The organism is Paenibacillus sp. PastF-3 (assembly GCF_029893135.1).
Taxonomy (GTDB): Bacteria; Bacillota; Bacilli; order Paenibacillales; family Paenibacillaceae; genus Paenibacillus_AQ; species Paenibacillus_AQ nitricinens.
Window position 1 is genome coordinate 1 of record NZ_JARXWM010000023.1, and the last position, 103,424, is coordinate 103,424.

General features: G+C 43.6%; 95 protein-coding genes, 1 tRNA gene and 1 pseudogene. 35 read left to right on the forward strand and 62 right to left on the reverse strand.

Annotated features, from left to right (window positions below; all coding sequences use genetic code 11):
• Positions 1–249: 249 nt before the first annotated feature.
• Both M2444_RS29405 and ggt read right to left on the reverse strand, forming a co-directional pair.
• Positions 250–1,443 (reverse strand): amidase, encoded by a 1,194-nt coding sequence (locus M2444_RS29405; protein WP_094877437.1) that lies wholly within the window; start codon positions 1,441–1,443, stop codon positions 250–252.
• A 194-nt stretch (positions 1,444–1,637) separates the two neighbouring features.
• Positions 1,638–3,215 carry a gamma-glutamyltransferase gene (ggt, locus tag M2444_RS29410; RefSeq protein WP_280788770.1) on the reverse strand — a complete coding sequence of 526 codons (1,578 nt, stop codon included), beginning with the start codon at positions 3,213–3,215 and terminating at the stop codon, positions 1,638–1,640.
• Positions 3,216–3,422: 207 nt separating this feature from the next.
• Between ggt and M2444_RS29415 the strand changes: the two are divergent.
• Positions 3,423–3,765: pseudogene (locus M2444_RS29415) on the forward strand (chromate transporter); the annotation flags it as partial.
• Positions 3,766–3,887: 122 nt separating this feature from the next.
• Here M2444_RS29415 and M2444_RS29420 read toward each other — a convergent pair.
• Positions 3,888–4,265 (reverse strand): PH domain-containing protein, encoded by a 378-nt coding sequence (locus tag M2444_RS29420; RefSeq protein ID WP_076298221.1) that lies wholly within the window; start codon positions 4,263–4,265, stop codon positions 3,888–3,890.
• 179 nt (positions 4,266–4,444) lie between these two features.
• Here M2444_RS29420 and M2444_RS29425 point away from each other — a divergent pair, with 179 nt between their 5' ends.
• The 3 genes from M2444_RS29425 (at position 4,445) to M2444_RS29435 (ending at position 7,202) form a co-directional block, all read left to right on the forward strand.
• A complete protein-coding gene (locus M2444_RS29425; protein ID WP_156114741.1) occupies positions 4,445–4,612 on the forward strand; it encodes a hypothetical protein in 168 nt (55 codons plus the stop codon).
• 122 nt (positions 4,613–4,734) lie between these two features.
• Positions 4,735–6,708, forward strand: a complete 1,974-nt coding sequence (locus M2444_RS29430; protein WP_280788771.1) for an ABC-F family ATP-binding cassette domain-containing protein — start codon at positions 4,735–4,737, stop codon at positions 6,706–6,708.
• A 26-nt stretch (positions 6,709–6,734) separates the two neighbouring features.
• Positions 6,735–7,202, forward strand: a complete 468-nt coding sequence (locus M2444_RS29435; RefSeq protein ID WP_094877434.1) for an ASCH domain-containing protein — start codon at positions 6,735–6,737, stop codon at positions 7,200–7,202.
• 101 nt (positions 7,203–7,303) lie between these two features.
• Here M2444_RS29435 and M2444_RS29440 read toward each other — a convergent pair whose 3' ends face one another.
• The 4 genes from M2444_RS29440 to M2444_RS29455 all read right to left on the reverse strand — a co-directional run bounded on the left by M2444_RS29440 (position 7,304) and on the right by M2444_RS29455 (position 9,700).
• Positions 7,304–7,456: a hypothetical protein gene (locus tag M2444_RS29440; RefSeq protein WP_179281637.1), complete on the reverse strand. Its 153-nt coding sequence runs from the start codon at positions 7,454–7,456 to the stop codon at positions 7,304–7,306.
• A 202-nt stretch (positions 7,457–7,658) separates the two neighbouring features.
• The gene (locus M2444_RS29445) at positions 7,659–8,276 is read right to left on the reverse strand and encodes an NUDIX hydrolase (RefSeq protein ID WP_280788772.1); all 618 of its coding nucleotides are present in this window, start codon (positions 8,274–8,276) and stop codon (positions 7,659–7,661) included.
• Positions 8,277–8,308: 32 nt separating this feature from the next.
• Positions 8,309–9,262: a TRM11 family SAM-dependent methyltransferase gene (locus M2444_RS29450; RefSeq protein WP_280788773.1), complete on the reverse strand. Its 954-nt coding sequence runs from the start codon at positions 9,260–9,262 to the stop codon at positions 8,309–8,311.
• Between the two features lie 42 nt (positions 9,263–9,304).
• Positions 9,305–9,700 (reverse strand): winged helix-turn-helix transcriptional regulator, encoded by a 396-nt coding sequence (locus tag M2444_RS29455; protein WP_256989872.1) that lies wholly within the window; start codon positions 9,698–9,700, stop codon positions 9,305–9,307.
• Between the two features lie 288 nt (positions 9,701–9,988).
• Between M2444_RS29455 and M2444_RS29460 the strand changes: the two genes are divergently transcribed.
• The gene (locus M2444_RS29460; protein WP_094871280.1) at positions 9,989–11,344 is read left to right on the forward strand and encodes a dipeptidase; all 1,356 of its coding nucleotides are present in this window, start codon (positions 9,989–9,991) and stop codon (positions 11,342–11,344) included.
• Between the two features lie 125 nt (positions 11,345–11,469).
• Here M2444_RS29460 and M2444_RS29465 read toward each other — a convergent pair.
• The 3 genes from M2444_RS29465 to M2444_RS29475 all read right to left on the reverse strand — a co-directional run bounded on the left by M2444_RS29465 (position 11,470) and on the right by M2444_RS29475 (position 15,122).
• Positions 11,470–11,543: transfer RNA gene (locus M2444_RS29465), tRNA-Gly, on the reverse strand.
• 163 nt (positions 11,544–11,706) lie between these two features.
• Positions 11,707–13,833 (reverse strand): putative bifunctional diguanylate cyclase/phosphodiesterase, encoded by a 2,127-nt coding sequence (locus M2444_RS29470; RefSeq protein WP_280788774.1) that lies wholly within the window; start codon positions 13,831–13,833, stop codon positions 11,707–11,709.
• A 329-nt stretch (positions 13,834–14,162) separates the two neighbouring features.
• Positions 14,163–15,122 (reverse strand): aldolase catalytic domain-containing protein, encoded by a 960-nt coding sequence (locus tag M2444_RS29475; RefSeq protein ID WP_170880320.1) that lies wholly within the window; start codon positions 15,120–15,122, stop codon positions 14,163–14,165.
• 336 nt (positions 15,123–15,458) lie between these two features.
• Between M2444_RS29475 and M2444_RS29480 the strand changes: the two genes are divergently transcribed.
• The 4 genes from M2444_RS29480 to M2444_RS29495 all read left to right on the forward strand — a co-directional run bounded on the left by M2444_RS29480 (position 15,459) and on the right by M2444_RS29495 (position 18,112).
• Positions 15,459–15,629 carry a FeoA family protein gene (locus M2444_RS29480; RefSeq protein ID WP_481857547.1) on the forward strand — a complete coding sequence of 57 codons (171 nt, stop codon included), beginning with the start codon at positions 15,459–15,461 and terminating at the stop codon, positions 15,627–15,629.
• Positions 15,626–17,638 (forward strand): ferrous iron transport protein B, encoded by a 2,013-nt coding sequence (gene feoB / locus M2444_RS29485; protein ID WP_280788775.1) that lies wholly within the window; start codon positions 15,626–15,628, stop codon positions 17,636–17,638. Before M2444_RS29480 ends, feoB begins: the two co-directional genes overlap by 4 nt.
• A gap of 44 nt (positions 17,639–17,682) precedes the next feature.
• A complete protein-coding gene (locus M2444_RS29490) occupies positions 17,683–17,862 on the forward strand; it encodes a FeoB-associated Cys-rich membrane protein (protein WP_094869964.1) in 180 nt (59 codons plus the stop codon).
• A 103-nt stretch (positions 17,863–17,965) separates the two neighbouring features.
• Positions 17,966–18,112: a hypothetical protein gene (locus M2444_RS29495; protein WP_179281580.1), complete on the forward strand. Its 147-nt coding sequence runs from the start codon at positions 17,966–17,968 to the stop codon at positions 18,110–18,112.
• A 306-nt stretch (positions 18,113–18,418) separates the two neighbouring features.
• On the opposite strand, the gene M2444_RS29500 is transcribed toward M2444_RS29495, so the two are convergent.
• The 6 genes from M2444_RS29500 to M2444_RS29525 all read right to left on the reverse strand — a co-directional run bounded on the left by M2444_RS29500 (position 18,419) and on the right by M2444_RS29525 (position 25,212).
• Positions 18,419–19,924, reverse strand: a complete 1,506-nt coding sequence (locus tag M2444_RS29500; protein ID WP_280788776.1) for a leucyl aminopeptidase — start codon at positions 19,922–19,924, stop codon at positions 18,419–18,421.
• Between the two features lie 122 nt (positions 19,925–20,046).
• On the reverse strand, positions 20,047–21,150 hold the full coding sequence (locus tag M2444_RS29505) for an ATP-binding protein (protein WP_094869962.1): 1,104 nt from the start codon (positions 21,148–21,150) through the stop codon (positions 20,047–20,049).
• Between the two features lie 367 nt (positions 21,151–21,517).
• A complete protein-coding gene (locus tag M2444_RS29510) occupies positions 21,518–21,925 on the reverse strand; it encodes a hypothetical protein (RefSeq protein ID WP_042125131.1) in 408 nt (135 codons plus the stop codon).
• Between the two features lie 227 nt (positions 21,926–22,152).
• Positions 22,153–22,692, reverse strand: a complete 540-nt coding sequence (locus M2444_RS29515; protein ID WP_094869961.1) for a peroxiredoxin — start codon at positions 22,690–22,692, stop codon at positions 22,153–22,155.
• Between the two features lie 160 nt (positions 22,693–22,852).
• Positions 22,853–23,935 (reverse strand): 3-isopropylmalate dehydrogenase, encoded by a 1,083-nt coding sequence (leuB, locus tag M2444_RS29520; RefSeq protein ID WP_094869960.1) that lies wholly within the window; start codon positions 23,933–23,935, stop codon positions 22,853–22,855.
• Positions 23,936–24,144: 209 nt separating this feature from the next.
• The gene (locus M2444_RS29525) at positions 24,145–25,212 is read right to left on the reverse strand and encodes a hypothetical protein (RefSeq protein WP_280788777.1); all 1,068 of its coding nucleotides are present in this window, start codon (positions 25,210–25,212) and stop codon (positions 24,145–24,147) included.
• Between the two features lie 177 nt (positions 25,213–25,389).
• Here M2444_RS29525 and M2444_RS29530 point away from each other — a divergent pair, with 177 nt between their 5' ends.
• Complete coding sequence (locus M2444_RS29530; RefSeq protein WP_094878066.1) at positions 25,390–26,370, forward strand: aldo/keto reductase; 981 nt, start codon at positions 25,390–25,392, stop codon at positions 26,368–26,370.
• Between the two features lie 80 nt (positions 26,371–26,450).
• Here the strand turns inward: M2444_RS29530 and M2444_RS29535 are convergent, their stop codons facing one another.
• The 4 genes from M2444_RS29535 to M2444_RS29550 form a co-directional block, all read right to left on the reverse strand.
• Positions 26,451–27,542 (reverse strand): LiaI-LiaF-like domain-containing protein, encoded by a 1,092-nt coding sequence (locus M2444_RS29535; protein ID WP_280788778.1) that lies wholly within the window; start codon positions 27,540–27,542, stop codon positions 26,451–26,453.
• Positions 27,543–27,559: 17 nt separating this feature from the next.
• A complete protein-coding gene (locus tag M2444_RS29540; protein ID WP_094869956.1) occupies positions 27,560–28,057 on the reverse strand; it encodes a hypothetical protein in 498 nt (165 codons plus the stop codon).
• An 80-nt stretch (positions 28,058–28,137) separates the two neighbouring features.
• Positions 28,138–28,590, reverse strand: a complete 453-nt coding sequence (locus M2444_RS29545; protein ID WP_094869955.1) for an anti-sigma factor family protein — start codon at positions 28,588–28,590, stop codon at positions 28,138–28,140.
• Positions 28,587–29,147 (reverse strand): RNA polymerase sigma factor, encoded by a 561-nt coding sequence (locus M2444_RS29550; RefSeq protein ID WP_042125119.1) that lies wholly within the window; start codon positions 29,145–29,147, stop codon positions 28,587–28,589. The genes M2444_RS29545 and M2444_RS29550 overlap by 4 nt, the downstream gene beginning before the upstream one ends.
• Before the next feature lie 122 nt (positions 29,148–29,269).
• Between M2444_RS29550 and M2444_RS29555 the strand changes: the two genes are divergently transcribed.
• Both M2444_RS29555 and M2444_RS29560 read left to right on the forward strand, forming a co-directional pair.
• A complete protein-coding gene (locus tag M2444_RS29555) occupies positions 29,270–32,371 on the forward strand; it encodes a hybrid sensor histidine kinase/response regulator (RefSeq protein ID WP_280788779.1) in 3,102 nt (1,033 codons plus the stop codon).
• Between the two features lie 86 nt (positions 32,372–32,457).
• Positions 32,458–33,612 (forward strand): response regulator, encoded by a 1,155-nt coding sequence (locus tag M2444_RS29560; RefSeq protein ID WP_094869953.1) that lies wholly within the window; start codon positions 32,458–32,460, stop codon positions 33,610–33,612.
• Between the two features lie 115 nt (positions 33,613–33,727).
• Here M2444_RS29560 and M2444_RS29565 read toward each other — a convergent pair whose 3' ends face one another.
• The 14 genes from M2444_RS29565 to ilvB all read right to left on the reverse strand — a co-directional run bounded on the left by M2444_RS29565 (position 33,728) and on the right by ilvB (position 55,882).
• Positions 33,728–35,476 (reverse strand): glycoside hydrolase family 35 protein, encoded by a 1,749-nt coding sequence (locus tag M2444_RS29565; protein WP_280788780.1) that lies wholly within the window; start codon positions 35,474–35,476, stop codon positions 33,728–33,730.
• Between the two features lie 30 nt (positions 35,477–35,506).
• Positions 35,507–37,168 (reverse strand): DUF4091 domain-containing protein, encoded by a 1,662-nt coding sequence (locus M2444_RS29570; protein WP_280788781.1) that lies wholly within the window; start codon positions 37,166–37,168, stop codon positions 35,507–35,509.
• Positions 37,165–38,448, reverse strand: coding sequence for a Gfo/Idh/MocA family protein (locus M2444_RS29575; protein ID WP_094878061.1), 1,284 nt, complete (start codon positions 38,446–38,448; stop codon positions 37,165–37,167). Before M2444_RS29575 ends, M2444_RS29570 begins: the two co-directional genes overlap by 4 nt.
• Positions 38,449–38,500: 52 nt before the next feature.
• The gene (locus tag M2444_RS29580; protein WP_094869949.1) at positions 38,501–39,394 is read right to left on the reverse strand and encodes a carbohydrate ABC transporter permease; all 894 of its coding nucleotides are present in this window, start codon (positions 39,392–39,394) and stop codon (positions 38,501–38,503) included.
• Between the two features lie 9 nt (positions 39,395–39,403).
• Positions 39,404–40,294: an ABC transporter permease gene (locus M2444_RS29585; RefSeq protein WP_094878060.1), complete on the reverse strand. Its 891-nt coding sequence runs from the start codon at positions 40,292–40,294 to the stop codon at positions 39,404–39,406.
• 89 nt (positions 40,295–40,383) lie between these two features.
• A complete protein-coding gene (locus tag M2444_RS29590; RefSeq protein ID WP_094878059.1) occupies positions 40,384–42,117 on the reverse strand; it encodes an extracellular solute-binding protein in 1,734 nt (577 codons plus the stop codon).
• Between the two features lie 125 nt (positions 42,118–42,242).
• A complete protein-coding gene (locus M2444_RS29595) occupies positions 42,243–43,583 on the reverse strand; it encodes a response regulator transcription factor (protein ID WP_280788782.1) in 1,341 nt (446 codons plus the stop codon).
• A gap of 2 nt (positions 43,584–43,585) precedes the next feature.
• On the reverse strand, positions 43,586–45,325 hold the full coding sequence (locus M2444_RS29600) for a sensor histidine kinase (RefSeq protein WP_280788783.1): 1,740 nt from the start codon (positions 45,323–45,325) through the stop codon (positions 43,586–43,588).
• 130 nt (positions 45,326–45,455) lie between these two features.
• Positions 45,456–46,298 (reverse strand): MBL fold metallo-hydrolase, encoded by an 843-nt coding sequence (locus M2444_RS29605; protein ID WP_280788784.1) that lies wholly within the window; start codon positions 46,296–46,298, stop codon positions 45,456–45,458.
• A 295-nt stretch (positions 46,299–46,593) separates the two neighbouring features.
• Entirely contained in the window at positions 46,594–50,514 is a 3,921-nt protein-coding gene (locus M2444_RS29610) for a collagen binding domain-containing protein (RefSeq protein ID WP_280788785.1), read from the reverse strand.
• A gap of 328 nt (positions 50,515–50,842) precedes the next feature.
• Entirely contained in the window at positions 50,843–52,384 is a 1,542-nt protein-coding gene (locus tag M2444_RS29615) for a 2-isopropylmalate synthase (protein WP_280788786.1), read from the reverse strand.
• 100 nt (positions 52,385–52,484) lie between these two features.
• Complete coding sequence (gene ilvC / locus M2444_RS29620; RefSeq protein WP_036679485.1) at positions 52,485–53,477, reverse strand: ketol-acid reductoisomerase; 993 nt, start codon at positions 53,475–53,477, stop codon at positions 52,485–52,487.
• Between the two features lie 177 nt (positions 53,478–53,654).
• The gene (gene ilvN, locus M2444_RS29625; RefSeq protein WP_170880323.1) at positions 53,655–54,143 is read right to left on the reverse strand and encodes an acetolactate synthase small subunit; all 489 of its coding nucleotides are present in this window, start codon (positions 54,141–54,143) and stop codon (positions 53,655–53,657) included.
• Positions 54,140–55,882 carry a biosynthetic-type acetolactate synthase large subunit gene (gene ilvB, locus M2444_RS29630; protein ID WP_280788787.1) on the reverse strand — a complete coding sequence of 581 codons (1,743 nt, stop codon included), beginning with the start codon at positions 55,880–55,882 and terminating at the stop codon, positions 54,140–54,142. The genes ilvN and ilvB overlap by 4 nt, the downstream gene beginning before the upstream one ends.
• Positions 55,883–56,472: 590 nt before the next feature.
• On the opposite strand from ilvB, the gene M2444_RS29635 reads away from it, so the two are divergent.
• Complete coding sequence (locus M2444_RS29635) at positions 56,473–56,919, forward strand: GNAT family N-acetyltransferase (protein WP_042125089.1); 447 nt, start codon at positions 56,473–56,475, stop codon at positions 56,917–56,919.
• A 22-nt stretch (positions 56,920–56,941) separates the two neighbouring features.
• Here the strand turns inward: M2444_RS29635 and M2444_RS29640 are convergent, their stop codons facing one another.
• From M2444_RS29640 to M2444_RS29660, 5 genes are all read right to left on the reverse strand, one after another.
• Positions 56,942–57,283 (reverse strand): hypothetical protein, encoded by a 342-nt coding sequence (locus tag M2444_RS29640; protein ID WP_094876783.1) that lies wholly within the window; start codon positions 57,281–57,283, stop codon positions 56,942–56,944.
• Positions 57,284–57,483: 200 nt separating this feature from the next.
• Complete coding sequence (locus M2444_RS29645) at positions 57,484–58,440, reverse strand: ABC transporter permease (protein WP_094876782.1); 957 nt, start codon at positions 58,438–58,440, stop codon at positions 57,484–57,486.
• The gene (locus M2444_RS29650; protein WP_042125082.1) at positions 58,441–59,514 is read right to left on the reverse strand and encodes an ABC transporter permease; all 1,074 of its coding nucleotides are present in this window, start codon (positions 59,512–59,514) and stop codon (positions 58,441–58,443) included.
• Positions 59,507–61,045, reverse strand: a complete 1,539-nt coding sequence (locus M2444_RS29655) for an ABC transporter ATP-binding protein (RefSeq protein ID WP_094869939.1) — start codon at positions 61,043–61,045, stop codon at positions 59,507–59,509. Before M2444_RS29655 ends, M2444_RS29650 begins: the two co-directional genes overlap by 8 nt.
• 186 nt (positions 61,046–61,231) lie before the next feature.
• Positions 61,232–62,287, reverse strand: coding sequence for a BMP family lipoprotein (locus tag M2444_RS29660; RefSeq protein WP_094869938.1), 1,056 nt, complete (start codon positions 62,285–62,287; stop codon positions 61,232–61,234).
• 307 nt (positions 62,288–62,594) lie between these two features.
• Here M2444_RS29660 and M2444_RS29665 point away from each other — a divergent pair, with 307 nt between their 5' ends.
• Positions 62,595–63,137 (forward strand): acyl-CoA thioesterase, encoded by a 543-nt coding sequence (locus tag M2444_RS29665; protein WP_256989794.1) that lies wholly within the window; start codon positions 62,595–62,597, stop codon positions 63,135–63,137.
• A gap of 139 nt (positions 63,138–63,276) precedes the next feature.
• Here the strand turns inward: M2444_RS29665 and rplT are convergent, their stop codons facing one another.
• The 4 genes from rplT to M2444_RS29685 form a co-directional block, all read right to left on the reverse strand.
• The gene (rplT, locus tag M2444_RS29670) at positions 63,277–63,636 is read right to left on the reverse strand and encodes a 50S ribosomal protein L20 (RefSeq protein ID WP_042125073.1); all 360 of its coding nucleotides are present in this window, start codon (positions 63,634–63,636) and stop codon (positions 63,277–63,279) included.
• A gap of 31 nt (positions 63,637–63,667) precedes the next feature.
• On the reverse strand, positions 63,668–63,868 hold the full coding sequence (gene rpmI / locus M2444_RS29675) for a 50S ribosomal protein L35 (protein ID WP_036679507.1): 201 nt from the start codon (positions 63,866–63,868) through the stop codon (positions 63,668–63,670).
• Between the two features lie 60 nt (positions 63,869–63,928).
• A complete protein-coding gene (infC, locus tag M2444_RS29680) occupies positions 63,929–64,426 on the reverse strand; it encodes a translation initiation factor IF-3 (protein ID WP_042125071.1) in 498 nt (165 codons plus the stop codon).
• Positions 64,427–64,705: 279 nt separating this feature from the next.
• Positions 64,706–65,944, reverse strand: coding sequence for a glycosyltransferase family 2 protein (locus M2444_RS29685; RefSeq protein ID WP_094869936.1), 1,239 nt, complete (start codon positions 65,942–65,944; stop codon positions 64,706–64,708).
• 403 nt (positions 65,945–66,347) lie between these two features.
• Between M2444_RS29685 and M2444_RS29690 the strand changes: the two genes are divergently transcribed.
• Both M2444_RS29690 and M2444_RS29695 read left to right on the forward strand, forming a co-directional pair.
• A complete protein-coding gene (locus M2444_RS29690; RefSeq protein ID WP_094869935.1) occupies positions 66,348–66,875 on the forward strand; it encodes a phosphatase PAP2 family protein in 528 nt (175 codons plus the stop codon).
• Between the two features lie 49 nt (positions 66,876–66,924).
• The gene (locus M2444_RS29695; protein ID WP_280788788.1) at positions 66,925–68,040 is read left to right on the forward strand and encodes an MGDG synthase family glycosyltransferase; all 1,116 of its coding nucleotides are present in this window, start codon (positions 66,925–66,927) and stop codon (positions 68,038–68,040) included.
• Between the two features lie 86 nt (positions 68,041–68,126).
• Here M2444_RS29695 and trmB read toward each other — a convergent pair whose 3' ends face one another.
• Both trmB and M2444_RS29705 read right to left on the reverse strand, forming a co-directional pair.
• Positions 68,127–68,843 (reverse strand): tRNA (guanosine(46)-N7)-methyltransferase TrmB, encoded by a 717-nt coding sequence (gene trmB / locus M2444_RS29700; RefSeq protein WP_094869933.1) that lies wholly within the window; start codon positions 68,841–68,843, stop codon positions 68,127–68,129.
• A gap of 212 nt (positions 68,844–69,055) precedes the next feature.
• A complete protein-coding gene (locus M2444_RS29705) occupies positions 69,056–69,226 on the reverse strand; it encodes a hypothetical protein (RefSeq protein WP_179281578.1) in 171 nt (56 codons plus the stop codon).
• A 322-nt stretch (positions 69,227–69,548) separates the two neighbouring features.
• Between M2444_RS29705 and mnmL the strand changes: the two genes are divergently transcribed.
• The 4 genes from mnmL to M2444_RS29725 are packed head-to-tail and all read left to right on the forward strand — an operon-like array spanning position 69,549 to position 73,100.
• Positions 69,549–70,505: a tRNA modification radical SAM protein MnmL/YtqA gene (gene mnmL / locus M2444_RS29710; protein WP_094869932.1), complete on the forward strand. Its 957-nt coding sequence runs from the start codon at positions 69,549–69,551 to the stop codon at positions 70,503–70,505.
• Positions 70,505–71,107: a tRNA 5-(aminomethyl)-2-thiouridylate-methyltransferase MnmM gene (mnmM, locus tag M2444_RS29715; RefSeq protein WP_280788789.1), complete on the forward strand. Its 603-nt coding sequence runs from the start codon at positions 70,505–70,507 to the stop codon at positions 71,105–71,107. Before mnmL ends, mnmM begins: the two co-directional genes overlap by 1 nt.
• A gap of 46 nt (positions 71,108–71,153) precedes the next feature.
• Positions 71,154–72,122, forward strand: coding sequence for a type I phosphomannose isomerase catalytic subunit (locus M2444_RS29720; protein WP_094869930.1), 969 nt, complete (start codon positions 71,154–71,156; stop codon positions 72,120–72,122).
• 27 nt (positions 72,123–72,149) lie between these two features.
• Complete coding sequence (locus M2444_RS29725) at positions 72,150–73,100, forward strand: alpha/beta fold hydrolase (RefSeq protein ID WP_094869929.1); 951 nt, start codon at positions 72,150–72,152, stop codon at positions 73,098–73,100.
• Positions 73,101–73,393: 293 nt separating this feature from the next.
• Here the strand turns inward: M2444_RS29725 and M2444_RS29730 are convergent, their stop codons facing one another.
• Together M2444_RS29730 and recQ are read right to left on the reverse strand one after the other, a co-directional pair.
• Complete coding sequence (locus M2444_RS29730) at positions 73,394–75,307, reverse strand: B12-binding domain-containing radical SAM protein (RefSeq protein ID WP_280788790.1); 1,914 nt, start codon at positions 75,305–75,307, stop codon at positions 73,394–73,396.
• A gap of 15 nt (positions 75,308–75,322) precedes the next feature.
• Complete coding sequence (gene recQ / locus M2444_RS29735; protein ID WP_094869927.1) at positions 75,323–77,158, reverse strand: DNA helicase RecQ; 1,836 nt, start codon at positions 77,156–77,158, stop codon at positions 75,323–75,325.
• A 170-nt stretch (positions 77,159–77,328) separates the two neighbouring features.
• Here recQ and M2444_RS29740 point away from each other — a divergent pair, with 170 nt between their 5' ends.
• The 10 genes from M2444_RS29740 (at position 77,329) to M2444_RS29785 (ending at position 86,458) form a co-directional block, all read left to right on the forward strand.
• The gene (locus tag M2444_RS29740) at positions 77,329–78,942 is read left to right on the forward strand and encodes a spore germination protein (protein ID WP_280788791.1); all 1,614 of its coding nucleotides are present in this window, start codon (positions 77,329–77,331) and stop codon (positions 78,940–78,942) included.
• Entirely contained in the window at positions 78,935–80,038 is a 1,104-nt protein-coding gene (locus M2444_RS29745; RefSeq protein WP_094876778.1) for a GerAB/ArcD/ProY family transporter, read from the forward strand. The genes M2444_RS29740 and M2444_RS29745 overlap by 8 nt, the downstream gene beginning before the upstream one ends.
• The gene (locus tag M2444_RS29750; protein WP_094876777.1) at positions 80,031–81,254 is read left to right on the forward strand and encodes a Ger(x)C family spore germination protein; all 1,224 of its coding nucleotides are present in this window, start codon (positions 80,031–80,033) and stop codon (positions 81,252–81,254) included. Before M2444_RS29745 ends, M2444_RS29750 begins: the two co-directional genes overlap by 8 nt.
• Before the next feature lie 24 nt (positions 81,255–81,278).
• Complete coding sequence (locus tag M2444_RS29755; RefSeq protein ID WP_280788792.1) at positions 81,279–81,467, forward strand: CLC_0170 family protein; 189 nt, start codon at positions 81,279–81,281, stop codon at positions 81,465–81,467.
• A 93-nt stretch (positions 81,468–81,560) separates the two neighbouring features.
• Positions 81,561–82,541, forward strand: a complete 981-nt coding sequence (locus tag M2444_RS29760; protein WP_094876775.1) for an RluA family pseudouridine synthase — start codon at positions 81,561–81,563, stop codon at positions 82,539–82,541.
• Positions 82,542–82,650: 109 nt separating this feature from the next.
• On the forward strand, positions 82,651–83,070 hold the full coding sequence (locus M2444_RS29765; protein ID WP_094876774.1) for a GNAT family N-acetyltransferase: 420 nt from the start codon (positions 82,651–82,653) through the stop codon (positions 83,068–83,070).
• A gap of 96 nt (positions 83,071–83,166) precedes the next feature.
• Positions 83,167–83,688 (forward strand): hypothetical protein, encoded by a 522-nt coding sequence (locus tag M2444_RS29770; protein ID WP_094876773.1) that lies wholly within the window; start codon positions 83,167–83,169, stop codon positions 83,686–83,688.
• 47 nt (positions 83,689–83,735) lie between these two features.
• Complete coding sequence (locus tag M2444_RS29775; RefSeq protein WP_094876772.1) at positions 83,736–84,131, forward strand: hypothetical protein; 396 nt, start codon at positions 83,736–83,738, stop codon at positions 84,129–84,131.
• A 20-nt stretch (positions 84,132–84,151) separates the two neighbouring features.
• Positions 84,152–84,721 (forward strand): TetR-like C-terminal domain-containing protein, encoded by a 570-nt coding sequence (locus M2444_RS29780; protein ID WP_042125036.1) that lies wholly within the window; start codon positions 84,152–84,154, stop codon positions 84,719–84,721.
• Positions 84,722–84,877: 156 nt separating this feature from the next.
• Complete coding sequence (locus tag M2444_RS29785) at positions 84,878–86,458, forward strand: oleate hydratase (protein ID WP_094869919.1); 1,581 nt, start codon at positions 84,878–84,880, stop codon at positions 86,456–86,458.
• Positions 86,459–86,599: 141 nt separating this feature from the next.
• On the opposite strand, the gene M2444_RS29790 is transcribed toward M2444_RS29785, so the two are convergent.
• Entirely contained in the window at positions 86,600–87,322 is a 723-nt protein-coding gene (locus M2444_RS29790) for a DsbA family oxidoreductase (RefSeq protein WP_094869918.1), read from the reverse strand.
• Between the two features lie 272 nt (positions 87,323–87,594).
• Here M2444_RS29790 and M2444_RS29795 point away from each other — a divergent pair, with 272 nt between their 5' ends.
• From M2444_RS29795 to M2444_RS29805, 3 genes are all read left to right on the forward strand, one after another.
• Positions 87,595–88,527, forward strand: coding sequence for a glycosyltransferase family 2 protein (locus tag M2444_RS29795; RefSeq protein ID WP_094876769.1), 933 nt, complete (start codon positions 87,595–87,597; stop codon positions 88,525–88,527).
• A gap of 181 nt (positions 88,528–88,708) precedes the next feature.
• Positions 88,709–89,815: an FAD:protein FMN transferase gene (locus M2444_RS29800; protein ID WP_094869916.1), complete on the forward strand. Its 1,107-nt coding sequence runs from the start codon at positions 88,709–88,711 to the stop codon at positions 89,813–89,815.
• A 153-nt stretch (positions 89,816–89,968) separates the two neighbouring features.
• Positions 89,969–90,820: an RCC1 domain-containing protein gene (locus M2444_RS29805; protein ID WP_280788793.1), complete on the forward strand. Its 852-nt coding sequence runs from the start codon at positions 89,969–89,971 to the stop codon at positions 90,818–90,820.
• A 72-nt stretch (positions 90,821–90,892) separates the two neighbouring features.
• Here the strand turns inward: M2444_RS29805 and M2444_RS29810 are convergent, their stop codons facing one another.
• The 10 genes from M2444_RS29810 to M2444_RS29855 form a co-directional block, all read right to left on the reverse strand.
• Positions 90,893–91,603 carry an HAD family hydrolase gene (locus tag M2444_RS29810; RefSeq protein WP_094876767.1) on the reverse strand — a complete coding sequence of 237 codons (711 nt, stop codon included), beginning with the start codon at positions 91,601–91,603 and terminating at the stop codon, positions 90,893–90,895.
• Positions 91,604–91,639: 36 nt separating this feature from the next.
• Positions 91,640–92,104: a GNAT family N-acetyltransferase gene (locus tag M2444_RS29815; protein WP_256990488.1), complete on the reverse strand. Its 465-nt coding sequence runs from the start codon at positions 92,102–92,104 to the stop codon at positions 91,640–91,642.
• A gap of 100 nt (positions 92,105–92,204) precedes the next feature.
• Positions 92,205–92,711, reverse strand: a complete 507-nt coding sequence (locus M2444_RS29820) for a metallophosphoesterase family protein (protein WP_280788794.1) — start codon at positions 92,709–92,711, stop codon at positions 92,205–92,207.
• 125 nt (positions 92,712–92,836) lie between these two features.
• Complete coding sequence (locus tag M2444_RS29825) at positions 92,837–94,030, reverse strand: anti-sigma factor (protein ID WP_280788795.1); 1,194 nt, start codon at positions 94,028–94,030, stop codon at positions 92,837–92,839.
• Positions 94,023–94,526, reverse strand: coding sequence for a sigma-70 family RNA polymerase sigma factor (locus M2444_RS29830; protein ID WP_094869910.1), 504 nt, complete (start codon positions 94,524–94,526; stop codon positions 94,023–94,025). Before M2444_RS29830 ends, M2444_RS29825 begins: the two co-directional genes overlap by 8 nt.
• A gap of 160 nt (positions 94,527–94,686) precedes the next feature.
• Positions 94,687–95,679: a siderophore ABC transporter substrate-binding protein gene (locus M2444_RS29835; RefSeq protein WP_280788796.1), complete on the reverse strand. Its 993-nt coding sequence runs from the start codon at positions 95,677–95,679 to the stop codon at positions 94,687–94,689.
• A 123-nt stretch (positions 95,680–95,802) separates the two neighbouring features.
• Positions 95,803–96,558, reverse strand: coding sequence for an iron ABC transporter ATP-binding protein (locus M2444_RS29840; RefSeq protein WP_094869909.1), 756 nt, complete (start codon positions 96,556–96,558; stop codon positions 95,803–95,805).
• Positions 96,552–97,496 carry an iron chelate uptake ABC transporter family permease subunit gene (locus M2444_RS29845; RefSeq protein WP_094869908.1) on the reverse strand — a complete coding sequence of 315 codons (945 nt, stop codon included), beginning with the start codon at positions 97,494–97,496 and terminating at the stop codon, positions 96,552–96,554. Before M2444_RS29845 ends, M2444_RS29840 begins: the two co-directional genes overlap by 7 nt.
• Positions 97,497–97,498: 2 nt before the next feature.
• Complete coding sequence (locus M2444_RS29850) at positions 97,499–98,446, reverse strand: ABC transporter permease (protein WP_280788797.1); 948 nt, start codon at positions 98,444–98,446, stop codon at positions 97,499–97,501.
• Between the two features lie 233 nt (positions 98,447–98,679).
• On the reverse strand, positions 98,680–98,940 hold the full coding sequence (locus tag M2444_RS29855) for a YqkE family protein (protein WP_481857549.1): 261 nt from the start codon (positions 98,938–98,940) through the stop codon (positions 98,680–98,682).
• 91 nt (positions 98,941–99,031) lie between these two features.
• Between M2444_RS29855 and M2444_RS29860 the strand changes: the two genes are divergently transcribed.
• Entirely contained in the window at positions 99,032–99,376 is a 345-nt protein-coding gene (locus tag M2444_RS29860) for a winged helix-turn-helix transcriptional regulator (protein WP_280788798.1), read from the forward strand.
• 18 nt (positions 99,377–99,394) lie between these two features.
• Here M2444_RS29860 and M2444_RS29865 read toward each other — a convergent pair whose 3' ends face one another.
• Together M2444_RS29865 and M2444_RS29870 are read right to left on the reverse strand one after the other, a co-directional pair.
• The gene (locus tag M2444_RS29865; RefSeq protein ID WP_280788799.1) at positions 99,395–99,898 is read right to left on the reverse strand and encodes a GNAT family N-acetyltransferase; all 504 of its coding nucleotides are present in this window, start codon (positions 99,896–99,898) and stop codon (positions 99,395–99,397) included.
• Positions 99,899–99,923: 25 nt separating this feature from the next.
• On the reverse strand, positions 99,924–100,766 hold the full coding sequence (locus M2444_RS29870) for an SDR family oxidoreductase (protein WP_280788800.1): 843 nt from the start codon (positions 100,764–100,766) through the stop codon (positions 99,924–99,926).
• Positions 100,767–101,057: 291 nt separating this feature from the next.
• Here M2444_RS29870 and M2444_RS29875 point away from each other — a divergent pair, with 291 nt between their 5' ends.
• Positions 101,058–102,152: a M24 family metallopeptidase gene (locus M2444_RS29875; RefSeq protein WP_280788801.1), complete on the forward strand. Its 1,095-nt coding sequence runs from the start codon at positions 101,058–101,060 to the stop codon at positions 102,150–102,152.
• A 263-nt stretch (positions 102,153–102,415) separates the two neighbouring features.
• On the opposite strand, the gene M2444_RS29880 is transcribed toward M2444_RS29875, so the two are convergent.
• Positions 102,416–102,769 (reverse strand): hypothetical protein, encoded by a 354-nt coding sequence (locus M2444_RS29880; RefSeq protein ID WP_280788802.1) that lies wholly within the window; start codon positions 102,767–102,769, stop codon positions 102,416–102,418.
• Positions 102,770–103,047: 278 nt separating this feature from the next.
• On the reverse strand, positions 103,048–103,424 hold a 377-nt coding region (locus M2444_RS29885; RefSeq protein WP_280788803.1), incomplete at its 5' end, for a transposase.

The window sequence follows — 103,424 nt, forward strand, 5'->3', positions numbered from 1 at the left end:
GGCGGGTTTCCCCGCCCCAAAGAACATCCACACCCACTAACAGATACCCGAGAAGCTACTTTCTGTTCTCTTACACAAACTTCTTGACGCTACCGGAGTTTACTGAAACGCTGGTCTTAAGCCAACTTTTGAGCGCTGAATTTATCTTTTACTCTAACACACCATTATTGAACCTACTTCATCACATTGAGATCATTTTTTAAAAACCAATTTCACCTATCATCTCAAAACCCATCAGGTCCCGTCATCTCAAGGTCGCCGCCATACCTCCTTCACCCATGAGAGTAACCGAAGATCCTGCCCATGTCCGGCTATAACCGACAATCCCAGCGGCAGTCCATTTGTAGAGAGCATAGGTAATGTTACCTGAGGAAGACCTGCCAGTCCGGCTATGCAACTCAACATCATCGCTCCACTACGGTTCTCTTCCAATTGACGCAACCCCCCTCCACGCAGTGGAGCAGGACCAGGTACTGTTGGAATCACAAGACAATTATCTTCTCCTAGCAATCCGCGCAATTGAGCAGAAATCTCCGCTCGTTTATTCAGAGCGATACTGTGGTCCTTGTCAGCTAAACTGGCAGCCCAAGAGAACCGCGCTGCAATATCTGGCCCAAAGAATGGTTTTACCTTTTCAATCCAGGCGCAATGGGTTGTCCAGATTTCATTACCCTGTAACTCTCGAAAAACATCCATCCAGACCTTCAATCCTTCTGGAGCTATTTCAGTTTTGAGGAAATGATCAGCACCAGTCCGCAAGCAGTTCAATCCATCCGCTAGAATACTCACATCCTTTGGAACGACCAATTCCCAACAGTCCGTAGCGACAAATAATGTCCCCATTTTCTTTTGTGAATCATCCCCTTTTTCATCCATGCGCCCAATTCCAAGTAAAACCTCCCCAACCTTCTGGAGCACATCCATACGGTCAGCCATCCAGCCTACTGTATCAAATTGCGGTGATAACGGGATCACGCCTTTCAGATCCACCACACCATGTGTCGGTCGAAAGCCATATACTCCGCAATACGCAGAAGGGACTCGAATAGAACCACCCGTATCTGTTCCGAGAGCAAAATCAACACTACCAGAAGCTACGGCTACTGCCGATCCACTAGAAGAACCGCCTGGGATACAACCTGCGGCACGGGGATTTATCGGCGTTCCATAATGATGGTTCTCACCACCCAGACTGTACATCAGCTCATCCGTATGAGTCGCCCCTCGAAGCGTCGCTCCCGACTGGAGAAGCCGGCGAACTACTGCCGCATGTTCTGTAGAGGGATTGTGGCTCCGTAACCAATCTGGATTACCTGCAGAAGGGCTGTGCCCTGCTATCGCATACACATCTTTTACAGCAAAGGTCATTCCGTCCAATATCCCATTCCCTAACCGTCCGACTGTCAGCTCAGAATCTATGAACGCACCATACCGATTATCCAGAATCATAGCTCCACCCTCACCTCACCGTTCCTTCTAAGATCTTAATCAACCGGTCATCCGTCATTTCTATTAAGAACCTATCGCTCCGTTAAACTAGGATTTTCCCATTTGCCTTTCCGAGAATCCTCTCACGATATCTTTCCCACCAAATAACGGAAGGAGCAATTCGGGGGATTTGGAGAGAGCATCTCACCCTACCAACCTATCGCCGCGCCATCGCAGCGCGGGTCCGTCCCTCCACTACGATATCCATTGTCATCTATGGAGATCACGTGGGCATGACCCACGATCCCGTCGTATGCGTCCACTTTCCGGACAATATGACCAGCCGCCTCTAAATCAGACAGCACCTCATCTGCTACCCGGCCCTCCACCTTCAGCTCCTGCGTAGGCTCCCCCCACGTTCTCCCCCATACAAAACGCGGTTCACTTACAGCCGTTTGCGGATTCATCCCATAATGCAGCATCCTTGTAAGTAGCAACGTTTGAGTTTGCGGCTGACCTTCACCACCTTGCGTACCATATAGGATCACAGGTTTACCCTCTCGGCAGGCCATGGCTGGCATCAGTGTGTGGAAGCTGCGCTTATGCGGTTCAAGCGTATTGATATGGTTCGGATCAAGCGAGAAAAACGAACCCCGATTCTGAAGCAGAATCCCGGTATTCCCAGCCACCACACCGGAGCCAAACTCAAAATACAGACTCTGAATAAAAGAGACCGCATTCCCCTCTTCGTCCACAACCGCAGCATATGCGGTATCACTACCGATAGGCTGACTTGTCAGCTGTGCTGCTTTTTGCATCGAGATCGTAGAGGCTAGTTGTCCTGCATAGTTCTTATCCAGCAGCTGCGCCAAGGGAATAGCACTAAAATCCGGATCTGTAAGCACTCTATCCCGATCACGAAAACTCAGCTTCAGCGCCTCAACAAGCAGGTGATAATAATCATATGAGCCATGCTCGATTTCTCCGAAATTAAAATGCTCCAATATATTAAGACTCATCAGCCCCGTAAACCCTTGAGAATTTGGCGGCACTTGATACACGCTATGCCCATGATATTCCGTATGAATCGGCTCAACCCAATCCCCCTGATGATCCGCAAAGTCATCCCGAGTGAGATAACCCCCAGCTCCCAGCATATAATCACAAATATCTTCTGCAATCTTCCCCTTATAAAAAGCGTCCCGTCCACCCGCAGCCAACGTCTTCAAGGTTGCCGCCAGTTGTGTCTGCTGAAATCTCGATCCAGCAGACAGAACCACTCTGCCCGGCATATATATCGCGGATGCCTCCGCTGACAACGCTGCTCCAGCAAGCAGCGTATTATTCCGCTGGTCCGGCGACAGCGGAAACCCACTCTGAGCGTAGCCGATGGCTGGCTCCAGCACCTCCGCCAATGTTAAGCGGCCATACTTGCTGAGCATGGCATCCCAGCTATCCACCATCCCCGGCACGGTGATCGCACTGCGGATCCCCCGCCTCGGGATTGCTTCCTCCCCGGCAAAGCAACTTCTGCGAACTCCATAACCCGATCGTCCGCTTCCGTTATACGCCCGAACACGCGCCTCTTGCGCGCTATAGGTCAACCAAAACGAATCCCCACCAAGCCCCGTCATATGCGGGTAGACTACAGCGAGCGTAGCACTGACCGCCACTGCCGCATCAAAGGCATTTCCTCCTCTTTCCAAAATGCGCGCACCCGCAGCCGAAGCTAAATAATGAGGGCTGACGACCATTGTTTTGGTGCCTATTACAGGTTTCTCCGCCATATTCCCCATCTCCCTATAAACTTTCCACTCATTTAACGTCATTTAACATCACATAAAAATCCCCTGTCAATCGATTACACTAACCCGCAAAATTAACATCCTTTTTTTGTGATCCATGCACAAAGATTAGCTAATTGCTAGTCAACCACGTAGCTTCAAACATATGAATTGTATAGAATGGGCTCTAAAAACAAGGGGAGATCTCACATGATATCCATCCATAAAGATTATGTACAAATAGCTATCGCCATGTTCAGAACTGGGATTGTCGGCTATGGCGGAGGACCTTCGGTAATTCCATTCATCCGGCATAATGCGGCAGCTCGCTACACTTGGTTAAGTAATGATGAATTCGGGGAGACATTGGCGATTGCAAAGGCACTACCAGGGCCTATTGCCACCAAGATGGCGGCTTATCTCGGGTATAAACTTCGAGGAGTTAGGGGGGGCTATACTGTCAGTTCCGGCACATATTTTACCTAGCTGCCTGGTCATAATCATACTGTTATCAGCTGTGAATTATTTAAGTAGCTCAAGGGTAGTAGCTGGAAAGCGCTCATTGCAGTAATCGCATTCTGGGCTATCAAGCGGCTTAAGGTACATCCTGCCTTAGTTCATCTTAGCCGCTTTTACGTATGGGGATCTTGTACTCCGCTACACTGTCTAACTGAACTATTTTAAAATATATTGTGACAATACCGCCTGCACCTCATAAATATTCACAGATTTATTAAAGGTCTTCTTGAGTGGCACAGTGCTGCTGGAAATATAGATACATAGCTCCGCATCCAAATCAAAGTGCCCTGCCGTCTCTACGGAATAATGCGAGATGCTTTTGTACGGGATGGAATGATAATCCGTCTTTTTGCCCGTCAGTCCCTGTTTATCCACTAGAATCAATCGTTTGTCTGTAAAAATAAACATATCTCTAATCAGCTTGTAGGCTCGTTCAATTTTCTCTTGAGGGGCAAGAATTTGTGCATATTCCCGCTGTACCTCCGCAAGATTTACTTGTGATGCATTACCCATCAATCCGTCAAAAATCGCCATATAACTTCCCCTTTTCATCTGTTATTTTTAGTGGCTTGTCTCCTCCCACATAGAACCATATTATTCAACGATTCATATTCTATGCAGTGTAAACTTCGCTTTGCCATCTTTTTACTTGCTAAATTTCCGATTATTGTTTACACTGTCATTAAATTTGTTATGAAAGGGGTGTGGAAGGAATGGATCACAATTGGACCAATAGTGTTATGAGTCGGCTACCTAAAGCGATAGCTGGCATTGCTCATGTAAATGGCGATAACGGGAGAAGTCTGTCCATTTCCATGAATTTAATAACACTACACAATTGTGAAATGCCTTTCCTGCCATCACCCGGACGGATCAGTTAACCGGAGAATGATAAGGCCGTGGGGAAATTTCCCTACGGTCTTTTTTTATGGTTTTTTTGCAGAATTCCAGTTTCGATTTAGGGTTCTGGCGGTGCAAAGGGCATTCTTAAAGGAGAATATATATGATTATTCAATGCCAAAATGTTCAAAAGTACCACGGTGCACAGCTCGTACTAAATAGCATCACCTTCGATATCCGCCAAGGAGAAAAAATCGGTCTCATCGGCCGCAATGGTTGTGGTAAAACTACGCTTTTCCATTTACTTAATGGCGAAGAGCGCCCCGATCAAGGGCAAATCTCCATTCGCAAAGGTAGTGTAGTAGGAATGCTGGCTCAAATTCAAGAGGTTGCCGAGAAAGAAACCGTATATGAAGTTCTACAGCGTAGCTTTGCTGAACCTTTGCAATGGCAACAACGCCTGCGAGAGCTGGAGCTTGAAATGTCCACCTTCAATACCGGGACAGATGAAACACTATGGAATCGGCTGCTGAAAGAATACGGTAGCCTTCAGGATAAATTTGAGACCGCAGGAGGCTACGAAATTGAATCCACAATTCAGCGAGTGGCCACTGGTTTAGGAATCGACGCTGGGCAATATAGCCGACTCTTCTCCACTCTTTCTGGCGGCGAGAAAACTAAAGTCGGACTGGCAGAGCTGCTGCTGCGTAGACCCGATGTACTCCTACTCGATGAGCCAACCAATCATCTGGACATGAACGCCATCGAGTGGTTAGAGCAGTACTTACAGAGCTATGACGGTACAGTGCTAGCCATTTCCCATGATCGTTATTTCCTCGATGCTGTAGTCAAGAAAGTGATCGAGATTGAGGATGGCGAGGCTTTTACCTTCCATACCAACTACAGCGGCTATCAGGTAGAGAAGGAAACACGTCTGCTTCAACAATTCGCTGATTACCAAGAGCAGCAGAAAAAAATAAAACAAATGCAGGAAAGCATCAAACGTCTCATCGAATTTGGCAATCGCGGGACGCCTCCTAACCCTGCTTTTTACCGGAGAGCTGCCTCCATGCAAAAAGCTCTGGATCGCATGGTGAAGCTTAAACGTCCTATTCTGGAGCGCAAGTCGATGGATTTGCAGCTACAGCAAAATGATCGTTCCGGCAATCAAGTTGTCATTCTGGAGGATGTCGGTAAAGCATATGGAGAGCGGAGCCTTTTTACAGACGCAAATGAAGTCCTTCGCTATGGAGAAACTACGGCGCTTATTGGTGGTAACGGGGCAGGAAAAAGTACACTATTAAGAATTATTTTAGGTCAGGAAACGCCAGATACTGGAAATTGTACACTGGGTTCAAGAGCCGTTGTCGGTTATCTCGCGCAAGAGGCCATCCCTGAAAACAACAAACAATCTGTACTCCGTTACTTCCGTGAAGAAGCCGGACTAGAAGAGGGCGAAGCTCGCGGACAGCTCGCGCGTTTCCTATTCTATGGTGCCGATGTATTCAAAGACATCACGAATTTATCCGGAGGGGAATGGACCCGCCTGCGTTTCGCTGTGCTGATGCATCGTAAACCGAACCTGCTGATTCTGGATGAACCAACGAATCATCTAGATATTGACTCCCGCGAGGCGCTGGAGGAAGCTTTAGAGGAATTCCCAGGTACAGTACTGGCCGTATCCCATGACCGCTACTTCATTAATCGTCTGTTCCATAAGCTCTGGTCCATTGAAAGTGGACGATTTGGAGTTTTCAACGGCAACTATGAGTATTACAAGGAAAAACAAGCTGAGAAGGCATCAGCATCAGCAGCATCAGCCTCTGTTCCCGATCAACCTAAACCTTCCTCTTCAGAAGGAATAACTTCATCACGCTCCGGTAAGCCTCAATCTAGCGGTTCAGTGAATGTTACTACAGCTAACTCGTCCAGTTCCCGCAAGAAGAGCGTCCACTTCGACTGGGAGAAGGCTATTGCAGAGGTCGAGGAACAGCTTGAGGAAATTGATGTAAAAATGCTAGATCCACAGATTAGTAGCAATGCGGCAGAGCTTGCGGAGCTACTAAAAGAACGCGATATAATGCAAGAGCAACTAGATGAGCTTTATGCGGGTTGGATGGAAACTGCGGGACATTAACGATCATTAAACGAGGAGATAGGGATATGAGCAACGAAACGAAGATTACGCTTTTTTGGGAAGAATATACCCAGCTTTATCCACAAGCAGCGGCTAACTACGAGGCTTGGGCCTTTGGTGACAGTCCTCAAATGGCCGATGAACTATTGGATCTGGTGATCCAAGGGATCAAGACTGGCACCGCTTCGAACTATGAAATTTATGCAATTTCCGACGAGACACTACCTGAAATTGGCCGACACAGTATTCTGCTCGATGGCCACGGTAATCCACAAGCTGTGATCGTTACGACAGATGTGCAAATTACTCCTTTTGATGAGGTAGGCGCTGACTTTGCCTATAGCGAAGGCGAGGATGACAGAACGCTGGAGTCGTGGCGCCATGAGCATGAGAAGTTCTTCTCCAGAGAATCTTTAGCGTTCTTGAAGAAGCCTTTTGATCCAAAAATGAAGGTGGTTTGTGAGAACTTTAGACTGGTATTTACGAAATCATAAGAAACTCAAGAAACTAAAAAGGCGGCCTCTTCCGTTAGGAAGAGACCGCCTTTGATGTATACTATACAACTATTAGAGTTAGATAATAATTAAAATACGGCTCAGCGCCAAAACCCCAGAATCCAGCCAATCACAGAGATCCATAACGGAATGCTGATTAAAATACCCCAAATCAGCCCAGTGGCAATATTGCCCTCTGCAGGACGCACCACATTTTCCTGTTTTAATGGAATGCTCAGCTCTTCTTGTTCCATGCGATCCCCTCCTAAAATTCTTATCGTCACAGTAGAGGAAAAAATGTAGACCGCTCGACCCAAAAACTTAGAATATTGACTTTATTTTAGATATAAAGGCTCAGCGGCTTAACACTGAAAGTGCTTACATAATAATCATTAACCAAAATTTTAATATTTTAAAAACTTCAGTTTACGGAAGTCATTCATCATATGCAAATTCTTAGTCCAATATTACTACTTTTTCTGGATTTCGTAAATATTCAAACATCGTCTGAATCTGCTCTTTGGTATTCCGCTCCACGGAGAGCTTAGGCAGTTCATCTTCAGCAAAAAAGGAAACTTCACTCGTCTCCACCCCTTGCATCGCCTCACCGCCCACAATGCTGCACAAGATAAAAAACTTGTACACATGATACGGCTCCGGAGGATGGTTATGAAATTTCTTATCCAGAACAGCCAGCAAGCGAATTGCCTCTGCCTCAAATCCTGATTCTTCTTGAATTTCTTTAACAACGACCTCACTCGGTGACAGACCAATATCTCCCCAGCCGCCGGGAAGCGCCCACTTTCCATCTAATTTCTCGCGGACCAGCAGGATTCTGTCCCCCTGAAAAACAACACCACGGATATCTACTTTCGGCGTAGCATAGCCACTCTCACTAGTAAAGGAGAGTCTTATTCTCTCCTTGCTTTCGAATGTATAATTAGCGAGGATGTCTACACTTAGCTCCCGCAAAGCTTGATAACGTTCTATATCGTAGACATCTTTAGCGTAAGTTAGTCCAGTCTGTGCGATGGCCTGTATTTCTTTAGCCCAGGTTAACCATTTCTGCTCCATTGCTGCACCCCTTTAAAAGATCTTCATTAGGATTACTGGCAAAGCATTAAATGACGGGAGAACAAACCTTTTTTAGCTTCACAACGGTCTATAATCGTAAATCCAGCTTCATTAATCATCTCATCCATCGGTTCGATCGCAACGATAACCACCCGATCTGCAATCCGGCGTGCATTCACTAGAATCGCAAACTGTTCCTCAGGTGTAATACTAGAATATAGATTATAAGGCATATCTACAATAGCAACGTCGTAATGTTCTGTGATGTCAGCGATATCCCCTAATGTTACCTCACTTGAGAATCCAAAATGAGCAATATTTGTTCGGGCACCGATCGCGATCTGAGGATTAATGTCACGTCCGACCATGTTGATTCCCATCGACAAAGCCTCTACCATTACTGTTCCGATGCCGCAGCAAGGATCGATAGCTCTTATCCCTTCCGGATTCGGAACGGCGATGTTGACCGCTGCTCGGGCAACACGTGTGCTAAGCGCGATAGAATAGCTACGCGGCTTCTTCATTTGACGGAACCACGTAGCCTTGTTTTTATGATAAGAGCCAAAGTACCAGCGCCCACCCAGCGTAACAATACAATATACCAACTGAGGGTGGTTTACATCCGCTTCCCCTTCAATACGCAGCCCAATTTCCCGCTCGATCACTCTACGCTCATCATATTCTATTTTGTCCGCAGGGGACAGATCATTAGTCTTCACAAAAATAACCTTAAATGTCTTGCCGCCAAGCTCCACTTGCTCGGTTTGATCATAAATCTCAGGCAAGCTGTCTCCCTCGTACATAACATCCAATCGTTCTTTAATGAAGGGACTGCGGCTGACATCCACCTCTACCTCACTCTTAAAGATGGAAGAAGGTACTTCCTCTCCAAAAAGACAACGAAGCTCCATCTGACATAGCGATAACTCGTCCTCTGAACAGGTGTAAGTATATATAAATGTGTTGTTTCCACTTTTCTTTTGCAAAATAATCCATCCTCTATTCCAGGTAATTGTACGACTAGCTTGCTACTCCTGCATTTCGTGCTGAATATCATAACCTACTCGTGCTTTGGCGATTTCAGCGTTGTTCCTATTGACCCATTCCACTAGGGAAGTTAAAGGATCCAGCAGGGACTCCCCTAAACTCGTCAGACCGTATTCAACAGTCAAAGGCACCGTAGGTGTGACTTTACGCCAAACTATACCGTCTCGTTCTAAATGACGCAGAGTCTGGGTCAGCATCCGTTGTGATATTCCACCAGAACGCCGCTGCAGCTCTTTAAACCGCAGTGCTTTTGCACCTAAGTTCACAACAATGAGTACACTCCATTTGTCCCCAATCCTATCCAGAATTTGACGAGTGACGGAGTAGTCCTCTAACGTTGGCATTAGCCGAATGGGTTCGTCTCTTGAATGTTCCAAAGTGGTTACCTCCATGTAACTTAAGCATGTAATCGCACTTTTGTATCTCTTAGCTTATCCAGCTTATCATGGTTACTGTTAGTAATCAACAACCGGAAAAGAACTATTCTTTACGAAAGGAAGCGCCTGTCACGATCATCAGATAAGACATCTTTCCGATCGCTTTTGATCCATAGTGAGTTCTCCAGTATAATGATTCCTATAGAATGCTAAACAAGACGGTCACGCATGGCAATTAAGCTCATAGCCGGTTTTGCGCAGCAAAACTTAAGGAGGTACATACACACTATGTCATATGAAACGTATTTTTCAACACACCGGGATGAACATCTCGAAGAACTAAAACAATGGCTCAAGATTCCAAGTATTTCTGCCTTGTCTGAGCATAAGGATGATGTACTAGCTGCAGCCCATTGGCTGACAGACACACTAAAGAAAGCCGGACTTGAGAACATTGAGCTTCATCCGACAGCGGGACATCCCGTCATATATGCTGACTATCTTCATGCTCCGGGTAAGCCTACCATTCTTGTATACGGCCACTACGATGTGCAGCCAGTAGATCCGCTGAACCTGTGGACTACACCTCCGTTTGAACCAGAGATCCGTGACGGCAAGCTGTATGCACGTGGCGCAACGGATGACAAAGGGCAAGTATTCATTCACCTCAAAGCGATTGAAGCAATCCTGAAACAAGAAGGTACTCTTCCTGTTAACATCAAGCTCTGCATCGAAGGTGAAGAAGAAATCGGCAGCGCAAATCTCCCTCCATTCCTGGAAGCTAACAAAGAGAAGCTGGCTGCGGATGCGGTGCTAGTCTCGGACACTTCCCTGCTGGAACGCGGTCGCCCTGCAATTTGCACAGGACTACGTGGCCTAGGATCACTTGAAGTGAGCGTAACTACAGCTCTTACAGACCTGCACTCCGGTTCTTACGGTGGTGGTGTTCCGAATGCACTGCACGCTCTCGTGTCCCTGCTCAGCTCCCTTCATGACGACAAAGGTCGTGTTTCTGTAGAAGGCTTCTATGATGGTGTACCTGAACTTTCTCCAATGCTACGAGAGGAATTCGTGAAGCAAGGCGTGAATGAAGATAAGATTCGCGAAGGACTTGGACTTGACGCATTATACGGTGAAGAAGGTTATTCTTTTGTAGAACGTATTGGTGCTCGCCCTACACTTGAGCTTAACGGTGTCTATGGGGGCTTCCAAGGTGAAGGAAGCAAGACCGTTATTCCAAAAGAAGCACATGCCAAGATTACTTGCCGTCTCGTTGGCGATCAGGATCCACAGCATGTTCTTGATGCCGTTGAAGCGCATCTGAAGGCTAATATTCAAACCGGAGCGAAAGTCCATGTGCAGCAAATGGAGAAGGCGCGTGCCTTTAACATTGATCCATCGAACCCTATTCTGCAAACTGCAGCAGACGCTTACGGCAAAGTATACGGAACCCGTGCCCTCTTCACCAAAGACGGTGGCTCCATTCCGATCATGGAAAGCTTCTCCCGTGTACTTGAAGCACCAGTGGTCCTGATGGGCTTTGGCCTTGATGATGAGAACCTGCATGCACCGGATGAGCATTTCAACCTTGAGAACTTTGATAAGGGACTGCTCACCATTGTTGAGTTCTTGAAGACTGTTTAAGATCAAAGGGTAGTTAAAAAGCCAGGCTCCCCCTTCGTGGAGGAGCCTGGCTTTTTGATGAACAATATCATTAAACAAAGCAATAAAAAAATCCCTGCATCGCAAGGATTTGGAAGTTTAAATTATGGAGCGGGTGATGGGAATCGAACCCACGCTATCAGCTTGGAAGGCTGAAGTTCTACCATTGAACTACACCCGCATTAGAAAGTGAGTACAAGAGATATTGTATCACCCCTATAAATAAAAATCAACATTTTTCTGTTCAAGCATAAACGCCTCCGGAGTCCTAATAAGGACGGTAAGCGTTTAAGCAAGAAATATAAGACATAGAGTATGGTGTGAAACTTATACTTTCTTATATTTTACAAGGAAGCGCCGAGGGGAGCCTTTTTCAAAAACGCTGTTTCAAATTCAGCTGCTTGAATAGGTTTACTGAACAAAAACCCTTGAGCTTCATGGCAATGCTGCTCACGCAAAAACTGCAGCTGCTCCTTGTTCTCCACCCCTTCTGCGGTAACTTTAAGCTTTAAATGATGCGCCATAGAAGTAATCGTGGAGACTATTGCCGCATTATTACTATCCTCCATAACCTCGGAGACAAACGATCTGTCAATCTTTAGCCTGTCGATCGGCATATTCTTCAAATAGTGCAGTGAGCTGTAACCTGTACCAAAATCATCAATGCTAATGAACACACCTAGCTCTTTCAAGCGCTTCAGCTGATCAAAGGCCGTTTCTTTATCCAACGTCATACTCTCTGTAATTTCAAGATCAACATAACATGGATCCAAACCAATATCGGTCAGAATGGAATGAATTTTACCAGCCAGATTCGGCTGAAGGAATTGACGCATAGATAAGTTGATAGATACGCATATCGGCTGGTAGCCTGCTAACTGCCACTGTTTATTTTGCAGGCATGCCGTCTTCAGTACCCATTCCCCAATTGGAACAATTAGCCCACTATCCTCAGCTAATGGAATAAATTCATTAGGTGAGACAATACCACGCTTAGGATGATTCCAGCGCAATAAAGCTTCCATTCCTACAATCTCTTCCGTCTCCAGCTGCACCTTGGGTTGATATACGAGATAGAACTCATCACGTTCAAGCGCTCTTCGCAGGTCATTTTCCAGCTTCAGTCGTTCCTTTGCTTTCATCTGCATGGCTGGGATATAACGGCGAATCTCCACGCCTTGCTCCTTCGCGTTATGAACAGCAGTATCCGCATTTTGAATGAGATGTTCCGCAGTTTCCCCGTCACCAGGATAAATACTCATCCCCAAACTGAGTGAGATATGGTACTCACCAGATTCTATATTAACGGGTGCTTCAAATAATTTAAGCAACTCTGTAGCCCGAGCCAAGCATTCTCCAAGACTTGCTCTATCTGTCATTAGAAAAGCAAACTCGTCCGCTCCCATACTATACAGCTCTTCACTAGACTTAGCTTCATTCCCAAGCCGTTCAGACACTAATTTCAATAAAAGGTCTCCGGCATAATGACCCAGAGAGTCATTTATATTCTTAAAATGATTAATATTCATAATAGCCAAAGCTGAGAATTGATCACTCGTGTCTGTCTCTCCAGCATCAATCATTTCTTCTACACGCTGTGTCAGCCGACGCCTATTTGGAAGTCCTGTTAAATCATCATGATAGGCCAAATAATTGATCCGTTCTTCGGCCAACTGTTTCTCGTAAAATGGCTCTTCAATCGTCAGGCGATACACGCCGGTAAGTAACTGGTAATAAGCAATTCCGCTACATAACATCCCAAAGAGATCATCAATATTCCCCCCACTTAAGGGAGTCATAAAGAAAGCCTGTCCTAGCGAGAAAAAGATAAGTGCCCGAATAATAACAAGCAGCGAAGCTGACTTTTCATTATTCCCAGGAAATACGATGACAGCAACACCTGCTAAATAAACAAAAAGTACTGCCAGATCAACGAATTGTTTAATTGTACTCATCCAAGGCTTAGTAAATAACTCAGGCACTGCCGAATGGATAAATACAAATAATGCGATGAAGAGCACAATCAACATGAAGGCGATTCTGAATACATTTCTTTTTTCGGCAACGGTCACAGGTTTGTCTTCTCTACTAAAAATGAACAAAATGCCCAGTCCGCTGGATAGTCGTGAAAAGGTAAGCAGCCACCTTGATTCCTCAGGGGTTATAAACGATGAAATCAATGGAAATGCTACAAAGCCGAGTGTATGCAAGAAATCAATAATACATATTCCACCAAAAAGAGCAGCGACATATAATCTTCCTTTAGATAATCTGCTAGAGAAGAACAACCAACCCTGTGCAAATATCGCAAATCCAAATGCAACAGTACAACATCCGACAATGAGATAGAGTGCAGAAATAATATCCCAATTGTCCAATCGGTTTAGCGATGTATGGAAAATTTGAATGAATAGGAACAGTAAGGCTCCTATAATAGCCGCTTGAATGGTCTTTTTCTCTTCTTGTCTCATAGGTCCCTCGCGTCTGAAAATGATGTCGATTATTAAGCAACTATGTATAGTCTTGTCCTATGTATAAATATCGGCTAGATCGGTCTTTAAAGTTACATTTCTTTTGTGCGGTAGTATTTTTATAGCGATTATTCATAAATCTTGCATAAATATAAACCATTTTCTTCTAGCAGGCAAGCAAAAATACCTTCAGGCTTCTTATTAGAACCTTAAGCATTTTAGCGAAAAATATTAGAATCATTTATCATAGAAACTTATAGAAATTTTATTTTTATTCAAAAAAAAGCACTTCCCCCTACGAACGGGTTCAGTGCTTCTGAACAACAGGTTTATTTATCTCCGAAGTTAACCTCTGGTGTTGTAAGCTTATCATAGAAATCAACCGCTTTATCCTTATCCGCCGATGCGCGAAGCGCCATTGCTGAACGTGGATGCTCATCAAGCGTACCAGTGATCATGTAAGGAATGATATAGCCCCACTCTTCTTTTTCACGTAAAGGAATCATCAGGCGTTCAATGATATCAATGACAGGACGCAATGTGTAGCGTGTATTCTTCAAATGAGTCACTAGCAGCTCTGTAGGACAGTTCCCCGCAGCACGTCCCATTCCATAACAGGAAGCGTCCAACAGCTCTACACCTTTCTCAGCAGCAATCAACGTATTGGAGAACGCCAGTTGAAGATTATTATGCGTATGTACGCCCAGGCGTTTGTTTGGCAAATGAGTTTTGAACTTCTCCACTAAGTAATTGATGTCGTTGTGATCTAGACTACCGTATGAATCCACAATGTATACCACATCAACTACACTCTCACGAATCATTTCGAAAGCTTCTAATAATTCATTCTCCATTACATTCGACAAAGCCATAATATTGATTGTTGTCTCATAGCCTAGATCATGGAAGGTTTGTACCAGCTGTAAGGCTTTCTCCACATCTTTGCTATAGCAAGCTACCCGAATCAGATCCAGCATACTTTCGCTGCGAGGTAAAATATCATTTTCATCCACACGACCGATATCAACCAAAGCGGAAAGCTTAGTATGTCCCTTTTGCGGGATAACTTTACGTAAGAAGTCATCGTTCAGAAAACGCCATGGTCCAGCACCTTCTGCTCCTTTGAGCAGTTTAGGGGAGTTTTTATAACCGATTTCCATATAGTCAACACCAGCCTCATTCAAGCCGGCATACAAATTTTGCACAAATTCCACGCTGAAATCCCAGTTGTTCACTAGCCCCCCATCGCGAATGGTGCAGTCAACAATCTTACATTGATTAGTCTTCATAATTATCTCCCTTCAATTCCTGCAATCATCGTAGCCGCTATTGCAATCATTATAACCGCTAGCATAGCTTTACTATGCAATTTATATCGTTCAATCATACTTTAATGAAGAATAAATTGTAAAGGTTATTTCACCTTTAACTCACAGATGTTATTATCACATTATGTCTGCGACAAATATCACAGTATGCAAACGCGTAAAAATGCTACATTACAACTAAACAGTTGAGATTGATTATCAGTCTCTTTTGGAGGGATTACAATAACTACTTATACCTGCTGTTCCTTGCTGCAACTACAACCTGGTTCTGCCGGCTGTATTCATAAAATAGAAGGAATGAACCCCATTTTACGCCGCCGTCTTGCTGATCTCGGTGTCTCAGAAGGTGTGCATATCCGCCTCAAAGGAAAAGGTCCTTTTATGGGGCCGATTACCTTGGAATGCAACGGACAACTATTTGCCATCCGCCGAAAAGAAGCTTCAATGATTGAGGTGAACGTCTCTTGAGTTCTATTGCACTTGTGGGCAATCCCAATACAGGCAAGACCTCTCTCTTCAATACCTTAACGACTTCATACGAATATGTAGGTAACTGGTCAGGGGTTACGGTTGAGAAAAAGATCGGAAATCTGAAGAACGGGGCAGGTAAGCTCATTGATTTGCCCGGCATCTATTCACTTCACCCACTCTCCCGTGATGAAGGGGTCGCAGCCCAATATCTGATAGAAGAATCCCCCGAAGCATTAATCAATATCGTGGATGCATCCCAGCTGGAACGTAATCTGCTGCTCACGCTTCAACTGCTTGAGTATGGCAAGCCTACTGTACTCGGTCTTAATATGATTGATGTCGCTAATGCACGTGGTATTCATATTAATCAAACCATTTTACAATCAAGATTGGGCGTTACAGTCCTCCCACTCATAGCAAGAACCGGTAAAGGCAGCGTACAGATGCTCAGCATCCTTGAGGAATCATCAGCTATTCCTGCTGTAACGTTCAAGCTGAATTATGGTGAGGTAGTCGAGCGAGCGATATCTTCTATAGAAAAGGAATTACGTTCTATAAAAGATCTGCCCAATCATCGTTGGGTCGCTCTACAGCTCATGGAGCAGAATCCGGTTATACTTCAGTTTTTGAAGTCGCGTATAGACGTTACGGGACTGCTAAATATCTGTGAGTCTTGTCAGAGTGAGCTACAACTCAAAAAACTCGCCCTGACACTCCCGCAATGGATTCGTTCGAACCGTATGGAGTATATTCGCAGTATTTGTGTCGAAGTCCTTGATACGACAGCTCAGAAGCCCCATAACTTAACTGAAAGACTAGATTCGGTATTGACTCATCGATTTTTGGGACTGCCCTTATTCATTTTCTTTATGTATGCTCTCTTTAAGACTACATTTGACTGGGTTGGCGGCCCCCTATCGGATATCTTAGATGGCCTGATATCCGGCCCTATTAGTGATGGAACGAACTCTCTGCTTCAGACCATTGGAGCTTCAGGCTTCACGCATGCGTTGATTGTGGATGGCATCATCGGCGGTGTAGGAGGCGTACTGGTCTTTGTTCCGCAAATCTTCATTCTCTTTCTGATCATTTCCTTCCTAGAGGATTCCGGATACATGGCAAGGGTCTGCTTGTTGATGGACAGCACCATGGAACGAATGGGACTGAACGGAAAAGCATTCATTCCATTTATTATTGGTTTTGGTTGCAATGTACCGGCCATTATGGCGGCGCGAAGCATCGAACAGCCCAAAGACCGCATGCTGACAACACTGTTAATGCCGCTGATGTCTTGTTCTGCAAGATTACCTGTTTATGCATTATTCGCAGTTGTATTCTTCCCTGAGCAACAAGCGTTTGCCGTTCTCTCTATGTATGTTATGGGTATTGTTTTTGCCCTAATTCTTTGTAAGGTATTCTCTAAATACTTATTCAAGAATGAATCCTCTGTCTTCATTATCGAACTCCCTCCTTACCGTATGCCGCAGATCAAAACCTTATCGCGCAGCACTTGGGAGAAGGGCAAAGGTTTCCTTCGTAAGGCAGGAACGATTATTCTTGCTGGATCAGCGATTATTTGGTTTATGTCTTATGCTGGTCCTGGCGGATTTGATGTAGAAATGGATCATAGCTTCCTAGCGAAATTCGGAGGCATGATTGCACCGCTACTGGAACCGCTTGGTTTCGGAACGTGGCAGGCTGGCTCTACCTTGGTTCCAGGATTTTTAGCGAAAGAGGTTGTTGTGTCCACGATGAATATCATCTATCACGCACCGGATACCGCTGGATTAGAGAATCAAATCTCACAAGTCTTTACCCCGCTGAGTGCAATCAGCTTTATGGCCTTTATTCTGTTATATATTCCTTGTCTGGCCACGGTAGGGGTTATCAAAAAGGAAACCGCCTCTTGGAAATGGACTTTCTTCTCCATGGGCTATTCTCTTGCTCTGGCGTATATCGTATCTTTTGTTATTTTTCAAGGTGGGCGATTATTAGGCTGGTCGTAGGACTTGTAATTTGTTAATTTTCTTAATGAAAGTGGGGCACCGTAATGATAAATGTTCTGATCGTCACTCTGATCTTCGGTTATTCAGGCTGGATCATCTATCGACATGTGCAAAAGGGCAAGCAAGGCGCTTGCGCTGGCTGTGATAAGGGCAAGACCTGTTCTGCAGCGTCTTTAGATTCTCCCCTCTCCTGCTCTTCAACACCTGTTAACAAGAAGAAGTAGGCTTGTATTATGTGCATTAAATAAAGTTCTTTCGTTTAGTCTCCTTTACTAACGGGTATGTTTGTTATAAGCAACTACAGACAATCCCAAGGAGGTAATTCCTATGAACACTAAAAAAACGTTATTTACAACGGTCGCATTAGGAGCTGCATATCTACTCAAGAATAAGGGAACTCGCGATAAAATTATGAACGGTATTCAATCCTTCACTTCTCAATCGAAGGCCAAAAAATCCAGTCGCACTGTTTAAGCTTCTTATTTCTTGAATTCCAGTAAAGGGAGAGGTGGGGGGGGGGACGCTGAACGTGGTGTTGTTGAAATGTTATGGTTTTTTTATTATTTTTAATTATATTTAATATAAGAAAAAAAAAAAAAAAAAAACATCAATAATATAAACATTAAGAACATTACAATAAGTTTCTCCATCAGAGATAAAAAAAAAAATACATTCATTATTTATTATTATTATTTTTTTTTTTATATTATTTAGTGGTTTGGTAACAAAAAAACATTTTTTTTTTTTCCCCCCCACCTCTTATTGTTTATGAAGAGCTGATCATTCGCTTTCGCTGAGCAACCACTGAATCAATGTGCGAACCATGACTCCTGTACCGCCTCTAGGATTAACTCCACGTTCTTTAGAAAGAAATGCGGTTCCAGCAATATCTAGATGTATCCACGGTAGACCTTCCGCAAACTCCCCTACGAATAACCCAGCCGTAGTGGCTCCACCGAATCTTCCTGCGGTGTTACGGATATCGGCCACTTCACTCTTTAGCATGTCGCGGAATTCCGGGTAAGCCGGAAGCTGCCATATTTTTTCACCCGAAACATTAGCTGCTGTCAGAAACTGCTCCATAAATTCCTCGTTGTTAGTAACAGCACCTGTAGCTATATCTCCCAATGTCGACAGCACTGCACCTGTCAGCGTAGCAACATCAATAACACGTTTCGCTCCCCATTCCCGAGCATAGGTCAGCGCATCGCCAAGTACAAGTCTGCCTTCTGCATCGGTATTCAATACTTCTATGGTTCTTCCGCTCATTGATGTAATGATATCCCCGGGTTTAAAGGCATTAGCTGAAGGCATATTCTCAGCAGATGGAATGATCATTACGACATTAATTCGTGGACGTAATCGGCCTAATGCCTCCATTACTCCAAGCACAGCCGCTGCGCCTCCCATATCACTGATTAATTCTTCCATGCCTGGGGCTCTTTTTAAGGAAATTCCCCCCGTATCAAAAGTAATCCCTTTACCGACCAGCCCTACTACATTATCCCAGTGCCCCGTTCCCTGGTAACGGATGACGATCATTCGCGGAGGGTTAACACTTCCTTTTCCCACTGCGTGCAAACCGCCCATTCCTTTTTGCTCAATTTCGCGTTCATCCAGTACTTCGGAAGGAAATCCATAACGTTCAGCAACTTCTATAGCGGCCATAGCAAGGTCAGATGGAGTCAGCATATTGCCTGGCATATTCGTCAAGTTACGCGCCAAATTCGTAGCCTCACCAAGCGCGAGCCCTTTCTGTATGCCCAGACTCCAATCTTGCTCGATAGCAACCGCTGGCTTTTTCTCCATTGTGAAAATTACTGAGTTTGGACCTGTATATTGAGATTGCTCCTGCTTATAAGTGGGACGTCGATAAGAACCGAGTGATAACCCCTCAGACAACGCATAGGCAATAGATCCGATATCCCTTTCTACTGTTAGCTCCTGAATATCTTCAGCCACCTGAAATACTAGCTGTATCGCCTTCAAACGAAGGGCTGCACGTGCGACCTGAACTCCCATTTGACGTAGATCTTCAGACGTAAGAAGTTGGTCCCCCTTACCCACCAAAATTGCAACGGAACAACCGGATGGATGTTCTAAAGGTAGTGCATAAGTCTGATTCAGCTTTCCACTAAATAGTCCTGCCTTCGCCAATAGGCGAATTCTGTCATTCCATTGCTCAGAGACACCACCATGCTCTGCCTCCGTCTCAGAAATGATAAGGACAAGGGCATCACCCTTAATTTCATTAATGGTTCTGGCACTGTTAAACTCTATATTCATCGTGAATACCTCCATTTGTCTCCCAAAGCGAATCCCCATTGTAACATAAGTAAGGCCGATCTCTGCATCTGTATTATCCGCAGGGATCAGCCTCTTAACACTCTGTCTTCTAACTAAGTGTACTAATGGATTAATGGCAATGAGATTACAAAATGAGTACCTTCGTTAACTCTACTGCTGACAGAAATACATCCACCATGATTTTTGATGATTCGATCACTCACGGAAAGCCCGAGCCCAGTCCCATTCTCCTTCGTCGTAAAAAATGGACTGAACAACCTGTCCAGTGTACGGATATCCATTCCCTTACCGTTATCAGAAATGAAAATACGGACCTCAGAACCCTCTCTACGGGCTCCAACCTCTATTTGACCCATTAGACCATCTGCCCTATCTGTAACGGCCTCCATGGCATTTCTAATCATGTTGAGGACTACCTGTTTCATTTGTTTTACATCACCAGAAATCATCATATCCCCCTGAAAAGAATGCAGATTAATCTGGCATCCTTTCATCAAGGCTTCGCTCTCTGTAAGCAGCACTACTTCCTTGAGCAAGGCTGACACAGGAATCATTCCCACTTGAGGAACTGAGGGCTTGGATGATGTTAGAAATTCATGGATAATATCGTTCGCCCGATCGATCTCCGCCAATATAATCTTGCCATATTCCTGTTTCCCAAGCTGCTGCAGATGCGGGTGAAGCAATTGAATAAATCCACGGATCGCGGTTAATGGATTCCGAATTTCGTGGGCAATAGATGCAGATAATTTACCTAACACAGCCAAACTATCGTTTTGGTAAGCTGTTTGTTCAATCAACTTATAATCGGAGATCTCTTTAACTGTAAACAAATAACAACCCTTCATTTGCTCTCCACAGCATAATGTAACCTTCCAATAACGGCCATACTCGTCTAAAAATTCATAATTTGATTTTCCTTTGTATACCATCTCTCTATAGCTTTGCAGTACTTGCTTTTTCTTAAAGCGGCTTAGTCTAACGTTAGATAATAGGTGTGATATTGTACAGCCAACAAGGGAGTGACGGGTTAATTCGAGCATCCCGTACATTTGCTTATTTACAAAACTTATAACTCCCTCTTCATCAAAAAGCATGATTCCGCTGTCAATATTCTCTAGTACATCCTCGTATGTAGTATCCACAGGCCCTGATTGATAGGTTCTTCCCGGTAATAGAAGACTTTCTTGATATTGGCTAATCACGATACGAAGTTCCCCCTTTTACTGCATTTGACGAAGACGCTAAAGCGACATCAAATTACTATGTATTTGAGTATATGACGAAGCCGCCAGAACATTCGGTAATCGTTGCACTTTTTCCAACCGGTTCAATTATATTCCAATCATATCCAAGTGAAGTAGACAACGCAATCAGAGAAACTGTCGAATGATAAAAAAATTCATAAAATGATTCCAAAGACATATAAAATATCACATCAAATTATATTTATTACTATTAATTCGTTCAATTGATATAAACCCGTTAGAAAAAATTTAGATAAAGATAAAAGCCCTCGCAGTTGCGAAGGCCTTGTTAAAGAAATGGGTCAACCCCAAATTGTAAATAATCTTACGCTTTCTGTTGCAGACGAAGGCGTCTTTGACTCATCACAGCTAATCTTTTCTTCAATTCCCGTTCCCACTTCGTATCCTCAATCTGTTTGGCTACAGCAAGCAGGTCAAGCGCCATATCGATCTGACTCCGCACAATAGCTAGAGGCTCTTCACTCTCGATGTTAATGACATTTTCGAATATTGCAGTTTCGTCTTCCATGACATAGTCCTGAAAATCCACATCAGTAACACCGTCTCCATGTGCGTATTCCGCCAAAATCTCATACTCGTTTTCGACCTTATAGTGAACCTCTACACGATGACATACCGGACAAAAAAGCAGGGGAACATTATGGACTTGCGTGCGATAATGTTTAAGGGTTCCCTTTGTTCCTACCATACTCGCTCCACAGCAAAAGCTCATATTTGTTCACCCTCCTTAGAATGACTAACTCATCTGAGTTTTTATTATTGTATTACATTACCCCAATGGAGATTCCTCCACTCGAGGACATAATATAACTTTTCACGCCTATTTTCAAATCCATTTTTTATTTAGGACTTTTTGGAGCAAAAAACCTCCTTACAGAAAAACTTCTGCAAGGAGGTTGAAATCAGAATATCAAAGATCAGATAATAGCAGAACAGCATTTAAAGGTTTCTGTCACCTGGTTTCCAGTTCATTGGGCATAAGCCGCCAGATTGCAGGGCTTGAAGGACACGAAGTGTTTCTTCTACGCTGCGACCTACATCATTGTGATTAACAACTTGATATTTCAATTCACCTTCAGGATCAATGATGAACAATCCACGCAATGCAATACCTTCTTCTTCAATCAGAATGCCGTAGTCTTTAGCTACTTGTTTAGTAATATCACCAGCAAGCGGGAAATTCAAACGGCCAAGACCATTGGAATCCTTAGGTGTATTGATCCATGCTTTGTGGCTGTGGACCGAATCTACACTCGCGCCGAGAATTTCTGTATCAAGCGCTTCGAACTGGGCAGCTGCTTCACTAAGAGCAGTGATTTCAGTCGGACATACAAAAGTAAAGTCCAGAGGATAAAAGAAGAATACCAGCCATTTGCCACGATAGTCGGACAGACTAACTTTACCAAAATCCTTACCATCGCCCGATACGGTTTGCATAGTAAAATCTGGAGCTGGTCTACCTACTAAACGTTCAGCCATTGCCAAAATCCTCCTTTGATTATGTAAGAAACCAACCATTTCATGTCGTGATATGCTGGAATAATTTACATCTTGTCTACATATCAAATGGTATCATCGTACAAAATCAAAGTCAATCTTAGACAAATCCATCTATAATCGTAATTAGGAATTATATTTTTTATGCTTTGCGGATAGCTGCAACAATCAGGTCGCCCATTTCAGATGTACTAAGCGCTTTGCTCTTATCTACGGCAATATCACTTGTACGGTGACCTGCATCCAATACTTCAGCCACAGCAGCCTCTATCGCAGCAGCCGCATCTTCGTAACCAAAGGTTAAACGGAACATCAGGGCTAAGGACAAAATCGTAGCAATCGGATTCGCAAGCCCTTGTCCAGCAATATCAGGTGCGGAGCCGTGAACGGGCTCGTAGAGACCATAGTTACCGTCAGCCATCGAAGCGGAAGCTAACATACCAATAGAGCCTGTCAACATCGCAGCCTCATCGCTCAGAATGTCACCAAACATATTCTCGGTTACGATAACATCAAAGCTGGATGGACGGCGCAGCAGCTGCATCGCGCAGTTATCAACGAGTACATGCTCTACCTCTACCTCAGGGTATTCTGGAGCAATCTTATTTACGACCTCACGCCATAAACGTGATGTTTCAAGTACATTCGCTTTATCAACACTTGCCAGCTTATTGCGGCGCTTACCAGCAATTTCAAAAGCCTGACGCACGATTCGTTCCACTTCCATTACGTTATACACACAGGTATCCACCGCTTCTTCACCATGTTCACCTTGACGACGCAGTTTATCTCCGAAGTAAATACCACCAGTCAGCTCACGAACGACCATAAGATCTGTTCCTTCCAGCACTTCTGGCTTCAATGTCGAAGCATCCTTAAGGCAATCGAATACGACTGCAGGACGTAAGTTTGAGAACAACCCAAGCGCTTTACGAATGCCAAGCAATCCGGTTTCAGGACGAAGCTCCTTTGAATTGTTATCCCATTTCGGTCCGCCCACAGCGCCCAGTAATACAGCGTCAGCACTGCGACAGATTTCTAATGTATCTTCCGGCAGCGGTGTGCCTCTTTCGTCTATTGCAATGCCTCCAAATAGAGCGTGCTCCGTTTCAAAGGTATACCCAAATACTTCTCCCGCTCTTTTTAATACTTTTTCTGCTTCAGCTACTACTTCAGGTCCAATACCGTCCCCTGCGATTACGGCGATTTTTTTAACCTCACTCATCTCAGTCACTCCTCAAGTGGTCTGCTCTAACAGACATAGTTCTTCTTTATATTGTTGTATCATACCCAGTCGTAAAGGACAAAGATATAGATTCTATTGAGTTGATAGGCATAGCCTATAAAACAATTATTGTGAAGGAAGATTTTCTTGAGTAATGAAAAGTACCGCCCAGGATCATCCCTGTAGCGGCTCTGCATTTTCACGTTTTATTAATGAATTGGATTTGAAATTACGTCAATGTTTCCACCTGAATATTTCAGGAAATAGGCAGTTTTGGTGCTTGAATCGTAGCTCAAAAATTTGCTATTACCACTTTCAGGCCATTTTTGCTCTTTTAAGATCTGAGTTCCTTCTTGCGAAAATAACGACCAGGTTTGTTCTAATACATCCCCAACAAACACTTGATTGTTAATAAAGTCCGTCTTCCACCCCGAAAGATCACCCTCTTCTTTAAAAGCTTGCTTAATAGAGGTTGGTGCACTTCCGGTTGCAACATTCATCAAACGGAACACGTTCTGAGGATCATCTGAAACAGGACGCTTCGCGTTAGCTGGAACTGGCTGGTAAATGTATGATGTGTATACTGCAAGATTTGGACCAATAAATTTAAGCTTAATATCAGCATTAAAGTCTTTAAATATTTTTTCATTATGGTGAAATAAATTAATTGTTCTTACAAAGAAATCATCGCTCATTATACCTTGTGCTTGATACTTTATAGCTAAATAAGGATATCCAACAAAATCCCAACCCTGAACGTTTACACTTTCATATCCGTTGTCGTTAATCTTAGCGTTAAAGCTTACACTTGGCTTAGTCCAAGGATACTGATAAAGATTAAAGGAATCTCCAAATTGAACCATGATTCGTTCGTTTACTTTCCCCGTAGGAGCAACCCATTTGATTTTGTCTGCCGAATCTTTAAGCGGTATTTCTGTTTTACTAATCTGCTCTCCGGCATAGGTAAAGACCGTTTTCGTAATTTCGTTGCCATTTGATTTCTTTAGCAGCACTATTTTTTGCGGATTCTTCATCATGTTAAGATCGAGAATCGTATGAGCATCATTTGAAAGATTGACTACCTTATTTGTTGTTACATTGACCACGTCTGCTTTGTTAGTGCTATGATCTATGATTGCGACGAGATCGCCACTAACAGAAAACACATCTGTACTGTCCAAGCTTGGAGGCAACGTCGATGGATTAGCATAGGATTGATTTGTGAATACAAGCATTCCGATAATTCCTGCGAAAATAATACTGAAGCTCTTTTTCATAGCGCTTCCTCCATTATGAAATTTTTTCCATTGTAAATACGTTATAAGCTAAAAAAAGTTTCTGAAAACATAAAAGCTACGCTAACGAGCACCAGCGAAGTACTGGGCAAATTTGCCCTTGATTAATAAGTTGTTTACAATAAAGTTGAAATCATCTACCTAAGGAGTGAATGCGAAGTGCAATATGCTAAGCTTGGCAAATCCGGTATGAAGGTCAGTCGGCTATGTCTCGGAACAATGAACTTCGGCCCACAAACAGATGAACAAGAAGCCTTTCGTATTATGGACGCTGCACTCGACGCAGGTGTTAATTTTTTTGATACCGCTAACATTTATGGTTGGGGCGAGAATTCCGGTTTAACAGAAACGATTATTGGTCGTTGGTTTAAACAAGGCGGTGGGCGACGTGAAAAGGTCGTGTTAGCTACCAAGGTATACGGTGCAATGAGCGATAAGCTCGACGGGCCTAATGATGAGGGCGGACTATCATCTTATATTATACGCCGCCATCTAGAGGGGTCTCTGCAGCGTCTCCAGACCGATCATATTGAATTGTACCAGATGCATCACATTGACCGTAGTGTGTCTTGGGACGAGCTATGGGGGGCTTTTGAGCTTGCTGTAAACCAAGGAAAGATTGGTTATGTCGGCTCCAGTAACTTTGCAGGATGGGATATCGCTGTAGCCCAACAAGAGGCCAAGGCACGTGGCTTCTTAGGTTTGATTTCTGAGCAGCATAAATACAGCCTGACCTGTCGCCTTCCTGAACTTGAAGTATTACCTTCCTCTCTCCATCATGGTTTAGGCGTTATTCCTTGGAGCCCACTGGATGGAGGTCTTCTTGGACGCAATGCACTTAAGAAAATAGAAGGCAGCCGCAGTGGAGGAAATACCGAGCGCGTAGAGCAATACAAAGATCAGCTTGAGGCTTTTGCAAGCTTATGTATGGAGCTTGGAGAACCACAAGATAATGTAGCGCTAGCATGGTTATTAGCCAATCCTGCTGTAACCGCACCAATTATTGGACCACGCACACTAGAGCAATTCGAGAGTGCACTACGCAGTCTTGAGATTGTGCTAGATGAATCTGTCCTCAAACGGCTAGATGAGATCTTCCCAGGACCGGGCGGAGAAGCGCCTAAAGCTTACGCTTGGTAGGTTTCTTATAATTTAAAAAAGGGAGCTAAGGCTTCAGCAGAACCAATCGCTGAAGCCTTAACTCCCTTTATTGTTCGTACTTATTCAGCTGTGTCCACGGTCATACTTCCATTACTTGTACTTAAGTCCACGGTATAAGTTCCTTTACCGAGAATGGCAGTGCCAAAGCTGTCCCCGTCTAGATCCCAAGGAATATTCCCCTTCAGTGAGCCGTTGCTAGTATCCGCTGTAATCTTCGCATCGGACACAGTTGGCAATCCCACCGTAATCTTTCCGTTACTAGACGAACATTTCCATTTTCCAGTCACTGCTGAATGAATAGTGATCTTTCCGTTGCTGCTCTTTGCAGTCAACGCTCCATCTATATTATCCAAAATAATCGCACCATTAGAACTTTTGAGCTGCGCCCCACCTTGGATGTTCTGAACAGTCAGTGAGCCATTGCTGGTATGTGCCTCAACTCCACCAGCAACATCATGAATATTTATAACCCCATTACTAGTGTCAACCACTAAGCCAGACTTCAAATCCCAGGCTTCTATTGACCCGTCACTAGTATCTACCTCAACGGCAAGACTGCTAGGTACACTTACATTTAAATAAGGACTTTTAGTATTAAATCCAAACTGAATATTAGAGAACCAATTATGATCTGTATCGAGCTCCATAATCAGCGTATCTCCCTCAGTTTTTACTTTCCATTTCTTTTCCAACGAACTTTCGGCTTCACTTTGCGATTTTCCAGGTAAGAGTAAGCTTCCCTCATAATCCAATGAGCTTCCATCTATTCCCTCGACCTTTACTTTTCCACTTGGAAGTACGATTTTTAGCGTCGTAATATTGTCTTTCACTTCGACATTGCCGCTTAGTGGGGTTAAATGTGTATTCCCGATTAAACTGCTAAGTGAGCCTCCGGCCATTACGCTCTGTGCACTGCTTGCTCCAACCAACAGGATGATCAATAGGATCGCCCAACCGCTCACACGACTTTTGGCATCGGATTTGATAAACAATCTTAGCAACATCTCGAGTCCGAACAGAATCAACAATGCTGGCCATAAATAACCAAGTACTTCATAGCTGATCATATTATACTGAGCCATCACAATAATGACACCAAGTGCGATGCAGCCTATAGCTGCAGTGAAACTCCCGATTTTCCATCTCCCCATAGTGAAATCCCCGTTTCTTACGCTCTCGTATTGTTTCTTAGCATCTTCAGACCGTACGCAATCAGACCCAGTGATAGCAAGATCGTACCAATGTTAATCTCAATTAACATTCTCCAAAGCGTCGGAAATGCTGAGATCACCAGCATAAGGAACCCAGCAACAACACATCCAACACCAACCCAAGCCGGATTCACATCTTCATGTGGGTAACCTGGCATAGAGGATATCCCCATCGTCCAAGGCTCTCCGAAGCTGTCAGGATGGAACATCATACGCTCATGTTCGGCTGCAGTTATTTTCATCCAAGCCGCTTTCTGCAGGGCATCAAACAATTGGTAAAACCACAGTGCAGCTAGCGCAAAAGGGAAGATCATGGGCTCAGACGGAATAAACATAATACATAAGGAAGCCCCGATCATAAACTGCAGCCCCTGCTTTTTGAAGCCTAAGTACAAATGACCTACACCAGGAATCATAGCTAGCATAAAAGTGAGCCAACGTCTCTTCTTAATCATAATACATCCTCCTAAAATTTGGATAGCATAAACTTTTCAGTTTACCTGAATCCATCTATTATTTATAAATCTCTTTATGACTATTTTCTAAAGCCACCAAACCATTGGGTCACAGAATTCGACACATGACCATTAATTTCAGTGATCCCATAAGCCAAATTCTCAAAAACGCCAAACTGCAACAATAACAAACTCAAGCAGGCAGCCACCGCATAATGTGTCAAAGATGTTCTAGGAGCAAAACGACGTCTTACGCTTGTCGCTTTAATCGCTCGTTCCCTGCGTCCTGTTTCAAGCTGCTCAATATGGGCCATAACACCTGCTGCTAGATCTGGAAAGTCCATCTGTTCATGTTGATATTCGCTGTCTGCTTCCATTTCTGACCAAAGAGCTGACATTTCTTTCGCTTCCTCCAGCCACTGTGCGCAATCAGGACAGGATTGTATGTGCAACCGGATACTCAGCTCCATATCTGGAGACAGAAGACCGTCAATGTAATGTGGCATCCATTCCTTCACTATTGCACAATTCATCGCAATTCCTCCCTTTGTCTACGCATCATCTGTCTGGCACGATAAAGCTGCGATTCGATAGTTTTAACGGAAACACCTTTTTGCTCCGCTATCTCTTGATAAGAATTTCGCTGAAAATAGTACAGCTGTACGACCGACCGGTACGGTTCCGCAAGGCTGTTCACATTCTCACCCAGCTCAGCTGATTGTTCCTGCTCTAGCACCTCTTGCTCTGGTGTTTGAGACGTTACCCAATCATTCTCAGTGTAATCAGCTGCACTCCGATGCCTCCACTCCCTATCATTGGCCCGTTTCCAGTCCAGACAGGTTCGATAGGCTATCCGATAAAGCCATGTCGAGAAGGTAGACTGTCCTCTGAAAGAGGGGAGCGCTTTGTATGCTTTTATAAAAACCTCTTGGGCCATATCTTTGGCCGATTCGGCTTCTCCAGTAATCTTGACGCACACTCTGTATACCATGCCTTGATAACGTGTCACCAAATGCCCAAAGGCCTGATGCTCACCGTTCAGCACAGCAGAAATCCATTCCGCCTCTTCCAGCTTTCTCCCCTCCTTCACCTACATAACGTTAGACGCCAGCCAATTCTATTCCCCTGCAACTTAATCACAACTTTTTTTAATTTTTGAAATATTTTTGTGAAAGGAATATATTGTTTTTTGTCGAATAATGTTTAATTACTATGACTAAAAGAAAACTGTTTCTAATTATCACACTGTTTCTTACGGTGCTAACTGGATTTCGGATCCTCTGGGTAATGATTTCTAACCACCCCATACAACCACAATTGACCAATGGGGTACTGGATTTACGCGATAAACAACTGAATCAGAATAATCTTTTTATTTTAGATGGGCAATGGGAATTCTATCCGAATCTACTGCAACCTTCGTTTAATGAACAATCTCAAGCTGCCACTCCTCCACAATATATACAAGTCCCGGGCAACTGGAAAAAGGCCTTTAGCGATACGGAAAAATCCACCTATGGTTACGGTTCCTATCGACTGCGTGTTCTTGTAGATAAGGATAAGCAACAATCCCTAGGTCTTCTCCTTTCTGGAGCACAGACTTCTTCGGAATTATATATTAATGGTGAACTGCTGGGTAGCTCTGGTTCTCCTGCTAAGGATAAAGAGCACTATATTCCCTATACACTGCCTTATTCAGTCTTTTATACAACCGACAAAAGTAGCAACGAGATTGAAATTGTAGTCCAGGTAGCTAACTATTCTTTTGCCAAAAAAGGGGGAATAACCAAATCTATTGTATTGGGCAGCGAAAAAGCATTAGCAAAGCAAAGAATGCTCTCCGTTGGCCTACAGCTGTTGTTATGTGTTGTATTGATGCTGGACGCCGTATATGCTGTTATTTTATATATAATGGGGCCGCGACAGAAGATGTTGGTCTATTTTTTTCTGCTGGTAATCTCCGCTATTGCGTCAGTACTTATGGATGATGATAAGCTTTTATTGCACATCCTTCCCTTGAACTATCAATGGGATCTGAAATTATTGCTCATCTCATACCTCTTTACTTTTATTTTCATTCTGCTGACAAGCAAGCATCTTTTGTTCAAGGATGCACCCATAAAAAGTGTTCGTATCTTAACTATCCTATCTATAATACACATTCTTTTCATATTAGTTGGACCTATTGTCCACTATTTTGAATTTTACAGACCCCTTTTCGGCATAAACTTATTGTTTTTGGCATTAGGAGTGATGATTCTTTTTCTAAGGTCTATTCTAATGAATTACGAAGGCGCAATATTTCTTTTGTTATCCATACTAGCCATCGTTAACAGCACTCTGTGGGGAATGTTCAAGAACTATAACTGGGTTAACGTTACTTATTATCCTTTTGACCTCATGATCGCGTTTTTATGCTTTGCGACTTTTGGATTTAAACGTTATCACTGGAATGCAAAACATACTGAAAAACTGGCCCAAAGTCTACAGAGAAGCGTTACGCAAAAAGATGATTTTTTGGCTAACACTTCACACGAATTACAAAATCCGTTGTATAGCATCATTAATATGGCAGAAACGGTCCTTAACAGCGAACGACCGGCTTTATCGCCGCAGAATATAGAAAATTTAGAAGTACTCATTACTATAGGAAGACGTATGTCCCTGCTGGTAGACGATTTGCTGGATCAACCCGAGCTTCGTGAAAGCAATATACAACTACAGCTTAGAGAGCTTAAAATTCAGTCCTTCGCAATAGGTGTGCTAGATATGTTCAAATTCTTTACGGAAGGAAAATCTTTAACCTTAATCTCGGAGATTCCCGATTCTTTTCCTTCCATTCTAGCCGATGAAAAAAGACTCATTCAGATCTTGTTCAATCTGATTCAAAATTCAGTTAATCATACGACCGTAGGTACGATAAGAATCCATGCGGATATACATAAAAAAACGGCACGGATTCATATTTCGGACACAGGTCTTGGCATGAGCGAGGAAATGCTGCACAGGGCTTTCCAGCCCTACGAACAGGGTGACTCCAGCATGCACAAAGTTAGCGGTGGCATCGGGCTTGGATTAAGTACCGTTAAGCAGTTAGTCGAGCTTCATGGTGGGAAGATCAGTGTAATCTCTGCACTTGGACAAGGGACTACCTTTACCTTCACCATGCCTTTATCCGAGCCTGCTAACCGAGATTCACATTCAGAAATCCCTTCAACTCCTGAATACTCAGACACACCGGCAATGATTACGCTAACCAAATGGTCTACGACCAGTACAGCATCTTCAACGACTGGAAGAAGGCCTAGGATTCTGGCTGTAGACGATGATCCGGTTAATTTGAAAATCCTTACTAGCGTACTATCCATCAAAGACTATGAAATGGTTACGGTAACCAGTGGAATCGATGCTTTAACAAAACTGGATATTGATCAATGGGATTTAATCATTACAGATGTAATGATGCCCCAGATGTCCGGCTATGAATTAACACAGAGAATTCGTGAACGTTTTACCATAGCTGAGCTTCCTATTCTACTTCTGACCGCACGTAGCCAGCCGGAAGATATCTACACCGGATTTGTTTCGGGCGCGAACGACTATGTAATGAAGCCTATGAACGCTATGGAGCTAAGAGGACGGGTCCGTTCCTTAACAGATTTAAAACAGTCCGTAAATGAACGGCTTCGCCTGGAAGCAGCGTATCTTCAAGCGCAAATACAACCCCATTTCTTATTCAACACATTAAATTCTATATCAGCTCTGGCATCTTTTGATACACAGCGTATGAGTCACCTCATTGATGCCTTTAGCTCTTATTTACGTTTAAGCTTTAACTTCTTGAACGCTGAGCCGATGATACCGATTGAACATGAGCTTGAGCTTGTCCGCGCCTATCTGTACATAGAGAAAGAGCGTTTTGAGGACAGGATGACCATCAACTGGGATGTAGCAGAAAATCTACATTTTCAGTTACCTCCCTTGACCATTCAGCCACTCGTTGAAAATGCCGTTAGGCACGGTATATTAAGCCGCTCCAAAGGAGGTACGCTTTCAATATCGATCAAAGAACTAGCTGATGACATCGAGATTACAATCGCTGATAATGGTAAAGGCATGACTTCCAAACAACTTCAGCAACTACTGGGCAGCCAGTCTAATGTAACCCGAGGGATTGGATTCCTTAATACACATAAACGCTTGTTACGTGTCTATGCTAAGGGTTTGCTAATTAAAAGCAAGGAAGGGCTAGGCACTTCAGTAAGCTTCATAATCCCTTCTGAAAAAAGAAATATGAATCGCAAAAATACCTAGTCACAGACAAACTATAATGAACCGAAATAAAAGTAATCATATATTGTTTTTTGCTAAAAAATACTATATTGAGTGGTGAAATAACAATGATTCAAGCAGTATTGGTGGACGATGAACGCCTTGCTCTCGTAAAGTTAGAATTCATGTTAAAAGAAATGGAAGCTGTTCATATCATCGCGTCCTATACAGACCCGGTTCAAGCTATACAAGAAGCTCCAGCCTTGGAGCCTGACGTTATTTTTATTGATATTGAAATGCCTGAAGTGAGCGGACTTCAGGCTGCCGCAATTCTGCAAGAGGTCTGTCCAAACGCTAATATCGTTTTCGTGACCGCATATAACCAATATGCAGTGGAAGCCTTTGAGTTAAATGCGATTGATTATATTTTGAAGCCCGTGCGACATGACCGTTTATTCAAAACAGTACAACGCTTGGAGGACAGATTGAGGTTTGCACCAAAAAGCACTGAGGTAGTACAAGAACTAACGATTCGTTGTTTTCAATCGCTGCGTTTTGAACGAGGAGGACAACCTTTAAACAATCTCCGTTGGAGAACTTCTAAGGCACAAGAATTGTTTGCTTTCTTGCTTCATAACCGCAACCGATTCGTCAGTAAAGATACCCTGATTGACCTACTATGGCCAGATTTCAACCTTAAAAAGGCTTCTACCCATCTCTACACAACCATTTATCAAGTACGGCAATGTTTAAAGCAAAGTGAGGTAGATCTGCATATCAGCAACGTTAGTGGCGGTGAAGGGTATACGCTTGAGACCGGGCCGCTTCTAATCGATGCAGCCCAGTGGGAGCACAATATTCTTGCACTCGAATCCATCGGAGAGGACAATTATGCAGAACATCAAAACGTATTTGAACTTTATTCAGGGGATTATTTTGGAGATTACGACTATTTGTGGGCAGAGGGCGAACGACAACGTCTGCGCACCATTTGGCTACACCATGCTATGGGAATGGCCCAGTTCTATATCGACAACAACAGAGTTCCCGAAGCTGTCACCGTGTATCAAAAGGTAGTACAGCTTCAGCCCTACTTTGAACAAGGACATTTAGGGTTAATGAAGGTCTACGACAGTATTGGGGAACGATCCGCTGTGGAAGAACAATACAAGAATCTGACGGACTTATTGAAAGGCGATCTTAGTATTGGCCTTCCTGCCGTTGTTCAAGATTGGTATGAACAATGGGAACTACATAACCTTAGAATACGCAGCAAGAAATAGTTTCTATTTATCAAAGACACCCGGATCTATTCGGGTGTCTTTATTGTTACGATATATTAATTGCTGCGTTTTGAAACTGCTAGTGATATTCTTACAAGCTACAAGCTATGCCCTATTATCCTAATTCCGGTAGATCTACGAAGGTAACAGCGGTATCTGAAGTGCTGTGCAATTCAAAGATGACAATTTCATTGTCGCCTTGCTTCAATAAAGGTCCTGGCACATACATTGTTTTCTGTGGTCCGATATTCCAATAGCGTCCAAGGTTGAACCCATTAATGAACACGACGCCTTTAGTCCATCCTTCCATGCTCAAGAACGTATCACAAGGTTCATCCACAACTAAGGTGCTGCGGAAGAAGCTAGGTTCCACTTGCTTGAATAGACCTTCAAACTGCAGACCAGATAAATCTGTTAATGGCAACGTATACGTCGTCCATTCTGACAGAAACTGCCGTCCATACCGTACCCCTTCGGTAATCCCCTTACAATCTCTCATATAAGGACCATAGTTGATGCGTCCTAAATTCTCTACAATTATACTAACATGCAGCCCTTCGGCCGGAACCTCGAACTCTAATTTTACCTCTGGCTCTACACGATCTAAGGTTGCAGTGAGCTCTCCATTCAGAAAGACTAATGCACGATCATGTAAATCCTGGATGAAGAACTCCTCTTTGGGACGAGGTCCTGTAAGGAACGTACTATAATGAATAAAGCCATAATCCTGACCCAATTTCTCCATCGGTTCAGGGTATGCAGAATGAATGGGTACAGAAATGCGATTCAAGTTTGCGGTAAGTGAAGCTTGCTCCTTCATCTCTACTCTTCCATATGCTCTCTTAGCAACAGGAGCTGGCAACTCAACGGGTCCGAGATCTGCATATTTGGAGATCACTTCACGAACTGCATAATATTTAGCTGTTGGCTCACCGGATTCACTCAGTAATGAATCATAGTCATAACTAGTAATTGTTGGTTCATAGCTGTCAAACGTATGCCCATTCGCTCCGTTGTAGAAGCCAAAATTAGTTCCGCCATGGAACATATAGAAATTAACGGATGCGCCTAAACTAAGTATCTCATCCAATACCTTCGCTACATCCTCAGCCGGACGCGTATGATGCTCCTCACGCCAATGATCAAACCAGCCGTTCCAATATTCCATACACATGATTGGAGCCTCTGGTTGGTATTCACGGAGCTTGTTGAATGCTTCTACTGGACGTGATCCAAAGTTCACCGTCTCCAGCACACCTGGGACCATACCTCCCTGTAACATCGCGTCTTCAGGTCCATCGGAAGTGAATAGTAGTACATCTATCCCACGGGAAATCATGCTGTCTTTTAAATGAGTCAAATAGCGCTTGTCATTGCCGTAACTACCGTACTCATTCTCAATCTGCATAGCAATGATCGGGCCACCATTTGTACATAACAGTGGTTGTAATTTGGGGAGCAATACATCATAATACGCATCTACATGATCTAGAAATGGTTTATGGTAGCATCGAAGACGCATATCCGAATCAGCTAGCAACCAAGATGGCAGTCCACCAAATTCCCATTCTGCACAAATATAAGGTGCGGGACGAACGATGACATGCAGACCCAAATCTCCTGCCAGTTCAATAAACCGGACTACATCTGCCATACCTTCAAAATGAAGTTGGCCTTTCTTCGGCTCGTGTAAATTCCATGCCACATAGGTTTCAACCGTATTGAAGCCGCAAGCTTTTAATTTGATAAGACGGTCTTCCCAATGTTCCGGCAGAGTCCTAAAATAATGGATGGCTCCTGAGATAAGCCGTATCGCCTGATCGTTATAATAAAAGGAAGATCCTGAATAATGAAAAGTTGCCATATTCTCAACACCTCGTAATGGTATGATCACTTAAGTAGAATAACTTGCTATCGCCTGATTGATCCGCTCTCTTGCCTCTAAGAGCCATGTTCCATGATCCCTCGGGTATACAGAGAAGGTCAACGATGTGCTCAGACCCTCTTCCATAATGGCTATCGTTGCTTTCTTGCCAATTTTCTGCTCAAGTAATTCTAGTGCGCGCAAATCCTGCAACCCTTCATATAGAACTTCCAATCGAATGGATTCAATCGGGCCTTCTTCTCCCGGATAGACCAAGTAGGCATCTCCTGAGGGAAATGCATGCTCAGCGTCAGTCGTACGATAAGGGTCCAGCCGCTGATTCAATGAATATTGCGAGTACCAGAAGTTATAACCCCAATGCAAGAAGCCCTGTAATCCGAATTTATACAATTGAAACCCGATTATACGATTTCTAGCAGACGGCATGTTGAAAAACCGGTTGGATACCTGTTCACCTTGAGCGCAGCAATAGTACGTCCAAAGGTCTGGAACCTGATGTTCTAAGAACGGTTCAATATGCGTATTCGCAGGAATCGGCCTTTTCACCAGGCCCTGTTCATACAACTCCAATTCAGACAATGCGTCCATGATCGGATAACTTGATAAATGTTTATAAATGATCTCACTTGCAGCTCGGTACGATTCCAAATGTTCCTCTCCTGGTTCATCTGAAATATGGAACCAGCTTTGCTGGTCTATTCCCTGCTCTTTCAAATATTGATCTAAGCAAGGTAAAAATTGATCCAAGAAACTATGGTATTCCTGCGAGGAGGCGTCCGTATCCCAGCCGAATAGTTGCTGATCTTCACCTTGAATGGTTACCATTATTTTTGGTGCACACTTTGCCCCCCATTGAGTGAATAAATGAGAGAACTCAAAGTATTTGAAGCCAAGCCGGCGGCACATCGATACCCAACGAGTAAGCAGATCAAATCCGAATTCATAACGATCTCCCGCTTTAGTCACGGATATCAATTGAACCGTTGGACGTACTCCACCAATGGCTGTATCCAAAGGCGGTGTAAACAACGGAGTTAAGATCATGTTCATGCCATGCTTAACCATCGTATCTGCATAGAGTTCTATAAGGTCCCAATGCGCTTCACTAAATACTTCGACATCATACTTTGTAGCAAGACAATCCACATGGAACCATTCCGTATGAATTAACTTTTGCGGCGGTAGTGTTGCAGGGATGACGGTTAACTCAAATACATCCGATTCACCTAACATCTGCCCTTCAGATGATTGGAAGAGGACCTGAATAGAACGAAGCCCCGTACTCATTGATTCATCCAAGGTTATCGTCACCCATAAAGATCGCCATTGTCCCGGGATCGATGAAATAGATTGTTGATCCAGCGTATACAATGGATCTGGATATAATCCCGGCGTAGTTCTTAGCACATCTTCATCATGATTTTTGAAACAAGGCATTTCTGAGGGAACAAGTCCAACGGATCTTATACATATTAGATCTGGAAGCGATGATTTTATCTCTACTTCAATATTCTTAAGAAGTGTATCTGAGGTATAAGCAACTTGGAACGAAAATGTTTCTCCAACAAGTGCGGTTGCACTGCGATAGGATTCATGATTTGGCACTTCATCAGCAAATACCTTAACCAACGAACTTAATAACATCGTCTGAAATGGCTGCGGAGCATTCATCGTTGCTTCACCTCTTCATCTTTACAGACACTTTGTGCAAATTCTTTCAGAACAATACTGTTACCCTCGATGCGGGATTGCTCTGCTGCAAAAGCCATAAGGTGACTTTGAATGGAATGATTCGCTGATGTAAGACCTTGAATCTTCCCTTCCGCTCGAACCAGCTTAACAAAATCTTTGATTAACCCCATATCGCCGCCGCCATGACCCACATGACCACCTGCATTTTCGAACGAAATTCTCTCTACCTTACCGCTGCCAAAATGGATCACTTCAATTTCATTCTTCTCCATCGCACCGCGAATTTCTCCCGTGGTACCCATCAGCTTGAGGGTACGACTAACATCTTTGGTAAACGCGCTCATTGTAAATGCTATAGTTACGGAATTAGCAAATTCTAGATTTACAACTTGATGGTCGACGACATCATTATCACAATGATAGACACATCGTCCATAAGGTCCTTCCTGAAGAGCATTCAGGCGGGCTTCATAGCTTGGATCATCGCTAATTGCCGATGTAGGCCAATCTGTATCCTCCGTCAAATATTGATCAGGAGCATAATAGAGACATTTATCTGATGCTGGGCATCCATCTGTGCAACGTAGCGGAGCTCCTTCCGGCGCTTCACTAGATTTGAAATGAGACAGTGAGCCAAAGGAAGACACTCGAACACATTCTGAATCTGTTAACCAGGAAAGAATGTCCAGATCATGACAGGACTTAGCGAGAATCATCGGACTGGACTCATCCTTCTTGCTCCAATTCCCTCTTACGAAGCTATGAGCTTGGTGCCAGTAACCCACGTTCTCATTATGTTGAATGGACATCAATTGTCCGATCGCACCACTCTCCAGCAGTTCCTTGATCGTTGAGAAGAAATTGGTATATCTCAATACATGGCATATCGAGAAGACACGATTCACTTTAGAGGCCATTTCCCCCATAAGTACACATTCCTTGGCATCAGGGGACATCGGCTTTTCTAGTAGCACATGATACCCTGCCTCCAGTGCTTTCATTGTCGGCACATAATGCTGATTGTCTTGGGTACAGATAAATACCGCATCTGCTACTTTCGGGGACGCGAAAAAATCATCCCAATGGGTAAAGCACATGTCATCAGCCAGCTTATATCTTGCCTTAAATTTATTTCTCCGCTTCGCATTCGGCTCTGCAACAGCTACAACTTGAAGCTCATCGGGGTGCTGAATCGCATATTCTGAATAATTAATTCCCCGCAGGCCCGCTCCAATTAAAGCAACAGTGACTTTCTTCATCGCAATCTGCTCCTTCATATGAGACTTTATGCTATGTCTTTACTCTATTTCTTTATTCTTTAACACTACCAACCGTCATTCCTTTTACGAAATACCTTTGTAAGAATGGGTAGACTACCATAATTGGCAATGCACCCATGAATATTTGCGCCGTTCGGATTGTCTTCTCACTCAGATTCTCCATCACCTTGAGCTGCTCAATGGACATCGATGACATCTGGGCATTGATAGACATAATCAAGGTAGAAAGATAGGTCTGTAGCGGATAATGTTCAGGTGAATTCAGGTAAAGGATACCGTCAAACCAAGCGTTCCAATGCCCAACTATGGTGAATAACCCAATCGTTGCGATGGATGGAAGGGATATCGGTAAATAAATTTGCCAAAGTACTCTCCAATGTCCGGCACCATCAATCGTAGCCGCTTCATCCAATTCTCTTGGAATAGATCTGAAGAAGTTAAGCATCAGAACCATATTCCATACATTCAATGCACCTGGTAAGATAAGCGCCCAAATGGAATCGATTAAGCCTGTATTTTTCACTATGATATACGTCGGAATTAAGCCGCCTCCAAAAAACATCGTAATCGCGAATATCCATACATATACGGTTCTAAATTTAAACTGATCATTCGATTTGGAAAGCGGATAAGCAGTAATAAATACTAGAAACAAGTTAACTACTGAACCGAGCACTACTCGTTTTACGGAGACTCCCAAGGAACGAAAGAACTCTACCTTTTCTCCTAAATATACATAAGCATCCCAGGAAAACCCGACGGGCCAAAGCTTCACTTCTCCAGCCATAGCAGCTGTATTCGAGCTAAGTGAGATGGAGAGTAAGTGTACAAATGGGATAATGCCGAGTATGGTAATGAAAGTTAACAACAGCGTATTGAACACGATAAATAACTTTCTGCTGAATGATTGTTTATGTAGCACCATCTCCACCTCCTAGAATATGCGGTAATTATTAAATTTGTAAGCTGCATAGTAAGTTGTTGATACCATAAATAAAGATATTATCGATTTAAAGAGACCCACTGCTGCCGCAGGTCCAAATTGTTGGCTGAACATTCCCAATCGATAGACAAATGTATCTATTATATCTGCGCCGGCATATACAGTCGGGTTATACATAATCAATATCTGCTCAAAACCTGCGTTAAGAATACCACCGAGACCTAATACACTAAGTAAAATAATAATCGGTGCTATACCTGGAAGCGTAATGTTAAGCATTTGCTTCCATTTTCCTGCACCATCTACCTCCGCCGCTTCATACAGCGTCGCGTTAATTCCTGTGATGGCAGCAAGCATGATGATCATATTGTAGCCCATGCCTTTCCAGACATCCGAGCCAATGATAATCCCCCTGAACCAACTATTATCAAGCATGAACATGATAGGTTCTAAGCCCATAGAGGAAATTAAGCCATTAATAGGTCCATTCAGAGAGAATAATTCAATAATGACACCCCCAAGGACGGTCCATGAAAGGAAGAACGGGAGGAAAATGGCGGATTGAATAAAACCTGCGAACCATTTCTTAGTGATCTCATTTAATAATAAAGCTAGAATAAGCGGGACAAGCAGAGACAACACCATTTTGATGATGGCAATGACTAGCGTATTCCACAGCACTTGCTTGAAATCCGGTAAATTAAATACATAACGGAAGTTATCTAATCCCACAAAATCGGATTTAAAAAAACCGGATAACGGCTCAAACTCTTGAAACGCCATAACCAGACCGGCCATCGGTCCGTAAGCATAAATCAGTGTAACAATCACACCCGGTATTAACATGATATGAAGCGGAAATTCATTCTTCAGTGATTTCATAGATGCCCTCCTCACCAACTTACTCATTTTAAAACGGGAGGTGAGTCGGCTCACCCGACTCACCTCACCCGCTTTCTTGTCCCTATGATTTATTTCGTAGCTTCCGTGCTATACCATTCATTGACCTCATCAATAATTTCATTACCGCCAAGTGCCTTCCAGCTATCCACGAATTTATCGAAATCATCAAGAGAACCGCCCATGATAATCTTGGTAAAGGACTCTTGCATCAACTTATCCAGCTGACCGCCCTTTTCCACTACTGTTGGTGTAGGAAGACCGTAAAACTCGTTGTATACAAATTGTTGATTTTCTTTAATTTGTCGTGTTAAGCCCCAGCCACCGTCTTTTGCAGCCCGGCTATAATATTGACCCCAGTTTACACCTTTGGTAGCGTTAGATGTGTCGCCTGCCAGGAAGTCCTTAGTCGCTTTGAATGTATCCGCAACGGTCTTATAATTTGCATCGTCTATTGTAATTTCAGTCTGATTAGCATCAAGCGCTTTGTTCACTTCGTTGTAAATCGTATCAATATCAACAGGGTTGGCAATCCGTGGGTTAAACCAGTTGTATACATAGCCATCTGCGGCTTTGTTCTTATCCTTGTATTTCTTATTACCAACTTCGATGTAGAAATTGAGCATCTTAATCGCTGCTTCTGGGTTCTTCATCTTTTTGTTCACAACGAAAATTTTATTGCTGCGGATTTTTGGAACGAGTGATTTAGCTGGACCATCAATCCCTGGAAGTTGAATTGCAATCCAATCTGCCTTGGGATCTTTGTCTACGCTGGAGTTAAGCGGCCAGTTCGGATACCACCACTCTCCGTAGGAAATACCCACTTTACCTGCAGTCAGATCTTCTACAGCCTTATTCTCATCCTTTAGTGCAAACTCTTTATCAATAATTCCATCTTTATACCAGGCTTGTAGCTTACCAAGTGCGGTCTTCACTTCAGGTTGAATCAATCCCGGTAACAATTTGTCATCGCCGCCTTTAATCCAAGCCGATTGTTTATCTCCAACGGAAGGATAAGCACCAAATCCATTAAAGAAACCTCTGACATCAAATCCCCAGAAGAAGAGATTCTTTTGTATGGCTAAACCATAGGTGTCATTCTTACCATTCTGATCTGGATCATTATGTGTAAATGCTTGTGCAACTTTCTCAAGCTCATCGATCGTCTTCGGTGCCTGTAAACCTAGATTATTAAGCCAATCTTGACGAATCCATAACAGCTGTGTGGATAAGAAGGGATCTTCAAATGCAGGGATACCTAATTGCTTCCCCTCCGCACTGAACGTTTTCATCGCAAATCCACCATCTGAGTCCATATAAGCCTTTAGAGCTGGTGAAGCATATTGTGCATAAGCATCTGTCAGATCAGCAAGCATATCTTGCTTTTTAAGCTTCTCATAGTTCTTCTGATCAACTTCTATCACATCGGGTAGATCCCCTGATGCCATGGCAAGCGAGAACTTTTGCTCGAACTGGGCAGAGGGAACGGTCCATTTGTATTTCACTTCAATATTCATCATCTCTTTGAGATCTTTCAGGTAGGCATTTTGTTCCGGTGTTATTCCGCTTGGAGTTCTGGGATCTTCTGGTGGATTATATCCGAGTATTTCTGTAACAGTAACCGTTTCCGGGTATTTCCCTAGTGGATCAGGTGCTGTCGCGCTGTTTGTGGCACTATTCGTAGTGTTTTCCTTAGGCGTAGATGGTGCATTCGCATTTCCATTTCCTTGACTTCCGCATGCTGACAATAATGAAAGAATCATCGTTACTGATAAAACCATTTTCCATGATCTCATTTTCTTCATCTGAATGCTTCCCCCCTTTGTTTGCTGCAATTCTTGTAGTTAATCAATGTTCCTAGTTAATATTTTAGTCACAGAGGAAACCGCTTTCAATTTCGTTTTTTTTACATCACTTTCACTTTATTTACTCATTTTGAATTTCGGTATTCCTGTGGAGATAAGCCCATCTTCCGTTTAAAGAATGTTGTAAAGTAGGATGGTGATTCAAAACCGACCCGGATAGCGATTTCATTTAGTTTCAGAGTTGTATTCTTCATCAGCTGCAGAGCAACATGCAGCTTCGTCGACTGAATATACTCTAATAAATTTTGACCTGTCGTCTGTTTATAATAACGAGATAAATAGGACGGATTAAGATGCACCTCTGCAGCAATTGAGGTAAGCGATATATCTCCAGATAGGTTCTCCTGCACAAATTGATGAATTTGTTCAATGATTAGCGTCTTGAAATCTTCCTGCTCGATTCCTCCAGCTTTGTGCATCGTATCCTCTAGTTGACTTAGTTTCTCAAGGTCTAAGATAAGCATGTGCTGACCTAATAAAGCTCTCTTAAGAATCATAGAACGCACTGCTTCAACTTGAAGATGGATCGATTCCCAATGGTTAAGTAAATCCCCCGATATCCCGAATGAAACGCAGACACTTAGCAGCTCATCACACTCATTCTGTACAGGCTCTAATATCCCTCTCATATAAGCAACGATTCCAGACCAATTTACCCCTTGATCAGGATAGTCACTACGAAAGCGATTCAGCAACCCTTCATCTGGTTGAAGCAGCCATAGGAATACACGATCATCATAAATCACTTCTTCACATGCAATAGATGCAGGCAGGTGATCATGAAAAATACGCTGAACAGACGGAGGCATTTTAAATTTTGGATCATCTAATTGATCTAAGATACCCACAAGAAAGAACGAAGGACGATCTAATGCAATGCCGAACTCTACATCCTTGTAACGTACATTATTGAGTATAGAAGTAATAGACTCCCCGCTTAGTACCCGCTCCATCAGCTCTCTCTTTAGAAAGGAACTAGCGATTTGATAGTGCATTTGCGCCTTCTCCAATTGAAGTCTGCGACGGTTCTCCTCGTCTAGCTTGTCGACTGCTGCCTTCACAGCTTGGAAAATAGGTTCAATTCCTTCCGTTTTCAGAATGTAATTGTCCACATTCTTACGAATCGCTTCGTATACATAATCAAATTCACTGTATCCTGTAAGGAAAATCACCCGGCATAATGGCCAATAATAGACGATTTCGTCCACGAGCTGGAGACCATTCTTTTGAGGCATACGAATATCGCTAACTAAAATATCCAGTTTCGTTTTCTTAGCAATTTCAAGAGCTTCGCTTGAGGAGTAAGCTTTTCGTATATCCAGTTCAAATTCTGAGTTATCCTGAAACAGTTGGACTAATCCATTCACAATTACAGGCTCATCATCTACGATTAGTAATCTATACATAATCACACTTCCTTACTCTCATATTTAACTATCAGTTCTACCCTCAATCCTCCGTATTTGCTGCGAGAGACAAACAAGCCACTATCTGGTCCGTACTTCAATTGGAGTCTATTATTAACGTTGATTAATCCCGTCTTCTCAACTTGTTTTAAACCCATCGCAAGCTTCTTCTGCAAGTGCTCTATTTCCTCATCTTTTAAAAGAGTGCCGCTATCTTCAATCGTGATAATTATTATTCCCTCTTCGCATTCGGCACCAATATAGACAACCCCGTTTCGGGAGTCGTCTTCGAAAGCATGCTCGAACACATTCTCAACAATTGGCTGAATAATCAGCCTCGGTACTAAAATCGCGTTCGCCAAAACGGGTATTTCTTCATATTCGAAAGAAATACGATTCGAGAAGCGAATACACTGAATTTCACAATAATCAAGCGCATGCTGATACTCCTTAAAGAAAGCCACCTCGTCCGATCCACTTCTCGTGATGTATTGGTAGTAGCTCCCTAGCTTTTGTGAGAGCTCAGCCGCACTATCGGAATCTCCTACTTTACACATCATGTAAATATTAAAGAAGCTGTTATAGAGAAAATGCGGGTTAATCTGTGACTGCAATTGCTTCAACTGCGAATGCTGCAGGGCAATCTTCTGTTCATAATTCTCTTCAATAGAACGCTTAAGTCTAGAAGCCATACGATTAAAACTGTTAAATATATAGTAAAACTCATCTTTGGTCTTTGACTCGATGACTAAATCAAGATTATCCGTTTCTACCATACGGAATGTCTTAACCAATTTGGATAAGGGCCGATGAATCATTAGATTTACCGAATAAGAATAAAGTACCATTACCACAATAGCGATGACAAAAGAAGCATATAGTAGTGTATTAAATTGACTTAAGGGCCTTGTGATTTCATTCTGATTCACATACATCATCAAGGATAGATTCAAAGAACTGATAAAGTTATGGGCAATAAAGTAACTTTTACCGTTCACCTTGTTTATTTCTGGGATATCGGAATTAAACTGATCCTGTTTGGTGATGAGCCTAAGCACCTCAGTAGACACTAACTGATCGTCTGTAGTAGATAGAATATTGCCCAGCTCATTACTTCCCAGAAATACCTCCGATTCTTGATATAAGGTTGCGATTTGATTTAGTGCCTCCAATAGCTTACCTTTTGAGATTTCAATATACGACCAAAGCTCCGCATTATCTCCTGTTTCTATAAGGAAAATCGCATCACCGCTCCGATAGAATGAGGGCTTCTGCTTAACGTTAAGTAACGAGGAAATTTTAACGTACTCCATATTAGGAATGGCCGTGACCCCCGTCTTACCAGAGATCGTTTTGCCCAGAGACTTAACATATACCCCGGCGTTAACCACATATTCGCTTGAGGCAATGATCCGATTCAATAGATCTTCAGCATTACCGATTAATTCTACCTCTTCATACTTTTCTAAACTTTCACCTCGGAAACTAAGCTTCTGTATGTTTTTATCTTCTTGAAATTGTAATTGTTGATTGCGGATGAAATATATCTCTTTATCCAGTTGCTTGGAATAGAATGATGCCCCAGCCAGGGATGAGTCCAAAATTGCATTTTTGGTGAATGACATTCCCTTATAATTCACCCAAATATTCATCGATATGAGTGGAATCAGAAAGACAATAAATACGATGACGACTTTCTGATAGACGAACCATTTTACTTTTCCCGTAGCCAGCAGCTTCATTCTCTACCTCCGTATCTACTCATTCTGAGCCCTTAAAGCTATAAAAAAGACCCGTAAAGTAGTCCTTTCCTCAAGGGAGGATTTTACGGGTAATGACTATTTTTTTAATTAGAGATAGTCCATCATCATGTCATGCTAAGAAGACTTTCATCCCATCATAGGAAATGATGAAATTCTCCTCTGCTGTATTCTTAACTAAAGTATCATGCAACTCTGCGCTGTAGTGAGAGAAATGAGTGAGAATAAATGAGGTACTAGTATCACAACTATTTTGGTCAAACAATCTTTCTCTTACAATCCGACAACCGGAGATCCCCATATGATAATCATATCTATCCTCTAGCCCATAATTACAATCCAGACTAACAACGTCCAGGTGCTTATCACGGAGATAATTGAAGGTTACATCACTGAATACACCGCTATCATTGCCGTATAAGAATCTTGTGTTATTCTGCTCTAGTAGATAGATAAAGCAATGTTCATCCGGCTTGTGATGAGCTGGCAATGCGGTTACTGTCACTTCTCCTAGAGTGAAGGGCATGAAAGGCTGTATGATATGAAACTCGTAAAAAGGATCTTCAATCGTATCGGTTCCATAATCATAGCGAAGAGCTGACTTCATCGTTTCTTCTACCGTTTCATTTCCGTAAATATGTAGTTTTTTTCCACTCTCCTGCAGCTGACAATACCAATGCTCATGCCTCATCATGAGCTCTGCTGCTGCAAAATGATCAGTATGCGAATGCGTAACAATCAAATGATTAACTTGCCCCAAATCCAATTTGTAACGAAGCTTATTCATATACATGTCAGGTGAGAAATCCAGCAGCAAATCAGAGTTAATAAGCGCTCCTGTGCGAGCACGAATATTTTTCCCACCAAGCTCCATCGCCATAGAACAACGTTCACATTGACAAAATAAAGCTGGATAACCCTCGCTTGCTCCAGTTCCTAAATACATAAATTCCATGGTATCATCTCCCAGCGCATTTTATGATAACGCTTACCTATTTTTGAAAAAATATATGCTTAATAGTGTCGCTGGCGCTACATTACGAATAATGAGCGAAAATCGCCTTTTCGTCAAGGTTCACTTCGAAGAAGGTTATGAAGCGCGCAGCCATAGACCAAAATAAAAAACAAGGCTCCCCCAATAACAGGAGGAGCCTTACTTCGTTAACTTTTATCTTATGGGAGTTGAGTTCCGCCTGTCGCCGCTCGTAGAAAATCTACTTTTGGGCCAGCCCCCTTGTCATTACGATATATTAATTACTTCGTTTAAATCTTCGAGCTAACACAAATCCCACAAGGACTAGACCTCCACCTACTAAGTAAATAGGTAGCGCGCTGTCTTCTCCCGTCTTCGGAAGCTGAGTTGGTTTATTGCTGTTATCCCCTGGTTCTTTCACTGTACCTTTCGGTACTTCCTCAACATCAATCTCAATCTCGATTTCTTCTTCATTTCCATTCTCATCTGTCACAATGATCGTGAACTTGTCTTTCCCAATGAAGCCTGGGTCTGGTGTATATACCCACTTGCCATCTTTAGTAATGGTCACCTTACCATGATCAGGCTTATCACCGATACTTGGTAATCCACCTAGTGGAATTTCACCTTCAAGAGGAACTTCTTCAGTAGTAGTCTCCTTCTGTACAGGTGGTGTTGGCTGTGGAACAACAGGTGTATTAGTTGGCACCGACGTGATAGATGGAGTTGCCGTTGGTGTTACAGTTGGTGTTGCAGTTGGCGTTGCCACCACAGGTGTTGCGGATGGAGTAGCCGTAACGATGACTCCAGGCACTGGCGTCGAAGTCGATACAGGAAACGTTGGATTGTCTGGTGTCGAAGTCGGTGTTACTGTCGACACAGGCGTTTCCGTCGGCGTTGTTGTTGGTGTCGGTGTTGTCGTCGGTGTTGGTGTCGACGTCGGCGTTGTTGTCGGCGTCGCTGTTGGTGTCGACGTCGGTGTTGTCGTCGGCGTCGACGTCGGTGTTGTCGTCGGCGTCGGTGTTGGTGTTGTCGTCGGTGTTGGTGTCGGCGTCGGCGTCGGTGTTGGTGTCGGTGTCGACGTCGGCGTCGGCGTCGGTGTCGGTGTCGGTGTCGGTGTCGGCGTTAGTGTTGGTGTCGGCGTTGACGTCGGTGCAACCGTCGGCGCCGGTGTTACTGTCGGAGCGGGTGTTGCTGTTGGTGTTGGAACTTTATTCTTTACCTCAAGACTTATCCCGGTCGTCAAGGCAATAGTCACTTCATGTGGTGTTTGATCAAGAACATAACCCACAGGTGCTGTTTTCTCAATCACTACATATTTCCCACCGGTTAGCTTGGTAAATTCGATTATCCCATTTATATCCGTAGTACCGTCCTTTATCCAGACCTTATCGTTGTCAACAACGCGATATAGATCAAACGTAGCACCACTTAGTAGCTTTGCAGAATTATTAAAGTCTACTTTCGTAATCGTCAGCGGTCCTCTTACACCACTTCCTGTACCAGAACCGCTGGAAAGCTTAACTGTAATTTCCTTGGTACTTTCATTTGTTATTACCTTAATGTTCTTACCATCAAAACTAACCTTATTGGTTACTTTATCATTGTTCTGTGCTGTAATCAGGGAGTCATATTTCAGAATATAAGCCTCCGAAATATCCTTTAGGAAGCTAAGCTCAAAGCTTTCCTTTCCATTGATATCCGCAGTAATCTCCAGCTTATAATCCTTATCTTTGATCAACTCTTGATTGGTTGCTGTTATAGTCCCATCAGCTTTAACAGTCGTTTTATAGACATGAAAAGTATTAGACAGTAGGATCTGATTATCGCTCGGAATATCTGTAATTACCGCTTCTTTTACAAAAGATTGGTTACGGTTGATGTTAACGGTCCAATGTATTTTATTACCGTCCTGATCGCCGCCTTTATTAACATATTCCCCACCTTGTGGAATGCTAACAGTGGCTTCCAGTTTTGCAGATTCTACTTTCGTGCTGTCATATAATATAGCTGTATTTTTAATTTCATTTGAATCAATCGCTTGATCAGCGAATGTAGTTTTGAAAGTGACGTAGAACGCATAATTAATGGTTTTATTAAATGTCACCTTCAGCTCATTACCATTCAACTTCACATTATAATCAGCGGAATTCACATTAGCTTGAGGAGAGGGATCACCATCCTTCCCATATTCCCATTTATAAACTTTTACAGAATCCTCGTTGACGACTTGACCAGCCGAAATAGTATCTACCAGTTGAGCTTGGCTTAACGTTTTCTGATTATAGTTGGCACCAATATTCCAAGTGATCTCTTTGGTTACAGCATTGTAGGACCCACTCTTTTTCCCATTGTTTTTAACTTCATCTCTTGGATTAAAGGTTACGGTCGCTTCTTTATGCTTTGACTCCTGTACCCCGTTCACCGTTTCTTTCCAATCGAGTGCGCCTTTATTTGAAAATTGTGTTTTGCCCGAAGCCAGCCAATCATAGTTAAAGCTTGTTGTATAGGTAATAGTGTAAGGCTCATTAATTGAACCATTAAAAGTAATCACAAACCCATCGTTCACTACAGCCGGATTATGATCATTGTAAACAACAGTATGAACGGTAGCAGTTCCACCTTTGGTCGGTTTAACCTTTAATGTGCCCGGGATAAGCGTTAGTCCCCCATTGCCAAAAGTATCGGTCACCACTAAATTTTCCATAGTCTTGCTGTCATCATTAATTTGAATAGTCCAATCAATGGTCTTTGTCGCATAATTAACATTGCCATAATTCTTATGAAGAATTTGCTGTTTAATATCACGTTTTACAGTTTCCGATTTTCCATCATAAGTAATCTTGTTCGTAATTTGGGCATCATCATATATACGACCATTTGCTTTTGTCTGATATTCAATTCGATAGGCAGAACTTATATCATTGTTGAATTTCAGATCAAAGCCATTTAACCCCGTTGCAGTTGTTGGCGTTACCGTATATTCGCTTGAAGCAATTTCCGCGCTCTTGATCCCTTTACCATTGCTGTCAATCGTTACTGGATAGACTTTAACAGAGGTAGGGATTAGATCTTGGGAGTTGTTAAACGTATCCTTTAAAATAGCATTCGCCGCTAAAATTGTTTTCTCATTGTAATTGAAATTAACAGCCCAGGAAAGCGTCTGAGTTGCCGCATCATATCCAGTGGACTCTTTCGACAGCGGCTTGCCGCGCCCAACTGTAACTGTAGTACTAGCCTTCTTGGATATTCCTCCATCACCCTTTAAGACAGCTTCGTTCGTAAATGCAGTGCTATCCACACCCGTACCGGTAATATCCGTTGAGAAGCCAATGCGGTATGCCTTTGTGATTGGGTTGTCTTTAAATTTCAACTTTAATTCTGCCCCAGTTGAATCTGTCACATCATACTTACTGCTATCTACTACATTTCCTTGACTCACTTGTCCATCTATTTTCACATCAAGCTCATAGACCACAATAGATACGGTATTTAAAGACAATCCCAAAGGAAGCTTGTCTGTAACCTCTGCATTGTAAACACTATCCAGAACCTTGTTCACATCAACCGTCCAAGCGATGCTTGTTGGGTTATAATACTGTGGCTTCGGTGAACCGTTTTTTTCTATCGTTGAGCTAACCTTTGGCTTAAAATTAAGCTCAATGGTTTGAGTTCCTCCCTGAATTGGGAATATTATTGTCTGCTTCGCAGAGCCTGTAATCTTTTTGGAGCTCAGTAGCGACCTAACTGTAAAGGTGCCCCCCACTTGATCGTGGGATTCAATATATTTGTTAAATGTGAATACAACTTTATTGGTATTTTTGTCGACTGTATAAGTCCCTACAGGCTCATCGTCAAAAATAAGATTACCATTCAAATCATTATAAAGTTCAAACTGTGTTGGAAGGTCAAACGTAAAGGTAGAACCCTCCTTATACCCATGCCCATCTGAAATTGCCCATGTATAGTTTAATTCCGAATAGGAATCAAGCTGATATACGCTTTCCGTAACCGTATTTGTGTATTTATCATCGGTGTATACTGCAAGCGTAACACTAGTAATGAGATTATCTCCAATCACAGTACCATTCCCACTCGCATATGCCTGCGTATTAAACCCGAAGCCAAAGCTATACGCCCATTGCGTCACAAGTAATAATACTATGAGCCATGCGCTTATTTTCTTTTTTGATAACATTTCGTGATTTCCTCCTTTTTCACCCTTTTATTATACTTTTCACAAGCTCTATCCTTTGGATCCAGTACTCTTATCCTCTATAATGACCTCCTTGATCTTTTCTCCTTCTACTAATCGCCATACTTACATTCATCTATTGTAAATAGTGTATCTATACATAATCTGAACAGAGTCCAGTAGAAGTCTTTTCCATACTTTTTCTTCCAAATAAAAAAACAGGGATATGCGATGTAAACTCGCATATCCCTGTCGTATCTAATGCTTACTCATCTAGATGTTAATAGTAGAGTAATACTACTTAGAAAAAATAAAAAATACATTGTACATTTTATAGACTAGCGTGATCACGTTTGGTGTAAGTTTTACGCTTCTCCAGAAGCTTGTTAAGTGCATCGATATAAGCGCGGGCACTCGCCTCTAGAATATCGGTGCTAAGGCCACGGCCCTGTGCAGCGACTTCACCCTGCGACAGTACTACATGAACCTCACCCTGTGCATCTTTACCACGGGAGACGGATTTAATGGAATAATCCCCAAGGGTAACTTCCTCACCCGTGGCTTTATCAATAGCATTGTAGATGGCATCTACCGAACCATTACCTTCTGCCTCTGCTACAATAGGCTCCGCTTCCGGACCATCGATAATCACCTTGGCGGCTGGAACAGCTTTATTGCCGTAAGTAACAAAGATCGTCTGCAGCTTAAAGATTTCTGGCGTATCGATTAGTTTCTCTTCAATCAATGCCAAAATATCTTCATCAGACACTTCTTTTTTCTTATCGGCCAAGTCCTTAAACCTTGAAAAGGCTGTATTAAGCTCAGCTTCGGATAAATCATATCCTAGATCACTTAACTTATCGCGGAAAGCATGGCGTCCAGAGTGCTTACCAAGTACCAGCTTGCTCTCTTTAAGTCCTATGGTCTCCGGTGTCATGATCTCATAAGTGGTTTTCTCTTTCAGCATTCCGTCCTGGTGAATACCCGATTCATGAGCAAATGCATTAGCTCCTACAATCGCCTTATTCCCTGGGACTACCATACCTGTCAACTTGCTGACCAAGCGACTTGTACGAGAAATCTCGGATAACGTTAAAGAAGTTTTTGCGCCAAAAAATTCAGCACGTGTCTCCAGCGCCAATGCAACTTCTTCAATCGCTGTGTTTCCAGCACGTTCACCAATACCGTTAATCGTTCCTTCAATCTGATCTGCACCATTCTGAATCGCGGCTAGCGTATTGGCCGTAGCCATGCCAAGGTCGTTATGACAATGAGCACTAAGCTGTACACGTTCAATATCAGGCACATTTTCTTTTAAGTATTTAAAAATAGCTCCATATTCAGAAGGATTCAGATAACCTACAGTATCCGGGATATTAACAACATTAGCGCCTTCTCGGATAGCCATTCCGACCATTTCAGCCATGAAATCATACTCTGTACGACCTGCGTCTTCTAACGAAAACTCAAGTTTAGGGAAATATTTCTTGGCATATCGGATAGCAGATTGTGCAGTTTCCAGCACCTGAGCTTTATCCATCCTTAGCTTATGCTGGCGGTGAATAGGAGATGTGGCTAGAAAAATATGAATGCAAGGGTCCTGTGCCCCCTGCAATGCTTCTTTTACTGCATCAATATCTGTCTCTCTAGAACGAGAAAGACCGATTACGGTGACGTTCTTTACTGCTCTTGCAACTGCATTTACCGAAGCCAGGTCACCTGGTGAAGCAGCAGGAAAGCCCGCTTCCATGCGGTCAATCCCCAGCTTTTCCAGCTGGTAGGCGATCTCTACTTTTTCACGCGTGTTAAGGTTCACACCCGGCGACTGCTCTCCGTCTCGCAGCGTCGTATCGAACACATAAATTTTCCGCATGCAAAGCACCTCCCATAGATTGTGCTAAAACCCTCAAATGCGGCTCGCATAGTCACGGCCGCATTTGAAGGTCACACTATTTAATCATAAGTATATATGATTACTTCTTAATCCAGTGCATCATTTCACGCAATTGGCTACCTACAACTTCAACTGGGTGAGCAGCTTCGTTGCGACGAGTAGCTGTAAGGAAAGCACGTCCGGATTGGTTCTCAAGGATGAAGTCGCGAGCGAATTTACCTTCTTGGATATCCGTCAGTACAGCTTTCATTGCTTTTTTAGTATCTTCAGTTACAATGCGAGGACCAGTTACATAGTCACCGTATTCAGCAGTGTTACTGATGGAATCACGCATGCTGGACAATCCGCCTTCATATACCATGTCAACGATCAGCTTCAGTTCATGCAGACATTCGAAGTAAGCCATTTCAGGAGCATAACCTGCTTCAGTCAATGTTTCGAATCCAGCTTTGATCAGTGCAGATACGCCACCGCAAAGTACAGCTTGCTCACCGAACAAGTCAGTTTCGGTTTCTTCACGGAAAGAAGTTTCGATAACCCCTGCACGTGTACAGCCGATACCTTTTGCATAAGCAAGGCCGATTTCTTTAGCTTTTCCAGTTGCATCTTGTTCGATAGCAATCAAGCCAGGAACGCCAAAGCCTTCAACATAAGTACGACGAACCATGTGACCTGGAGATTTTGGTGCTACGAGCAGCACGTCCGCATCTTTAGGAGCAACGATTTGTCCAAAGTGTACGTTAAAGCCGTGGGAGAACATCAAAGCTGCGCCTTTTTTAAGGTTTGGTTCCACTTCATTTTTATATACGGATGCTTGAGTTTCGTCTGGCATTAAGATTTGCACAACATCTGCACGGGATACTGCTTCAGCTACTGGCAATACTTCAAAACCGTCATTTTTTGCAGTTTCGAAAGATTTACCTTCACGAAGACCGATGACAACTTGAAGACCACTGTCACGAAGATTCTGTGCTTGGGCATGTCCTTGGCTACCGTACCCGATTACCGCAATTGTCTTTCCTTTTAATACACTAAGTTCTGCATCCTGTTCATAGTACGTTGTAACTGCCATTGTCAATATCCTCCTTTAATTTGAGACCCATCATAAAGAGCGGGTGCTTCAAGAGAACTGGATTCATACCTTATCAAGCTCCTCTTCAAGCTCCCGCTCTTTAGCGGGAAGTTCATTCATATCATATCAGATTAATGCAATCAAGCAGTAATCCATTAAAGTCGTAAAATATAATACTTAAGAGTTACCACGTACCATAGCCGTAACACCTGTGCGAGAAAGCTCTCTAATTCCATAAGGTTTCAAAAGCTCGATCATTGCATCAATTTTCTGTGTCTCCCCAACTACTTGCACCAGTATAGTGGTGCTGCCGATATCAACCACTGAAGCACGGAAAGTCTCAACTACACCCAAAATTTCCGGACGCTCACTTGGATCAGCATTCACTTTAATGAGAGCGAGCTCGCGTGCAACCATTGGCTTAGCTCCAAGATCAACGACTTTGATAACATCAATTAGCTTATAGAGCTGCTTCTCAATTTGTTCAAGGGTATGCTGGTCGCCAAGAGTAACGATAACCATCCGGGATAATCCAACCTCTTCGGACTGACCTACTGTAATACTCTCAATATTAAATCCGCGGCGACCGAACAAGCCTGACACCCGCTGAAGCACACCTGGCTGGTCATTTACGAGTACAGAAATCGTATGTCTTGTCACTGTTATTCATCCCCCATCAGCATATGATCGATGGTTGAACCTTGAGTTACCATCGGGTAGACATTCTCGTCTTTTGGAACAACGAATTCTACCAATACTGGACCCGGTGTTTCCAGAGCTTTCTGCCATGCATCACGTGCTTCTTCCTTATTCGTCGCACGTAGACCTTTCACACCATAGGCCTCAGCAAGCTTAACGAAATCCGGACTACCTGCAAGGTCTGTATAGCTATAACGTTTGTCATAGATAAGATTCTGCCATTGGCGAACCATTCCAAGCACTTGGTTATTAATAACAACGATTTTGACAGGTATATTGTTAATCGCACAAATCGCCAGCTCTTGGGAACACATTTGCATACCGCCATCCCCGTTAATCGATACTACCAACCGTTCAGGATGTGCCATTTGCGCACCGATAGCTGATGGGAATCCGAAGCCCATCGTTCCAAGACCACCTGAAGTAATCCATGAGCGCGGATGATTGAACTTGTAATATTGTGCTGCCCACATTTGATGCTGGCCAACGTCCGTAGTAACAATCGCTTCCCCATTAGTGGTGTCATTAATCATTTCAATCACCCATTGTGGTTTAAGCTCGGTCTCCGAATCTTTATACCGAAGTGGCTGATCAAGCTTTGACTGCGCGATATGCGTTCTCCAAGCATCAGCCTTAAATGCACGCCCAACCTCAGGAATCAGCATTTCCAGTACAGTTTTCACATCTCCTACAATCGGAATATCAGGTGATACATTCTTTCCGATTTCTGCAGGGTCGATATCGATATGCACGATCTTGGCTTTTGGCGCGAAGCCGTCCAGCCTACCCGTAACACGGTCATCAAAGCGAGCACCAATATTAATGAGCAAATCGCATTGCTGAATTGCATTATTTGCGGTATATGTGCCATGCATCCCTGGCATTCCCATCCAAAGCTCTTCAGCACTTGGGAAGGCTCCGAGTCCCAGCAAGGTTGTAGTTATTGGAATCTCTGTCCGTTTCACGAATTCGAACATAGCCTCATGTGCTCCGGAGTAGATAACTCCACCACCAGCAATGATAATCGGACGTTCAGCAACCTCAATCGCACGAACCAGTTTATCAAGCTGCAGTTTGTTTGGAACTGTACAAGGGTTGTAGCCACGAAGATTTACGGTCTTCACTGGTGTGAACAATGTCTTTGCAGCCGACACATCTTTCGGTATATCAATCAATACTGGACCTTTACGACCGGTATTCGCCACATGGAAAGCTTCATGTATGACGCGAGGGAGATCCTCAACATCTCTTACAAAGTAGCTGTGCTTAGTGATGGGCATCGTGATTCCGGTAATGTCTGCTTCCTGGAAAGCATCTGTACCGATCAGGCTTGAGAAAACATTACCTGTGATTACGACCAATGGAGTAGAGTCCATATATGCTGTAGCAATACCTGTTACAAGGTTTGTTGCGCCAGGACCCGAGGTTGCGATACATACCCCTGGTTTGCCACTTGCTCTAGCGTAACCGTCAGCTGCATGAATCGCACCTTGCTCATGACGTGTTAACACGTGATTGAAATCCGTAAAACCGTACAATGCATCATAGATGTACAAAACAGCTCCACCTGGATATCCGAATACTGTGTCTACACCCTCCAATACAAGGCTGCGGAGTAGTATTTCCGAACCGGTAATAACTTCCGGCTCCATCCATTTTTCTTTTAGCTGCTCTGTAGACCGTAATTCCGGTATTTGCGCGCTCATCAGTATTCCTCCTCCGATATTTAACATTCATTATGCAAATGACGGACCGTCCTCTATACATCAGCAAATAGTTATTTATAAAACAAAAAAACCTTCCGCCTCCCACGCACAGTATTAGCGCGTGAGGGACGAAAGGTTGATCTTCCGTGGTACCACCCATGTTTGCATTACATCTCGCGATGCAACACCTTATCAGGTATACAAAAATCCATCGATGTAGGCAAGGGCCCTAATCTCTGTAACCTGAAGTCCGTAACGCGGACTAAACGATTCCCCCTAATAATTCCACCACTCTAGCCAGTGGACCTTTCAGGGAAACAGCTCCGAGGTGAGCTCGTATATAAGGGATTCCGGTGGAGGTTGCAGCAAATCCTCACACTCTCTGAGCAAAAGAGCCCTTAAAACTTCGTCCTCATCATTGCCGATACATGTATGTTCGTTAAAATGTTTAGACACATTATATGATTCCTAACACGGATAGTCAATACCCATATTTTTAAAATTGTCACAACTCCTGCTTCTACCCTCTCGGAACGCCTGCCCTTCTCCCAACATATGATGTACGACAATGCGTGGAAAGGGGACGCTCTATGATTCGTTATCGTCGACCGAAGCAGGATGACGTTGTTATTTTTGATTTAATCGAGCGACAGCTCGTTCCATTATCTCATCTGCCGCAAACTGAAATCACTAAAATCAAAAAGGATTTGCCCCGTCGTCTGGGACACGGAATCACCCTTGTCACCTGTCCCGACTATGAAAGCGATCCAAACGGGTTTGTCCATTTTTTGTTGCATGGGGATTTACTCTACATCGATATGCTAGCCATTGCACCAGATGCTCGGCGAAAACACTTGGGAAATATGCTCATGGATCGAGCAGAAAGATTTGCACTTTCTCGCGGTTGTCATCGTTCTAAGGTATCCGTCGACCTAGGGAATGCAGCAGCGCTAGCCTTTTATCGAAAATTGGGCTACAGCGTAGCCCGTTATCAATCGCTAAGTTTTTGTTACGAGCTTGAGAAACGATTCTCCTAGCCAAAGCAGCACTTATCGGAACTTAAAAGAATCCAAAAGGTGGATATGGTGTGCCTCCGTACCCATAACCTCCATAAGGAGTTCCATATCCGTAACCGCCACCATAAGGTGTAGCTCCGCCATAGCCACCGCCATAACCTCCACCATAAGCATAAGGGGCAGTACCAACGGCGAGCAAATCAAACAACACTAATGGAATGATTGCTTTGGTTTGTACTTTTTTACCACTTACACGTTGCAAAATAAGACGATTTCCTGATACACGAAGCAGTTTTCCTGTAACCTGTGTGCCATCTTTTTTCATAGCGATGATCTGTTTGCCAATGAGCCTCATAACCTGCTTTTTCGTAACTGGTTTAGTCATAATATCCCCTCCAAAAAGTTTTGCAAACCTCTGATTTCCACCATCTTCAATACAGTTTATTCGCACAAAAGAACCTTCGCCTGTACACTTGCCCTCTCCTCTTATGTTTATCCATATCGACCCTAACCAAAAAAGCCGCATTTCCGGAAAAAGTCCGGAAATGCGGCTTCGTAATGATATAAGTAAAAAATCGAAAAGATCTAGCGTTTACCAGGATCGTAAGGCTGACCTAATGCCTTAGGAGCAGCGGAACGACCTACAGCAGCTACAAGCACAATGACTGTCAATACATAAGGGATCATAAAGATGAACTCTTGTGGGATATCTTTTGACCACTCAAACAATTGAACATAGTTACGAATCGCTTGGGAGAATCCGAAGAATACCGCAGCACCAAAGGCACCGAGCGGATTCCATTTACCAAAGATCATCGCTGCAATCGCGATAAAACCTTGACCAGAAATCGTATTATGGCCAAAAGTTCCGGTTGTAGTTAGAGTGATTGTAGCGCCACCGATACCAGCCATCAATCCACTAAGCATTACACCGATATATCTCATCCGGTTAACCTTGACACCTAAGGTGTCTGCAGCACTAGGATGCTCACCTACTGCACGTAAACGCAGTCCAAATGGCGTTTTAAACAAAACGAAATAAATAACGATAACCAGCACGATGGCTAGATAAGTGGTCGGATAGGAATTGAATATCCCTTCACCGATCACTGGAATCTTGGAGAGTCCAGGAATTGCAACTTTGTTAAATCCATCGATTAGCGGAGTTTCAGCAGATCCATCAAATAGCAGCTTTACCATGTAAAGTGTACTACCTGCGGCTAAAAAGTTAATAACCGTACCACTGATCGTCTGATCTGATTTAAAGGTAATAGATGCAACCGCATGAATCAGTGAACCAAGTACTCCGACGGCCATAGCACATAGTACGCCAATCCAAGGAGCCCATTCACCCATTCCTGCATCTTGAGCATAATAACCACCTACTGCTGCTGCAAACGCACCAAACATCATCAAACCTTCAAGTCCAATATTTACGACACCAGAGCGTTCAGAGAAGATGCCGCCAAGTGAGGCAAAAATAAGCGCTGTGGAAAAAACAAGCGTTGTATTAAGCAGTTGACCTAACGTCTGCAGATCCATCTATAACACCTTCTCTTTCTTGCGCTTGAAGTAAAAGGGCTTAAGCACCCAGCGTACAATCCCTTGTGCCGCAATAAAGAATATGATTGAACCTATAACGATACGAATAAGTTCCGGAGGAACATCTGCAGCAAAACTCATTCCCGCAGAACCATAAGTCAACGTACCATAGAGAATCGCAGCTAGAACAACACCAAGTGGATGTGTTAAACCAAGAAGAGCTACTGCGATACCATCAAATCCATATCCTGGTGATGCCGCGAACACAGATTGATAATGGAATACACCCAGTACCTCTCCTGCTCCAGCCAACCCTGCAAACACTCCGCTTATGAACATTGCCTTTACAACGTTACGGCCAACATTCATACCTGCGTACTCGGCAGCATGAGGATTGTAACCAACAGCACGCATTTCATATCCTTGCTTAGTCTTCCATAAGTAGACATAGAAGAATACTGCTGCAGCAAGGGCGATAGCTGTTCCCCAGTGCAGACGTGCATTGTCAAATAACGAATTCAAGAATGTCATGGAAAGAGAAGCTGGAATATCCTCGGAACGATTCTGTCCCGGAAGTAATAGAAATGCTCTTACAATATAATTCGACAAGTATAGAGCAACCCAGTTTAACATGATTGTGGTAATAACTTCATTAATCCCACGTTTAGCCTTCAAATAGCCGGCGATACCAGCCCACAGACCTCCACATAACCCAGCTATAATAACAGCAAGCGGAACTAAGATGAATCCTGGCAAGGCTGCAAATTTAATACCCACCACGGTCGCAGCCGTCATACCAATCATCACTTGTCCATCTGCCCCGATATTAAACATCCCTGAACGAAATGCAAAGGCTACGGCTAAACCAGTGAGCATTAATGGCGTCATTTCGCGCACGGCTTCACCAAAGTTGTACAAGTTACCAAATACACGTGAGAACAGTGCGGAGTAAGCAGTTATCGGATCATAACCACCCATAAGCATAACTATTGCTCCCACAAGAAAACCAAGTACGATGGCGACAAGAGGAACGATATAGCTGTCAGTTGTGAAGATTTTTTTGAACTTATTCAACTGCCTTACCTCCCCGCTTCAAGCTGCCTGCCATCATAAGACCCAGTTCCTGGTCATTCGTATCCTGCGGGAACACTTCACCGACAATTTTGCCTTCATAGATAACAGCAATTCTGTCTGATACATTCATAATCTCGTCCAATTCAAACGAAATGAGCAATACAGCTTTTCCTTGGTCACGCTGTGCAATGAGCTGCTTTTGAACAAACTCGATAGCCCCAACATCTAGACCGCGTGTTGGTTGCGCTGCAATAAGTAATGTCGGATCTTTATCTATTTCCCGAGCAATAATCGCTTTCTGTTGATTTCCGCCGGATAAAGAACGTGCTTTGGTCTGAATTGAAGGTGTACGCACATCAAACTGCTCCACAAGACCTTCAGCATACTTATCAATGACATCATTTTGCATAAAGCCGTTTTTGTTATATGGACTCTTATAGTAAGTTTCCAGAACCATATTCTCACTTACTGAGAAGTCAAGCACCAAACCATGCTTATGACGGTCTTCTGGAATATGAGACACATTCATCTCCGTAATCTTGCGCGGGGATAAATTAGCAATCTCGTTCCCGGACACCTGAATAGAACCAGAATCAATTTTACGCAGACCCGTAATGGCCTGAATCAGTTCACTCTGTCCATTGCCATCTACACCGGCTATTCCGAGAATTTCTCCGGCTTTCACATCAAAGCTAAGACCGTCGAGCACCGAGACACCATCTTTACTCTTACTGTTCACATCCTTCAGCTCGAGTACAGTTTCACCAACCTCAGGGGCCTTCTTAGCTACCTTGAAGGTTACGCCGCGTCCAACCATCTTCTCAGCCAGTTCATTCGGATTAGTATCTGCGGTATTTACGGTATCGATTACTTTTCCTCGTCTAATAATGGTGACCCGATCAGATATTTGCATAATTTCTTTAAGCTTATGCGTAATCAGGATAATCGATTTTCCCTCTGCAACAAGCCGCTTCATAATCGCCATCAATTCCGTAATTTCTTGAGGCGTAAGTACTGCAGTCGGCTCATCAAATATGAGAATATCCGCTCCGCGGTACAGGGTCTTCATAATTTCTACCCTTTGTTGCATACCAACAGAAATGTCATGAATAACGGCATTTGGATTCACTTGCAGGCCATATTGCTCCGATAGCTTCCGAACCTGTTCCGCAGCGGATTTATAGTCAATTTTAAGACCTTTCTTCGGCTCCATCCCAAGAACAATATTCTCGGTAACCGTAAAAGGCTCCACGAGCTTGAAATGCTGATGCACCATACCAATACCAAGCTCGATCGCTTTATTGGGATTATCAATTACAACCGGTTTCCCGTCGATTTCAATACTTCCTTCATCCGGTTGATACAATCCAAAAACGATATTCATTAGGGTTGATTTACCTGCACCATTCTCACCAAGCAGTGCAAGAATCTCACCCTTCTTTAACGTCAAACTAATGGAATCGTTAGCAACAATACCGGGAAATCGTTTTGTGATTTGCTTCAACTCTACGACAGGAGCCGCAGCACTCATGGAATCACCCTCATCACAGAATATATAACTACCATGTAGACACGGATGTACCGCCCTTTTCAAGACGGTATAACTGTGTCTAACTTATCATAACCAGTGCTTTAACAAGGAATAAGGCCAGCGCATAACCGGCCTTATTCCTTGTTGCTTATTTCTTATTGTGATCCGATAAATAAAAGGGAGATCTTACTCGGTAGGAACTGTAATTGTTCCATCAATGATTTGTTTTTTGAAATCTTCAACTTTAGCCAAAATCTCTTCAGAAACGTTAACTTTAGATGTATCAGAGATACCTACACCATTGTCTTTCAAACCAAGAACAGTTGTAGTACCACCTTTGAAAGTACCATCGATTACTTCTTTGGAAACCTTCTTAACAGCTTCGTCAACACGTTTGATCATGGAAGTCAAAGTTACGTCTGTACCAAATTCAATGGATTGGTCTTTGTCTACACCGATAACCCATACTTTAGCACCGCCAGCTTTGTTACGGGATTTAGCTTCGTTGAAGACGCCATTTCCTGTTGCACCAGCAGCAGGGAAGATGATGTCATTACCATCGTTATACAATGTAGCTGCAAGGGATTTACCAGTATCCGGTTTGTCGTATGCACCTGCATAAGTAATAGTAACTTTTGCATCAGGTTTAACTGCCGCAACACCAGCTTTGAATCCTACTTCAAAACGTTTGATTACCGGGCTTTCCATACCGCCAATAAAAGCTACTTTGTTAGTTTTTGTAGTCAAACCAGCAACCACACCAACCAAGAAGGAACCTTCATTCTCAGAGAAAGTAACGGATGCTACGTTAGGAGCCTCTACTACGCTATCGATAATTGCCAAGTTAGCGTTGGCGTTCTCACCAGCAACTTTCTTAATTGCGTCGCCAAGATCAAAACCAATACCCCAAGTCAAGTTATAGCCATCCTTAACGAATTGGTTAAGGTTTGGCTCATAGTCAGCATTGGATTTACTTTGCAAATATTTAACGGAAGAACCTGTTTCTTTTTCAAGAGCTTGTAGTGCTTCCCATGCGGATTGGTTAAACGATTTATCGTTTACGCCACCGATGTCAGTAACCATACCAAATTTGAAATCAGATTTTGCGGCATTTGTTCCGCCATTTGTTCCTGCATTCGTCTCGCCATTTGCAGCATTCTTAGCGTTGTTGTTTCCACAACCAGCCAAAACAACTGTTAATGCCAGCATCATTACAAGAGATAGTTTGAAGACTTTTTTCATTGAATGTGATCCCCCTTAAAATATTGGATGTCATCTGTGTTCTACTTGGACATTCCATAGATCAAATTATAACTGCAATAAAATCTAAAATCCAGTCCATAAATGACCTCAGGTCAATAATTATTTGTACTTTTTCGTAAGTAACCGCTTTCCATGACACGACGTGTTATCATCATGTTTGAATGATGTTAGAAAACCTTATTTATCTTTGTATAGTATTCCAACACAATACAAATATTATTGCACACTTATGTGTTTTCTATTATTATGATTGCTTAGTATTTGCATTGAAAGGAAGTTATCAGATATGACCGATGAAAAAAATCCACAAACGATGCCGGCTTTTAAATATTGCCGTGAATCCCGCGTTTTCAAAACCGGACGTGTTTTCCCTAATGATGTTAATAATCACAAGACATTATTTGGCGGCAAGCTCATGAGCGGCATTGACGAAGTAGCCTCCATCTCAGCTATGCGCCATTGCCGTGCCAATGTCGTCACAGCCTCTACAGACTCTGTTGACTTCTTAAGACCCATTCGACCTACAGACTCCGTATGCTTCGAATCCTTTGTTTCTTGGACTGGGCGTACAAGCATAGAGGTATTTGTAAAGATCATTTCAGAAAATTTATACACTGGTGAGCGCGCCGTCGCCGCCACTTCATTTCTCACCTTTGTTGCAGTCGAGGAGGATGGCACTCCAACTCCGGTTCCTGCCATTATCCCAGAGACCGACGAAGAAAAACTGATCAACGAATCAGCAAATGAACGTTCTGAGTTGCGCAAAGTGAGAAGAACCATCAGTAAAAAACTTGCTGCTGAGCTCAATACAATAAAATACTGGGAATAACTCTGCCTAAAGCAGAGTTTTATTCTCATTTTTATTGCGGCAGAGAATTCTCTCGCCATGCTGCACACTTCATACCACACAAAAAAGCACCGCTGCATGGGCAACCCGCAGGCGGTGCTTTTCTATTATGTCACAACACTTACGCGTTGATTTTCTCTTTAGCAATACCAGCCAAGGAGTTGAATGCGTTAAGATCATTTACAGCCAGATCAGCCAGCATCTTACGGTTAACTTCTACACCAGCCAATTTCAGGCCGTATACAAGTTTGCTGTAAGAAAGACCGTTCAAACGAGCTGCTGCATTAATACGAACGATCCACAGTCTGCGGAAGTTACGTTTAGTTTGACGACGGTCACGGTAAGCGTAAACCATCGATTTCATTACTTGTTCTTTAGCTGTTTTAAAAATGCGGTGTTTAGAACCGAAATAACCTTTTGCCAATTTCAACACTTTTTTATGTCTACGACGAACTACAAATCCGCCCTTAACTCTTGCCATATTAATAAACCTCCCAAAAATGTGTGATAAACTATTTCAAGTTAGCCAATCCTTGTTTCAAACGTCTTACATCCCCAGGGGCCATTACTGGATTACCGTTCAGAACGCGCTTAGCGCGTTTAGATTTGTGGGACAGCAAGTGGTTTTTGTGAGCTTTGTAACGTGTTACTTTACCAGTTCCGGTAATTTTAAAGCGGCCTTTCAGGCTGCTATGTGTTTTCATCTTAGGCATGGTGTTTCCTCCTTGAATATTATGCGGCGCCAAATTGCAGATAAGCAAGTGACTCCATATTTATTGGGCTTTAGGAGCCAAAATCATAATCATGCTGCGGCCTTCCAGCTTAGGCTGGCGCTCAACAACAGAAATATCAGCCACTTCGTTTTTAACACGCTCGAGGATTTTCTGGCCGATATTCGCATGAGTAATCTCACGTCCGCGGAAACGTACGGAGCACTTCACTTTATCGCCTTCACCCAAGAACTTGATCACATTGCGGAACTTGGTTTGATAATCATGTTCCTCAATGTTAGCACGGAACCAGACTTCCTTGATATCAACGATCTTCTGGTTTTTACGCGCTTCCTTCTCTTTCTTCTGCGTTTCATAACGGAACTTGCCGTAATCCATGATGCGGCATACCGGCGGCTTAGCCTGCGGTGCTACATTGACTAAATCTAGATTAAGATCGATCGCCATTTGCAACGCTTCGCGGATCGGTTTAATTCCGATTTGTTCGCCTTCCGCACCAACCAACCGTACCTCTTTGGCCCGAATTTCATCATTGATCATATGTTCCTTACTGATAACTCTCCACCTCCGGATCTTTTTAACAACTTTACTGCCATACTCCATAAAAAAGGGGTGCCGGTAACACCCGACACCCCGTGTTTGATCAACGTTCATGAACATTAACATTCATAAAGCATTGAGATCAAAACCAGCCGGCGAATATGCCAGTCAGGTGAGAAGCAGGTGCTTCTTCTTGCAATCCCTATGATTTGCGTACTTGAATACTATACACCACTCCAAACGGAGTGTCAATTCTTTTATTCAACATTCTGAAATGTCTTAAACCTGCTTGCTTTGCACTTCTTCAAGTCTTACGACACGCGTATGCTTGGTATGGCTCCACTGCTTGTTGTTCTGCGTGAAGAACGCATAGAACGTAATAGGATACCAAGAGATGAGGTAAATTGGGAAGAACACCAGATAAGCGTACACCTTCTTAAATTTAACCTTCTCCAAAGCCATCGCGATCCCAAAGGTCACCAGATTCAAACCGATCGCAAGGAAACCGAGCCAAACTGGCAAGCTTCCGTAAATATTAGCGATATTCGGGCCGTTAAAGAGAGCCATATCTACCCACATTACCGCCGTCATCAAGAAAGTGAGCAAAACAATGTACACATTTGCTCCGTAAAGAGCAAGGTCAAACTTCGTTAAGCTACGTTCTTTAATACTTTGCCAAAGTAATGGGAAAAAATAACGACGAGCTACAGTGAAGTGTCCTTGCATCCAGCGCAGACGCTGTCTTGAAGAGGCCTTGAAAGTTAGAGGCTTCTCATCAAATACCTTTGCGTCATAGTTGAACTTAGGATATACACCGTGTGATGCACTGCGCATCGTAAACTCCAGATCCTCAACCAGGCTTGTAGCTCCCCAGCCCATCTCTTTAAGGAGATTGGTCTCGAAACACATTCCTGTTCCGCCAAGGAAGTTCGCCATATTCAAATTATGGCGTGAAAGTTGCCACAAACGGTTAATATACCAATACGAGACACCATACGCTGCAGTAATCCAGGAATCTTCTGGATTCTTGGTATCAATATAACCTTGAATAACACGCGCTCCTGAACAAAGATCATTATTCATCTCCATTAGGAATTCAGTATGTGCCAGGTTATCGGCATCAAACATTACAACTGCGTCATATTGACGCGGCATGCTCCAAAGCTCCTTGAGCATCCATTCAATGGCATAACCTTTACCACGTAGATTCGGGTTCGTACGGACACAAGCATTCATTCCGTGCTCTCGAACAATACGAGCTGTACCATCTGTACAATTGTCACAAATTACAAATACGTCAAACAGTTCTGAAGGATAGTTAAGCTGCTTCAGGTTCTCCATTAACGCGCCGACGACTTCTTCCTCGTTATGTGCAGCAACAAGTACTGCAAATGTTTTTTCTGGCTTATACTTTGTCTTTGTCTTTTTCTTGTGCAGACCAAATAACGAAAAGGTAAACTGATATACTGCGATTGCTGCCAAAATCACTTGGAGCGTAACAAACAGTGCGTCTGTCATGACCTTTTGATGCCCCCTTTTTTCACTCTCGGTGTTCTTTTTTTTCTCTCTAGTTTGCTTGACGTTCCTTCTGACCCTTTTGTTGCATCCCTTAACAATAGACCAAGAGTATTCTTATTCTAGGCAGACTTCACAATTTTTATATGTGTTGTTTAAAAGAATTGTATGGATTCCATTATTTCGGATCCTTATTTATCTCTTACCCTTTTAAACATGTTTAGTCCGCTTGAATCATTGTACGGCGTTAGCGGCTCTAAGTCAAAACTAGCAAATTTCTAGCAAAACTGAGCTTTTCCTTGAAATGGACTACCTTTAAAAAGTATGATTAAGACAGATCTAATGCAAAAGAACGGACTGCTCATAAGCACCTGTTATCGGTAGCCGACTGGCGGAGGGACAAGATATGAGACATTTATTCATGAAGCTACATCTCTGGGAGCGGCACCTTTTTAAGTGGATCAACGGACGAATGCATAATCGTTTTCTGAACTTTTGGCTCTTCTATCTCACTCATTTGGGTGGAGCTACAAGCACAATTGTTATCAACATATTGATATGGGTACTTGCTCCTCAGCCATGGAGAACCGCTAGCCTGCAAGCAATGACGGCTCTAGCTGTTAGCCATTTGCCCGTTGCTGTCGCCAAGAAACTGTATCCACGCATGCGGCCTTATCTGGCGTTACCGGATACGAACACATTTCGTAATCCATTAAAGGATCATTCTTTTCCTTCTGGTCATACTACAGCTATCTTTGCTTCAACGGTCCCATATATGGTAGCATTTCCTGCCTTGACCGTTATTCTGCTGCCACTGGCCTGTATTGTCGGGTTTTCACGCATTTATCTGGGATTACATTATCCATCCGATGTCTTTGCAGGCTTAGTGATCGGAACCAGTGTTGCAGCGGGCACCATAGCCTTATGGATCTGAAGAATATATGGTTAAACCGGGAAAACCTTTGAGAATAGGTGAATCAAAATTGCAAAAAAAAAGAATTTTAATACTTTCAGAAGGCTTTGGAGCAGGACATACTCAAGCAGCTTATGCGCTGTCGAGCAGTTTGCGCCAACTGTCACCTAATTTACAAACGAAGGTGCTAGAACTTGGGAACTTCCTAAATCCCAAAATGGCCCCCATTATTCTGTCCGCTTACCGTAAGACGGTAACGACTCAGCCAAAGCTGATGGGGTATGTCTATCGTCACCAAAAATCATTTAATCGTCTTACCACGCTTGCCCTGCATCGTATATTTTATACGCATACCAAAAATGTTGTCATGCAGTTGAAACCTGACGTTATTGTCTGCACACACTTCATTCCGGGTGCTGTAGTATCTCGTCTTAAGAGAGTGGATCCCACCCTAAAGGTGCCACTCGTAACTGTTATAACGGATTATGACGCACATGCCAGCTGGATCAGTCCAGAGGTAGACCGATATCTGGTATCAACACCAGAGGTTAAATCCAAATTGCGTATGCGAAACATTCCTGCTGCGAAAATTCAGGTTACAGGGATACCCGTACATCCTAACTTTTGGCAGCACCCTGGAAAGCAGGAGATTCGACAGCAATTCAATCTCAAGGATATGCCAACAGTACTAGTCATGGGCGGCGGCTGGGGGATCATGAACGATCAGGTTGTAAATGCCTGTCTGGCGGAATGGCGTGAGAAGATTCAGATTGTTTTCTGTCTCGGCAAGAATGAAGAGCTTCTTCAGGAAATGAAAGAGGACTCACGTTATAATCATCCTAATATTTCCTTGATCGGTTTTACGCGTGAGATTGACAAGCTGATGGAGGTGTCCGATCTGCTCGTCACAAAACCGGGTGGGATGACCTGCAGTGAAGGGCTCGCTAAAGGAATACCGATGCTTTTCTATAACCCTCTGCCCGGGCAGGAGGAGGAAAATTGCCGTTATTTTACCGCAGCAGGTTTCGGAGAGCCGATTGAGTCTTTAGACGTAGTCGTAATGTGGATGGAGCGTCTCTTAAACAACTACGAGGATGTGCAGAATAAGCGAAAACTTCATCTCGAGGAAATCGCCCGTTACCACCCATTGCAATGTGCTCAGAGCATTATCGAATTATTGGAATAGTTAACAAAATAAAGCAGCAGCCTCCAAACCACTTGGAGGCTGCTGCTTTATTATTGAAGCATGTCTTTAGGAGCAGTGCTTTGTAACTACAACCGGTATTTGTCCAAACGGGTAGCTTGATACTGCTTGAGCGCTTCCGCACCTACAATGGCCTCACAACGATGGATATTCACGCCGCGTCCGACAAATTTCGTCTCGTATTCTGTCATAATATGATCCTCATTTATGATCCCGTCCGCATGTAGGTCTAACGAGATATTTTTCATCTGTAAACCAAAGTCCGCAAAAGCATTTAATGAGAATTCAAATAGGCTTCGGGAATCTGTTTTCAAATGAATTTCACCTAAGTCGCTTAGCAGCCCCCGATATTTGTCAAGAAAACGCGGGTGTGTCAAACGACGACGAGCATGCTTACTCTTCGGCCACGGATCACTAAAGTTAAGATAAATTCGTTCCAGTTCTCCTGGAGTAAATACTTCCTCTGCATAATCAATATTGGCGAGTGCCAATTTCAGGTTAGGCGGCGTCTCATGACCTGCCGGCTCCCATACTGCTCTAGCCTTATCTCCAGCACGGCGGATCAGCTCATCATACATATCAACGCCGATAAAATTAATATCGGGATATTTAAAGCTCATTTGACTGATAAACTGTCCCTTGCCCATTCCGAACTCCACATGGATCGGATGATCATTTCCAAACAGCTTGGACCACTCACCTTTATAACTCCGAGGGTCTAGAATGACTAGATCGGTCTGTTCTTCCAAACTTTCACGTATTCCTTTTCTTCCGCGTAAACGCATAGGTATTCCTCCGATTATCTCTTATACGATAACTGTCACTTGCAATATTGTGCCGAAATTGTCCCGAAAAGTAAAGGGATTGGGGTAAAAAAGAAAAAGGAATTCTCTGGTTCAGCTCTTAAATGAGCTATCCAGGGGAATTCCTTCGTTGTGTATATTTGGTATTAAGGCTCATTCTTATCCGGTAGATTAGGATCTACTTTGTGTTTGAGCTATTTGGCAAATGTCTTTTTTTCGAATGCGCTGCGAATTTTACGCTGTGCATCTGTCTTGATCTTAGGGTTGCCGTTAAATTCCACGCCTGTTAGTGCAAGGGCTTCATCTGGCGTTAAGTGGACTTCAATCGAATCTTTACCCTCAGCATATACCGTTTGAGAATTCATTGCTATCACCTCACGGTTATTATTATGGATCGGACGACACGAAATTATGAACTCCTGGCTGAATTTCTTTATGCCACAGCAGCTTTTCACACTCTGAATATAACATACTATGTAAGCATTTTCAAGTTGAAAGCGCCTTACTTTCGGCCTATTTTCATGCCAGTACCGTGAGTGAATGTTACGCCGAGCTCTGTTTTTTGATACAATGTATTGGGTTATAAGAAACGGCTGCGTGTTCTTTTATAAAGGATGCCATCCGTCTCAGAAAAATATAAGGATAAGGATACTTATCCATGTTTATATTTTCAGAAAGGAGCTCCTCGTGTCTAATCTTCAATACACTACTCCTCCGCAGCTTTGGGGAGATAAACGTTTTCATACCTGGAATTACGAAATGCGTGAACATTTGAACACCAAGGTATTCAAAGTTATGCTTGATGCTGGCTTTACCTGTCCCAACCGTGACGGCTCCATCGCTAAAGGTGGTTGTACATTTTGCAGTGCCAGAGGTTCTGGTGATTTTGCAGGAAGTCGCCGAGATGATCTCGTCACCCAATTTAATAATATCCGTGATAAGCAGCATCTAAAATGGCCAAACGCTAAATACATCGGATATTTTCAGGCCTATACGAATACGTACGCTCCGGTCGAAGAGCTTAGAGAATATTTCGAAGAGATTTTGCAGCAGCCCGGTGTCGTTGGACTTTCTATTGCTACACGGCCTGACTGTTTGCCAGATGATGTTGTCGAATATTTAGCAGAGCTAAACGAGCGCACCTATCTGTGGGTAGAAATGGGGCTTCAGACTATACACGACTCCACTTCTGAGCTTATTAATCGGGCCCATGATACCCAGTGTTATTTAGAGGCTGTTGATAAGCTGCGGCGTCACGGCATTCGTATCTGTACCCATATCATTCACGGCCTCCCACAGGAGACGCATGAAATGATGTTGGAAACGGTATCTGCTGTCGCTCGTATGGATGTCCAAGGAATTAAGATTCACCTGCTACATCTCATGCGTAAAACACCCATGGTGAAGCAGTACGAAGCCGGACTGCTGCGGTTCATGGAACAGGACGAATATGTGAAGCTGATTGTTGATTCACTCGAAATTCTGCCCCCTGAGATGATTGTACATCGCTTGACTGGTGACGCTCCTCGGGATCTCTTAGTCGGTCCGTTGTGGAGTCTCAAAAAGTGGGAAGTGCTAAATGCCATTGACGCTGAGCTTGTTGCTCGCGATACTTGGCAGGGTAAGTATTGGAGGAAAAGCTAATGGGCTTCATGTCCGTTCTAAGCTTTGCTCATAAATTAATCTCTGAGCGGCTAACTATAGGTGAGCGTGCAATTGATGCCACTGTAGGTACTGGTGCTGATACGCTTTTTCTAGCCAAAATGGTCGGAGTTCGCGGTGAAGTCTACGGCTTTGACATTCAAGCTGCAGCGCTGAAGCTGGCTGAAGAGCGCCTGCGGCTTGCAAGAGAGGAAGCTTCCTCGCTCGCCACCGTCACTTTGCTGGAACGTAGTCACGCAGAAATGGCTGAAGCTGTTCCAGCGAACTGGCATGGCACCGTTGGAGCTGTAATGTTCAACCTAGGATACTTGCCTTCAGGAGATGCCGACAAGAACATCATTACTGAGCCGGGCAGCTCCATTGCAGCCTTGGAAGCTTCTCTCCAGTTACTGCGTCCAGGCGGGATCATCACGGCGGTTCTTTATCCCGGCCATGCTGGCGGAGATAAAGAAGCCGATGCCGTTGAATCTTGGGCAGCAGCTGTTTCCCAAAAGGTAGCACAAAGCATTGTTTATCGTCAGCTTCAGCGCACGGATTCACCTTATTTGATTGCGCTTGAAAAGAAAAAAGGAATCCCCTCTTAAACTGTAAGCATCAAACAATTTTATATTTGGGAAGGAAGATGTAGTAATGACTCAACCATATCCTTTGAAATTTCAACCGGAGTTTAAAGAACGTGTCTGGGGAGGCCGCGCGCTGGAGAAATTCGGCCTAGATCTGCCAGAAGGACATATTGGCGAAGGCTGGATGATCGCCGATCACGCGAATGGAACGTCTTCAGTAGTAAACGGAGAGTTAGCCGGCCAAGGGTTAGATCAAATTCGTGAGCAGTTCGGCCATGAATGGTTCGGAAGCAAAGGGATTTCTGAAACGGGTGGAAGATTTCCTCTACTAATCAAATTGCTGGACTGCAACGACAATCTTTCCGTTCAAGTCCACCCTACAGATGATTATGAGGGATTGCCACAAGGTGAACTGGGCAAAACAGAGATGTGGTATGTGTTAGACGCTAAGCCAGGTGCCAAAATCATCTATGGTCTTAAAGAAGGCGTGGATCGTGAAACATTGCGCGAAGCACTGGAAAAAGGCACTGTTATGGATAGCCTTCAAGAAGTATCTGTCTCTGCAGGAGACTCCTTCTATATTCCAGCCGGAACCGTTCATGCGTTATGCGCTGGTGTCGTTGTAGCAGAGATCCAGCAAAATTCCGACACTACATACCGAATTTATGACTATGACCGTCCAGGCCTGGACGGAAAGCCACGTGAGCTTCATATTGAGGATTCACTTAATGTTACAGCTTATGAAGGCGCTGGGGCTACTTCAATGAAGACAGATAACGCAGTACCTGGTGAGTGGCTGCAACTTGCCGCTTCGCCATATTTCATCGTAGAAAAAGGAATCGTAAATGGTTCATGGGGCCTCACCACTACAGAAGACAGCTTCACTATTCTAGTCATCTGTGAAGGCAGCGGACATCTTACTTGGGATGGCGGCTCCCAGCCTTATGCTGCAGGAGAATGCTATCTGATTCCTTCCAGTCTCGGCCGTTACGCTATCGAAGGTCATTCTACTGTGCTTCGCTCTTATTTACCATAAGTCGAGAACCTTTAGGAGGAATGGACCATGAAGGAAAATAGTTTTACCCTAACGGATCCCATAGGTGTAAATATCCATGTCTATGAATGGTTACCTGAATCCGATGTGCCAGTTAGAGGAATCGTGCAAATTTCTCACGGTATGTGTGAAACAGCTGTCCGTTATGCTCGTTTTGCGGAAGCCTTAACAGGAGTAGGTTATGCAGTATATGTTAATGACCACCGGGGACATGGTAAAACCGCTGGTCAAGTCGATCTGCTTGGCGATGTTGGGGAGGACGGATTCTATTGGATGCGGCGCAATCTGCTCCAGGTAGCAGCCAAAGCACTCTCCAAACATGAAGGTAAGCCTATCTTTCTATTCGCTCATAGTATGGGTTCCTTTCTGGCTCAAAAGCTGATGTGTGAAGAGGGTAACGAAATCTATGCAGGATTTATCCTAAGCGGTACAAATGGTCCTCGCGGTATGCTGCGCCTTGGAGAATCTCTGGCTAGTGCACAGCTCAAGTTAAAGGGTGAACATCACCGCAGTGTACTACTAAACAGCTTAGTATTCGGCAGTTATAACCGTGCTTTTTCTCCCGTAAGAACAGCATATGACTGGCTGAGCAGCGATGATGCGGAAGTAGATAAGTACATTTCCGATCCATTCTGTGGCGCTATTTGTACAACACGCTTTTTCCGTGGGTTTTTCCACCTCCTAAGGGAGATCCATACCGAGGAATCACTTAGGACATTATGTACAAGTAAGCCCATTTATATCTTTGGTGGGGATAAGGATCCTGTAGGGATGAGCGGACAAGGCATTCCTCGTCTTGCGGAGCTGTACAAGAAGCGAGGGATATCGGACGTAGAGTATCGGCTCTATCCAGGTGGCAGGCATGAAATGCTTAATGAGGTGAACCGGGATCAGGTTACGGCCGATGTGCTTAACTGGCTAGAACAGCATCTCCCTTCTGAGGTTACGACTACAAGTTAAGAGAAAAACGAGGTTTTTCGGAGCAGCCATCCTCCCGTTATTGGGGATCGCTGCTCTTCGTTTTGGGTTGTGAGCAATTTTCCACACTCGTTAATCCTAGCCCCTCCCCTCTTTTTCGGATACATGGATGCTTTTAGGCAACCATTACTCCCCCACCATCATTTTCGGACTCACAATTGTGGAGAAATCACACATGTAAGGTCATACGGGCCCAATAACACTAAATTTAGCAGTTAAACCTTGCATATAAAACAAAAATAGACCGCCCCAAGGGAGCGATCTATATGGAACTATTACAAAGGTAACGTATAATACTGAGCGCGTTGGCTCTCGTTCTGCTGATACATTACAATTAGCAGCGTGCGACCTTCGCGAACGGAAGTTGGTTCAGCTACGGCTACAGCAGAGCTTGTGGTTTGGACAGACTCTTCTAAACTACGCTCTGTAACTCCCAGTATTAATGACTCAGGAGAAGGTACAGCCCCATCGACAGCATTGTCCTCTTCCTCTTCCTCTTCCTCTGAACCCCCATCCGCCCGTAGACCGCTGATGGATTCCAGTACCGCTTCAAGCGAGAACGGTAGCACTTCAAGCACCGTATATTTTTGCAGCTCTCTTTCACTGAGTCCGGCTTCTGCCAACTGTGCAGAGATTTGACCCGGATTAGCAGCGATATCCCTCAAGTAACTCGACCAATCCGACTTATCCAGCACGAAATCCCACCAGATTTTGCGAGGCTTATACTTGTGTCCTAGGAAATAATCAAGCTTCATTAGCCCCGTAATAATATCCATAGATGGAGTCCCACGATCTATCAAGAAGGACTGCAAACGGATAAAGAGATCTTCCAGCTGATGCCCAATCTTTTGCCAGCCTCTCTCCTCCCAATAGTCACCGAACTCCTGGAAGAAATCGAATGGCGAATCAAACACATGACGGATCAAATATTTGGCCGTATGGTCCATCCGGTGGCTGTTCCAGTATTTCTCCAGCACATCCTCAAGCCGCTTCAAGCGGATAATATCCGAGAAGGTCATCATATGACTGCTAAGGATTTCGTAAGGGGCATGTTCCATATACGTATACTCATATTTTGCCGCCTGTGCACGCAGACCCGTCCCGCGAAGCATTTTAAGGAAACCAAGCTGCAGCTCTTCTGGCTCCATAACGAATACATCATTAAACGTTTTGCGGAAGGTGGTGTAATCCTCCATAGGAAGCCCCGCGATCAAATCTAGATGCTGATCGATATTGCGACTTTCCTTGATCTTCATTACCGTACGAGACAGCTTCTTGAAATTCTGGCGACGTTTAACGAGCTCGTTCGTCTCATCGTTCGTAGACTGTACACCAATCTCGAACCTAAAGATGCCCGGTGGCGCATTGTTCGACAGGAAATCCAGAACTTCTGGCCGCATGATATCTGCTGTAATTTCAAACTGGAACACACAGCCTTGATGATTATCGATCAGGAATTGAAACATTTCCATCGCATAGTTGCGGTTGATATTGAAGGTGCGGTCCAAAAATTTAATGATTTTGGCACCATTTTCAATTAAATAGAGTAAATCAGACTTCACTCGTTCAATATCATAGTAGCGTACGCCAACCTCAATACTGGATAAACAAAATTGACAGTTAAACGGGCACCCACGACTTGTCTCAAAATAAACAATACGTTTGCTCAAATCTGGAATATCCTCTGGAAAACGATGCGGTGTAGGCAGCGTATTCAGATCGCTTTTGGGACGAGGTGGATTTACAATGATCTCCTCTCCCTTACGATAAGCAGCTCCGTACACAAAATGAAATTTCCGGTCATCTCTCAACTCCTGCAGCAGATGATGGAAGGTCTCTTCTCCATCTCCGTTGACGATAAAATCAATGCCAGCTTCTCTCTTCATCCAATGCAGCGGCTCATAAGAAACTTCCGGACCTCCGAGAACAATCGTAACCTCGGGCATCACTTGCTTAAGAATTCCGATCAGCTTGAGCGTCTCCTCGATATTCCAGATATAACAAGAGAAGCCAATCACATCTGGCCGTTTCTGAAACAAGTCGGACACGATATTCATCACGGGATCTTTGATGGTGTACTCCACTAAATGAATATCATTAAATTCATGCTCACTGTAGGCTTTAAGCAAACGAATTGCCAGTGAGGTATGGATATATTTGGCGTTTAATGTGGTTAGGATGATTTTCATGCTACACGACCTTCTCTACATTTCATTTTGAAAAAACTCTAGGAATGCTTTACCGTACTTCCGGTATTTCACTTCCCCTACGCCCTTCACTCTCAGCATTTCCGCTTCGGTCTGCGGGCAAACCACACTCATCTCACGCAGCGTAGCATCATTAAAAATGATATATGAGGGCACATGCTCACGTCCCGCCAACTCTCGCCGGATCAGACGAAGCTGCTCAAAGACGGTCTCATTGACCGCCGAAGGTGACAGGTCATGCCCACGACTACGAACTCGCGTGCCGGATGCCGCGCCTACTCGTGATGGTCGTGCCACCCGCTGCGTAACCTCACGTTGTCCACGCAGTACCTCAGCAGCTAAAGGCTGTAGCCGTACTACTGGATACTGTCCTTCCGACAAGACCAGATATCCCTCTGAGATCAGCACATTAATGCTCTCCGAGATTTCCTTCTCTGTCCGGCTCGACAATGCCCCATGGGTCGGCAGTTTGTCAAAACCATATTGCATCACTTTCTGATTGCGAGAGCCTTTCAGCACAGAAGCCACTAATGCTACTCCATAACGTTCCCGCATACGGTGGATGCAAGAGAATATCTTTTGCGCATCTACGGTCATATCTATAAGCTCTCGTTCATCTGTACATGAGCTGCAAATGCCGCATAACTTGTCTTCATGCGCCTCACCGAAGTAATCCAGCTGGGCACTGCGCAAGCAGCGGGTAGTATAACAATAATCAATCATTTGCTGAAGCTTGCGATATTCGTTAGCTTTACGGTCCGTATCCTGCGGATTCTGCTCGATCAGGAACTTCTGTGTCATAATATCCTGCGCACTAAAGAGCAGGATACACTCACTAGGCTCACCGTCACGACCCGCACGACCCGCTTCCTGAACATAAGCTTCCATATTCTTCGGCATATTATAATGAATGACATACCGGACATTGGATTTATCAATCCCCATCCCAAAAGCATTTGTGGCCACCATGACCCGGATATCGTCATATAGGAAGCCTTCCTGGCTATCTGCCCGCTCCTGATCATTCATACCTGCATGATAGCGGCCTGCCGCTATTCCTGAAGCCTGCAGCCTTTGATATAGATCATCCACTTCTTTGCGTGTAGCCGCATATACAATACCCGGCTGATGAGAATGCGTCGCTGTGTAATCCATAACGAATTCCCGCTTATTCTCCCCACGTAACACAGACATCGCTAGATTATCTCTTCCGAGTCCAGTCATGAAAATACCCGGCTCGCGCAGACGCAGCAGCCGAACCATGTCCTCCATAACCTCTGGTGTTGCCGTCGCTGTAAATGCAGCCAAGATTGGCCGTTCTGGCAGCTCATTCACAAATGGCGACACCGACAAATAGCTTGTGCGGAAATCATGCCCCCACTGAGATACACAGTGTGCCTCATCCACAGCTACACAGGAAATTGCCAGCTCAGCCATTTCCAGTCGGAACCAGTCCAGCTCTAGCCTTTCGGGCGCAACATAAAGCAGCTTCAAATCGCCGCGACGGGCAGCACGAATCCGCTCATTTACTTCTTTCCCGCTTAACGTGCTATTAATAAAGGCTGCCGGAATACCCGCCGTGGTTAATGCATCGACCTGATCCTTCATCAGTGAAATCAATGGTGAGATCACCAGTGTCAGCCCAGGAAGCAGCAGTGCGGGAACTTGATAGCAAATCGATTTCCCACCTCCCGTAGGAAGAATCCCCAGCGTGTCGCGCCCTTCCAGCAAGTTCTGAACAATCTTCTTCTGACCATCCCGAAAATCCGGATAACCGTAATATTTTTGCAGCTCAGCCTGCGCCTGTTCCATAGTAGGTGTTTGCATCATCATATCTCTCATAACCCCTTAAGCGTTTCTATCTTTAGTTTAGCGGTCAAAAGTGTATTGAGCAACACTCCTTAACTATGGTCACCATGTTCTTCCTTTGAAATATTTACATAAAAGGCCTTCTTTTAAGCCAAGCTTTAAGAAGAGTGATTTCATAGAAAGGTGGAGCGACCGTGCAAAATTGGAAACAAAAATATACCTCCTTTAAACATAAGCCTGCACACAAAGAGTCCTCTGCCCAGGACAATCGTCCGGTAAAGCCACTGGATTCCAGCTTGAAGAACAATGTAAGCTTCATTCGACAAGTTTTTGGAGAAGACAGCGACCTTATAGTCCGTAACTTCAAAGTGTACGGTAGACATGATGCGTCTATTATCTTTTTTTCTTCTGTAGTGGATCAGAATCAAATTCAGAACTATGTTTTAAAACCATTAATGAATGTTTCCTCCGCCCCCTCAGAAATTCCAGAAGATCTAAAGGATCTACCTGATTACATCTGGAGTATGACAGTACAAGTAACACAAGGGAACCGAACTAAGGATCTAAACGCTCTAGCCTCCATCCTGTTGGAGGGAAATGTAGTTCTAATTGTAGATGGCATGGATCAGGCCCTGTATTTCAATCTGCGTAAAATTGAGCATCGTAGCATTGAGCAACCTCAAACTGAGCAAGTCATACGCGGTTCGCGTGATGGGTTTATAGAGAATTTACAATCCAATCTCTCCTTGCTTCGCTACCGACTGCAAACGCCGGATTTTCGTGTTGTAACTGCTCCTCTTGGCGTGCGGACGCGCTCAAAAGTAGCTGTCTGTTATATCGAAGGAATAGCTAATCCAGGACTAGTTCAAAAAGTGATGAAGAGATTGTCAGCTATAAATGTAGATGGCATCCTTGATTCGGGTTATATCGAGCAATTCATAGAAGATCATCCCCTGTCCCCTTTTCCGCAGGTTCAGCCAACCGAACGCCCGGATAAATCTATAGCCTCTTTATTAGAAGGACGAGTCATCATCCTTGTAGACGGCTCACCTTTCTGCCTCATCGTCCCGGCACTTTTCAATCAATTCTTTCAGACGACGGATGATTACACGGAACGTTTTATCGTAGGAAGCCTCCTACGAATGATCCGCCTGATTGCCTTATTATTCTCCCTCTTCTTTCCAGCTTTATATGTGTCCATCATCTCTTTCAATCCTGAGCTGCTGCCTACAGAGTTCGCCGTAGCTATAACAGGTGCAAGAGCTGGTGTACCCTTTCCGGCCGTATTGGAAGTTCTGATTATGGAAGTCTTCATGGAGGTGCTGCGTGAAGCAACCATTCGCTTACCGCAAATGATTGGCGGGGCTCTGTCTATTGTAGGTGTGCTTGTCATTGGCCAGGCTGCCGTAGCAGCAGGTCTGGCGAGTCCAACTACCGTAGTTGTTGTCGCTATAACGACCATAGGGTCATTTGCCACACCCGCTTACAATGCCGCTATCTCTTCAAGAATGCTTAGATTCCCATTGATCATATTGGCAGGCTGCTTCGGCTTGTACGGAGTAATGCTTGGCACGATTGTTATTGTTAACCACTTATTATTCCTGGAATCTTTTGGTGTTCCTTACATGACACCCTTTGTTCCTACAATATGGAAGGATCTTAAGGATAGTATCGTTCGGGCACCTTTATGGTGGATGCGAAGTCGTCCAAGCTTTCTCAATACACCTGATCCTGATCTTCTTGCCAAGGATATCCCCAAAATGCATACCGATCTGATTTTTAAGGAGAAAAGTGAAGCTGATGAATAGTAACCGCCCCATATCAACAATCCAAGTCATGGCTGTAATCGTCAGTACGATTATAGGAATAGGAATCTTAAGTATTCCTCGTTATATGGCTGAAGCCGGAGACAGTGGTGCACCGCTCGTAACGGCTTCTGGTGTACCTGTTGCTTTTTTGGGTTGCTGGTTTACAGCGGCTGTCTGCCGAAAATTCCCGAACGAAACGTTGTTCGTATTCAGCCGCCGCCTTCTCGGAACTGGGCTCGCGGATATTTTCTCCATTCTTATTTCTTTGTTTTTTGCTTTCTCTGCCGGGATTACCATGCGCCAATTCGGAGAAGTATGTATTGCGGTTGTTTTTAAAAAGACACCTTTAGAAGCAGTAATTCTTTTAATGCTCCTACTGGTTGCCTTATCAATTCGTAGAAATATTGTGAAATTCACTTATGTACATGTTTTTTATTTACCTTTTATTCTTTTATCTGTTGTCGCAATTGTATTGGTAGCTATGAAAAATGTTGATGTTCTAAACTTACTTCCCCTCACCGGAAACTACACCACCTTTTCAAGCTTTTCCAAAGGAACAATTGCGTCGGCCGCCCTTTATCAGGGCACATTTGTCATCATCCTATTGGTTCCTCTAATGAAAAAACCTCAACAAGCCCTTAAAGCAGGCACTTTTGCGCTTGGTATCATCGGGTTCATTTATGTAATGATCGTTTGGGTCACTTTAGGCATGTTTGGAGCTCAAGAAACCAAATTGCTTTCCTATCCCACCCTGGAAGCAGCTCGCTCCATATCCATCGGTGCAGGATTATTAGAACGGTTTGATGCTCTTTTTATTATTATTTGGGTGATTTCTATATTTACTACTATCTTTACGAACTACTACTTAGCCGCATACTCTCTGCAACAAGTGTTGCGACACAAGGATCACCGTCTGATCTCCAGCTTCGCATTTCCACTTATCTTCATTTTTTCACTTTTGCCGAGAGATATTTTTCAGGTCAATACATTTGCCAGCACTACAGGCATAATCGGTTTGGTTTTTTTGACCGTCTATCCTCTTTTATTATGGTTAGTCTCTCTAATCCGGCATAAAGGAGCCATTTCACATGAATAAAAAAAATTACAAGCGAGTAGTCCTTATATTTATTCTCTCACTCCTGTCTGGCTTGCTCGCAGGTTGCTGGGATCAGCTTGAAATTGAAGATCGTGCATTGGTGCTAGGGTTATCCATTGATTCCGTCCCTTCAGACAGCAAAATAAATGATGATCAAACCACTCATCTAAAAAGCGCAAATATTAACCTTCCCCAAATCCGTGTGACCGCCCAAATTGCGGTACCAGGAAGAGTTCCACTCGGGCCAGGCAGTGGGGGTGAAGGCGGAGGCGGAAATCAAAATCCGGTATGGGTCGTAGAAGTATATGGATACACATTAGATGATGCCATGAACAATTTACAGCAGCAAATCTCCGATCCAAGGTATCTGATTCATTTACGAGTGATTATTATAAGTGAGGATGTTGCAAGAAAAAGCATGGATGACTTAAATGATTATTTACGGCGTAATCCAGAAGTCCGTCGCCGGACCTGGCTGCTAGTATCCGAAGGGGAGGCCGCTAAATTTATGGATATTAATCCTCCGCTGCAGCGAGTGCCGACCCTTTACATCCTCTCCACCATGGAAAAAGCGGTAACGTCAGGAAAATTCCCCGCAAATTATTTAGGTGTATTCTGGTCAGCTGATTCCAAATGGGGGGAAAGTGGTTATCTGCCCTACGTGTCATTACACCAGGAAGACAATATCATGATTAAAGGCCTAGCTTATTTTAGCGGCGGGTTAATGGTGGGTTCGACAATTCCTATAGAAATTGGTGCATATATGGCCATGAAGGGGATTAATCCCGGGGGATATTCTGATCTTTTCAATGCGGAAGAATTCGGTCCGGTGATGCTCAAGGTCAACGACCGTTTCACGAGAGTGAAAGTTCAGTTCAAAGAGGGCAAACCTCATATCATTTATAACATCTCTTTAAAGGCGGCTTTAGATGAGCATTTACGTAGTGATATCCATATCGATTCCAGCCGTTCTTTAGAAAAGATTGAAGACATTTTTGATAAGAGAGTACTACGTATCTTTAATGATCTTATCCAAGATACGCAGCAAGCGCATTCTGATGTCTTTGGCATGGGGGAATATATTCGCGCATATGCTCCCTCCTACTGGAAAGCCCATATTCGTGACAAACATGACTGGGAGCAGCAGTATTCCAATCTCAGTATAGAGATTAATGTGAAGACGCACATCGAGAGAGTAGGTCTGAAAGAAAATTAAATGATATTTATAGGAGGCTCTACTATGTTCTATCACCAGCTAACCTTTGTAATTGTTGCGCTGCTGATCTCCGGTGTTCTGTTGCTTACTGTGGATACTAAAATATATGCGGTCAATGCTATGCACCGGGAAAAGAAATTCGCTAAAGTGATCGGTTGGATATATCTCAGCTTATTCCTGCTTATTGGACTAGCTCAGCTATTCTATCTATAAATCGAATGCGTTTCTTGCTGCCCTTCACATAGTATTTCTTAACCGCCCATGGTATATTGAGGAGTACAATATTAAAGGACGGAGAATGCAGTCATGAACTCAAGAAAAAATTCTAAAGAAACAACCAAAAGAGGTACTCGTTCCCACAGCAAGCCAACTGGTAAGCTTAATCATAAAGCTAAAGCACCTGCAGCACCCAAGTCTTTTACTGTAAATGAACCTTCTGAGCTGTTGCCTTTCTTACTTACCCACATCACAGGTCGTGGACGAAATGCGATTAAATCCATCCTTTCGCGCGGACAAGTATCTGTGAACGGTAAGGTCGTCACACAACATAATTTCCAATTACACTCGGGTCAAACTGTGACGATAGATCAAGAGAAGCCTGTACAAACAGCAGAAATGATCGGACTTACCATTGTGCATGAGGACGATGATCTAATCATTATTCAGAAGGATGCTGGACTGCTATCCATTGCCACTGCGGAAGAAAATGAATTGACAGCTTACCGCCAGCTTATGGAGCATGTCCGCACCAGCAATCCTAAGAACCGTATCTTTGTTGTACACCGCTTGGATCGCGATACTTCTGGAGTGATGATGTTTGCCAAAAGCGAACGGATCCAGCAAGCCCTGCAAACTACGTGGAAGGATACAGTTAAAGAACGTTCTTACGTAGCACTAGTCGAAGGCGCCGTCAAAAGACCTGAAGGTACAGTGAGTTCTTGGCTAAAAGAAACCTCTACGCTGAAAATGTACTCCAGTCCTCATGAAGGCGACGGTCTACATGCGATCACACATTATAAGCTCATTCAGGCGAACCGCCACTTCTCGTTGCTTGAGGTAAAGCTTGAAACTGGACGCAAAAATCAGATTCGTGTTCATATGGCAGATATCGGGCATCCAATCGCAGGAGACAAGAAGTATGGTGCAGAGACCAAAACGGTGGGCCGTCTCGGTCTGCATGCTCGTGTACTTTCTTTTATTCATCCTACTACAGGAGAGTTAATGACCTTCGAAAGCCCTATTCCGAAGACATTCCTGAAATATACCGCACCTGCACCTGCGAACTAACAAGATCACAGTGAATACCCACTCATCCTAAGGGGGCTGATTACAGTGGAGCTTACTACAACTACACTACAATCGCTATGATAACTTAATAAAGAATGGGTGATTAGCTATGACAACAGCACATCATTATGAATGGTTTGAACGTTTACCCACGACTGAGGAGCATGCCTCCTTATGGGAAGCTGTCGGTTGGGGGAACGTGAATACAGAAATGACCGCAGCCTCTCTGGCTCACTCGGTGTATGGGATGGTCGTTGTACAGGATGATAAGGTTATCGGTATGGGGCGGATCGTCGGCGATGGTCATATGTATTTCTATATTCAGGACGTAGCCGTGCTTCCCCAATTTCAGGGCCAAGGCATTGGTAATGTCATTATTGAGCAGCTACTACGCTATATTCGATCTCATTCTTTTACAGGGGCTTTCGTAGGACTGTTTGCATCACACGCCAATAATACCTTTTATGAGCGATACGGCTTTCAGAATCACGCCCCCGGTATGACGGGCATGTTCAAGGTCATGGAGTAACACACAAAAGATGCCCGGTCCATATGGTCCTTGGGCATCTTTTTCACTTCTATTTAGATCATGTTACAATACTAATAAACAAAGAAGGTGCCATTATTGTTCCATCCTACTGTTTTCGATAATATTAAAATTGCTTTTGAGAACCAAATCTATGACTATGATAACCTGGACGGAATTTTGGTAGTTACGGATCGTTCCGACCTTCTCAATATGGCTTTGATGTCCAGAGAGTTCAGCCTCTCCTTCCAATTAACTGCTGGCAGGAGCGTAACCGCCGAAGTCTTCCTAACTTCCTCTGTGAAAGATCTTAGCGATGAAATATTGGAAGTGCCTAACATGGATCCCGGCTGCAATCTTTCGTTACGTTTTTATATGGAAATTGAAGATATCCCCGCAGAATGTCAGGCAATCGAGAGTATTCTCAAAGCCATCTGGGGGCCTGAATTCCAGCCCGTACAGTCATTAAGCTTCATTTATGGTCAAGAAGGTGAAACCTACAATAACTGCATTGAGCTGCGATTCAAAAGACAGATCACTGAGGAGCAAATGGACGACATTCCGAACCTGCTGAATCATCTTCTGCAAAGTGTAGAAGAGCTGGAATCTTTCTCCGTATAATTCCTGCTGCACACCGTTTTTACTTTGGATAAAGAGGTGAGCAAGAAATGAAATTCCTGCCTGCTGCCAAAAGTAATCGCTGGTTGATCTGGATGGCTGTTTATGGTGTTGTTCTATGGATGCTCTTCATAGTGCACAGATTTGTAATGATGGCTCACGCTTGGGATGTCACACTCTTACTTCGCTTCGCACTTTTTTCTGTTGTCGTATCTGGTATCGTCAATGCTTTAGGGTGGCTCGGCGCTCGATTACTCTGGTTCATCACTACAACAGGAATACTTATCGGTTCGGTACTTATGCTAAGCTACACCTATAGAGAGATGTCCGGTTGGGAGGATCTCGCGGGATTCCTAGCTTTTTTCTTTTTTACATGTGGCGGATTTGCACTTGGTTTGTTGGCAGAAGGCATTCGTCTACTGGTTAAGCAGTGGCCAAAAGCTTGAATGGAGGAGATGATAGAACGTTGTCCAATTCTTTTCTCACCAAAAATGCATTGTCTCATTCCTTAAAAGAACTAATGGAACATACATCGCTCAATAAAATTACAGTCAAACAGCTCGTGGACCATTGCGGACTAAATAGACAAACCTTCTATTATCATTTTCAGGATATATTTGATTTACTGGGTTGGATCTATAAGACCGAGGCTGTAGAGAGCATCGCCCAGTATCGTAGCTACAGTACGTGGACGGACGGTTTTTATAGAATTTTCTGCTATATCGAACGAAATAAAACCTTTTGCTGCAACACCTTGAACTCACTGGGTAGAAATCATCTGGATGCGTATCTATACGAAGTGACGAACGATCTCATTATGGGTGTCATAAACGAACTGTCCGCCGGGATGGAAGTTAGCCACGAAGATAAGCATTTTATTGCTAACTTTTATACACTGGCGTTCACAGGCCTCGTCATTCAGTGGATGAGAGATGGTATGAAAGAGCATCCTGATCACATTATCGAGAAGCTAAGTGTACTTATTGAGGGGAATTTTCTAAAAGCTTTGCACAAATATGAGAATAAGCCGTTGTAACCTTTGGGTTCAACGGTTTTTTTGTCTAAAAACTAGACATATGGACCGTAATGACTAAAAACCATACACTCTAAAAGGATTGATTATACCTTCGAAATTGGAGTTGATTTACATTAAGAGTGTGATTATTTCAACAACAACTTGGAGGCGACCATTGTGAAAAAAGAGTACGGTAATAAACAGGTTTATTTTGTCGGTGGCGGAATTGCATCCTTAGCGGGCGCGGCTTACCTGGTCAGAGACTGTGACTTTCCGGGACAGAACATTCACATTATTGAAGAGATGAAGATTCTCGGTGGCAGCAACGACGGCGCAGGTGACGCTGAGCACGGTTATGTCATTCGCGGTGGCCGGATGCTCAACGATGAGACCTATGAGAATACATGGGATTTACTCATGTCGATTCCCTCCCTCGACCATCCAGAGAAATCCGTTAGAGAAGAGATTATAGAATTCGATACCGCCAATCCAACACATGCTAACGCTAGACTCGTAAACCGCAACGGTGAGGTGGAAGATGTATTATCCATGGGCTTTGATATGGCTGACCGGCTTGCGATGGGTAAATTGATTATTACACCAGAAGAAAAAATGGGAAAAGCCCGGATTAACGACTGGTTTGGTCCACACTTTTTCACTACGAACTTCTGGTATATGTGGGCTACTACTTTCGCCTTCCAACCTTGGCATAGCGCTGTAGAGCTTAAACGATATATGATTCGCTTCGTTCATGAGTTTCCAAGAATTCAAACCCTGGAAGGCGTAACCCGCACTCCATATAACCAGTATGATTCTATCATCTTACCTATGCACAAATATCTTGAAGGCTTCGACGTAGACTTTACACTGAAATGTACAGTAACCGACCTGCAGTTCAAAGATGGAGATGGCATTACCGTCACCCAAATGAACGTCCTACGCCAAGGTGTAGCCGACGTTATTAACATAAATGAAGACGATATCGTAATCGTCACGAACGGCTCTATGACCGAAGGCTCCAGCCTAGGTTCCATGACCTCTGCCCCACGTCTCAACGGCAAGGGAAGCTCGTGGAAATTATGGGAGAACATCGCCGCCAAAAAACCTGGACTTGGCAATCCATCATCCTTCGATGATCATGTCGATGGTTCGAAATGGGAGTCCTTTACCGTGACCTTCCAAGATTCCAAATTCTTCGATCTCATGGAGAAATTCACTCGTAATCGTGCAGGTACTGGCGCATTGGTTACCTTTAAAGATTCGAGCTGGTTAATGTCCGTTGTCTTAGCTTTCCAACCGCATTTCCGCAATCAACCAGACCATGTAAAAGTATTCTGGGGTTACGGTTTGTACCCTGACAACGTAGGCGACTTCGTGAAGAAGAAAATGAGCGAATGTACCGGTGAAGAAATTATGGAAGAATTAATCGGTCATCTTCATTTCGAAGAACATAAGGACGAGATTATGGCAACCGCCAATTGTATTCCATGTATGATGCCTTATATCACTTCACAATTCATGCCTAGATTAAACAGTGACCGACCTAAAGTAGTTCCTGAAGGCTCCACTAACCTTGCCTTCGTTGGACAATATTGCGAAATTCCAGATGATGTTGTATTCACCGAAGAATACTCTATCCGAGCAGCAAGAACTGCAGTGTACACACTGCTTGGTATTAATCGGCCTATCGAGCCAATTAATCAGCATCAGTACGATGTCCGCACGTTGTTCACAAGCTTTATCACTTCTTTTAGATAAACACCTCATAAAGAGACAAGCGCTCCCGAATCTATCCGGGGGCGCTTGTCTTTGTAGTGTGTAAAACAGAGCAGCGTTTCGGAACTAAAAAAAGAAGAAATGGATACTTCTCCATCTCTTCTTCTCCACACTATTTGAACTTTATATGCTGCAAGATCCATCTGCGCAGCCATCATCTGTGGATGCATCAGATTGTCCTTTGCCCACCACTTGCAGTGTTGGCCCTGCTTGCTCTTCTGCCCACACGGTATCCAATACCTCTGTAAATACAGGTCCTGGCTGTGCACCGGATAACGCATATTTATTGTTGAACACGAAGAATGGTACACCGGTAATATTCAGACGGCTTCCTTCTTCGATATCACCATTCACTTCAGCTGTATAAGCATCCGTCTCCAGCATTGCTGTTACTTCTGCCTCATCCAGCCCTACCTCAGCAGCAAGTGTAGCAAGTACACTGCGGTCTCCAAGATTCAATGAATCCGTAAAGTAAGCACGTAGCAGACGTTCGGACATTTCTGCCCCTTTTCCCTTGGAGCTTGCAAAGTGACTTAGGCGGTGACTATCAAAAGTATTCGTATGCTTCATCGTATCGAATTGGAAATCCAATCCCACATCTTGGGCTTGCTCAGTCAGCTGTGCGTTCATTGCTTTTGCTTTTTCAATCGTCATTCCGTATTTGGAAGCCAGCATCTCATGAATACTCTGAGTCTCATTCAATTTTGCATGTGGATCCAGTTGAAAACTACGGAATACCACCTCTACTTGATCTCTGTTCGGGAACTGACTCAGCGCATTCTCCAAACGTCTTTTACCAATATAACAAAATGGACACGCATAATCGGACCAAATATCTATTCTCATGAAAAAAACCTCCTATTATTATTGTTCATTTGTAACTGCTTAATAAGATTGATAACTAAATATTCGTCGCTTACTATTATATAGTTAAAAACCGAAAAACACAAACTTAACTTTTATTAAAATAATTTCATTTAGACCTGAGCTGCACTAAAAGTATACGAAAGTGGTATATACGCTCTTCTTCAGGAACGATAGAATCAAGGTAACCACATTTCGCCGGATAACTGCATTCAGGTGAGCGGACAAAAGAAGTCCTGAAGGGAGATTAAGATATGCATGATCTATCTATAGTGATTCCTACTCGTAACCGAATCAATGACCTTACGGTGTGCATAGAGTCCATTGGCAAGCAGACAAATCTTAAAGATATCTCTATCGAGCTATGGATTATGGACGACGGTGAGATCCCTAAAGACAGATTAGCTTATTATTCTGAAATACTACAAGGATTACCACAGGCTGAACTCCATTATCATCGCAAAACTAAGCCTGGTCTCTGGCTTTCCCGTTACGAAGCGCTAGGGCTGATCCATGCAGAAATCGTGCTCCATTTAGATGACGATGCAGAATTAAATGACCCCTTATATATTCGACGATTGTTAGATACTTATACAGCCGACGACTCTATTGTTGGTGTAGGTGGTGTAGCCAAAGGTATACATAGCAGCATGCCAAGCAGGCTATTCGGTATGCTAACCGGACAAATGTCCGGGTCACCAGGCAGATTGTCGGCAAGTATGTTTGCAGGCTCGCAATTCCTTTGGGGAGAGAAGAAGCAGGTATTTGAAACTGATTTTTTTCACGGCTGCAATATGTCCTTCCGGCGCTCGGCACTGCGTGATATTAAGCCCTATCCATGGATGACAAGCTATTCCATAGCCGAGGATATTTATCTATCCCATTTAGCCAGCCGCTATGGCAAGCTTGTGATTAATCCCGCCATGAAAATCATCCATCATGAATCGCCAGGCTCTCGCGATAAAGCGGGCGTTGTAGCACAAGCTACAGCCATTAATCACTACTATCTACTCAACTTGCGAAAAGCTCCATTAATGAATTATGCTGCCTTGATCTGGACATTGTCTTGTCTGACGGTTAAAGAAACCCTAAAACGGAATTTCAAAGCCGTTAGCGGATATGCCAAAGGTATCCTCTTCGTATTAAACCCTCGCAAGAACAAATACAGTGAATATATGCTCGATTAAATAGCATCGTTTTATTCTAAATCTACAGCGCTGCTCCGAATCAGGATACGGGGCTTTTTTTGTTATGCTGACCGACTTATCCCTTAATATGTCATGAATTTGATTTCCATCAACTTGTTATCTGGGGTATGATATAAATAATGTGATTTGTTTTAGAAACTAACTTTATGGATGGTGGAATATGTTCAAGAACAAAAAAACGACGCTGATCCTCGTTGTAATCGTCATCGTCGTCATTGCTGTCGGCGCTTGGCTAATTACTAAAGATAAGGACGATAAGACAGCGGGAACTACGGGTAGCGCAACAACATCCGGAAAAGGAGAGGAAAAATCTCTTTCTCAGACCTTTTATATTTATGACACTGTTGTGAATATCAAAGTGTTTGGTGCTACTGTAGAACAGAAAAATATGGACGATATCCAGCACATGCTGGAGCGAATGGATATGGAGCTTAGCCGCACCAAAGAAGGTGGAGAGACATACGCAATCAATCAGGCAGCAGGAAAAGAAGCGGTTGTTGTTTCTGACGAAACCCTGGATGTAATTAAACAATCCATACAATACGCAAAGGAAATGGACGGGCTGTTTGATCCTACAATCGGTCCGCTAATCGATCTTTGGAATATCGGTAGTGGCGGAGATAAAGTTCCTCCCCAAGCAGATATTGATAAAGCCAAGAGTCTAACCAATTACAAGGACGTTGAAATTGATGAAGCTGCGAAAACTGTAAAGCTAATGAAGGAAAATATGGTGTTAGATCTAGGCGGCATTGGTAAAGGTTATGCTGCAGACCGTATCGCTGATTATTTGAAAGAGCAAGGTCTTAATAGCGCTATGATTAACCTCGGAGGCAGCAGTATTATTGCCCTCGGTAAAAAGCCAAACGGAACGGAATGGAATATCGGATTGCAGGATCCAGATCAAAGCCGTGGTACTCAGCTAGGAACCATTAAAATCTCAGATGAGGTCATCGATGCTTCTGGTGTTTACGAACGGTATTTTATGCAGGACAATGTTCGTTACCATCATATCCTTGATCCACGCACAGGATATCCTTCACAGAACGGTCTCAAAAGCCTTACCATTATGAGCCCGAATGCAACAGATGCAGATGCCTTATCTACTGGGGTATTCTTGATGGGAATTGAAGAGGGTATGAAATATCTTGAAGCTTTACCTGAAGGTGTTGAAGCTTTCTTTATTACCGACGACAACAAGATCTATGCTACTAAAGGCATAAAAGAAAGAATGAACCTTACAGATCCAACATACAGCTTCGCAGAGTAAACGAAAAAAGCTTGTCCCTTAGAGCCGAGTTGGCTTCTAGGGAGCAAGCTTTTTTAATAGACACACGTAAGATTTGAAGAAGAAAGAACTGTGTTTTAATGGGGATTTGTCCTACAATGGTACACATCTACCATCAACTAAGGAGCGAAATTTATGAACCTTGTGAAAACCCTACCCTCCATAGCAGCGGGTTATCGTCATACCGCCCTGCTTAATTCGGACGGCACGGTGACGGCTGTGGGTGATAATAAATATGGCCAATGCGATGTAAGCAGCTGGTGCGATATGATAGCGGTTGCTGCGGGTAATGCTCATACCGGTAATGCTCATACCGTCGGGCTTAAATCAGATGGTACGGTGGCAGCTGTGGGTTGGAATAAATATGGCCAATGCGATGTAAGCGACTGGACTAATATTGTGAGGGTTGCCGCGGGTTGGCGTCGTACCGTCGGGCTTAAATCGGATGGTACCGTGGTTGCTATAGGTCGAAATAATGAAGGCCAATGCAATGTAAGTGACTGGCGTGATATAGTAGCAGTTGCGGCTGGTGATTGGCATACAGTCGGTCTTAAATCGGACAGTACGGTGACAATTGTGGGTAATATTCGGTATGGCCAACGCAATGTAAATGATTGGCATGACATAATGGCTATAGCGGCGGGTTACCTTCATACAGTCGGTCTTAAATCGGACGGTACGGTGATTGCTGCGGGTCGAAATCATGAAGGCCAATGCAATGTAAACGGCTGGCATGGTATTGTGGCTATAGCGGCAGGCAGTCATCATACCATCGGTCTTAAATCAGATGGTACCGTGGTTGCTGTGGGTTGGAATAAGTACGGCGAATGCAATATAAGTGACTGGCGCGATATGGTGGCCGTAGCGGCAGGTTGCACTCATACCATCGGTCTTAAATCGGACGGTACCGTGGTTGCTGTGGGTAATCACGAACAGGGTCAATGCGACGTAAGCAGGTGGCGCGGCATTCAACTCCCCGGAAACTAGTTATAAAATAATGAAAGCCATGCGCAGATTTCTCTCGCATGGCTTTCTAATATCTTTGGAGTACTTGTTCTCTCACACCAAAGGAAGCTCCCCAAATTCCTTATAATTAGTAAAAATATAACTAGGCTTATGATCCGTAGCTGGTTGTCTTCCTCTCGGATTGTACCAACAAACCTTCCATCCAGCCGCAAGTGCTCCAACTACATCGTTAGCCCAAGTATCCCCTATATAAAGCGAATTGTCCGCCAAAGTACCAGTTTTTTTGTTTACGTGTATGAATATTTCCGGGTCCGGTTTAGCAAGACCTACAGCATCAGAAATAAAGATCATGTCCTCGGGAATAATCTGATCTAAGCCTAGCCCACGAATCTTACTCATCTGATGATCCTTTGGTCCATTCGTAATAATGCCTACCTTATGACCGTCCGCAATAAATCGTTCAAGATGCTCACGCACGCCATCAATCATCTGAATCGTATATTGACGTCCAATATATGCCGCTTGAACCGCTGTGGCTTGATCACGATCAATCTGCAAACCATACTCGGCAAAAGCAAGCTCCAACCGGCGCACCCTCGTCTCTTCAAGCGGAATCTCACCGCGCAAATACATCGGCCACAACACATCGCTATGATGTCTCACTTTATAGAATAATTCCGCAAAGTCCAGACTACTCTCATCTGGGCTGAGCACTTCCCGTACCGCTTCTTTAAATGGTACCAGATGATCATACAACGTATCATCGAGGTCAAAAAAGATTGCTAACTTATGACTTGTTTCCACTTTAACGCCCCTTACTCGTCTTTCTCTCTAGCTGCTTTAGAAAAAAAGGTTATAGGTAAAAAATTCATCATCCCGAATGTAGCCATGCGCTTCATATAACAGCTGCGCCCCCACATTCTCCGTCATCGTTGTCAGGGATAAGCCCTTCGTATTCGTAGAGACCGCATAATCTCTAGCACTTTCCAGTAGCATAGCTCCTAGCCCTTGCCCACGGATTTCAGCAGTAACGAACAAATCATTTAGTATCCAGAGGCGCTCCATCGTAACCGATGAAAAAGAAGGATAGAGCTGTGTGAAGCCCCACGCGCGTTTCTCATCACCTTCCCCCTCAACCACCATAAGGATCACAGATTCATTCAGCTTTAGTCTGTCGGCTAAGAAGGCTCGTGCACCTTCCTGATCTGAGGCTGCTCCATAAAATACTCGATACTCATCAAATAATGGGATGAGCCGTTCTAAATCATCCCAAACCACTCGTTCTATACGATAATTCTTCATCATCAGCGCTCACTTTCTGGCTTCGCCCGTTTTAACCTCATTGTAAAGGGTTACCGAGCCGTTCACCATGGAGAGAACGCCGAATGATTTGGACAATCAAGCCTTATTCCTTTGAATCGTAGAACACATGCCGGGCACTAACTTTACCCGCTTCGATATCTAAAATTCCGAAAGAATACAATTTCTCACGCCGCTTATCTGTAGGAGAACCTGGATTAAATAGCAGGATACCATTCTCCTCTCTTAGCAAGGGCTGATGTGAATGACCAAAGAGAATACAGTCCACCTCATCATTCGCAAAAGCAAGCAGTGCGTTCCCATCCGTTCCTTTACGGGAATGTGACGTATGTCCATGTACCATGCCAATCCTGATTCCTTCAAGGGTAATGATCTTGCGCTCTCCGAAACGCGCAATGATCTCATCCCCATCATTATTTCCGGCAATCCCCTCTACCGGTGCTAGTTCTGACAGCAAATCATAGATTCCCATACTCACCCAATCACCAAGATGCAAGATTAAATCCACATGTTGAAACTCTGCAATCAGTGCCTTAGGCAGAGACTTAGCCATTCTTGACATATGTGTATCAGATACGACTCCTACTTTCATAGATCTCAGCTCCTAATCTATCATACTCAACCTTGGTTATGACATATATCCATAAATCTAATATTCAAATAATTGTACGATTTGCTTCAGCGAGAAGCAAGTTCTGTGACTTCTTTACTCCGCCGCTAGTTCTCTCTATCCTGCCAATTCCATAACCTTACTTCCCCGACATGCATTCTGCTGACCCATGTTTCTTCCTTCAGCTTAAGCAGTTCTTTCACCGGACCGGTTACAACCGCTCCATAGAGCTTAACTCCATTCTTCTCTATATATCTAATGGAATCATCCAGATCAATGAATGGAATCACCCTTTTGGAGATGGATTTATACTCCTGCACCAAGTGCAGCGTCTTGAGGAAGTTCGCATTACGCAGTTCACCATCCCCATATGACTCAACAGATGGAGAAATACTCGAACGGCTGGTCACCCCTCCGAACCATCCTCGCTTCTCCCTCGATTCCTGTGTCACTTTCATATCATCCGCATGCCAAATTGGCATATATGGAAAACCTAATGGATCATTAACTACTGGCTGTCGTGTTCGTGGACCTGTATCTGCCGCAAACCACAAAGGCTGAAGATTCTTTGGCTCTAACTTCTTCAACAGCTCATCTGTCGTAAATAATTGGTCAAAAGACAAGTATGCTTCCGCTACCGTCCCCTCAGGGAGCTTCTCTAATCTCTCCCACTCACTGCCATCATCCATACTATTTGCCGCATTATTCTTCCCCTGTGGATATACAAAGTAATAACCAATACTTCTACTCTCATTCGTCCAGGAATAGTTGTAGAGCCTAGCCCAGCCAAATAGAAGCTTCATTGAATAATCTCCGACAGTGATTTGTTCATCTCCCACTTGTTTCTCTATCTTACTTGTCAGATTCATACTGAAAAATGGACCGGTACCACTGCTCAAATGTACAATCGTATTCGGCTGTGAGACAGCAATAGCGGAAGAAACAACATCACGGTATTTCTCTACTCTCTCCCCAGTACCATAAAATATCGCACTGATAATACTGCAAATAATCAAGAATATTAAGAACGCAGAAATTACCGTTAAAGTATTCGATATACGGGCTCTCCATTTACCGCGGCGGATGATCTTTTTTTCCTTGCCGGGTTTGTTTCTCTTACCTTTTCCGAATTCTATATTCTTCTTCTCGCCTGAAGAGAGCTTTTCTTCACCCATGAGTTCATCCAGGTAAGCCTGATAAGCTTCCATCTTCTCCAGTTCGCGCTCCACTTCATCCCTATCCTCGTCTGTAAGAGTACCTTCGCCATACCTTCTTAACTTCTCCTTGAACGCCTCACTCATGTTCATTCCGCCTCCGCTCTGCTTCACGCAGCTTCTGTCTAGCTCGAAAGATTAAGATCTTATATTGGGACAGACCCACATTCATAATGTCCGATGCCTCCAGATAACTAAGACCATGAAAATCATGTAGTAGCAGTGCATGCCTCTGATTGTCCGGTAGCTCACCTATCGCAATTCTCATCTCTTCCCAACGTTCCTGCCGAAGCAGCGTGCTTTCCGTGGTATCTGGATGGGCGAGCTGTTTAAAAAACTCCTCGCTCTGAACGGTGCTGCGCCCTTCCTTCCGCTTGTAATCTATAAAGGCGTTGTACGCGACACGGAACAACCATGGCTTAATCTTCTCGTCTTTACAATCCTCCAAATATAAATAAGCACGGTAAAAGGTCTCCTGCATTAAATCTTCGGCCGCGTGATGATCACCACAAAGGGAGCGCAAATAGCGGTAAATATCCATCACATACATCTGATATATTTCATCCAGTGAATTTCGCTTCATGCACTCCCCCCTTAACCTAACCACGTATACTCGCATAAAAAGTTACAGCTAAATTTAGCAACTAGTATGAATATACCAGTAATTCTATGGAAAAAAGCAAAAAAAAGCCTGCTGACAAGGAGTATTACTCCTGCCAACAGGCCTTCCCAAGTTACTCTGCTTACAGAACAACTTCAACTTCTTTGAGCATTTCGCTAACAGAGATTAAACCGCCACCGGACAAGTACCAGTAGTTAGGATCAAGATAAATGATTTTACCGTTTTTAAAAGCATTTGTGTTCTTCACGAGATCGTTCTCAACTGCATCCTTCGCTGAACCGGATTTGCTGCCGTCACTCTTCACAGCCGCATCTCTATCTACTACGAACAGATAATCCGGATTCTTGTCGGCTACATATTCGTAAGATACGCTTTGACCATGAGTGGATACTTCGATTTTATCATCCGCTTGTGCAAATCCGAATACATCATGGATAATACCGAAACGGGAACCAGAACCATACGCACTGATTTTCCCTTCATTGGCGAGAATAATAAGAGATTTTTTACCATCTGCTTTAGCTTTCTCATTCAGAGCTTTAACCGAGTCATTAATAGCAGTAAGTTCAGTCTCTACTTCAGCTTCCTTGCCAAAAATTTGGCCCAGCGTCTTCACATTTTTCGTGAAAGATTCCATGTAATTCGCATTATCTACAGCAACGTACAATGTAGGTGCAATTTTGCTGAATTCATCATAAGAATCTTGCTGTCTGCCGGAAATGATGATCAGATCAGGAGAAAGACTATTTATTTTTTCGAAATCAGGCTCTTTCAAACCACCGACATTCTCATATTTGGCATCACTATATTTAGAGAGATAAGAGGGTACATTACTTTGAGGCACTCCAGTCACCTCTACGCCCAGTTTATCCAAAGTATCGAGTGTACCGAAGTCAAATACAACCACTTTCTGCGGGTTACTCTTAATCGTAATTTCTCCAAGTTCATGCTTAATAGTAAGCTCTTTGGATTCTGTATTCGGTGCAGTAGTAGCCTCTGTATTCCCTGCCGCTGCTGTATTATTATCTGAAGTTGCTGCATTATTGGAGCCACAGGCCGCCAAGATTACGGCAAGAAACACTGTCATGATTAGTAAAGATACGTTCTTCTTCAAAAGATTCACCCCTATAATTTATAGTCAAGCTATTTGAATTATTCGCGTATACGTCAAGGAAGCTGGCGCCTTTCACTTCATGCGTTACGTCATAATAATTTCCGAATGGAAGCGGCATCTTGTTTAAAAATAGACACCAATTTTACGACCACCTATTGTTTCTATAGGGATATCCATGTCATATACATCCCTAAGCACTGCCGTATCAATAATTTCATCCACCGTACCCGATGAAGCTACCCGCCCATTCTTGAGCGCTACAATGTAGTCAGAGTAACAAGAAGCGAAATTAATATCATGAATGACGAGTACAATCGTCTTGCCCTTCTCTTCTACCAATCGGCGTAACACCTTCATAATTTGTACAGAATGTTTCATATCCAGATTGTTGAGTGGTTCATCGAGCAAAATATACTCCGTATCCTGAGCCATAACCATTGCAATATATGCTCTCTGGCGTTGTCCACCGCTTAGCTGATCAATATATTTATCCTGCATCTCTTGAAGGTCCATATAAGCAATCGCTTCGTCAACGAACGCCCGATCCTCAGGTGTGAGCTTTCCCTGTGAATATGGGAACCTTCCGAAAGAAACAAGTTCCTTCACAGTAAGACGAACGCTGATATGATTGGACTGCTTTAGCACCGATATTTTACGAGCAAGCTCATTACTCTTACAGCTGCCAATTTCCTTCCCTTCGATCAGTACTTCACCCGCGTCTTTAGAGATAAGTCTACTGATCATGGAGAGCAACGTGCTTTTACCAGCGCCGTTAGGGCCGATAAACGAGGTGATTGCACCCTTTTTAATGGATAAAGACACATCGTCAACGACGGTAACTCCGCCATAACGCTTGGTTACATGCTTAACTTCTACCACGACTTATTCTCCTTTAACAGCAGATAGACAAAGTAGACGCCACCTGCAAAATTTATGATTACACTAACCGTAGTAGTGAATCCAAACACACGTTCAACTAGAAACTGTCCCCCGACAAGCGCTATAATACTTAGCAAAATCGTGCCGGGAATCAGATAGGAATGCTTATACGTACGGAACAACTGATGCCCCACATTGGCCACTAGTAAACCCAAGAAAGTGATCGGCCCTACTAAAGCCGTTGATATCGAAACGTAGATGGATACAATAACTAACAGTCTTTTGACTACATAGTCATAATTGATCCCTAAGTTAATGGCTTCATCTTTTCCTAAAGAAATAACATCTAAATACTTCACAAATCTCATGAAATACAGCGTAGTTAACGCTAGTACAACTGTAGACAATATCAGTAGATCACTGCTGACGTTGTTGAAGCTGGCGAACATTTTCCCTTGTAGAATCAGGAATTCATTCGGATCAATGAGCACTTCCATAAAAGAAGATGCACTCTGGAACATCGTTCCCATGATAAGTCCTACGAGCAGCAGGAAGTATATGTTTTGACCTTCTCTGCGGAACATTAGCTTATACAGCACACCTGAGAACAGAACCATGATGCAAGCTGAGAACAAGAAATTCACATTTTTATTCATAAACGTCATATTTGATGAGCCTAAGGCGTATACACCGAACGTCTGGATCAACATGTACAAAGAATCTAGCCCCAAAATACTAGGTGTCAAAATCCGGTTGTTCGTAATGCTCTGAAAAACTATGGTAGAGACAGCTATCACCGCTCCGGTAATTAAAATGGCCGCCAGCTTTCTTCCCCGACTGGGCAGAACATAATCCCAATTTCCCATAACATGATAGGTCATAAACAAGACGATGAGAGCAACAGCGCTTAAGGATAATATCGTTAGTTTCGTCTTCATCACTAATTCGCCTTTCTTCTCATCAGCAAGTAGATAAACAGACCACTTCCGATGACGCCTACCGTGAGACTGATGGATATTTCGTATGGATATATAATGAGCCTGCCCAGAATATCACAGAACAGGAGGAACACCGCACCGAGAATGGCTGTATGTGCCAGATTTTTTTTCAAGTTATCGCCTATGTATAGCGTTACTATGTTAGGTACAACAAGACCCAGGAATGGAATCGTACCTACGGTTAAAATAACAACAGAAGAGATTAACGCTACAATCACCAATCCTACGTTTACAACCGCTTTGTAGTTCATACCGAGATTGACAGAGAAATCCTCCCCCATACCGGCTACGGTGAACTTATTGGCGAAAACATACGCGAGAATGACAAGGGGAATACTGAGATAGATTAATTCGTACTGTCCCTTAATAATCGTTGAGAAATCGCCAAGCATCCAAGATGAGATATTCTGAACCAAATCATTTTTGTAAGCAAAAAATGTAGTAATCGAGCCTACAATGTTCCCGAACATGAGTCCGACCAGCGGGATAAAAATACTATCCTTGAACTTGATCCGATCTAAGATTCTCATAAATATAAATGTTCCCAGTAGGGCAAAAACAAAAGCAACGAGCAGCTTCTGCATCGGTGTCGCCCCTGTGAACAGCATCAGGGACACGAGAATACCGAATTTCGCGGAATCCATCGTGCCCGCTGTAGTTGGAGAAACGAATTTATTTCGTGATAATTGCTGCATAATTAATCCGGCAATACTCATGCTTACACCAGCTATAATCAGTGCAGCTAAGCGTGGAATCCGGCTGACTAGCAGAGTCTGCATCTGAGATTCCGTAAGCGAAAAAAGATCCAAAGGTGAAATGTCTTTTACGCCTATAAACAAAGATATAAATGAAAAGACTATTAGAAGTAGGGACAAATATTTTAGTTTCATGAGTTGTTCCTTATCTGTTTAATAGTTAAATCGTTTGGGAAATAGATGATAGTATCGGCATTGATAATGATTTTCATTTGCACTATGTTCGATTATACCTAAGCCCACTTTGAGGGTCAACCCTTTCGTATAGTAAATTTTAAAACAATTGAATTTAATAAATAACATTAAAAAAGAGACACCCTAATAGGCATCTCTTTATCTCATGATCTTTTTTCCGCTAGCTATATCAGTTATTTATATTTATGCCAATCCTGATTACTGTTCTCCAACAGATGTGTAAAATCATTTTCAAGCCGCTTTTGCTCAGCTTTCCGCTGATCTTCCACCACTTTACGAGCAGCTTCCTTGCGGTCATTCTCTTCCGCTTTCAGCGCATCAGATTGCGCCTTCAGCTTTCCAAGAACATCACTGCTCAACAGGTCTTTTAGCGTAGCTGGTCCATCGGTCGCAGCAGGACGCGGAGTGGTAGGCATTTTCTTTTTTTTAGCCACTGTCAATCATCCTTTCTAGTAATGAATTAAATTGGAATTTGTTTAAATTAATGGTCTTTTCGTTTATAATGTTCACTAAGAGGTGAGCCATATGAAGTCCACTGATTTATGTCCCCAGCTACAAAAAAGTATGGATATTATCGGCAGGCGTTGGACAGGTTTAATTATCTACCAGCTCCTCCAAGGACCGCAACGTTTCAATGTGATTGAAGCAGCCTTACCCATCAGTGGAAGACTGCTCTCCGAACGACTTAAAGAGCTGGAACTGGAAGGGATTGTCCTTCGAGAAGTATTCCCTGAGACACCTGTGCGAATCCAATATTCCTTAACGGATAAAGGACTTGCCCTGGAGACCGTTATCCGAGATTTGCAGCGTTGGTCAAAAATATGGATTGATTGTGACACCAATAGCGCAAGCTCAACACTTAAAATGTAAGCGTTTCAATTGCGGTTATTAGATTTTAAGTCCAACAATCACTAAATCACGTTCTATACCATCCAACTCTGCTACACCGGGTAGTAATCCCCACTGCTTAAAACCGAATTTTTCTAGCAAACCAAGGCTCGGATCATTATGTCCGAACACAAAACCAACTAGATTCTTAATGCCGAGACTAGGTGCTTTCTCAATGGCCTCCTTCAAAAGAATTCTACCGGCTCCACCACCACGGAACTTTTCACTCACGTATACACTAATTTCTGCTGTTGCATTATACGCTGGACGACCATAGAAGGATTGAAAGCTGAACCATGCCGCAATCTCATCTCCCTGCCTAAGTACCCATAAAGGACGATGATGGCTGTTATGTTCATTGAACCATTTTTCTCTGTCTGCAGCAGTAATAGGTTCCAGATCTGCAGTTACCATCCGTCCAGCAATCGTTGAGTTATAAATCTCCACAATAGCTGCTAAGTCTGTAGGTTTTGCTTCTTCAATCCTGCTATTCTCCCAATTCATCCCTTGATTCCTCCAAATGTGTTAATTAACTCAGGCCTACCTGCTCCTGGCTCCATCGCCACAGCCGCTGCGCCTCTTGTTTATTCTGTGCTCTGGGAGTCAGCTCCTGATTCTTTCGCCGATAATAATATTGACCGGTTACCTCTTGCAAATCCGGTTCTGTAGCCAAATAGATCGCTGTATCGGCTCCTTGTTCAGGAGTTAAAAAGAAGTATGACAGCAGCTTAAGGATCGACTTGCCGAAGCCTGTCTCCCGGTTAACACCTATATTTGTGCCCACTGCTCCTGGATGCACGCAATTCACCGTTACTCTTGTCCCTTGCAGGCGTGCTGCCAACTCTTTCGTGAACAGTATATTGGCTAACTTGGATCGAGCATAAGCTTTTGCGGGATTGAAACGGCGTGCGAGGGTTGGATCTTCATAGTGAAGTGCACCTATTTTGTAAGCACCGGAAGCAACCACAACGATACGGCCTTGCTCTGCTGCTTTTAAAGGCTCCAGTAACAGATTCGTTAGCAAAAAATGACCCAAATGGTTCACACCAAGATCCATCTCAAAGCCGTTCTTCGTAAGCTGACGCTTAATCGTGACTACCCCAGCGTTATTGATGAGTATATCTAGAATCGGATATTTCCGGATGAATTCCTCCGCAAAACTGCGAATGCTCTCCAGCGAGGCCAGATCACACAACATCAGCTCGATATCCTCGGAGTGGCTCTTTTGCTTGGCGGCAGCCAGTGCTTCCTCTCCACGCTGGCGATTACGGCATACCATAATGACTTTGGCTCCCTTGCGAGCCAGTTCAACTGTCGTCGCTAGCCCCATACCGGAATTTGCTCCAGTTACAAGTGCAATTTTACCTCTCATTCCAAGAATCACTCCTCTCTCAACAACCGTACCCCAATAAGCTTCCGCCTAACCTTGCAAGAAGTATATTAAAGATTATGTTACACCAACTAGTAGGCTCAAGAAAAGCTTCTTGTCAGGTTTTAAAAGTATAGGTGATTCAATATGCATCATTGTTTACGGAATGCTTGCGAATAGGCATGTTAGGATTAGCCAACGATAGATGTAGTCCGTCTCGTGCGTCTAGTCTATTTTTGATCTATAATAGCAATATTGCAGTCTAATCGTGAAGTTGAAAGGGGAACACCAACTATGAATAATGCTCTGACAAGCCTAGAGCAGCAAATGGCGGGCGAAGGCCTTGATGCACTGCTCGTAACAGATCCCAAGCATGTCTACTACTTAACCGGATTTGCCAGCGATCCGCATGAACGTTTTCTCGGTGTGCTCTTGATACGCGGAGAAGAGGCAATGCTCATTCTACCCGCACTAGATGCAGAAGCGGCTCAAGCAGCTTCTTCGGTCACCAAAATCATAACCCATAGTGACACTGATAATCCTTATAACCTGCTTAAAGATTGTTTCGGCAGCAGTAAGCTAGGTACTCTTGGTATAGAGAAGGAACATTTCTCAGTAGCCCGTTTTGAGCATCTAACCGCAGCCGTTCCAGCAGAACGTTTTAGTGATATAGGTCCATTGCTGCGCAGCATGCGCTCCAAAAAGACCCCCGATGAAGTTAAGCGCATGAAACATGCCGCTGAGCTAGTTGAGGAAGCTTTGCGCCGCGTGCTTACCCATGTAAAAACAGGCGTTACAGAAAACGATTTAGTAGCGGAACTGGAATATCTAATGAAAAAGGTTGGCGCTTCCGGCCCTTCCTTCGATACTATGGTGCTTTCTGGTCCTAAAACTGCCCTGCCTCACGGTGTTCCAGGCAACCGGGTCATTCAGCCAGGCGACTTCCTGATGTTTGATATTGGGGTGTATGCTGATGGTTATGCTTCTGATATTACACGTACCTTTGCTATTGAATCCGTGGACGACAAGCTAATCACGATCTATAACACCGTGCTGGCTGCCAACGAAGCTGGAATCGCCGCTTCCAATCCTGGAGCTCCCTTCGGTTCTGTCGACAAAGCTGCGCGTGATGTGATTGAAGAAGCCGGATTCGGGGAGTATTTCTTGCACCGTGTCGGACACGGACTGGGAATGGATGTTCATGAATATCCGTCACTTCATGGTCAGAACGATGACATTATCGAGATCGGTAATGTGTTCACCGTTGAGCCAGGAATTTATGTGCCTGGACTAGCAGGTGTGCGTATCGAAGATGATTTAATTATTACTGCTGAAGGTGCAGAGACCTTAACAAGCTTCCCTAAGGAACTGACTATTCTTCATTTGTAGAAAAGAAAAATATTAAAATCAAAGAAAGCCCATCCCTAATAAGTTGAAAAAGAATCCCTTTCAACTTATTGTGATGGGCTTTCTCTTTTTCCCGCACCCTATTATTACTATATCAATATTAGCGCATTATTCCTGAGTATAGGTTGCTAATTTAATCTGCCCGAAAGTTGAATAAAGGCAGCCGATCCATTGACCGGCTGCCTTTATGTCGTTATTGAGCTATCGTGTCCCGTTAGTTCAAAGAACAGTTCATCAACATATTATCACTTCACTCTTTCGGAAATATTTTTACTTATTTCTTCAGGATTTTCAACACCAATTATCAACTTTGAAATTTTGAACTTACCAACTTGAAAGTTATTCAAATCTAAATGAAGAGTTTTAAGCTCATTTTCAAAAAAGTGCAGTTGATAACTACCCTTTGCTCTAAATAACCCATTTCTCATTTCTCTTAATAAAGCACCATATACTTTAAAAGCATTTGGTATCGGTCTACCTGTTGTAATTCCCTTGATTGAGGAGTATGGAATTTGCAACCCTTTATCTAATTTTAAAAAGGGTGAGTTTCCAAGCTCAATATTTACGTAGGTTTCCATTAATTGAATTTTACGTTCCATATTTTGAATCCCCCATTTTCAAATAATCAATTTATTTTTCCACCCATAATTCCATATAATACCACAAAAACCTCTTTCCTTCATAAAAGTCCACCCTCTTTCTGTTAGCTTAACGCACGTCGCCAGTCTACAACTTTATTTTCTCAGTTTATCAAGACCTAAATTTAAGAAAGATAGATATATTAAAGGGGCTGTCTCAAAAGTAGATTTTCTACGACATGAGACAGCCTTCTTTTTCCTAAATAGCACAAAAAGTGAACAGAGCAGCGATTCTCCTGTTAGTGGAGAATCGCTGCTCTGCTTTTTTGCTCCATTACGGCTTGCTTCAGCAAATTATGGGCAAGCGAAAGCCAACCGACCTCAAGCGTCACTTTCTCCATGCCGCGAAGCAGAAATCGCCGGAATCCCCGGTTGTTTTTCAGTTGTCCAAACACACTCTCCGGTTCCGTCATTCGGCGTACCGACAAATCGTAACCTTCTTCACTCCTTAGAATCTCCCGAGCCTGGTTCTGGTAACGTAGTCGTTCCAGACTAACGACTACTTCACGGTTTCCTTCGGATTTTGTACAACGTTCCTTCATTGGGCAGCCCTCGCAACTTGGGCTGCGGTAATGACGTTTTCGAATTTCATAGCCACTCTCCAAGACTTCCTTGC

Excerpts from the sequence above, each read along its gene's own strand:
- M2444_RS29470 (WP_280788774.1), bottom strand. The coding sequence starts at position 13,833 with ATGAGACAAGAAGAGAAAAAGACCATTCAAGCGGCTATTATAGGAGCC.
- M2444_RS29830 (WP_094869910.1), bottom strand. The coding sequence starts at position 94,526 with ATGAAGCGAAATTCACTGGATGAAATATATCAGATGTATGTGATGGAT.
- M2444_RS29845 (WP_094869908.1), bottom strand. The coding sequence starts at position 97,496 with ATGAAGACGAAACTAACGATATTATCCTTAAGCGCTGTTGCTCTCATC.
- M2444_RS29535 (WP_280788778.1), bottom strand. The coding sequence starts at position 27,542 with ATGGGGAGATGGAAAATCGGGAGTTTCACTGCAGCTATAGGCTGCATC.
- M2444_RS29730 (WP_280788790.1), bottom strand. The coding sequence starts at position 75,307 with ATGAAAATCATCCTAACCACATTAAACGCCAAATATATCCATACCTCA.
- M2444_RS29725 (WP_094869929.1), top strand. The coding sequence starts at position 72,150 with ATGAAGGAAAATAGTTTTACCCTAACGGATCCCATAGGTGTAAATATC.
- M2444_RS29850 (WP_280788797.1), bottom strand. The coding sequence starts at position 98,446 with ATGAAACTAAAATATTTGTCCCTACTTCTAATAGTCTTTTCATTTATA.
- ggt (WP_280788770.1), bottom strand. The coding sequence starts at position 3,215 with ATGGCGGAGAAACCTGTAATAGGCACCAAAACAATGGTCGTCAGCCCT.
- M2444_RS29645 (WP_094876782.1), bottom strand. The coding sequence starts at position 58,440 with ATGGATCTGCAGACGTTAGGTCAACTGCTTAATACAACGCTTGTTTTT.
- M2444_RS29815 (WP_256990488.1), bottom strand. The coding sequence starts at position 92,104 with ATGATGAAGAATTATCGTATAGAACGAGTGGTTTGGGATGATTTAGAA.
- M2444_RS29865 (WP_280788799.1), bottom strand. The coding sequence starts at position 99,898 with ATGAATTGGGAGAATAGCAGGATTGAAGAAGCAAAACCTACAGACTTA.
- M2444_RS29655 (WP_094869939.1), bottom strand. The coding sequence starts at position 61,045 with ATGAGTGCTGCGGCTCCTGTCGTAGAGTTGAAGCAAATCACAAAACGA.
- M2444_RS29570 (WP_280788781.1), bottom strand. The coding sequence starts at position 37,168 with ATGAATGCTCCGCAGCCATTTCAGACGATGTTATTAAGTTCGTTGGTT.
- M2444_RS29580 (WP_094869949.1), bottom strand. The coding sequence starts at position 39,394 with ATGGTGCTACATAAACAATCATTCAGCAGAAAGTTATTTATCGTGTTC.
- M2444_RS29515 (WP_094869961.1), bottom strand. The coding sequence starts at position 22,692 with ATGGCTGAACGTTTAGTAGGTAGACCAGCTCCAGATTTTACTATGCAA.
- M2444_RS29615 (WP_280788786.1), bottom strand. The coding sequence starts at position 52,384 with ATGCGGAAAATTTATGTGTTCGATACGACGCTGCGAGACGGAGAGCAG.
- rpmI (WP_036679507.1), bottom strand. The coding sequence starts at position 63,868 with ATGCCTAAGATGAAAACACATAGCAGCCTGAAAGGCCGCTTTAAAATT.
- M2444_RS29605 (WP_280788784.1), bottom strand. The coding sequence starts at position 46,298 with ATGGAATTTATGTATTTAGGAACTGGAGCAAGCGAGGGTTATCCAGCT.
- M2444_RS29775 (WP_094876772.1), top strand. The coding sequence starts at position 83,736 with ATGAAATTCCTGCCTGCTGCCAAAAGTAATCGCTGGTTGATCTGGATG.
- M2444_RS29705 (WP_179281578.1), bottom strand. The coding sequence starts at position 69,226 with ATGAATTCTCAAACGGTATATGCTGAGGGTAAAGATTCGATTGAAGTC.
- M2444_RS29875 (WP_280788801.1), top strand. The coding sequence starts at position 101,058 with ATGAATAATGCTCTGACAAGCCTAGAGCAGCAAATGGCGGGCGAAGGC.
- M2444_RS29510 (WP_042125131.1), bottom strand. The coding sequence starts at position 21,925 with ATGAGCTTTTGCTGTGGAGCGAGTATGGTAGGAACAAAGGGAACCCTT.
- M2444_RS29560 (WP_094869953.1), top strand. The coding sequence starts at position 32,458 with ATGATTCAAGCAGTATTGGTGGACGATGAACGCCTTGCTCTCGTAAAG.
- leuB (WP_094869960.1), bottom strand. The coding sequence starts at position 23,935 with ATGAGTGAGGTTAAAAAAATCGCCGTAATCGCAGGGGACGGTATTGGA.
- trmB (WP_094869933.1), bottom strand. The coding sequence starts at position 68,843 with ATGCGTTTACGCGGAAGAAAAGGAATACGTGAAAGTTTGGAAGAACAG.
- M2444_RS29565 (WP_280788780.1), bottom strand. The coding sequence starts at position 35,476 with ATGGCAACTTTTCATTATTCAGGATCTTCCTTTTATTATAACGATCAG.
- M2444_RS29880 (WP_280788802.1), bottom strand. The coding sequence starts at position 102,769 with ATGGAACGTAAAATTCAATTAATGGAAACCTACGTAAATATTGAGCTT.
- infC (WP_042125071.1), bottom strand. The coding sequence starts at position 64,426 with ATGATCAATGATGAAATTCGGGCCAAAGAGGTACGGTTGGTTGGTGCG.
- M2444_RS29440 (WP_179281637.1), bottom strand. The coding sequence starts at position 7,456 with ATGGAACAAGAAGAGCTGAGCATTCCATTAAAACAGGAAAATGTGGTG.
- M2444_RS29575 (WP_094878061.1), bottom strand. The coding sequence starts at position 38,448 with ATGAAGAAAGTCACTGTTGCTTTAATTGGAGCGGGCCTGCGGGGAATT.
- M2444_RS29805 (WP_280788793.1), top strand. The coding sequence starts at position 89,969 with ATGAACCTTGTGAAAACCCTACCCTCCATAGCAGCGGGTTATCGTCAT.
- M2444_RS29720 (WP_094869930.1), top strand. The coding sequence starts at position 71,154 with ATGACTCAACCATATCCTTTGAAATTTCAACCGGAGTTTAAAGAACGT.
- M2444_RS29555 (WP_280788779.1), top strand. The coding sequence starts at position 29,270 with ATGACTAAAAGAAAACTGTTTCTAATTATCACACTGTTTCTTACGGTG.
- M2444_RS29420 (WP_076298221.1), bottom strand. The coding sequence starts at position 4,265 with ATGGCGATTTTTGACGGATTGATGGGTAATGCATCACAAGTAAATCTT.
- M2444_RS29525 (WP_280788777.1), bottom strand. The coding sequence starts at position 25,212 with ATGAAAAAGAGCTTCAGTATTATTTTCGCAGGAATTATCGGAATGCTT.
- M2444_RS29820 (WP_280788794.1), bottom strand. The coding sequence starts at position 92,711 with ATGAAAGTAGGAGTCGTATCTGATACACATATGTCAAGAATGGCTAAG.
- M2444_RS29860 (WP_280788798.1), top strand. The coding sequence starts at position 99,032 with ATGAAGTCCACTGATTTATGTCCCCAGCTACAAAAAAGTATGGATATT.
- M2444_RS29825 (WP_280788795.1), bottom strand. The coding sequence starts at position 94,030 with ATGAGTGAGGCGTTCAAGGAGAAGTTAAGAAGGTATGGCGAAGGTACT.
- M2444_RS29460 (WP_094871280.1), top strand. The coding sequence starts at position 9,989 with ATGTCATATGAAACGTATTTTTCAACACACCGGGATGAACATCTCGAA.
- M2444_RS29660 (WP_094869938.1), bottom strand. The coding sequence starts at position 62,287 with ATGAAAAAAGTCTTCAAACTATCTCTTGTAATGATGCTGGCATTAACA.
- M2444_RS29790 (WP_094869918.1), bottom strand. The coding sequence starts at position 87,322 with ATGAGAATAGATATTTGGTCCGATTATGCGTGTCCATTTTGTTATATT.
- M2444_RS29475 (WP_170880320.1), bottom strand. The coding sequence starts at position 15,122 with ATGAAGACTAATCAATGTAAGATTGTTGACTGCACCATTCGCGATGGG.
- M2444_RS29690 (WP_094869935.1), top strand. The coding sequence starts at position 66,348 with ATGAGACATTTATTCATGAAGCTACATCTCTGGGAGCGGCACCTTTTT.
- ilvB (WP_280788787.1), bottom strand. The coding sequence starts at position 55,882 with ATGAGCGCGCAAATACCGGAATTACGGTCTACAGAGCAGCTAAAAGAA.
- M2444_RS29800 (WP_094869916.1), top strand. The coding sequence starts at position 88,709 with ATGTTCAAGAACAAAAAAACGACGCTGATCCTCGTTGTAATCGTCATC.
- M2444_RS29610 (WP_280788785.1), bottom strand. The coding sequence starts at position 50,514 with ATGTTATCAAAAAAGAAAATAAGCGCATGGCTCATAGTATTATTACTT.
- M2444_RS29765 (WP_094876774.1), top strand. The coding sequence starts at position 82,651 with ATGACAACAGCACATCATTATGAATGGTTTGAACGTTTACCCACGACT.
- M2444_RS29545 (WP_094869955.1), bottom strand. The coding sequence starts at position 28,590 with ATGAATTGTGCAATAGTGAAGGAATGGATGCCACATTACATTGACGGT.
- M2444_RS29750 (WP_094876777.1), top strand. The coding sequence starts at position 80,031 with ATGAATAAAAAAAATTACAAGCGAGTAGTCCTTATATTTATTCTCTCA.
- M2444_RS29595 (WP_280788782.1), bottom strand. The coding sequence starts at position 43,583 with ATGTATAGATTACTAATCGTAGATGATGAGCCTGTAATTGTGAATGGA.
- M2444_RS29635 (WP_042125089.1), top strand. The coding sequence starts at position 56,473 with ATGATTCGTTATCGTCGACCGAAGCAGGATGACGTTGTTATTTTTGAT.
- M2444_RS29480 (WP_481857547.1), top strand. The coding sequence starts at position 15,459 with ATGAACCCCATTTTACGCCGCCGTCTTGCTGATCTCGGTGTCTCAGAA.
- M2444_RS29435 (WP_094877434.1), top strand. The coding sequence starts at position 6,735 with ATGAGCAACGAAACGAAGATTACGCTTTTTTGGGAAGAATATACCCAG.
- M2444_RS29870 (WP_280788800.1), bottom strand. The coding sequence starts at position 100,766 with ATGAGAGGTAAAATTGCACTTGTAACTGGAGCAAATTCCGGTATGGGG.
- M2444_RS29760 (WP_094876775.1), top strand. The coding sequence starts at position 81,561 with ATGAACTCAAGAAAAAATTCTAAAGAAACAACCAAAAGAGGTACTCGT.
- M2444_RS29665 (WP_256989794.1), top strand. The coding sequence starts at position 62,595 with ATGACCGATGAAAAAAATCCACAAACGATGCCGGCTTTTAAATATTGC.
- M2444_RS29640 (WP_094876783.1), bottom strand. The coding sequence starts at position 57,283 with ATGACTAAACCAGTTACGAAAAAGCAGGTTATGAGGCTCATTGGCAAA.
- M2444_RS29585 (WP_094878060.1), bottom strand. The coding sequence starts at position 40,294 with ATGAAATCACTGAAGAATGAATTTCCGCTTCATATCATGTTAATACCG.
- M2444_RS29425 (WP_156114741.1), top strand. The coding sequence starts at position 4,445 with ATGGATCACAATTGGACCAATAGTGTTATGAGTCGGCTACCTAAAGCG.
- ilvC (WP_036679485.1), bottom strand. The coding sequence starts at position 53,477 with ATGGCAGTTACAACGTACTATGAACAGGATGCAGAACTTAGTGTATTA.
- M2444_RS29540 (WP_094869956.1), bottom strand. The coding sequence starts at position 28,057 with ATGATTAAGAAGAGACGTTGGCTCACTTTTATGCTAGCTATGATTCCT.
- M2444_RS29490 (WP_094869964.1), top strand. The coding sequence starts at position 17,683 with ATGATAAATGTTCTGATCGTCACTCTGATCTTCGGTTATTCAGGCTGG.
- M2444_RS29795 (WP_094876769.1), top strand. The coding sequence starts at position 87,595 with ATGCATGATCTATCTATAGTGATTCCTACTCGTAACCGAATCAATGAC.
- recQ (WP_094869927.1), bottom strand. The coding sequence starts at position 77,158 with ATGATGATGCAAACACCTACTATGGAACAGGCGCAGGCTGAGCTGCAA.
- M2444_RS29755 (WP_280788792.1), top strand. The coding sequence starts at position 81,279 with ATGTTCTATCACCAGCTAACCTTTGTAATTGTTGCGCTGCTGATCTCC.
- rplT (WP_042125073.1), bottom strand. The coding sequence starts at position 63,636 with ATGGCAAGAGTTAAGGGCGGATTTGTAGTTCGTCGTAGACATAAAAAA.
- M2444_RS29495 (WP_179281580.1), top strand. The coding sequence starts at position 17,966 with ATGAACACTAAAAAAACGTTATTTACAACGGTCGCATTAGGAGCTGCA.
- M2444_RS29430 (WP_280788771.1), top strand. The coding sequence starts at position 4,735 with ATGATTATTCAATGCCAAAATGTTCAAAAGTACCACGGTGCACAGCTC.
- M2444_RS29445 (WP_280788772.1), bottom strand. The coding sequence starts at position 8,276 with ATGGAGCAGAAATGGTTAACCTGGGCTAAAGAAATACAGGCCATCGCA.
- M2444_RS29745 (WP_094876778.1), top strand. The coding sequence starts at position 78,935 with ATGAATAGTAACCGCCCCATATCAACAATCCAAGTCATGGCTGTAATC.
- M2444_RS29685 (WP_094869936.1), bottom strand. The coding sequence starts at position 65,944 with ATGACAGACGCACTGTTTGTTACGCTCCAAGTGATTTTGGCAGCAATC.
- M2444_RS29600 (WP_280788783.1), bottom strand. The coding sequence starts at position 45,325 with ATGAAGCTGCTGGCTACGGGAAAAGTAAAATGGTTCGTCTATCAGAAA.
- M2444_RS29500 (WP_280788776.1), bottom strand. The coding sequence starts at position 19,924 with ATGAATATAGAGTTTAACAGTGCCAGAACCATTAATGAAATTAAGGGT.
- M2444_RS29590 (WP_094878059.1), bottom strand. The coding sequence starts at position 42,117 with ATGAAGAAAATGAGATCATGGAAAATGGTTTTATCAGTAACGATGATT.
- mnmM (WP_280788789.1), top strand. The coding sequence starts at position 70,505 with ATGGGCTTCATGTCCGTTCTAAGCTTTGCTCATAAATTAATCTCTGAG.